The following is a 114,443-nucleotide window of genomic DNA, read 5'->3' on the forward strand; positions in this document are numbered from 1 at the left end:
CCTACGGCTCGCGTCGCGGTAACCACGAGGTGATGATCCGCGGCACCTTCGCCAACATCCGGTTGCGCAACCAGCTGCTCGACGATGTCTCGGGCGGTTACACCCGCGACTTCACCCAGGACGGCGGCCCGCAGGCGTTCATCTACGACGCCTCGCAGAACTACCAGGCCGCCGGCATCCCGCTGGTCGTGCTCGGCGGTAAGGAGTACGGTTCGGGTTCCTCGCGTGACTGGGCCGCCAAGGGCACCTCGCTGCTGGGTGTGAAGGCCGTCATCACCGAGTCCTTCGAGCGCATCCACCGCTCGAACCTCATCGGCATGGGCGTAATTCCGCTGCAGTTCCCGGCCGGTGAGTCGGCCGCGTCGCTGAAGCTGGACGGCACCGAGACCTTCGATATCGAGGGCATCACCAAGCTGAACGAGGGTGCGACTCCGAAGACCCTGAAGGTCACCGCCACCAAGGAGAACGGTGATGTCGTCACCTTCGACGCGGTGGTCCGGATCGACACCCCCGGTGAGGCCGACTACTACCGCAACGGTGGCATCCTGCAGTACGTGCTGCGCAACATGATTCGCGGCTGAACGACTGTGCTGTAGTAGGTCCGCGCACCGCATTACCCGCGGTGCGCGGACCTCTTCACATTGCATTGCCCGCTTCGCTCGGAGGAGCCCGCCGAAATGCCCAAAGTCAGTGATGGTCACCTCGCCGCCCGGCGTAGTCAGATTCTGGACGGGGCGCGGGCCTGTTTCGCCGAGTACGGGTACGACGGTGCGACCGTGCGCCGCCTGGAAGAGGCCATCGGCCTGTCTCGCGGCGCGATCTTCCACCATTTCCGGGACAAGGACGCTCTGTTCCTCGCGCTGGCCCAAGAAGATGCCGACCGCATGGCCGATGTCGCGGCCAATCAGGGTCTGGTGCAGGTCATGCGCGATATGCTCGCCCACCCGGAGCAATTCAATTGGCTCGGAACCCGTTTGGAGATCGCGCGCCGCCTGCGCACCGATCCGGAATTCCGTGCGAGTTGGACCCAGCGCTCCGCCGAACTGACCGCCGCCACCCTCGCCCGCCTGGAACGCCGCAAGGCCGCAGGCGCTTTGCGCGACGATGTCCCGACCGACGTGTTGCTCGGATATCTGGACCTCGTGCTGGACGGGCTCATCGCCCGCATCGCGTCCGGGCACACCAACGAAAACCTTTCGGCCGTATTGGATCTCGTAGAAGCCTCGGTCCGCCGCAAGGAGTGAGTCAGCCGCGGCATCCGCCGCGCCGACCATCCGGTCACGACGACACCCGGCAACCGCGGATGCGTCACGGAATGCGGAATCTCGACAATACTCGTCGACATGGAACTGAACGGAGCACGAGTCCTGATCACCGGCGCGACGGGCGGGATCGGGGTCGCGATCGCCGCCGCGGTCACCGCGCGGGGTGCGAACGTAGTGCTGTCCGGACGGCGAGCCGAAGCACTCGACCAGGTCGCGACCCGGTTCGGCGGGCGGGCGGTGGTCGCGGACCTCGCCGTGCCGGGTGGTGCCGAGAAGCTGCTCGAGGAGGCCGGTGACCTCGATGTCGTCATCGCCAATGCCGCACTGCCCGGTTCGGGCGACCTGCTCGACTACTCGCTGACCGAAATCGATCGGGCGCTGGAGGTCAATCTGCGCGCCCCCATCGTGCTTGCCCGCCTCGCCGGTGCGCAGCTGGCCGAACGCGGAAAGGGACATCTGGTCTTCATCAACTCCCTGTCCGGCAAGGTCGCATCCGGTAAGGCGGCGATGTACAACGCGACCAAATTCGGACTGCGCGGCTTCGCCTTGGCCTTACGCGCCGACCTGCAAAGCCGGGGCATCGGTGTCTCCTCGATCTACCCCGGATTCGTCAGGGACGCGGGCATGTTCGTCAAATCCGGCGCGGCCGTACCACCGGGCGTCGGCACCCGAAGTCCGGAAGACGTTGCGAACGCCGTGGTCCGAGCGATCGAACGGAACATCGCCGAAACCGACGTGGCCCCCCTCCCGGTCCGCCTCGGCGCGACATTGGCCATGATCGCCCCCAATCTCTCGAGCCGCGTCCAGCGTCTCTTCGGCGCCGACAAGGTAATGACCGAACTAGCCGCTGGTCACCGCAATATGCGCTGAGCCCTACGACGGATGCGACGCATTCCCGCAATACTCGTCGCCTCGATCTTCGCCGACGGCGCGTAGAAGCTGGTCAGTTGTGCGACAGGCGACTGAATACGATGCCGGCACCGGCGAATCCGAGGGTGCCGAGCACGGTGCACCATAGGAGGGCGAGGGCGGCGTTGTGGCCGGTGTCCAGGGAGTTCAGGAGTCCGCGCACGGTTTCGATGATGGGGGTGGCGGGTTGGTAGTCGGCGAAGCCGCGCAGCCAGTGGGGCATGGTTGTGGTTTGGACGAAGGCGCTGCTGATATAGGGGATGAACATGATGGCGTAGGTGAGGCCGCCGGCGGCTTCCGGATTCTTGGCGACCAGGCCGAGCGCGACGGCGATCCAGGAGATGGCGGTGACGAACAGGGTGATTACCGCGAGGGCCGCCAGCCAGCCGAGTGGTCCCGCCTGGGGACGGTAGCCGAGTGCGAGCGCAACCGTGACCGCGATCGCGATGGCCGCGAGATTGCGGACAACGCCCTCGGCGACGTGGCCTGCGAGCACGGCCTGACGGAACATCGGCAGGGTGCGGAAGCGGTCGATGCTGCCCCTCGTCATATCGGTGGAGACGGCGGTGGCGGTGATCGATGAGCCGAAACCCGTGCACAGCAACATGATTCCGGGCACCACATAGTCGATATAGGGTCCGCCGACATCGATGGCACCGCCGAAGACGTAGGTGAACAGCAGCATCACCAGAATCGGCATGAGCAGCGAAATGATCAGGGTGTCGCGGCTGCGCAAGGTGTGCCGGGCACAGCGGCGGAACATGACGAGGGTGTCGGCGAAGACGTCGGTCACCGGGCGGCGGCTTCGATGATGTCGGCGGTGCGGGCGGCGGCGTCCTCGGCGCTCAGCGTCTTCGCGAATTCTGCGGCGCGGGAGCGGCGTTCGGGCGCCAGCAGCGACGCGACGCCTTGTTCCAGCCGGGCTTCGGTCACTCGCGTGAACGGCAGATGCGCACCCACACCGAGCCGCTCGACCTGCCCGCCCCACATCGGTTGTTCGAACGACACCGAGCACACCAGCGTCGGCAATCCGGCGCGCAGACTCTCGAACAGCGTCCCGATACCGCCGTGATGCACCGCCGCGGCACAATACGGAAAAACCAGATCGTGCGCGAACGGACCGACAACTTTCACATTCGGCCCTGCGTGCGCATCGGCAATATCCAGATCACTCCATCCCGCACTGACCAAAGCACGCACACCCAAACGAGCAGACACCTCGATAACCATCGCCAGCACCGAGGCCGTATCCCGAATGGGCATACTGCCGAATCCGAAGAACACCGGCGGCGCCCCCGCCTCGATCCACGACAGAATGCCCGCGTGGTCGCCGGCCAGATCGCCGACGGCCTCGCGGGCGGCGTGATCGAGCGTCAGAAATCCGGTGAACGGCCTACGCCCATCCCATTGTTCGGGCAATCCGGGAACCAACGCCGGATCGTAGATCTGCACCTCGGGAACATGCGCACGTGCCAATACTGCTGCGGTACTCGCCCGCGATTTCGGCAGCCCGAGCGTCGCGCGTAGATCGTTGAGATAACGCATGAACACCACCCGGCGCAGATTCTCCGCGACCGCCCATGTCGCACGATTCACGGCCGCGGGCGGATTCCACCGCGGCGGCAGCGCACCCGGAAAAGGATATGCGCCATTACTCCGGCAGGGAAAATAGTGCAGGCTTACCAGCGGAATCCCCATTGCCTCCGCAACCGAACTCGCGCGATCCTCGGTGACCGTGCTCGCCACGATCAGATCCGCACCCTTGCACACGTCGATGACTTCTCGATTCATCTGCTGGGCATAATCGGCCATCTGCCGGGCTACCAATTGCATCAACCGCAAGGTGTTGCCCGCGGCCAGCGCTCGCTGCCCGGCGTCCGAACTGTAGAGCTGCTGCACATCCGGTCCGCAGGCGAGGGCGGCAAGCCCGGTGGCCGTGGCGAATTCGACCAGATTCGGCGGCGCCCCGAGCAGCACATCGTGGCCGCGACGACGCAGCTCGAGTCCAAGCGCCACGACGGGCTGGACATCACCGCGGGTTCCGGTGAGCGGAATCGCAATTTTCACGGCGGCTCTTTCGGTATCGGGTCCCCTGACGACGCCGACCGGATATTCCACAGAATTGAGGGCTCCGCACGGCGGCGATGTGTCAGTACAGTGCCATTGTGCACATAGCGATGTTCATGGACTACCACCCGGCCACCCTCGGTGGGGTCCAGACCGCGGTCGCTTCGCTGTGCCGAGGGCTCGAACGCGCAGGTCACCGCGTCACCCTGTTCGTCGCGCCGCAGCCGGGCGCCGACCGGCTCCCGAATGTGGTGCCGCTGCGCGCCGCCAGTGGTCTCGCGGTGAACGGATTCCCAGTTGTGCTGCCGACCAAGCACAATGCCGAACTCATCGACGCCGCCTTCGCCGCACACGGCCCGATCGACCTCGTGCACACCCACACCACCTACGGTGTCGCCATCGCCGGCATGAAAGCCGCACGGCGACATCGGATTCCGCTGATCCACACGGCCCAGAGCCGCGATGACGCGTTCATCGAGAACACCTCGCCCGCACCCTATCCGGCGGCGCTGGCCCTGCGCGCCCTGCACAGCCGGTTCGTACCGCACGATCAGCACATGCCGCACCGCGCCGAAAGCCGTGCGGCACGACATGCCTGGTGGACGATCGTCGGTCAGGCCCAGGCCGCGGATCGGGTCATCGCGCCGACCCAGCACTTCGCCGACCAACTACTCGCCCACGGTCTGACCCGGCCGCTTCGAGTGGTATCCAACGGCGTCGATGACGAGCTCATCGAAAACCTCGGCGGCACACCGGTTGTCGAACGCGCGATCGACGCGCCATTGCGGCTGATCTGGTGCGGGCGGCTCTCGGCCGAGAAGCGGCTGCTCGCCGCGATCGAGGCAGTGCGGTGTCTCGACGACTGCACACTGGACGTCTTCGGCGACGGCGACCTGCTGGCCCAGGCGGCCGCCACCATCACCGAATATCGACTCGCGGACCGAATCCGCTTGCACGGCAGGACCACTCAGTCCGAATGCCTCACCGCCATGTCCGAATGCGACGCACTGCTGTTCCCCTCCAACGGTTTCGACACACAGGGCATGGCCCTGCTGGAGGCGGTGGCGGTCGGCCTGCCGATCATCTACTGCGATCCCGATCTCGACGAGTCGGTGCCTGCCGGGGGCGGCATTCGCACCACCGATCTGTCGCCGGTCGCGATCGCCGACACCATCGCCAAGCTGAACGCCGATCGCGCCGCGCTCGCGGAAATGCGCCAGATTCTCGGCAAATGCGGCGACTCGGTGCGCCAGTCACAGCACATCGGGACCGTGCTCGAAATCTATCGACAGGCTCGGGCCGAGTCCGCGCGCAGCCCGGAACTGGTCATGCCGCAATCACTTTCGGAAGTACCTACCGCGCCTGGTCGATTACCACTGGTCGGCCACAGTCTGCAGGCCCTGCGCGACGCTCCGGGCTTCGTCACCTCGCTGGCCGATCTCGGCCCGATCGTGCGCCTGCGGTTCGGCCAGAAGACCGGATATCTGCTCACCACACCGGATCTCGTGCGTGAGGTCGGGCTCGGCGATGCCGAACTCAATCGGGACGATCTGCGTGAGGCCATCGAGGATGTCGCGGGCGGATCCGTCAATGTTCTGCGCGGTGAAGAACACAAGCTGCGGCGGCGCATGATCTCGCCCGCACTGCGGCAGAGCCGGCTCGCCGAATATACGCGGTCGGCGGCCGATATCGCCGAAACCTGGTCGGCGGGACTGCCTTCGGGTGGACGTGTGAATCTCATGGACGAGGCGCACGGCCTGATCCTCGACACGGTCTCCTCGACACTGTTCACCGCCGAATTCAGCGATCACGCACGCCGCGAGATCCGGGACAACGTCCCATGGCTGCTCAGTCAGGTCATTCTGCGCACCGCGCTGCCCCCGCAGGTGCGTCGACTGCGGCTCATCTCGAATTGGCGCTGGCGCACCAAGGCTCGCCACCTGCGCACGGCCATCGGCGCTGTTATCGCCGAATACCGCCGCCGCGACGAGGATTTCAACGATGTGGTCTCGGCGCTCATCCGGCACACCGACAGCGAGACCGGCACGACGCTGTCCGATGAGCACATCATCGACGAAGCGATCCTCATGCTTGCCGGTGGCGTCGGTTCGATGGCATCGCTGACCGGCTGGCTCTGGCACGAGGTCATGCGGCGCCCGCACATCGCCGAGCGGTTGTATGCCGAACTCGATTCCGTCGTCGGAACGGGTCCGGTCCGCGCCGATCATCTCGGCGCACTTCCCTACCTGAAACAGGTTGTGGCAGAGACACTTCGATTCTGGGGGCCGTGGATCAGCGCGGGCACCGCCGACGGCGACGTCACCATCGGCGGACTCACTGTTCCGGACGGCACAGCAATCATGTTCTCCCCCTACCTGGTTCAGCACAACAAGCGCTACTACGCCGATCCGGAAGCGTTCGACCCGGATCGCTGGTCGCCCGAGCGCGCAGCCGATATCGACAAGAAGGCCAACCTCTCGTTCGGCGTCGGCCGTCGCCGCTGCCTCGGCGACCATTTCGCCATGATCGAGATCGGCCTCGCCGCCGCCGCGCTGCTGGCCCGCTGGCGCCCGACACCCGACCCGAACTACACGGTGCGCGCCTCCAATCGAGACTTCGTCCTGTCTCCCTCGGCGCTGCCGGTTACGCTGCGACCTCGATAAATACTTGCTTGGAGTGCACTCCAGGTCACTAGCGTGGGTCGCATGAGCAAAGTTTGGTTCATCACCGGAGTCTCACGAGGATTCGGCCGTGAATGGGCACTCGCCGCATTGGAGCGCGGCGATCAAGTGGCCGGCACGGCTCGCGATACCAGCACACTCGACGATCTCGTCGCGAAGTACCCGGATAGCTTCCTGCCACTACGCCTGGACGTCACCGATCGGGACGGCGATTTCGCCGCGGTACAGCAGGCCGCCGAGCGATTCGGGCGGCTCGATATCGTGATCAACAATGCCGGCTACGGTCAGTTCGGCATGATCGAGGAACTCAGCGAGGACGAGTTCCGCGCCCAATTGGAAACCAACGTCTTCGGCGCACTGTGGGTCACCCAGGCGGCACTGCCGATCCTGCGGGCCCAGGGCAGCGGCCACATCATCCAGGTATCGAGCATCGGCGGCATCTCCGCCTTCCAGAACCTCGGTGCGTACCACGCGTCGAAGTGGGCGCTGGAAGGTTTCTCACAGGCGCTCGCTCAGGAGGTCACACCCTTCGGCATCCACGTCACCCTGATCGAACCGGGCGGATTCGGCACCGACTGGGCGGGCCCCTCTTCGCGGCATGCCACCCCGCTCCCGGCCTACGATGCGGCCAGGGCCGCCCGAGCCGCCCAACGCTCGGCGGTGCGCCAGGGCGATCCGGCCGCCACCAGCGCCGCCATCCTCGCGGTCGTCGATGCACCCGAGCCGCCGCTGCGCATTTTCCTCGGCGAGGTCCCGCTGACCATCGCCACCGCGGATTACGAATCCCGCCTGGCGCTCTGGCGTGAGTGGCAGCCCATCTCCGCTGCCGCACAAGGGGACTGAGCCGCCACCTCTGGTGGCGACGCCGCCGGGGAGAGTGGGGATGATGGTCGCCCCATCCCCGGCGGAAACCGCCGCGGGCGGGTCAGTAGTTGGCGTTCAGATAGTCGGCGGCATGGGTCGTCCACAGGACATTCGTGCCGGGCATATTGTGTCCGGAGTAGAGAACGTGCTGACCGTCCGGCCACGGCGTCAGATAGCCGATGACACCGTTGACCGCGGTCGCATAGCGATCGAGATTGCCGATCGGATCGTTCATCAGGAAACGCAGCAATTCGGCGAAGATCAGCGGGGCCACATTTCCGATGCGGGCGCCTTCGACGAACGAGAACGGCGAGATGCCGACATCGATGACCCGCAGCGGCGAGTCGCCCGGCGACGCGGTGATGATATCGCCCGGATTCGCATACTCCTTGACATCGAGGGCCGGCCAGGCGCCGCGTTCCCCGTGCAGGCCGTAAGTCGTTGCCGGACACAGATTGCCGACCGACTGGCCGCGTTTGCGCAGCGGGTTCGCGATATTGACGGCGAAGGCGATTTCCAGGGGCGAGCCGTCGGTGTTCTTGTACTTACCCGACCGCACTCCCTCCAGAATCTTGCTCGCGCAGATACTTCCGAGCGAATAACTCAGCAGCCCACAGACATTCGGCGAGTCCTGAATCGCCCGCACGCCCGCGGCAACACCGAGCCGGATCGAGGTATCCAGCGAAGGGCCCCACAGATCCGGGCTCGGCCCGACCGAGGCAGGCCAATCCGGCTCGAAGGCGGTGAAACGGCCGGGATCGAGTAGTTTCGTGACATCGTGCAGCATGCCGGCGGGCGTCCCATTGGTATTCCGCGGTTCACCCGTGCCGCGGAGGGTGATGATGTCGATCATTATCCCATGGTGAACTCATGACCGGCCCAGCACCCGAGTAGCGAACTACCCTATTTCGCGCCGCCCTCGAGGCTCCCGAGCAGTACCCGGGCGATCCGATCCAGGTCGCGTCGATCCTTCGCCGAAAGCACCGACAACATCCTGGTCTCGTTCTCGGTATGCGCGGTAACGACCTTGTCGATCAGTGTGCGGCCCGCCTCGGTGAGCGCCACCCGGATGGCGCGGCGATCCTCCGCATCCGCGATGCGCCGGACCGACCCCGCCGACTCCAGACGGTCGAGCCGCCCGGTCATTCCGGCGCGCGACAGCATCAGCGTGTCGGCGAGCACGGATGGGTTCAGTTCGAACGGCTCACCCGAACGACGCAGTGCGGCAAGCACATCGAACTCGCCGCGTTGCAGCCCGTGCGCGATGAAGACCGCCTCGATATCCCGCTGCGCGACCACGAGCAGCCGACCAAGCCGCCCGATCACGCCCATCGCCTCCAGCTCGAGGTCCGGCCGCTCCCGCCGCCACTGCTCGACGATCGCATCCACCGGATCCCGTTCGATCTCACCCATGGACAAGATTCTATTCGCTGCTATATAGTTCGGTGGCGAATTATCAACCACCGAATCAATCGGAGAGCATCATGAACGCCACCACCGATCGCACGTTCGCCATCCGCCAGCCGCACGATGCCGAGACCCTGGTGACCCCCTCGGTCACCATGCGCCTGCTCATCGACTCGAACGAAGCGGGCGGCGCGGTCAGCCATCTGGAGGTCAATATGGACAAGGGCGCAGACGGCGCGGCACCGCACTACCACACCAAGTCGGACGAGCTGTTCTACGTCGCCGACGGCGAACTGCAGGTACTGGCCGGGGACAAGATCGTCACCGTCGGAGCGGGCGGGTCGATCGTCGTCCCCAAGCTCATGCCGCACGCCTTCGGCGCCGCCCCGGACAGCTCCGCGCGGATCCTGATCGCCCTGATGCCCGCAGTGGAGCGCTTCGGCTACTTCCGCCTGCTCGACCGGCTGGTCAAGGGCGAGGCCACCTTCGAAGAACTGGCGGCATCCCAGGAGGAATTCGACAACTGGTTCGTCGAGTCGCCCGAATGGTGGGCCGAGCGCAACGCGAACCGGCGCGATTCGTGAAGCAACACAGCGACAACTGATTTCGTACGCACATGGGTAACTTGTCGGGTACGTCCAAAACGCAACCGAACGGTCGACCGCCGGCCTGCGACGAGACCGTCGAGGCACCCACGACCGGCAAAAGATCCGGGGAGGCGGAGGAGCCGGCGGCAAGATCTTCCGAATCCGCCAGGAGATGCGCAAGATCGACGGTACAGTCGCAGCAGAGGTCGGGGTGGTACTCGGTATCTTGGATCTCACCGCACGCAAACTGGACACCGATCCCGGCGAACGCTTGCGCGCCATCGCCGAACAACCGGATCTGCTCGGACTCTGAACCGCGGCGGGCAGATCCGCGCCAACGGATGCACGGCCGCCAATCCCGGGCAATATCGATCGCACGAAACCGTTCGGAAGTAGCTCAATGATTGCCGGATCCTCTGCGGCCGCACACCGAAAATCTTTCGGCGCTAGCGCATCCCGAGCAGAAATCTGGTTTGCCAGCGGCGGTGAAATCTCGCGATCCGGACCGTGCGAGACCCCTTGCGCGATATGATCCAGTTCCCGCTCGGGGGTCCTGGCAAATCGCGAGCAGATCGGAGAGCTCACTATGACCGACGCAATCCACCTCCCCGGTACCGGGTCGGCGGGTGACCGCGTCCCCGCGTTGCAGGGACTGCTGGTGGCCGAGTCGGAACGAGATTTCACGGTCAGAGTGACCGAAGGAACCTGGACCTTCCGCCGCGACGATGTACTCCGGGTCCTCGATTGGACCGACAGCGCGACCACCGAGCGCGAAGGCCGTCCGGTGCTCATGGATATCCGTCCCGGCGCCACCGCCGATTTCACCCGCCGTCTGCGCATCGACCTCGTCGACCGGCCCATGACACTGGCCGAGGAACCGTCCGCGGCACTGGGAGATGAAGCGCTGCAACAACTCACCGCATCCTGGGCCGACAGCCTGCAACTCGCCGATTGCCTCGGCACCAGCGGAGCGACCTTCACCTACTGCCAAACCAAATCGCTCGCGACAAGCGACGACGGCATAAACTGCGACAGTCTCGACTGAACGGAACTGCGCATGGCGGCGCGCCGGACAGGTTCGGTCCTCATCGTCTCCGAATCCGATGATCTGCACGGGACCGCGATGGCGGCAACCTTGCGAGAACACCACGGGCTCAGCCCGATTCACCTCGACCTGCGCGACTTCCCGCGCGAATCCGGAAGTTTCCGGCTCGATCGGCACGGCACCACGCGTTCGCTATCGCATGTGATCGGACTCGACGACGTCCGCTCGGTCTGGTGGCGCAGACCGCATCCCGCACAGGTTCCGGCCGGCGTGCGCGCCTCGGATGACGCCTACCGCCAAGCCGAGTGCGATGGCTTCATCCAGGGTCTGCTGTGGTCGATTCCGGCGTACTGGGTCAACGATCCGGGCGCCGATCGCACCGCGAGCCGCAAGATCGTGCAGTTGGAGACCGCACGGCGAGCCGGTTTCGTGATTCCGGAAACGCTCATCACCAACGATCCGGACGAGGCACGCAGCTTCGTCGAATCACGTTCGGGCTCGGTGGTTTACAAGCGAACCGGCACCGGACGCGCCGAATTCGCCGAAACCCGATTGATTACCAAGGCCGACTTCGGCCGCCTCGCGGGCATCCGCTCCGCGCCGACCACCTTCCAGGACTACGTCGAGGCACAGTGCGATCTGCGTGTGGTGTGGATGGACGGCGTCGAATGGGCGGTGCGCATCGACTCGCAGTCCGGGGTCGGCCGGGTCGATTCCCGGCTGGACACCACGGTCGACTTCGTACCGGAGCATCTGCCCGCCTCGGTCAGCAAGTCGCTGGCGACGCTGATGGGCGCACTCGGCCTGAGCTTCGGCGTGCTGGATCTACGCCTCGGCCTCGACGGCGAGTACTACTTCCTCGAGGTCAACCCACAGGGCCAGTTCGCGTATCTGGAGATCAAGACGGGCCTGCCGATGTTCCGCAGCCTCGCCAACCTGCTGGTCAACGGCGACGGCGCGGTGCCGGGCTATTAGCGCGCACGATCTCGCTCGGTGTCGGCGAAATCCATTCGCCGACACCGGCATCCAGATCCAGGAACGCTACTGGCTCTTGCGGCGGTTCGCACCGCCACGACTGCGGAGCTGCACGTGCGACTCCACCAGCACGTTGTGGATGAAGCCGTAGGAGCGGCCGGTGGACCGGGCCAGCGATCGAATGCTGGCACCCGCCTCGTACTGCTTCTTCAGCTGGGTTTGCAAACGGTCTCGTGATTTCCCCGTGACGCGTGTGCCCTTACCCAGTGTGGCCTTGACTTGTGTGGGCCTGTCGCTCATGGCTTCCTCCGAGTCGCCGAGCCGCGTCTTTCCAGGCTAGACACTCGGGAAGCTGTGATCAACGGGTCTTTGTGATGAAAATCACCGGAGATCCGATCCCGGGGAACCGAAAACCCACCGCCCGCAACGAAACTCCGGCCGGATCACCCCGGATCAGGCCAGCTGAATCAGTTCCAAATATTCCGCCGACCAGTGATCTTCCTGGCCGTCCGGCAGCAAGATCACCCGTTCCGGGGACAGCGCCTCGGCCGCACCCGGGTCGTGGGTGACCAGCACGACCGCGCCCGCATAGGTGCGCAGCGCGTCGAGGACCTGTTCGCGCGAGATCGGGTCCAGGTTGTTGGTCGGCTCGTCCAGCAGCAGCACATTGGCCGCCGAGGAGACCAGCCCAGCCAGCGCGAGACGGGTCTTCTCACCGCCGGAGAGGGTGCCTGCGGGCTGCTCCAGTTGCGGTCCGGAGAACATGAACGCACCGAGCAGTCCGCGCAACTCCTGCTCCCCCGCATCCGGCGCGGCATGGCGGATGTTCTCCCACACCGTGGCCTGGTCGTCAAGGGTGTCGTGTTCCTGGGCGAAGTACCCGATTTTGAGCCCGTGACCGGGCACGAGACCGCCCGCCGTCGGCGTCTCCACCCCGGCGAGCAGGCGCAGCAGCGTGGTCTTGCCCGCGCCGTTGAGACCGAGCACTACGACGCGGCTGCCGCGGTCGATGGCCAGATCGACACCGGTGAAAATTTCCAGCGAGCCGTAGACCTTGGTCAGGTTCTCGGCCATCAGCGGGGTCTTGCCGCAGGTGGCGGGTTCGGGGAATTTGATCCGCGCGACCTTGTCGGCCACCCGCACCTCGTCGAGTTCGGCCATCAAGCGGTCCGCGCGTTTGGCCATGTTCTGTGCCGCAGTGGCTTTCGTGGCCTTGGCGCCGAGTTTGGCCGCCTGGGCGCGCAGTGCGCTGGCCTTCTTCTCGGCATTGGCGCGCTCGCGGCGGCGGCGCTGTTCATCGGTGGCACGCGCGTCCAGATATTTCTGCCAGCCCATGTTGTAGACGTCGGCCTCACCGCGCACCGCGTCCAGGAACCACACCTTGTTCACCACATCGCCGAGCAGTTCGACATCGTGGCTGATCACGATCAGGCCGCCGTCGTGGTTCTGCAGGAAGCCACGCAGCCAGGTGATGGAGTCGGCGTCGAGGTGGTTGGTCGGCTCGTCGAGCAGCAGGATGGTGTCCGAGCGCCCGCCGCTGCCGTCGGAAGCCGCGAACAGGATGCGCGCCAACTCGATTCGGCGGCGCTGACCACCGGAGAGCGTGCGCAGCGCCTGGCCGAGTACCCGATCGGGCAGGCCGAGGCTATTGCAGATGCGCGCCGCTTCGCTCTCGGCCACATAGCCGCCGAGCGCCGAGAAGCGTTCCTCCAGCCGGCCGTATTTGCGCACCGCCTTCTCGCGTTCGGCGTCATCGACGACCTCGGCCATCAGCGCCTGCTGCTTCTCCATATCGCGCAGCAGGGTGTCCAGGCCGCGGGCGGAGAGGACGCGATCGCGGGCGAGTACGTCCAGATTGCCCTCCCGCGGATCCTGCGGGAGATAGCCGATATCGCTGGAGCGCAAAATCTTTCCGGCGTAGGGCTCACCCTCGCCAGCCAGAATGCGCAGCGTGGTCGTCTTGCCCGCGCCATTGCGTCCGACCAGTCCGATCCGGTCGCCGGCCTGCACCCGCAGCGCGGGCCCGGGGGCCGACAGCAGGGTGCGGACGCCGGCCCGGACCTCCAGGTCCGTCGCGGTGATCACAGGCTTCTCCTACGGGTACGTGGTGCTGGTCGGTTGCTGTTCGATTGTGCGACGCGAACCCGCACAAGAACCACCGATTTTACCCGGCCCCGGAGATGCTACCGACACCCGCGATCCAGGTGTGACCGCGCTAACTCCGCGGCTCCGCGCTAGGCCGCGACGCCTGCCATGCTCGATGCGATGCTGTTGGCATTCGCGACGCGCTGGCCGCGGGCCTCACCGGAGCTGCGTTCGTAGTACTGATCGAACGCCGCCGCGGCGGCACCGGCCGAGGTCGCCGATGTGAGATGACTGTACGCGCCCGACTCACTGCCCTTCAGTTCGTGAATCATGAAATCGACTTGGAGAGTCATGTCGGTGACAGACCGGTGCTGGTGGTCACTGGCGGCGAAAGCCTCGAGAGCTTGTCGTCGCCCGCCTTCCCACTGGCACAGACCGATGGCGCCTTCGTTGGGGTTGTACGCACCGGTATCGAAACCGGATTCGACCTGCATATTGCCCAGGATGCCCGCCGCTTGCGCCGGTGTGAAGCCCTGCTTGAGCAGGTACTGATAGATCTCGCTGGCCTTCGCCTTCTTACCTCCGCTGATCGGTGCGGCATTGGCGTAATTGCCGAGACCTGCGGGTCCGGTGCTGCTGCGGCGGTTTCCACCGCTCCCGGTATAGGCGGGGAACTGGTTGCCGCTACCGATCGAATTCGGGGCACTTCCGCTCTGGTCCGATTCCGGGTCGGTGATCTTTCCGGCGTGATCGTCCAGTGCGTCGTACGCGGTCGAAACTGCCTTCGCCGCATTGTCGACTTTCTCATCGATCTGGTTGATGGCGGACATCTGCAACTCGATGCTGCGTGGCAGCGCCACATCAGACAGATTCGGCACACTGGCCATAATTTCCTTGATGTCGCTCACCAGTTTCGTGACCTCCTTGGTCACGGTGTTGGACACATCGGCCGATTTCGCCGCGATCTGGGCGATGTTGCTGTCCAGCGAGTTCAGATCGTCTTTATATTTCGTATCGTCGGCCTGTTTGGCAGAGTATTTCTTGACGAGATCGCCGTCCTTCAGCTGCGACTCCCCCAGGCCGTTCAGACCCTCGACCGTAATCGACTTCGCCGAGCCGTCGCCGACCGCCTTCACCAACTTCGCCAGTACCGTCTCTATGTGGCTGGCGAAGGCGTTGAGGATAGGTGCATCCGGGCGCGGCGGCAGCGATGTGTCGACGTCGTCAGCCATATCTCACCTTCCGTCGATACCTCTCCGGCAGCTTAATCGCAGCTAGACGCCCTCCCCTGACCATCGGGTCCCCGCCGGTGGGAACAGTCTTTCCGGCTCGAAATCGCGCAAAAACCGACCGGGCCCATTCGGCGGATTTCAACAGCGGTAGCGTGCCATCACATGACGACCGATCTGTTGGGCAAGAGCGCACTCGTTTCCGGGGCCAGCCGGGGCATCGGCAAGGCCGTCGCGGCGGAACTGCTGCGCCGCGGTGCAAATGTGCTGATCACCGCCCGCAAGCCGGAACCACTCGAGGAGGCGGCCGCCGAGCTGCGGGCGCTCGGCCATCGGGGCGAGGTCAGCGCACTGGCGGGCAATTCGGGTGATCCGGACAGCCGTGCCACAGCGGTGAGTCGGGTGGTCTCGGAATTCGGCTCGCTGGACATCCTGATCAACAACACCGGCATCAATCCGGTTTACGGCTCACTCATGGATGCGGATCTGGAGGCGGTGCGCAAGATCTTCGACGTCAATGTCGTCGCGGCGCTCGGCTACGTGCAGGAGGCCTACAAGGCTTGGATGCGCGATCACGGCGGCGCAGTGGTGAATGTGGCCAGCGTCGCCGGGCTGCGCTCGACCGGCGTGATCGCGGCGTACGGCGCGTCGAAGGCCGCGCTGATCCGGCTCACCGACGAACTGGCCTGGCAGCTGGGCCCGAATATCCGGGTGAACGCGGTGGCGCCGGGCGTGATCAAGACCAAGTTCGCCGATGCGCTGTACTCGGCCGATGAGGAGCGGGCCGCGAGCGTGTACCCGATGAAGCGACTCGGTGCGCCGGAGGATGTGGCGCAGCTGATCGGATTCCTGGTCTCGGACGAGGCCAAGTGGATCACCGGTGAGACGATCCGCGTCGACGGCGGATTGCTGTCTACCGGCGGAATCTGAACCGTCCCAACAGAACTGATGGCCGTGCGGCAAATACCGCACGGCCGTCGGCGTTTCTATACCCTGGCGGGCTGGCGCAGATCTTCCGGATCGGGCAGTGACGGTGCGGACGGTCCTTCATCGAATCCGAAACGCTCGTGCAGCTTTTCGAGCGGGCCGGGCGCCCACCAGTTCCAGTCGCCGAGCAGTTTCATCACCGCGGGCAGCAGGAAGCCACGGACCAGGGTCGCATCGACCAGCACCGCCAGCGGCAGACCGATGCCGAAGGACTTCATGAAGGTGATATCCGAGGCCAGGAATCCCAGGAACACCAGGGAGATCAGGACCGCGGCGGCGGTGACGATCCGACCGATCTTCTCCAGGCCATGGGCAACGGCGGATTCGTTCTTGCCGGTGCGTTCGTACTCTTCGAGAATCCGCGACAGCAGGAATACCTGATAGTCCATGGCCAGACCGAAGGCGACACCGAAGAGCATGACCGGCACGGTCGGCGGCAGGTCGCCGGTCACGGTGAAATCGAGCAGGCCGGACAGATGCCCGTCCTGGAAGATCCAGACCAGCGCGCCGAAGGTCGCGGTGAGGCTCAGGGCGCTGAGCACGATCGCGACCAACGGCAGCACCACACTGCCGGTCAGCAGGAACAGCACGACCAGCATGATGATCACGACATAGGCCAGTGCCACGGGCAGCGCCGAGGTCACCGCATCGAGAGAATCGGCGCTTGCGGCCGCGATACCGCCGACCAACCGCTGTGCGGGTGCAGGCACGGCGCGCAACTCCTTGGCCACCTGATCCAGCAGCGCCGGATCGCTGGTGTCCGGTGTCACCGAAAGATATGCGGCGTCCTTGGTTTCGAAGCGCGCGTGCTGCGCCATGGCCGGGGCGAGCTGCCCGCCGTGGGCGTAGCTGCCGGTGGCGGTGTCGACGCGACGGACATTGTCGACCTCGGAGAGTTTCCTGGCGTAGGCGTCCAGCCCGGATTTGCCGTCGGGCAGTACGACGAAGAGTCCATTGGTGTCGGTGGCGGCGAAGTCGCGCTGGATGATCTCGGTGATCTGCCGGTTGTTCATCGACTCCGGCAAGGCCCGCTCGTCCGGGAAGCCGAGTTTCACACCTAGGAACGGGGTCCCGAGCAGCAGCAGGAAGGCCGCGACCGCCAAGCCGATGGGCATCGGCTTGCGCATCACGAATACCGCGAGCCGATGCCAGAAACCCTCACCGGGCGCGGGACGCTGCGGACGGAAGAACCAACCCAGTTGGCCGCGATCGATGCGGCTGCCGAGCAGCAGCAGAATCGCGGGCAGCACCGTCAGCGATACCGTCGCGGCGATCGCCGCGACGGCCAGACCGGCATACCCCATGGAACGCACCGCGAGCAGCGGGAAGAACAGCAGGCCCGACAGCGCGACCGCGACGGTGACCGCCGAGAAGGCCACCGTACGTCCGGCCGAACGCATGGTCGCGGCGACAGCCGGACCGGTCGCGGCACCTGCGGCCAATTCATCGCGGTAGCGGCTGATGATCAGCAGGCTGTAATCGATCGCGAGACCGAGGCCGAGCAGAGTGGCGACATTGGTCGCGGTCGCGGCGAGATCGGTGACCAGGGTGATCATCCACAGCGCGCCCATGGTGATCATCACGGTCACCGCCGCGACGACCAGCGGCAGGCTGGCCGCCACCAAACCGCCGAATACGAACAGCAGGGCGATCAGGGTGATCGGGAAGGCGATGGATTCGCCGAGGACGGCATCCTTCTCGCTCTGCTGCACCGTCTCGTGCAACAACATCGCGTAACCGCCGACGCGCACCTGCACCGGCCCGTGCGTGCCACCGTAGCGATCCGCCAGACCGCCGACCTTCTGGTCGACCGCACCCTCCTCGCCGAGAATGCTCGCGACGATCAGCCCTGATTTGCCGTCGGCGCTGCGCAGCGCGGGCGACTTGTCCATCCAGTACGACATGACACCCGCGACACCCGGCTCATCCTTCAGCTTCAGCGCCAATTTCACCGCGGCCGTTGCCGATTCGGGATCGTCGACCGAGGTGTCGCTGTGCACCAGCAGCACGAAGTTCGGCGGCGCCTGACCAAAGGTATCGCGCAAAATCTCGGTGGCCCGGCTGGATTCGCCGCCGGGATCGCTGTAGCCACCGCCCTGCACTTTGTCGAACAACGTCGAGCTGAGCATCCCCATCAGCAGCGCGAGACCGACAAATATGCCGAGAATCCATTTGCTGCGCTGCGTAGCGACTGCTTGCAGGTCGCTCGAAATGGTCAGCTTGGTCAGTTCGAACACCGCCACACCCTCATCACTCGTTAAGCCGCGCCGCGTTCGCTCCCTGACGAATCCGCGATGTGCCCGGTTTGCACCTGCCTGGCCACCACCCGCATCGGCAGATACTTCGGGTGCACCAGGGCGCCGATCACCGTCTCTTGCACCGCGATACCGGGCATCGGGCGCAGGCGCCAGCGCCCGCCGATCGTAGCAACCTGCAGGGCAACCTCGGTGAGCGAGAACACGTTTCCCGGACACTGCCGGGTGCCCATACCGAACGGCAGGTACGCGCCCTTGGGCCGGGACTCCATTGCCGCAGGCAGCCAGCGGTCCGGGTCGAATTCATCGGGCTTCGGGAAGATCGCCGGATCCCGGTGTACCGCAACGGGACACACCAGCAACATGGCGCCCTCCGGCAGCGCCTTGCCGCCGAGTTCGTAGTTCGCGGGCACATCGCGGACGGTCAGCCACGGCGAGTACTTGCGCAGAGTTTCGGTGACGATCCGCTTGGTCAGATCGAGTCGGCCGAGATCGGCGAATTCGGCCGGGCGGCCGCCGAGCACCGCGTCGATCTCCGCGTGGAAAGCGGCCTCCAGCTCGGGATTTCGGCCCAGCTCGTGGAACACCCAGGACAGCGTCATGCCGGTGGCCTCGGTGCCGCCGACCAGGAAGTTGATCAGCTCGTCGTGCACCTGAGCATCGGTGAGCGCGACACCGTCCTCGTCGCGGGCCTTGATCAGGGTGTCCAGCAAGTCGCCGTGATCCAGGTTCGGGTCGGCGGCCAGGTCCGCACGGTAGGCGGCGATGATCTTGCTGGTCGCCGACTTCATCCCGGCGACAAGGCCTTCGAAGCGCCGGTTGCCGGGCAGCGGCAGCTTGTCGATCCACGCCGGACGGGTGACGCGGCGGGCGAGCAGCGTCATGACCGGGGTGAGCATCTCGTGGATTTCCGCACCGGTCTCCGCGCCGAGGTCGCCGCTGAACAGCGCCCCCGCGACCGTGCGCAGCGCCAGATCGTGCATCTCGGTATCGACGACCACCATTTGACCGTCACGCCAGGCATCGGCCTGTTCCGCGCCCAGACGCGTCATTACGGTGGCGTACTGCGCGATGCGGCCGCGCGCGAAGGCCGGGGCGATCATTCGGCGTTCCCGCTTGTGCTGCGGGCCCGACAGCACCGTGACGCCGGCGCCGAGCAGCGCCTCCGCGCGATCGATCATCGCCCCCTGATCGGACAGGCCGACGAAGGCCTCGCGGATCAGGTCCGGTTCGGTGACGACATAGGTGTCGTAACCCGGAATCTTCACCCGCACCACGGGTCCGAGGTCCGACAGCGTCTGCAGGAAGCGGTACGGCCTGCGCGCGAGGCGGTGTGAATGGCCGATGAGGGGTAGGGCGCCCGGTGCGGTCGGCACCGCATTCGTGCCGGTCGGGCGGCTGGCGAGCCGGGTGGTCATCATGCGAGTCTCCTAGTCATCCGCGAGCGATGACGGCGTCGACGCCGCCGATCTGTCCGACCCAGTCCACGTAGGCCGCCAGGCCGTCGGCCAGCGAGACCGTCGGCGCGTAGCCGAAATCCCGGGTGGCCGCGCTGGTGTCATAGGTGCTGGAGACGGTCAGTGCCGCGGTGGTCCAGCTGGACAGCGGCGGCGCGTAGCGCTCCTTGATCGCCTGCACTCGCCAAATGGTGTCGAAAACCGCGATGGCGGCGTCGAATACCGGTTTGGGAATGGTCCGGGTGGGTGGCGTCAGATCCAAGGCGACGGCGAGATCCTTGACGAACTTCCACAGATCGACATCCTCGGCGTCAGCGAGGAAGTAGGCATTGCCCGCGACCTGATCCGAGCGCGCCGCCTGCAGACAGGCCTGCGCGGCATGCTCGCAGTAGGTGATCGACACCATGACGTTCTTGCCGCCGGAGAGGTCGGGCAGCTTGCCGGACTTCAACTTTCGCAGCAGCAGCGTCATCCAACCCGAGGAACGCGGTCCCCAGATCATCCGCGGTCGCAGCGCGCAGGTCACGAAATCCGGGGTGTTGGCGGCCAGGACGAGCTGTTCGGCGGCGGCCTTGGTCTCCACGTACAGACTCTTCGGGGCTGTCACGTACGGCTCGGACTCGTCGATGCCGAAGCGGTCGGTGTCATAGGAGGTCGCCACCGAGGGGCTGCTGACGAAGACGAACCGGCCGACACCGGCCTCCCGCGCGGCCTTCATCAGCCGCCGGGTGCCCTCGACATTGGCCTCCCAGAACTGCGCCCGGCTACCGACCTCGGCGACCAGCCCGGCGCTGTGATACACCACATCGACGCCCTTACATGCGGTGACCAGCGATTCGTAGTCGCCGAGATCGCCTGCCACCGTTTCGATTTCGGGCACCGTAGACAGGTAGCCGAGATCGCTCGACGGCCGAACGACGGCACGTACCTCGTCACCGGCCGCCACCGCGGCGTCGACGAGATGACTGCCGAGGAATCCGGTTGCCCCGGTGACCAAAGCCTTCATGGCGTCATACCCTTTCCGGCCCATACGGCCAATTCCTCGCGCCCGATTTTGGCGTTGTGCCTGATGTCGACCGGGAATCCGGGATGGGCGCGGAATACCTTGATGGATCTGGTGAATTCGCGCTCGCGCGCTATGGACCACAGTTCCCGCTGGACCCGTGGGATCTCGGATTCCACCACCCCGGACCGCAATTCGAAGCACAGCACCGGGATCTGCGCACCCGGCACGCCGACGCCGACGAGCGCTGTGCGGTGCACATCCGGGTGAGTATTGAAGATCTGCTCGCACTGCACGGTGAACAGGTCACCGGCCGCGGTGCGGACCCGCTGCGCCGAGCGGCCACAGAACCACAACCGGCCGGATTCGTCCTGCCAGGCCAGATCGCCGACGCGATGCCAACGGCGGACAGTGCCGTCCGGGCGGGTTTCGTCGATCTTGTTGCGGGCATCGGCGGCCGGGTTGCGGTGGTAGGCGGTGCTGACTTGCGCACCGGTGGCGACGATTTCGCCGATCTGCCCCTGCGGCAGCGCGAGATCCTCACGCCAGGTGGGGATTTCGTCATCGGAGACGGCGATGATCCGTATTCTGGTATCGCTGTCGGATTCCGCGATCGGGCGGCCGACGCAGGTGCCGGCGCCCTCGGCGGTCTGCTTGCGGGTTTCGTCGAGTTCGGACCATTCGAGGGTGGTCAGCGGCAATGCCTCGGTCGCACCGTAGGTGGTGAAGACACGCGCGGACTCACCGAGAGCGGCCCTAACCCCCACCAGCGCATCGAGGTTCGCGGGCGCGCCCATCGAGATGACCCGAACCAGACTCGGCAGCGTGATCCCGGTTCTTGTCAGATATTCGCCGAGCGGACCGAGCAGGGCGGGCGATGCGGTGATATCGGTGGCCTGGAAACTCTGGACCACATCGGTGAGCAGTGCGGGATCGGCCTTGGACACCCGAACCGGATCGACCGGGCCGAGCACCACATGCGCACCCTGCAGCAGATCGAAGATGCCGAACAGCGGCACCGACGTCAGCGAGACGAAACCCGTTGGGCGACAGTGCAACTGCTCGATCGCCCGCAGCGAGGCCGCGAATCCGGCCCTGGTGAACTCCACTCCCTTGGCCGGTCCGGTACTGCCGGTGGTGAAAGCGATCATCAGCAGATCGTCGGGCGCATGGTCGATTTCGGGTGCGGCCGCACCGGGCGTCTGTCGCATGGCGAGCAAGGTGTGCCCACCCCAGAACGAACGTCCGGCCGTCACACGCACCCGCACCGACCCGAAGGTGCGCCGCGCCGCCAGCCGCACCAGATGCGCCAGCGGTATACCGATGAACGCCTCCGCACCGACGCTGCGGAAGCAATGCAGCATGCGGCGCACGCCCATACCCGGATCCACCACCACCGGCACCGCGCCGACCCGAAACAGCGCGAAGATCACCGCGAACAGGTCGGGATCGGGCTTGACCATGACAATGGTCTTGACGCCCTTGCTGATTCCGATCCGTTCGAAGGCCGCGGCATACGCCTCGACCCGCGCGCCGAGTTCGGCGAAGGTCAGCACCGCGAAGTCGAGATCCGCTGCGCGTTCGGCACGTTCGGGATGCGCGACGGTCGGATAGCTGATAGCGGGCAGGTCGGCGCGCTGCCGGATCTGGTGCTCCAGCAGCGCGCTCAGATCTGCGGGCTCCTGGCTCACCCCGCACCGCCGACGGGAACGGTGTAGCTCACGCAGCCGGCGATCGGACCGGATCCCGCGGCGACCAAGAGCAATTCGTCACCGGCCGACAGTTCACCGGCCTCGAGCAATTGGTGGTAGCCGATGATCAAACCCGAGCTGCCCGCGTCCAGGTCGCCGGTCGCGGCCTGATGGGTTCGGACGAAACCGAACTCGCTCGCCAGGGTGGTCGCGAAGTCGGGCACCGGGTTATTGGTGACCAGTACGCGCCGCCCCTCCGGACGTTCGGCCAGGTACGGGCGGACCGCGGCAAACGCTGCGCCGCTGACCAATTCGGCGTAGTCGTCGGCGACATCGACCGTGATCGAGCGCTGCCCGTCGTTACCCATCGCCTTCAGATCGAGATACCCGGCGACCCCGGGATGGGTGCCGACCGCGCGCGGCAGCGGCGCCGGGATATGTACGCGGTCGAAGCCGGTGCCCTCATCGATCCCCTTGGTCACCAACAAGGCGGCACCGACCGCGGCATATCGGAAGTCGGCCGGCGCGTGTCCGACGCCGCCGGGATGGGCGTCGCTGCCGACGATCAGCACCCGCTCGACCGTGCCGTTCTCCAGCAGCGCACCCGCGGCCTGCAATGCGTTGAGCACGCCGCAGGCCCCATTGCGCAGATCGAGCGAGAATCCCGCCCGCGAGGAGCCGACCTGGTAGTCCAGGTGCATCCCCAATTCCTTCTGGATAAGCGCCGCATTGGATGGTTCGACGATATTGCTGTCGCGGTAGACGCCGACATTGATCAGCACGTCGATATCGCCCGGCTCGACGCCCGCGCCCGAGAGGCACTCCCCGGCCGCCCGCACGGCGTGGTCGATAGAACCCAGGGTGGGGTCGGCGCTGACGGCGGAACGCCGAATAATGAACGTCATTTCATCCCACCAATGCGCTGATAGTTGCCGAAAGGACACCGAAGACCATTCCGGAGGCCGTCGGCACGAAACAGATTTTGGCCCCCCTCGGGATCTCGCCTCGGGAAATGTAGTCGTACAGCACCAGGAAATGCGTACTTGCCCCGGTGTTGCCATACTTTTCGACGGTCGCCAGCCGCGGCGGCATCGCGGTGCCGTGAATCTTGCTGCCGGATTCGGCGAGCTTCTCGGTGAATCCGACGCCGAGCTGGTGGAACACGATGAAGTCGAACTTCTCGTCGGCGAATGTGGTGCCGCGCTTTGCGAGGATATCGCGGTGGAATTTCGCCCATGTTTCCCGGCGCGGCGCGGCTTGCATGGTGAGATTGTCGGTCAACATGATCATGTTCTCGCTGGCATCGCTCGGTTTGGCAATACACAATGGCGAGTACTCGGCGCAGGTCGTCAGATCGACGTAGTGCAGTACGTCTTGCTCGTCCACTGCGGGGTCCAGAATGACCGCGACAGCGGCATCCGCGAGCGTGAGTGCGGCGAACTGTGGATCGCGTACATCGACGGCCTCGGCGAGTGCACCCTCGGTCACCGGCGAGATCACCTCGGGCGTGACGACCATGCCATTGCGCACCGCACCCGCGCGAATCAGATTGTCCAACAGATAGATTCCGGTCATGGTGCCGCCGCAGGCATTCGCCACGTCATAGCCGGAGGCATTGACCGCGCCGATGCGCCGGGCGATCTCCTGCGACGCCGACGGTTCGAAGACCATATGGAATCCGTCATGCACGGTGGTGCCGCCGCAGATGATGATGTCCAGGTCGGCGGCGTCCAATCCGGACTTCGCCAGCGCGTCCCGCGCGGCCCGCGCGCCGAGGGTCAGGGTGTCCTCGCTGGTGCGGTCGACCATATAGCGATGACTGATGCCGGTAATTCGCTCGACGTCGAACTCGCCGCCGCTCGTCATCCGACTCAGTACTTCCGAAGTGGTGTATTCGCCGTCCGGAAGGGCGGCTCCCAGGGCGCGTAATCGGGAAGAATTCACCGTAGCGGTCCTTTCGACAGAGACGGGCAGCACGAACTCCCCGGCTGGCACGACAACGGCCGCGGGCAGATGATGCGGGAATTCCGTTCCACGCGATCGCGAGAACAGAAGGTTCCGAAATCAACATTGATTTCGGTAATCGGATCCGAATTGCCCGACCCTGGGCAATCCCGTTTGACAACGCCGAGCATACGGCGCACCGGACAATGTGACCAGCCAGATGACGGCAGGGTGCTACTGGCGAGTCACATCGTTGCTGGAAAAGCGAGATCTGACATGATCGCATTATGAAGAATGTCACCGTCGATATCCGTGAACTATCACAGCGCAACGGTGACCCGACCGTCCGGCAGTAAGCTCCGCACGACCGACGAACCGCGCCGACAACGAAGGGGTCCGCCCTGCACACCACCGAACTCGCTGTGCCACAACCGCATCCGCGTTCCGCATGGGGAACGCGATGACCGCGGACATCGTCGTCTGCGGTCTCGGGCCCGCCGGTCGCGCGCTCGCGCACCGCTGTCTCGCGCACGGAATGTCGGTCACCGCAATCGATCCGGTGCCGGATCGACGCTGGTCGGCGACGTATGCGGGGTGGTACGACGAGCTGCCGGGATGGCTGGATCCGTCGGTTGTCGCCACTACCGTTGAGCATCCGACGGCCTGGGGTACGAGGTCGCATCGACTCGACCGAACCTATGTCGTCTTCGACTCCGCGCGGTTGTGGGATTCATTGAATCTCGACGGTGCGCAAATAGTTACCGATCGGGTTGTCGAAATTCGGCACAACACAGTGACTTTGGCTTCGGAAACAATATTCGGCGGGAAACGTGTTATCGACGCACGAGGAATTGCCCGCTCCTCCGAACTCGCCGAGCAAACCGCGTACGGCGTGGTCGTGCGACGCGACGCCGACATCGAACCTCTGTTCATGGACTGGCGCGTGGACAACGGCGCGGAACCCGATGCGCCACGGTCGTTTCTGTACGCGGTGCCGCTCAGCGCGGAGACGATGCTGCTGGAGGAGACCTGCCTCGCCGGACGCCCCGCCCTCGACACCGCGGTGCTGCGCGACCGCCTGCACCACCGGTTGCGCTCGCGCGGAATCGAACTCACCGGCACCGAACCGATCGAGCGCGTGCGTTTCCCGGTGCAGGGCGGCCACCCCGGACAGCGACGGTTCGGCGCGGCGGGCGCATTCACCCATCCCGCAACGGGTTACAGCGTCACCGCATCGCTCGCCGCCGCCGACACTGTCGCCCGCGATGCGTCGGCATGGCCTGCCCGGGCGCGAGCGGTACACGCGTTGCGGTCCGCGGGTCTGCGCGCACTGCTCGCACTGCCACCCACCGACCTTCCCGTCTTCTTCGATGCCTTCTTCACCCTGCCACCGGAACTGCAACGGGCGTATCTGTCGGGCCGCACCGATCTCGGCGGCACCGTCGCCGCCATGCGCACCCTCTTCGCCACCCTGCCCGCACCGCTGCGTCGGCGCGTCGCGACCGCGACACTCGGGATTCCGATTCGCTCGCCTATTCGAATCGGTTCGTCCATGATGGAGTGATGGCACGAGCTATCTGGAAGGGCTCGATTGCGTTCGGGCTGGTAAACGTCCCTGTCAAGGTGTACACGGCCACCGAGGACCACGACATTCGGTTCCACCAGGTGCATGCCAAGGACGGTGGCCGGATCAAATACGACCGCGTCTGCACGGTCTGCGGCAAGTCCGTGCAATACGCCGATATCGATAAGGCCTACGAATCCCCCGAGGGGGACAAGGTCATCCTGACCGACGAGGACTTCTCGAAGCTGCCTGCCGCCGAGAAGCACGAGATTCCGGTGCTGCAGTTCGTACCCAACGACCAGATCGACCCGATCCTGTTCGAGAAGAGCTACTACCTCGAACCCGACTCGAATACCCCCAAGGCCTACGTCCTGCTGGCGACCACACTGGAGCGCATCGATCGGACCGCGCTCGTACACTTCACGCTCCGGCAGAAGACCAGGCTCTCGGCGCTGCGGGTGCGCGACGGCGTACTGGTGCTGCAGACGCTGCTATGGCCCGATGAGGTCCGTGCCGTCGAATTCGAATCCCTGGACGGTGTCGCCGAGCCGAAGCCGCAGGAGATCAAGATGGCCGAGACGCTGGTCGAGACCATGTCCGACGATTTCGATCCCGAGCAATACACCGACGAGTACCAGATCGAGCTGCAGAAGGTGCTCGACGAGGCCATCGCCAGCGGCACCGGGAAGGTGGTCAGTCAGCCCGAGGAGGCGCCCGCCGCGATGGACGCCGAGGTCGTCGACCTGGTGGCCGCACTGCAACGCAGCCTGGAGGCCAGTGGACGACGAACCGCCGAGAGTTCGGGCAAGACAGCCGCCAAGCCCACGGCCAAGGCGGAACCGGCGAAGAAGGCCACCAAGGCAGCGGCCTCCAAGTCTGCGGCCAAGAAGACCGCCGCCAAGCCCGCCAAGAAGACCGCGAAGAAAGCAGCGGCCCGCAAGGGCGCATAACCGACTACACACCACCACCAAGCCGTGCACCTCGTGGTCGCTCACCTCGGTGGCCGAACATCTGGACAGCCCGGATAACGCATGCTGGGTCGCCCTATGAGCCCGAACTGCATTCCACGGACGACGCCCTGTCCGCGGTGCCGCCGGGCACCAAGCGGACGCTGAACCGCCGCGGCCGACTGGCCGGTGTGGGGCGCGGCGCCCGCTAGCCCGGATCAGAACATGCCGTGCGGGAGCTGGCCGGCCTCGGGCACCGGTTGTACGACATCCCAGTGCTCGGTGATCACGCCGTCGACCAGCCGCCAGATATCCACCACCGCCACGCCTCGGGCATCGTCGGGCGCGATCATGTGGTAGTGCACGACCGCATATTCGTCATCGGCGATGACCCGTTTGATCTCCAGTCGGGCCGCGGCCACCGGCGCGTTCGCGATGAACTCGATGAAGGCGTCACGGCCGGACGGATTGCCCGGACTGTGCTCGATGAAGTTCTCGTGCAACAGGTCTCGCAGTACCTCGATATTGCCCGCACTGAACTCGGCGAGGCCGTGGAGTAAGAGATCTCTATTGCGGGTTGCCAGGTTGTTCGTCATAGCGGCAACCGTCGCAAGCGCACGGTAAGCCTGTCGATTACCAGGCATGTAATGGCGGCTGCTCGCGTGGTGTGGTGATACTGGCCAGGTGGATAGCAAACGCCCCGTCGGAGCGCTGCTGCGCGAGTGGCGGCTGCGGCGCAGACTCAGCCAGCTCGAATTCTCCGTGCAGTCGGGCATCTCCACGCGACATGTGAGTTTCGTGGAGACCGGGCGCACCATTCCGAGCCCGGCGATGGTCGAGCGGTTCGCCGAACATCTGGAGATCCCGTTGCGCGAACGCAATCGGCTGCTGGTCGCGGCCGGCTACGCGCCGACGTACCGGCATCGCGCACTCGACGATCCGGATCTTGCGCAGGCACGCGCCGCGGTCCGGCGCGTATTGGATGCCCACGAACCGTTTCCGGCGCTGGCCATCGATCGACAGTGGAATCTGCTGTTCGCCAACACGGCGGCGGAGGTGTTCTTCGAGGGTGTGGCCGCGGAGCTGCTGGAGCCACCTGTCAATATGATGCGAATTGGCCTGCATCCCAAGGGATTCGCGCCGCGGGTGCGGAATATCGAGCAGGTGCGCGGGTTCCTGCTGCCTCGCCTCGCGCGGCAGGCGGCGCTGTCCGGAGATCCCGAATTGGCCGAGTTGCACGCGGAATTGAGCACCTTCGCATCGGAAGCCGTTTTTCCGCAGGTAGATCCGTCCGAGGTCGCGCTGCCCATCCATCTCGACCACCGCGGCACACAGCTGTCGCTGTTCAATACGATCATGCGTTTCGGCGCGGCCTTCGACGTGAACCTCGACGAGATCGCCATCGAGTCCTACTTTCCTGCCGATCGAACCACCAGCGCCTACCTGCACTCATTCGCCAGGTGATCGTCAGGACTCGGCGGCCCGCGCTTTGCCTTCTTCGAAGAAATCGAGCAGGGCGGCAGCCTTGTTCACCTCCTCGCGCGAGCGCAGCGCGCCGAACGAGGCATTCCAGAATTCGCCGGTGCGCGGCGTCCATGGGCTGACATAGGCGTACGGACCCGGATGCGCTGAATCACCCGGTGATACACCGTAATTGACCTCATTGAGGGTGCTGGACAAATCGAAATGCTCCGGCCACAGCACCGGGATGACATCGGGCGCTGTGCAGCGCAGCGTCGAATCCCCGAGCGCGAACCAGTCCGCGATGACCCCCGCCGCCGCGGGATCGACAGCGAGCTGGTCGCCAGGGTCGACTCCGGTGGTATCGGCGTAGACGTTCGCCGGTGCCTCGGGTTCGAAGCCCGCGGCAGCGGCGACCTTGTCGAAGGTGCCCGCGAGCGCGACCCGGCCCTCCGGCCACACCAGATCGGTACCGACCACCGACACCGGCCACTGCGCACCGCCGAAACCACCGTGCACTACCCGTAGCCGGATGGTCCCGAAGCGCCGGTACTGCGGGCCCGCGATCAACAACTCCCCTACCGCATGCAGCGCGAGCCGGGTGTCCCGATACATGATGTCGTCCACTCGCAAATCATCGCGGCTGCGGGGCGCCCGCGCTGGCGAATCGCACCAGCGGAATCAGGGACGGATGGGCGATGACCAACAGCCGGGCTCGTCGTCGACCGGATGCCAGCGGTCCCGCATGGTCGCCGGGAAGGTGATGAAGTCCGTGCGCCGAGCCGGAATCGCCCCGCAGCGACCACCTCCACCTCGATCGCCCGGAGATGACATAGCGGCTGCTCACACTGCGAACCACTCGCCGTTGTGCGCATTGGGCTCGATGCGGATTCGATCACCTCGAGTGGACTGTTCGGCCGCATATGCAGCGCCCGGCCGAGTGCGGCCCGCTGGCCAGACCAGCAAATTCTGATTGCTGTCGCCTATCATCTAGATGTTGTCGAGGGAAGGACACTGCCGTGGAATTCCATGTGCCGGTCATCGATATCTCGGCCTACGTCGGAGATGGCGCCCCGGCCGAACGCCGGGCCGTTGCCCGCGCAATCGACGCCGCCGCGAGCACCGTCGGCTTCATGCAGATCACCGGCCACGCAATCCCACAACCGCTGCTCGACGACTTCGCGACCGCACTCGACAGCTTCTTCGACCTCGAATCGGCGACCAAACAGGTCTATCGCACCCCGCCCGAAATCAATCGCGGCTATTCACCGCCCAAGAGCGAGAGCCTCAGCCTGAGCCTCGGCGGCTCGTACACCGCGCGCATGAACGATTACTTCGAGGCATTCAATGTGGGCATCCCCGCGACCGCCTATCCGGCGGTCGAGTTGTCCGCGAGCGACTACGCCGAAAACCTGTGGCCGACGGAGGTTCCCGGCTTCCGCACATCCGTGGAGACTTATTTCGCACACGCCGCGCGCGTCGCGCGAACCCTCACCACCATCTTCGCCGACGCCCTCGAACTGCCACCGGGCTACTTCACCAGGTTCACCGACCATTCCCTCGACGTCCTGCGGATGAACAACTACGCGCTGCCGCCGGGCACCGTGGATCTCGAAGACGAACTCACCGGTATGGGCGAACACACCGACTACGGCATCGTCACCGTCTTGTGGGCGGACCAGGTCCCCGGTCTCCAGGTCGTCGGCGCCGATAGCCGTTGGCACGACGTACAACCCGCCGACGACGCCCTGCTGGTCAATCTCGGCGACGTGATGGCGCGCTGGACCAACGAACGCTGGCTCTCCACCCTGCACCGGGTCATGCCGCCGATCACCGATGGCACCATCCAAAGACGCCGCAGCGCAGCCTTTTTCCACGACGGCAATCCGGATGCCGTCATCGAAACGCTCCCCTCTTGCCTCGGTGCGGGCAGTAAATACGCCCCGATCACCGTCGCCGAGCACCTGCGCACAAAACTCGCCGGTTCTCGTGCCCTGCAACCCAATACCAATGCCACTCGCGAAGCGGCACGAGCCCTCGCCGCGGCAAGCAACAAACGTACTCCGGAGTGAGCACGCCACTCACTTGCGGAATTCGGTCTCCAACTCGGCCAGTGTGGCTTGCAGATCCGCCGCATCATTCGTCTTGAAGATGCCCTGGAATCCGGCCTCCGCACGGATGGCTGCCTCGACCTCGGGATCGTGGTAGAGCTTCACCAGCGCAAGCAGTTTCGGGTTGTCCTTGTCTTCGGCGCGAGCCGCGAAAATATTGATGTACTGCTTCAGTTCCGGGCGTTCCGGGTCGTCGGTGAAGATGGTCTCGTTCTTGGTGAGACCCGCGGGACGAGCGAAGGTGTCGTCGACGAACGCGGCGTCGACACTCTCCAGAGATTGCGCGGTCAAGGTCGGATCGATGGTCTTCAGCGTCACCCGCGATGCGTCGGTGTCCACATCCTCGATCTTCGAATCCCAACTCGCACCGCCCTTCAGCACGATCAGTCCGGCGGCGGCCAAGCCGAGCAGCGGGCGGACCTGGTTGGCCGGGTTGTTGCTCAGGGTGATCTGGCCGCCCTTCGGGATCTCTGCCACCGACTTGTGCTTGCGCGAATACAGCGTGAGCGGGTAGATCTCGGTCGCGCCGATCGGCACCAGGGTGTTGTTGTTGCGGACGTTGTAGTTGGCCAGGTACCGCACGTGCTGGAACTTGTTGAGATCGATCCGGCGTTGTGCCAGTGCGGGATTCGGCTGGTTGTAGTCGGTGAAGTTGACGAATTCGACGGCGATGCCCTGTTCGGCGGCCTTCTTCTGGTAGACATCCCAATGCGGCAGCGAGATGTCGTTCACGCCGATGCGCACGACATCGTCATGGTGCTCCCGACCACACGCGACCCCACCGGCGGCCAGGGCAAGAAGCAGAGGAATCACCAGAACACGGCGCAGCAATCGCATTGCAGGCAACCTAGACGCTCGTCCAATTAGTTGCCAGAGTTTCGCTCAGCACAATCCAAACCGTTGTCCGCCCCCTGGGCGCATCGGTTGGATTACCGGGTTCATATTGCGACAAGCATTCGGGAGCACGAGTGAAATTCCATCGGGTACTGGCGATCCCGGTCCTGGTAGCCACCGCGGCCCTCACCCTGACGGCGTGCGGCGGCAACAAGGCTTCCGCCGACAACGTAGTGCGCATCGGCACCACCGACAAGGACCACGCCTGGGACGTCTTCGAGGAGAAGGCCAAGGCTCAGGGCATCACCCTGCGGATCACCAACTTCTCCGATTACAAGCAGCCGAACCTCGCACTGTCGCAAAAGCAGATCGATCTGAATCTGTTCCAGCATCTGCAGTTCCTCGGCGCCTACAACGTCGCCAATAGCGACACCCTGACGCCGATCGCCTCGACCTACATCGTGCCGCTCGGGCTCTACTCCAAGAAGCACAAGTCGCTCACGGATCTGCCGCAGGGCGCCGAGATCGCGATCCCGAACGATCCGACCAATCAGGCACGTGCACTGTTCGTCCTGCAAGCTGCTGGTTTGCTGAAACTCTCCGGCGACAGCAAGGCACCGACCCCCGCCGATATCGATAAGGGCGCGTCCAAGGTCAAGGTCACCCCGGTCGACGCGGCGCAGACCGCGCTCTCACTGGCCTCGGTCGACGGATCGGTCATCAACAACACCTTCCTCGATCGCTCCGGCATCGATCCGAATTCGGCGCTCTACAAGGACGATCCGAAGAATCCGGCGGCCGAGCCTTACATCAATGTCGTGGTGTCCAGGGCCGAGGACAAGAACAACGAGCTCTACCAGAAGGTAGCCCAGCTCTGGCACGATCCGGAGGTGCAGCAGGCGCACGCCGAGGTCACCAAGAACACCGCGGTCGAAGTAAAGCGCAGCGGTCCCGAGTTGGAGCAGATCCTGGCCAGGGTGCAGCAGACCGTCAAAGACGGCAAGTGAGCGAGCAAGCGGTACCTGCCGTCGAATTCCGGTCGGTCACGAAGGTCTTCGGCAAGGGCGCGGATGCGCAGGTCGCGCTCGACGATATCGACCTGCGCATCGAACAGGGCGAGATCTTCGGTGTGATCGGCTATTCCGGCGCGGGTAAGAGCACGCTGGTCCGGCTGATCAACGCATTGGAGAAGCCGACCACCGGCACCATCGAGGTCGCAGGCACGCCCGTCACCGGTGTGCGGGAGGCCGAGGTGCGCCGCATCCGCCGGGATATCGGCATGGTGTTCCAGCAGTTCAACCTGTTCCGATCGCGCACGGCCGCGGGCAATATCGAATATCCGCTCAAGGTCGCGGGCTGGAAGCGCGCCGAACGCAAGGCACGGGTGAAGGAGTTGCTGGAGTTCGTCGGGCTCGCCGACAAGGCCCGCAGCTATCCGGATCAGCTCTCGGGCGGTCAGAAGCAGCGGGTCGGTATCGCGCGGGCACTGGCGACCTCGCCGGCGCTGCTGCTCGCCGATGAATCGACCTCGGCGCTGGATCCGGAGACCACCGGTGAGGTGCTGCGGCTGCTGAAGAAGATCAATCGCGAACTCGGCGTCACCATTGTGGTGATCACGCACGAGATGGATGTGATCCGCACGGTGGCCGATCGGGTCGCTGTGCTCGCCGAAGGCAAGATCGTCGAATTGGCCAGCACCTTCGAGGTTTTCGCTACCCCGCAGGCGGCGCCGACACAGTCGTTCGTCGAGACCGTGCTCCACAATCGGCCCGACGCCGAAGAACTGCGGCGACTCGGTGAGCTGCACGGTGGACGGTTGGTCACCGTGGATATCGACGACACGCGTGGGATCGGTACGGCGCTGGCCGCGGCCGCGCATGCGGGTGTCGAGTTCGAGGTGGTGTACGGCGGAGTGAGTACGTTGCAGGACAAGACGTTCGGCAGCGTGACGCTGGCATTGCGCGGTTCCGATGACGATGTGGACAAGGTGGTCGAGGTATTCGATCGCCGCGTCGACTGAAAGGAGTAGCCGTGCATACGGATTGGGACAAACTCCGGCCGGTACTGACCGAGGCCATCGGCACGACCATCTATCTGGTGCTGCTTACCTTCGTGGTCGGCGGATTGATCGGACTGTTCCTCGGTACCGCCCTCTACACCACCCGCAAGGGCGGGCTGCTGGCCAACGCGCCGATCAATGTGCTGCTCAATGTGTTGGTGAATGTGGTCCGGCCGATTCCGTTCATCATTCTGCTCGCGGCACTCGGTCCAGTCACCCTGGAAGTGGTCGGGACAACCATCGGCACCGAGGCCGCTGCCTTCGTCATGATCGTGGCGGCATCCTTCGGTATCGCCCGCATCGTGGAACAGAATCTGGTCACGGTGGATCCGGGCGTCATCGAGGCGGCCAGGGCGGTCGGCGCCGGGCCGCTGCGGATCATTCTGACACTGCTGATCCCGGAAGCGTTGGGGCCCTTGGTGCTCGGCTACACCTTCGTGGTGATCGCCATCGTCGATATGTCCGCCATGGCGGGCACGGTCGGCGGCGGTGGGCTCGGTGACTTCGCGCTGGTCTACGGATATCAGCGCTTCGACTGGCAGGTCACCCTGGTCGCGACATTGATCATCATCGTCGGCGTGCAGGGGATTCAGTTCCTGGGCAACATCATTGCCCGAAAGGTACTGCGCCGCTGATCCCTCGGCGCGGCCGCAACCAGGTGCGCTCTCGACACCGATCGTGTCGAGAGCGCACTCGGTTTTCCGTTCAGCCCGCGTTCGCGGTGCACTGCGAATCGACGATGCGCGGTTCGCGCGGCGCCGAACTGCCGAAGTTCAGCAGCGGCGGCGGTGCGGTCGGCCCCGCATTGGCGATCGCCTGCTGCTCGGCCTCGGCCCGTGTCGGCGCCCAGGCCCAGCCCAGGTGATCATCGCCATTGCGGGCCACGGCGGCGCACGCATTGGCGAACTGCACGATGACATGGCAGCTGGACAGTCCGCACTGCTGCACCGCCGCGCGGTCCGAATCCGCCCAGTTCGAGTAGTTGTACGCCCATCCGAGGGTCGCGTCGCCGCGCGACGATACCGAAATCGCCAATGAGCCGTAGAGGCCATCGTCCGCCTGTGCGGTACCGGCACCGGCGGCGACGAACGCACCCGCGGACGCGGCCACCAGACCCATGGCAGCCTTGGACGATAGTGACATGTGTTGCGCTCCCCAGTTCCGAAAATAGCTGCGGATCGAATCCTGACCGTTCCGATCCGAATTGTCCAAATCTTTGTATCACCAGAGCTGGACAACCCGTCGGTCAGCGATCCCCCAGCGCCACAGCTCCTCGTGCCGCCAACGCCGACGAGCCCCACGGCGGCACCACATCTCGCCAGTCCGCCGGCCAATTCGCCAGCGCGACAACCATCATGATCACCAGATGAATCGGCGCCGAGGTGCCCTGCCAGAACGGCGCGTCATCGATGAGATGTGTGGTCACCGCCCCGGTCAGCACCAGCACCAGCATGGCCGCGCCCAAGAATCTGCTCTCCCGGCGCGGAAGCACCAGCAGCACGGCGGCGATCAACTCCAGCCCACCGACCACGAACCGCATGTTCGGATGAAATCCCCACTCCGCGAACTTCTCCGAATAGGCGGGCCCGAAAAACGTAGACCCGGGCCAGAACTTGGTTGCGAAGCCGACGAAGAACTCGAATCCGAGAAACCAGTAGAGCCCGGTACGTATCCGCTCCGACCGCAAGCGTAGCGACATGTTCCCTCTTCCGCAGGTCATCCACCGCGATGCGGCGGCGACGGACATCTGCCCGCCACCGCTATGACCAGGCCCGCCCGGGAAATGTGACGACGGCCGGAAACGCAGCGACCCCGACCGGAGGGTCGGGGTCGCTGCGAATGGGTTCGGGCGCGGCCGGATACGGGGTGCTAAACGGTGAAGCCGAGGGCGCGCAGTTGTTCGCGGCCGTCTTCGGTGATCTTGTCGGGGCCCCACGGTGGCATCCAGACCCAGTTGATCTTGAGGTCTTCGACCAGGCCGGAGCGGACCAGGGCGTTGCGGGATTGGTCCTCGATGACATCGGTCAGCGGGCAGGCCGCCGAGGTGAGGGTCATATCGAGGGTGGCGATATTTTCCTGGTCGACGCTCATGCCGTATACCAGGCCGAGGTCGACGACATTGATGCCGAGTTCGGGGTCGACGACATCGCGCATCGCCTCCTCGATGTCCTCTAGCTGCTTGATGTCCTCGGCCGAAAGTTCGACCTGCTCGGTCGTTTCGGTGACTGGTGTCTCACTCATGCCGTTTTCCATTCGTGGAGATGTCGCTGCCCATGATGCGCTTGGCCTCTTCCGCGGAGGATATCCGGATCACCGCATCCTTGAACGCCAGCCAGCCGAGCAGTGCGCATTTGACCCGCGCCGGGTACTTGGACACTCCGCTCAGCGCGATACCGTCGCCGATCATGTCCTCGTCGCCCTCGACGGTGCCGCGGCTGGAGATCATCTCGTTGTACGAGTCGACGACCTTGAGCGCCTGCTGCACCGGCAGCCCGATCACCTGATCGGTGAGGATCGAGGTGGCGGCCTGGCTGATCGAACAGCCCTGACCGTCGTAGGACACATCGGCGACATCACCGTTGTCGTCGAGCTGGACGCGCAACGTCACCTCGTCACCGCAGGTCGGGTTGACGTGGTGCACCTCGGCACCGAACGGCTCCCGCAGCCCGCGGTGATGCGGGTGCTTGTAGTGATCCAGGATCACTTCCTGGTACATCTGCTCCATGCGCATGTCTTATGCAACTCCGAAGAAGCTCTGGGCCTTCCGCACGGCGGCTACCAACTGGTCTACCTCATCGAGGGTGTTGTAAACCGCGAAGGACGCACGGGCGGTGGCCGGCACGCCGAGACGACGCATCAGCGGCCAGGCGCAGTGGTGACCGACTCGCACGGCGACGCCCTCATCGTCGAGAATCTGCCCGACGTCATGGGCGTGGATGCCCTCGACCACGAACGACACCGCGCCGCCGCGATCGATATTCTCGTTAGGTCCGATGATCCGCACGCCCGCGATCGCCGCGAGTCCCTCCAGCGCCGCGCCGGTGAGCGTGTGCTCATGCGCCGCAACGGCATCCATGCCGATCTGTTCGAGATACCGCACGGCCGCGCCCAATCCGACCACCTGCGAGGTCATCGGCACACCGGCCTCGAACCGCTGCGGCGGCGGCGCGTAGGTGCTGCCCTCCATGGTCACGGTCTCGATCATCGAGCCGCCGGTGATGAACGGCGGGGTCTCCTCGAGCAGCGCACGCCGCCCGTAGAGCACCCCGACACCGGACGGGCCGAGCATCTTGTGCCCGGAGAACGCGGCGAAGTCGACGCCCAGCTCACGGAAATTCACCGCCATATGCGGCACCGACTGGCAGGCATCCAGCACAGTGAGCGCGCCGACTTCCTTTGCCCGGCGGACCAATTCGGCGACGTCGCTGACCGCACCGGTCACATTCGACTGATGTGTGAACGCGACAACCTTGGTGTCGGAAGACAATTCGAGCGAATCGAGGTCGATCCGGCCGTCGTGGGTGATGCCGTACCACTTCAGGGTCGCACCGGTCCGGCGGGCGAGCTCCTGCCAGGGCACGAGATTCGCGTGATGCTCGAGCTCGGTGATGACGATCTCGTCGCCCGGACCGACGTGGTACGGGAAGCGGTCATCGGCGAACGCGTACGTCACCAGATTCAGCGATTCCGTCGCATTCTTGGTGAATACGATCTCGTCCGCGTCCACGCCGACGAACCGGCCGATATCGGCCCGCGCGCCTTCGTACGCGTCGGTGGCCTCCTCGGCCAGCTGGTGCGCACCGCGGTGCACGGCCGAATTGCGCTCGGTGAGGAATTCACGTTCCGCGTCGAGCACGGCGAGGGGACGTTGCGAGGTCGCGCCGGAGTCCAGGTACACCAACGGCTTCCCGTCCCGAACCGTGCGGCTCAGGATCGGGAAGTCGGCCCGGATCCGGGCGACGTCGAGGGTGCGGACCGTGGCGGTCATATCAGGCTCCAGCGGTAGCGGACTGGGGGACGGCAGTCGGCGCAGCCGACGGGGTGGGTGAGCCGTGCGTGAAGCGGACGTAGCCATTGGCATCGAGTTCTTCGGCCAGCTCGGCGCCGCCCTCGGCGACGATACGACCGCCGACGAAGACGTGCACGAATTCGGGCTGGATGTAGCGCAGGATGCGGGTGTAGTGCGTGATCAGCAGGACGCCGCCGTTCTCGCGCTCCTTGTAGCGGTTGACGCCCTCGGAGACGATGCGCAGCGCGTCGACGTCCAGGCCGGAGTCGGTCTCGTCCAGGATGGCGATCTTCGGCTTGAGCAGACCCAGCTGCAGGATCTCGTGGCGCTTCTTCTCACCACCGGAGAAACCCTCGTTCACGCTGCGATCGGCGAAGGCGGCGTCGATTTCCAGCTCGTTCATCGACTCCTTCACCTCCTTGACCCAGGTGCGCAGCTTGGGGGCCTCGCCGCGGACCGCGGTGGCGGCGGTGCGCAGGAAGTTCGACATCGAGACACCGGGGACCTCGACCGGGTACTGCATGGCGAGGAACAGACCCGCGCGCGCCCGCTCGTCGACCGACATCGCGAGCACATCCTCGCCGTCGAGGGTGATCGAACCGGAGGTCACCGTGTACTTCGGGTGCCCGGCGATCGCGTAGGACAGCGTCGACTTGCCGGAGCCGTTCGGGCCCATGATCGCGTGGGTCTCACCGGAGGAGATGGTGAGGTTCACGCCCTTGAGGATCTTGATGGGCTCGCCGGACTCGTCCGGGTTGGCGACCTCGACGTGCAGGTCCTTGATTTCCAGGGTGGTCATCGAATTCGAATTCCTTTGTGGGGAGTAGGTTTCAGTCGGTTAGACGCCGATCGCGGCGAGTTCGGCCTCGATGGCCGCCTCCAGCCGCTCCCGGATCTGGGGGACCGCGATCTTCTGGATGATCTCGTGGAAGAAGCCGCGCACCACCAGGCGGCGGGCCGCATCCTCCGGGATGCCGCGAGCGCGCAGGTAGAACAGCTGCTCGTCGTCGAAACGACCGGTCGCGGAAGCATGTCCGGCACCGACGATCTCACCGGTCTCGATCTCCAGGTTCGGCACCGAATCGGCGCGCGCGCCGTCGGTGAGCACCAGATTGCGGTTCACCTCGAAGGTGTCGGTACCCTCGGCGGCGGCGCGAATGAGCACATCACCCACCCACACCGTGCGGGCATCGCCCTTGCGCGAATGCGGATCGCCCTGCAGCGCACCCTTGTACAGCACATTGGATTTGCAGTGCGGCACCGCGTGATCGACGAGCAGGCGCTGCTCGAAGTGCTGACCGGCGTCGGCGAAGTAGAGGCCGAGCAGTTCGGCGTCGCCGCCGGGACCGTCGTAGCGAACGTTCGCGGTGAGGCGGACCAGATCGCCGCCCAGTGTCACCGCGATATGCCGCAGGGTGGCGTCGCGACCGAGCTTGGCCTGGTGCGCGGTGGTATTCACGGCGTCGTCGGCCCAGTCCTGGACCGCGACGACGGTCAACTTAGCGCTATCACCGAGCACGAATTCGACGTTCTCGGCGTAGGTTCCGCTGCCGCGCTGGTCGATGACCACGGTGGCGACGGCGAAATTGCCGAGGCGAATCTGCAGGTGCCCGTAGGCTGTCTTACCCTCGCCGGGACCGGTGACCGTGACGACGACCGGCTCGGCAACCTCGGTCTCCGAGCCGACCGACACGACCGTCGCCGATTCGAAACCCGAATACGCCTGGGCGGCAACACGATCCGATGGCACGCCAGCCGCACCGAGACGAGCATCGGTGCGCGCCACGGTCTCCACCCGCACGCCCTCAACCGAGGAGACCTCGACCGTCGCCTGACCGTCGCGGACCGCAGTTCCATCGTGCAGACCGCGCAGTCGCCGCAGCGGGGTGAACCGCCACGCCTCGTCCTTGCCCGAAGGCACCTCGAAGGCGTTCACGTCGTAGGAGGTGAAGACCTCCCCCTTGTTGGTCGCGGCTCCTGCGCCCGGGTTCTGAATCGGCTTGGCCGTGGGATTCTCGCCCTCGACCGCTCCAATTACGCCAGTCGCCATCAGCCAACGGCCCCTTCCATCTGCAGCTCGATGAGCCGGTTCAGTTCCAACGCGTATTCCATCGGGAGTTCCTTGGCGATGGGCTCGACGAAGCCGCGCACCACCATCGCCATGGCCTCGTCCTCGGTGAGACCACGGCTCATCAGGTAGAACAGCTGATCCTCGGAAACCTTCGAGACGGTCGCCTCGTGACCCATCGTCACGTCGTCCTCTCGGATATCGACGTAGGGGTAGGTGTCGGAGCGGCTGATCGTATCGACGAGCAGCGCATCACATTTCACGGTCGACCTGGAGCCGTGCGCACCCTTGTTCACCTGCACCAAACCACGGTAGGAAGCACGACCACCGCCACGCGCCACCGACTTGCTGATGATGGTGGAGGAGGTGTGCGGCGCCAGGTGCAGCATCTTCGCGCCGGTGTCCTGATGCTGACCGGCGCCGGCGAAGGCCACCGACAGCACCTCACCACGGGCGTACTCACCAGTCATCCAGACCGCCGGGTACTTCATGGTGACCTTGGAGCCGATATTGCCGTCGACCCATTCCATGGTCGCGCCCGCCTCGGCCTTGGCCCGCTTGGTGACCAGGTTGTAGACGTTGTTCGACCAGTTCTGGATGGTGGTATAGCGGCAGCGGCCGCCCTTCTTCACGATGATCTCGACCACCGCGGAGTGCAGCGAATCGGACTTGTAGATCGGCGCGGTGCAGCCCTCGACGTAGTGCACGTAGGCGTCCTCGTCGACGATGATCAGCGTCCGCTCGAACTGCCCCATATTCTCGGTGTTGATCCGGAAGTAGGCCTGCAGCGGAATGTCGACGTGCACGCCCGGCGGCACGTAGATGAACGAACCACCCGACCAGACGGCGGTATTCAGCGCGGAGAACTTGTTGTCACCGGCCGGGATGACCGTGCCGAAGTACTGTTCGAAGATCTCCGGGTGCTCGCGCAGACCGGTGTCGGTGTCCAGGAAGATGACGCCCTGCTTCTCCAGATCCTCGCGGATGGAGTGGTAGACGACCTCGGACTCGTACTGCGCGGCGACACCGGCGACCAGACGCTGCTTCTCCGCCTCCGGGATGCCCAGCTTGTCGTAGGTGTTCTTGATGTCCTCGGGCAGGTCTTCCCAGCTTTCCGCCTGCTTCTCACTGGAGCGCACGAAGTACTTGATGTTGTCGAAGTCGATGCCGTCCAGATTCGAGCCCCAGTTCGGCATCGGCTTGCGATCGAAGATCCGCAACGCCTTGAGCCGGTGCTCGAGCATCCACTCGGTCTCGTTCTTCTTGGCCGAGATGTCGCGGACGACAGCCTCGGACAGGCCTCGTTGCGCACTGGCACCGGCCACATCCGAATCGGCCCAGCCGTAACCGTATTTGCCCAGGGAAGCAATGGTTTCTTCCTGAGTGAGCGGTTGCACCTGGTCGGTGGTCGTCGTCATTCGGCACTCCTTCCGGAGTCGTTCGTACGTCCCGCTGCGGGCTGTGCAGCGGTTTGATGGGAAGCGTTATCGGTGATAGGGAGAACGAACAGCGGCACATGGGTAGTGCACGCGCAGTCGCCGTTGGCGATCGTCGCAAGTCGCTGCACGTGGGTTCCGAGTAGGTCCCGGAAAGCCTCGAGTTCGGCCTCGCACAACTGCGGGAATTCCTCGGCGACGTGGGCCACCGGGCAGTGATGCTGGCAGATCTGCACGCCCGCCCCGACTTTGCGGGTGGACGCGGCGAATCCGGCGTCGGTGAAGGCCTCGGCGATCTCGTCCGCCTTGGCGGTGGTGGTCTCGGGGGTGTGTTCGGTGACCGGTTCGATGCCCTCGACGATGGTCCGCGCCCGCTTGCGCGCGAAATCGGCAATGGCCTGCTCGCCGCCGACCTCACCCAGCTGGCGAATGGCCGCACCGGCCAGATCGTCGTAGGCGTGGCCGAGCCGTCCCCGGCCGACGGCCGTCAGCTGATATTGCTTGGCGGGGCGGCCGCGGCCCTTCTGCTGCCACGGCGCCGAGCGGCTGGCCCGCGCCTGACCGGATTCGATCAGCGCGTCCAGGTGCCGACGGACACCGGCCGGCGTCAGGCCGAGCTTGCTGCCGATCGCGGTCGCGGTGATCGGGCCCTCTTCGAGCAGCAGCTGAACCACGGCGGCGCGAGTATGTCCTTCACCGCCCGCGACCAGGGGCGCGGGCGCAGCAACGGACCCGGCACCGGTACGGCGACCGGCCCCTCGATCCTCGTCGTGCGGCAAACCCACGGTTTTCACAACACCAGTGTGACGGAATTCGTTCCCGGAATCTAATAAGGGTGCCCTGAGTTGAACGGCCGATGACCTGCACGGGAGCGCTTTTCCGGCGGCGTTCGGATGCGACACGTTCGTTACCTGCGGGTCTCGTGCGACGAACGGCCCGAGCATCCGACGAAATTATGAGTGCGATTTAGGCCACACGTCGGTGCCGAAAATCCGTCAGCGCACCGTGACCAGCTTCATCGACACTGACAGTGGGCCCGGTTCCAACTTCCGCGGCCACACCTGGGCCTGGCCCGAACGTGCCCCGCGGTCGGTTCCGCAGGGCACCGAATCCGCCGGTGGTATCGGCTACGCTGACCGCGTGATGTCAGGCGAACACGGCGAACCAGATGTCGAACGCAGCCGGTCGACCACCCTGATTCGCCTGCGCCGGACCGCGCCCATCAGCACCGCCGTTGCGTTGGGGCGCCGGATCATCGGTCTGGATGTCGCGCCCGACCACACCGTCGGCGACACCCTGCACATCAACGAACCCGAAGCCGCCGAACTCAACCCGCAGGAGACCGCACAGCTGCGCCGCGTCCGTCTGTTGGGCGCGACGGGTGCGGTGATGATGGCCATCGGCGCGCTCGGCCTCGGCGCCCAGCCCACGCTCCAGAATCCGACCTACGGCAAGGCGATTCTCGGGCTGCCCGCGCGGGTGCACAATTCAGGACTGGCGACGACCATGGTCGGCACGGTCATCGTCATGCTGGCCTGGCTGCTGCTCGGCCGATTCGCACTCGGCTTGCAGTCCAACCGCATTCGCCGCATCAGCCGATCACAACTCGACCGCACACTGCTGCTGTGGATCATCCCGCTGTCGGTCGCACCGCCGATGTTCAGTCAGGATGTCTATTCCTATCTGGCCCAGGGTGAGATCGCGGCGAGCGGACTCGATCCCTACGACGTCGGCCCGGTACAGGGGCTCGGCCAGGACCACATTCTGACGCGCAGCGTCCCCAATATCTGGCAGAATTCGCCCGCGCCATACGGGCCCCTCTCGATTTGGCTGGGCAAGGGCATCGCCGAAATCGTCGGCGACAATATGCTCGCCGGAGTGCTGCTGCACCGAATGCTGGCCTTGCTCGGGGTGGCCTGCATCGTCTGGGCGCTGCCGCGGCTGGCACAGCGCTGTCGAGTATCGCCGGTGGCCGCATTGTGGCTCGGCGCCGTGAACCCACTGGTGATATTCCACCTGGTATCCGGTGTGCACAACGAGGCCATGATGCTCGGCCTGATGCTGGTCGGGTTGGAATATTGTCTGGCGGCCCTGAGCAATATCGGACCGATGCGCGGACACGCACTTGTGCTGCTTTTATCGGGTACCACCCTGATAGGGCTGTCCGCCATGGTCAAGATTCCATCGATGCTGGCACTGGCATTCGTGTGGATGGCATTGAGCCGAAAATGGGGCGGCGATTGGCGTGCGGTGCTCAGATCCGCGCTATTCCTCGGTGGCGTCACCGGCACAGTCATGCTCGCGGTATGCCTGGGCAGCGGTCTCGGTTTCGGCTGGATCGACACCCTGACCATGGCCAATTCGGTGCGCAGCTGGATGTCGCTGCCCACCGCGCTCGGGGTCGTCACCGGATTCGGCGGCGTTCTACTGGGATTGGGCGACCACACCACCGCCCTGTTGAGCATCACCCGACCGATCGCGGCGGTCGCGGCCTCGCTGATCGTGGTGCGGCTGATGGTGGCCACCTGGCGCGGGCGGCTGCATCCGGTCGGTGCGCTCGGCGTCGCCTTCGGCGCGGTCGTCCTGCTGTTCCCGGTGGTGCAGCCTTGGTATCTGCTCTGGGGCATCGTCCCGCTGGCGGCGTGGGCCAGCCGACCCGCCTTCCGGGTCCCGGCCACGATTGCCTCGGCGGCGATCAGCGTCATGCTCATGCCTTCCGGCAGCGAAATCCAGCCTTTCGTCCTTATCTATGCGGCCTGCATCACCATCCTCACCTGCACGCTGATGATCCTGGCCACCCGCAAGTCGCTGCCGTGGCGGCTACACCAACTCGGCCCCGACACCGCTCCCACCGCCGCCGGTCCTTCCGGACCGCAGAGTTGACGAGGCAGGGGTGTCGTCCGGGTCACATCCGTCGACGGCTTACGGTGTGACACCGTGAGGGAGCGAAGCGAGCGAACAATGGGCCCAGCACCCTTGGACGCGACGGAGCCGAGCACCGAGGCGCGATGGTGACCGCAGCCTCGGAACCCGCCGTCTGTATCGACGGCGTCGTCAAACGTTACGGCGAAACCGCCGCCGTCGCCGGGATCAGCTTCGCGGTCGAACGGGCACAGGTGCTGGCCTTACTCGGCCCGAACGGTGCGGGCAAGACCACCACGGTCGAAATGTGCGAGGGGTTCAAAACCCCGGATGCCGGTTCGGTCCGGGTGCTCGGACTCGATCCGATCGCCGACTCCGACCGGTTGCGACCGCGCATCGGCGTCATGCTGCAGGGCGGTGGCGCGTACCCGGGTGCGCGCGCGGGCGAGATGCTCGATCTGGTCGCCGCCTACTCGGCTGACCCGCTCGATCCCGAGTGGTTGCTGAAAACCCTTGGCCTGCAGGACAACCGGCGCACTCCGTACCGACGGCTGTCCGGCGGCCAGCAGCAGCGACTCGCCCTGGCCTGCGCGCTGGTCGGGAAGCCGGAGATCGTCTTCCTCGACGAACCGACCGCAGGCCTGGACGCGCAGGCCCGGCTCATCGTGTGGGAGCTGATCGACGCGCTGCGCCGTGACGGGGTCACGGTGCTGCTCACCACCCACATGATGGACGAGGCCGAGCAACTGGCCGACCAACTGGTGATCATCGATCACGGACAGATCGTCGCCTCCGGAACACCCGCCGAGGTCACCGCACACGGCGCGGCCGGGCAGCTGCGTTTCACCGCCCCGCCGAAACTCGATTTGCGCCTGTTGAAAACCGCTCTACCGGAAGGCTTCTCGCCACGCGAGACGACGCCGGGACAGTATCTGGTCGAGGGTGAGATCGATCCGCAGGTGCTGGCGACGCTGACCGCGTGGTGTGCCCAGCAGAATGTGCTTGCCACCGATATCCGGATCGATCAGCGTCGCCTCGAGGACGTCTTCCTGGAACTCACCGGACGGGACCTACGCGGATGAATCAGCCAGATCTCACCGGGAACCGCTTCGCGCCGGGTACTTTCACCCCCGATCCGCGCCCGAGCAGCCGCCTCGCCATGATGACCGCGCAGACCCGGCTCGAGCTGATCCTGTTGCTGCGCAACGGCGAACAGCTGCTGCTCACCATGTTCATTCCGATCACGCTGCTGGTCGGGCTCAGTCTGTTGCCGTTCGGGGACCTCGGCAAGGACCGGGTCGACAAGATCGTGCCCGCGGTCATGATGGTCGCGGTCATGTCGACCGCCTTCACCGGACAGGCCATCGCCGTCGGATTCGACCGGCGCTACGGCGCGCTCAAGCGCCTCGGCGCGACCCCGCTCCCCCGCTGGGGCATTGTGGCGGGCAAGAGCGCCGCGGTCCTGATCGTGGTGGTGATGCAGGCAATTCTGTTGGGAGCCATCGGATTCGCGCTCGGCTGGCGACCGGAACTCGCCGGGCTCGCGCTCGGCGCGCTGGTGATCGCGCTCGGCACAGCCACTTTCGCGGCTATGGGTCTGCTGCTCGGCGGCACCCTCAAGGCGGAGATCGTGCTGGCACTGGCGAATATCCTGTGGTTCGTCATGCTCGGTATCTCGAGCATCGTGTTCGCATCCGACGATCTACCCGCGGCGGTGAATGTGCTCGTGCGGTTGGTGCCGTCCGGGGCGCTGGCCGTCACGCTGGAAGACGCCATGCGCACCAGCATCGACTGGTTCGGCATCGCCGTGCTCGCCGCTTGGGGCGGCGTCTCCGGCTTCCTCGCCACCCGCTTCTTCCGCTTCGATTGATCTGGCCAACGACGGAATGTAGTAGACCGGGTGCGGCTGGCCGAAGTGGCCCGGCTACCATCATTGGGTGCTGTATCGCGCATTCCTGCGACTCGTCGATCTGCTCCCGCTGCCCTCGTTGCGGGTGCAGCGACTGATCGCCATCGCGGTCATCGTCTCCCAGGCGGGTATCGCCGTCACCGGTGCGATCGTGCGGGTCACGGCGTCCGGACTCGGGTGCCCGACCTGGCCGCAGTGCTTCCCGGGCAGCTTCACCCCCACCGGGGTGGCCGAGGTGCCGGTGCTGCATCAGACCGTCGAATTCAGCAACCGCATGCTGACCTTCGCGGTGACATTGTGCGCGGCGCTCATCGTGCTCGCCGTCACCCGGGCCCGTCGCCGTCGCGAGGTGCTGGTGTACGCGTGGTTGATGCCAGGCGGCACGGTGCTGCAGGCGGTCATCGGCGGCATCACCGTGCGCACCGGTCTGCTGTGGTGGACGGTGTCGGTGCATCTGCTGGCGTCGATGCTGATGGTGTGGGTCGCGGTGGTCATGTTCGCGAAGGTCAGCGAACCCGATGACGGCATCCAAGTGATCCAGGCGCCCGCGCCACTGCGCTGGCTCGCCGGACTGAGCGGGGTCGCGCTCGCCGGGGTCCTCATCGCGGGCACGCTGGTCACCGGCGCCGGACCGCATGCGGGCGATAAGAGCATCGAGCGACCGGTCGAACGCCTGCAGGTCGAAATCGTCACCCTGGTGCATCTGCACTCGCAGCTGCTCGTCGGCTATCTCGCACTGCTCATCGGCTTGGCCTTCGGCCTCTTCGCCGTCGGCATCACCCCCGCCGTCCGCACCCGACTGTTCGTCCTGCTCGGCCTGGTCTGCGCCCAGTCTCTCGTCGGCGTCGTCCAGTACTTCACCGACGTGCCCGCCGCCCTGGTCGCCACCCACGTCGGCGGCGCCGCGGCCTGCACCGCCGCCACCGCCGCCCTCTGGGCCTCCCTGCGCACCCGCGAACGCGTCACGGCGTCGATCTCCAACTCCGCGGAACAGTTGGCATAGCGCACACTGTTCCGATGCGCCCATCAGCGTCGAGTACCGAAGCGCCACAACCGTTCCCGGATATCGAGCCGTATGAGCGCTGACTCCTCGACGTCGGCGACGGAAACCAGGTCTATTGGGAGACCAGCGGTAACCCGCACGGTAGGCCCGCGCTGGGATAGTGCACGGTGGACCGGGCAGCGGCGGCCGACGCGGATCGCGACACCGCTTGGCAATTGGCGCAGGCCTGGCCTAGTGCGGAACTGCGGGTCATCGAGGATTCCGGCCATATCGGCAGCCCGGCCATGCGCAACGCGATACTCGAGGCGTTGGCGCGCTTCGGCGGCAGCGGCCAAGGTGTATGGTCCGATGATCGGATGCAATTCGGCGGCGGACGCGGCTAACCTGGCAGGCATGCCGGTCACTGTCCTTGTGCCAGATGATTATGGAGTCGGGGTATTGGCCCGGCTAGATGGGATTCGCCCGGTGCGGTATTCGCCCGGCGAATCGCTGCCCGCGGGAGCGGAGTTGGCGGAGGTGCTGGTTCCGGCGTTTCTGGCTCGGCCCGATTCGATCGATATGGCCGGGTTGCCGAAGTTGCGGTTGGTGCAGATGCTGACGGCCGGGGCCGAACGGTGGATCGGTCGGCTGCCGGATGGGGTGCTGCTGTCGAATGCGCGGGGTGCACATGGCGGCAGTTCCGCGGAGTGGGTGGTCGCGGCGCTGCTCACGATTTATCGCGAGCTGACGGAGTTCGCCGATTTGCGGCGCGAGCAACGCTGGTATCAGCATCGCACGGATACGTTGGCGGGTAAGCGGATCCTCGGCATCGGCGCGGGTGATCTCGGCATCGAATTGCGCCGCAGGGTAGAAGCTTTCGATGCGACCTTGACGCTGGTCGGCACGACCGCCCGCGACGGTGTGCACGGTGTCGACGAATTACCGCGGCTGCTCAGCGAATTCGATGCCGTCGTGCTGATGGTTCCGGTGACAGATCAGACCATCGGCATGGTCGATGCCGAATTCCTGGCCGCGATGGCCGACGGCGCGGTACTGGTGAATGTCGCGCGCGGACCGATCGTGCGGACCGAAGCGCTACTGGCCGAACTGGTTTCGGGGCGATTGCGCGCAGCTCTGGATGTCACCGACCCGGAGCCACTGCCGCCTGAGCATCCGCTCTGGACAGCGCCCGGTCTGTTGCTGACACCCCATGTCGCGGGAAGTAGCCGAGGCAGTCTCGAACGCGCCTACGCCGTTGTCGCAGCGGAGATCGCCCGATTCGCGGCTGGCGAGTTACCGAAAAACCTTGTGCGCGGGGATTATTGAGTCGCTCACGGATCAACGGCGGTTACATGAATCGCGGCCGGGTGACGCGCGCGAGTGTTCGGATCAAAGCATCCGATGCCAGTTGCCCGCGTTCGATGCGCAGCCCCGCGTAGCACGGATCGCCGTTCTCGACGAGCCCGACGATCGTCGGCTCATCCAATTGCTCCGCGGCGAACGCATATATCTGCTCCAACTTCGGCACGATCAGACCGTAATCGAGCGCCCGTGCCACGCGTCCCTCGAGCGCGAGCACCGCGTCGACAGACATATTCGACAGCGGATACACCTCGGGAAAAACGTTCCGCAGGTCGAGGAACAGGCGAACCGAACTGCGGCGCGGATCGGCCGACCAGCCGCCGAGGGCCCCGAACCGGCCCAGCGCCAGCGTCGGCCGCGCCACCAGGACGTGGGTGAACAGCACCCGCATGAGCGTCACATTGATCATCAACCGCTCGGCGGGCAGTTCCGCGGCGGCCAGCTCCTGATGTTCCAGATAACCGGCGACGATGCTGCGATTGTGCGCCCGGTACCACGCCGCGGGCGAAGGGGCGATGAGGAATTCGAGCCACAGCCGGGCACCGGGTGTCGACGCGTCGCGGGCATCGGCGTGATGCAGCAGCGCGGCCTCCAGTTTGTCGTGCAGTAAGCGGTCGTTGATGGCCCGCCACCACGGGCTGCCGGTATCGGCGTGCAGCACACCGCGAGCGAGTTCCCATTGCAGAAAAGCGATTTCGGCCCGACGGTAGGCGCGCAGTTGCGGCGGATAGAAGCTCTCGGCGAGCGCGACGCGGTGCTGCGCGTCGGCATGCGCGGCGCCGACCCGCCGAGCCGCCAGCTCGCTCGCCTTATCCGCGTTCATCGTCCCCTACTTTACGATCCGGACGCCGCCCGCACCCGGAACCAGAGACCCATCAATATTACGATGTCTCTTATTGGCGATCCTATTGGTGCTTCGATGAACGGGTGCCTAACGTCGACATCGCGACGAACTGACACGCCGCATGCGTCAGCGCGTCAACCCTAATCCCCGATCAGGAGGCACACGATGTCGAAGGTTCTTTTCGTCATGACCGGCGTCGACTACTGGACGCTCGCCGACGGCACGAAACATCCGACCGGGTACTGGGCCGAAGAGGTCGTGGCTCCGTACAAGGCCATCAAGGCGGCGGGTCACGAGATTGTGGTGGCCACTCCCGGCGGCGTCGTACCGACGGTCGACCAGGGCAGTCTCGCACCCGAGGTCAACGGCGGCGCGGACGGTGCCACGGAGATCGCCGACACCCTGGCCGATGCGGCAGAACTGCGCAGCCCGATCCGGCTCGACGATGTCGACCTGGCCGACTACGACGCCGTGTACTACCCAGGCGGACACGGCCCGATGGAAGATCTGTCGGTGAACGCCGACTCCGGCGCCCTGCTCAATGCCGCGCTGGCCTCGGGCAAACCGCTGGGCGTCGTCTGCCACGCGCCCGCCGCGCTGCTCGCGACCGCCATCGACGGCGATTCCCCGTTCGTCGGCTACCAGGTCACCGGATTCACCAATGCCGAAGAGGCACAAGCCGGATTCGCCGATAAGGCCAAGTGGCTGCTGCAGGATCGGCTCGTGGAGCTCGGCGTCGATTTCCGCGAGGGCGAGCCGTGGGCACCGCATATCGAGATCGATCGCAATCTCTACACCGGCCAGAATCCCGCATCGTCGGCACCGCTGGCCGCAGAGATCCTCAAAGCGCTGGGCTGACGCGAGACAGGGCGCGAGACCAGAGGGCATAAGGGAAACGTAAAGATCGCTTGCGCCAACGGCTCTCGGTGGCCGCGAGGTCTAGCGTGGAGTGGTCGAACCGCGGCAGGGAGGTGTCGGTGGCGACAGACGTGATCGGCAAGATCGCCCGCGTCACCGCGACGATCAAGCCGGACCATCTCGGCGAAGTTCTGATCGAGGTGCGGGCGGGCACCGAGCGATTTCTCGCGCGCCCTGCCGACGGGGCGACAACCATTCCGAGGCATACCCAGGTGCTCGTGGTCGGGAGCCTGGGTGGGCGCACGGTTGAAGTCACTCCCTTGAAATGAAGGTTCATCATGGACGTCCTGATACTGGTCGTCGTCGGCATCGCCGTTGTTGTGCTGTTCCTGGCCGCCGTGCTGTTCCGGCTGTCCTGGCGGGTCGCCGAACCCGATGAGGCACTGATCATCTCCGGATTCCGCGCGGGCGAAGGACAGTCCTTCGGCGAGAGCATGGGCTTCCGGATCGTCACCGGACGCGGCAGTCTGGTCGCACCCGGACTGACCAAGGTGCGCCGAATCTCATTGGAGGCGCACGAAAGTCAGATAACCGTTCCCTGTGTGAGTCAGCAGAAGATCAGTCTGCAGCTGGCCGGTGTGGTGGTCTACAAGGTCGGTGACGACTACCGGTCCATCGCGAATGCGGCCCGTCGGTTCCTGGACCGCCCGGCCGAGGAGCTGGAAACCAAGGTGCAGAATGTCTTCGTCGGCCATCTGCGCGCGATCGCGGGTTCGATGACCGTGGAGGATATGATCAGCGACCAGGATAAATTCTCCGAGCAGGTCCGCGACCGGTGCTCACAGGAGATGGAGTCCTTCGGCCTCGTGATCGATAGCTTCCAGATTCAGTCCATTGCCAGCGGCTCGAATTACATTGCGAACCTGGCGATTCCGCATCAGGCCGCGGTCGAGCAGCAGGCCCGCATCGCCCGCGCCAATGCCGAGCGCGAGGCCATCGAACAGGAACAGGCAGCGCAGGCCCAGATCGCACTCGCGATGCGTGACACCCAGATCAAGAAGGCCGGTTATCAGGCCGAGGTGGACAGCGCGAGTCAGGAAGCCGCTCAGCAGGGCCCGCTCGCCGATGCCAAAGCCCGCCAGGCGGTCGTCGAAATGGCAACGCGCGTCGCACAACTCGAAGCACAACAGAAAGAACAGCAGCTGCAGGTCGAGATCCGCAAGCCGGCGGATGCCGAGGCCTATCGCCAGACCACGCTGGCCACCGCGGGCCGTGACGCGCGGATCAGCCAGGCCGAGGCCGATGCCCAGGAGACCCGCTTGCGCGCGGAAGCCGCTGCGGCACAGACGAAAATGCAGGCACTGGCCGAGGCCGAGGCGATCAAACTGCGGGCCGCCGCCGAAGCCGAGGCCACCCGGCTCACCGGTCAGGCCGAGGCCGACGCCATCAAGGCCAGGGGTCTGGCCGAGGCCGACGCCGTACGCGCGCATATGGCCGCCGAGGCCGCAGGCATCCAGCAGCGCGCCGAGGCGATGAGCCAGAACCAGGAGGCCGTCATCGCGCAGCAGATCGCCGAGAAGCTCCCGCAGATCGTCGCCGCGGCGGCGGCACCATTCGAGCACGTCGATCAGTTCACGGTGTTGAACGGCGCGCAGGGTGTCACCTCGGCATTGGCCGAGATCATTCAGCAGGCGGGTGCGCTCACCTCGATCGCACGCGAATCTCTGCTGCCCGCAATGAATCTCAGTACGAACGGGCACCAGAACGGCGAGGTCGAACTCCCGAAGTAGACCGTGAGTCGGCGGCGATCCGCGAACGATTCGCCGCCGACGCCCGAAGTACCCTTCGGTAAGGGCCCTTGGTCCCTTGTTCGGCATTCGGTGTCTCTGCGACGGTGTACGTCCGATCATCGGTAAGCCGAAAGCGAACTCGCGTGACATCGCTGTTGTGGATCGCGCTGCCCTATGGCGCGTTCGTGTCATTTGTGCTCGGTCATGCGTGGCGCTACCGGCGCGACGGTTTCCGCAGCTATACCCGATATCCGGAGATGGACCGCAGCCAGCGGTTCGGATCGACGGCATTTCGGTCCGGGGTTTGCCTCATAGTCCTCACCCGCCTGATCAATGTGATCACCGCCGAACCGCACGCCCGCCCATCCGGTGCGCTGCACGTGGTCACCACGATCGTGCAGATCGGCGGCGTCGCCGCTGCCACGATCGGGGCGGTATTGCTGTTCCTACCGGATCTGATAGCGGGTCCGTCGCGTCCGGTGATCACCCCGCTGGACCGCATAACCTTCCCGACCCTGACGGCCGCACTGCTTTCCGGGGTGATCATCGAATACGATCCGACCACGGTGGCGCGCGAATATCGCACCGGCGAAACGCTTTTCGCGTGGTTCCGCTCGCTGGTCACCATCGATCCGAATCCCGAGGCCATGCAGCATGCACCGCTCATCTACCAGGCGCGGGGTCTGATCCTGCTGCTGGTCCTCGGCATCTGGCCATTCACCCGGCTCGCGGGCATCTTCGCGGGCCCGGTCGTGCGGCGGATCCTGCGCGCCGTCCCACGCGAGACTCGCGAATTGAACGGCGCGACCACGGGCGGCTGAACGGCTCAGTTCTCGTTGCGCGCCTTGGGAAAACGGGTCTGCCGGGCGACCCAACCGGCCATCTTGGCCCAGTGTCCCTTGCGCGGGGTGACCACCGAGATCAGCTCGCGATCCCATTCATCGGCCTCGGTCAGGCCATTGATGGTCTCGACCAATTCCTTGGCGGTCGCCAGATCATCGACCACGCGGTCACCGAGGACACCGTCGGAGCCGATCAGGGTCACGCGCACGCCCGCGCGGCCGATCGGCTGCAGTACAGCAGTGGCGGAGCCGCCGTGCTCGGCGACGAATCCCTTTACCGAATCCACCAGGGAACCCGACAGCTGGACTGGGGCGGCAGCTTCAACACTCATGGCGGTTAGTTTACTGACCGGTACGTTCGGGTCCAGCCCCCGTGGGTGTAGAACGGATCTCATGCGCGCTATTCAGGTTTCCGAGCACGGCGGTCCCGAAGTCCTGAACTACGGCGAGGTGCCGGATCCGCGGATCGGTCCGGATCAGCTGCTCGTCGACACCGAGGCGATCGGCATCAACTTCATCGATACCTATATCCGCGCCGGCCGCTACCCGCAGGCGGTGCCCTATATTCCGGGCGCCGAGGGCACCGGCGTGGTGGCCGAGGTCGGCACGAATGTGACCGAATTCGCAGTCGGCGACCGGGTCGCCTGGGCGGCCGCACCCGGCAGCTATGCCCAGCGGGTCGCGGTACCTGCGGCGGTCGCGGTCAAGGTGCCCGACGGTGTCGACGCACCGGTCGCCGCCTCGGCGCTGCTGCAGGGTATGACCGCGCACTACCTGATCGAATCGATCTACAAGCCCGAACCCGGCGAAACCGTGCTCGTGCACGCGGGCGCGGGCGGCGTCGGCCTTATGCTCACCCAGCTCGCAGCCGCGCGCGGGGTGCGGGTGATCACCACCGTCTCCTCGGACGCGAAGGAAAAACTGTCCCGTGAGGCGGGCGCGAGCGAGGTGCTGCGCTACAGCGATGATCTCGCAGATCAGGTTCGTGCACGCACCGAGGGCGTCGGCGTCGCGGCCGTATACGACGGCGTCGGCGCGGCCACCTTCGAGGCCAGCCTCGCGTCTTTGCGGGTGCGCGGCATGCTGGCACTTTTCGGCGCGGCCAGCGGCCCGGTACCGCCTTTCGACCTGCAGCGTCTCAACCCCGCAGGGTCGCTGTTCGTCACCCGCCCCACGCTGGTGCACTACACCCGTGACCGGGCCGAATTGCTCTGGCGCGCAACCGATATCCTCAATGCGATCGCCGACGGAACGCTGCATGTGCGGATCGGCGCTACATATCCGCTGGCCGACGCCGAGCAGGCGCACCGCGATCTCGAAGGCCGCAAGACCACCGGGTCGATCGTCCTGCTGCCGTAACCCTGTGCCAACGGCCGTGCACCAGCGCGGCCGTTGGCACCTGGAATCCATTGCCCAGCAGCCTAATTCACACCCCAGACAGTACCGATAAGGTTCTGCCCAGTAGCTTGATCCACACCCCCGGCCCCTACCTGATCGATTCCGCTACACGGCAACCAGATTCGCACTTCCGACCGCCGTCCGATCGGTTCCGATGCCCGTCAGCTCGATTCACACCCTCCGGTGTTGCCGAGCCGGTTTCGGCTGCCCGGCAACCAGATTTGCCGGATCAGTAGTCCTGCCCGGTCAGACCACGGTAAATAAACCGCGTCAAACCCTCGATCGCCTGTTCATCCGTCAGCGTGACGGAACCGTCCTCGACCGCAGCCAACATCCCCCGGGTGACCTGGAACATCATTGCCAGACTGGCATCGACGCTGCTCGGCAGCCGTAATCCCTTGTCGGCCAGACCATCCAGGTGATCGGCGATATCCGCGCGCTGTTCTACCCCGAACTGTCCGAGCACCCGGGCGAAGTCCTCGCTGACTATTGCCGCCTGAGTAATCGCGCGCATCACCGCCCCATGTTCCCGCGAGAAGGACCAGTAACCGGCGATGTGATACCGCACCGCCTCCGGATCACTGAAATCGGATATGTGTTCGGGCTGCTCCGCGCGCTCGTCGCCCGCACTCGCCAGATCGTTCAGCAGCGCCTGGAGTAGCTCCTCCTTGCTCGCGAAGTGGTTGTAGAACGACCCGGCCGCACGCCCGGCGGCCGCAGTGATGTCGGTGATCTTGCTGTTCAAGTAGCCGCGTTCGGCGAACACCCGCCGCGCCGCATCCTTCAGTGCCTGTTCGGTCTCTGCGGACTTTTCCCGGCGACTCGACGTCACTCGCACCACCTCCTTGACACGAAAACCTATCAACCTCCATACTGAATTCAGATTCAGTGAATTTCAATTCAGATTGGTGATGATCGTGAAAGCAGCCGTCCTGCGCAGCGCCGGCGAGATTCCTGTGTATGCCGACTTCGACGAGCCGGAGGTGACCGAAGGCCGAGAACTGGTCGAGCTGGTGGCGGCGGGCATTCATCCGATCGTTCGATCGCTGGCGGCCGGTACGCACTACGGCAGCATCGACGCCTACCCCCTGATCCCGGGCATCGATGCGGTGGCGCGCACCGCCGACGGCACGCTCGTCTACACCGGTTTCCCGCAGGCTCCATACGGCACGCTGGCCGAACGCATGGCGATGCCCACGCGGATGCGGATTCCGCTCCCGACCGGCGCCGATCCCACGCGGATCGCCGGCGGCCTCAACCCCGGGTTGTCCTCGTGGCTGGTCCTGCGCGAGCGCCGCGACGCACTACCAACCCAGAAACTCGGCACCGTGCTGATCCTCGGCGCCACCGGGGCCGCGGGCCTGCTGGCCGTGCAGAACGCCTTCGCGCTCGGCGCGGACCGGGTGATCGCCGCCGGACGCAATCCGTCGGCACTCGAGCGGGCGGCGGGATACGGCGCGACCGCGGTCACGCTGCAGGACGACAAGGACGCCACCGCGTCGGCACTGGCCGAGGCGACCGGCACCGAGGCGCCGTCCCTGGTGCTCGACTATGTGTGGGGCGCACCGGCCGAGGCCGCCTTCGCGGCGCTCGGACGCCATGGCCTGACCGAGGACGACGCGGATATCGCATACATCCAGATCGGCGCCACGGCAGGTGCCGAGGCGGCCGTTCCGGCGGCGCTGTTGCGCAGCCGTCGCATCACGATCTCCGGTAGTGGGGCCGGATCCGCGTCGGTGCGGTCGATTCTCGCCGCGATCCCCGAGTACATGCAGTTGATCGCCGATGGCCGGTTGGACACCGCCGTGCAGGAGTTCCCGCTCTCGAAGATCGAAGACGCGTGGGCCGCCGCGCAATTCGGCGACGCCCGGGTAGTCGTCGTCCGGGATTGATCCATCGACGGTAACCAACACAATTCAGTACGGAGACATCGTGCACGACCACACGCAAGTACTCATCGCGGGCGCCGGACCCACCGGCCTCACCCTCGCCATCGACTTGGCCCGCCGCAATATTCCGGTGCGCATCATCGACCGGGCTGGCGAATTCTTCGCCGGATCACGCGGCGACGGTATCCAGCCGCGCACGCTCGAGGTTTTCGACGACCTCGGCGTGCTCGATGCGGTCCGCGGGGCCGGATCACCGTCACCGGTGATCCGCGCGTACTTCGGCGGTGAATTCGCGGGCGAACATCGGATGGCCGAACCGGTCGAGCCGACGCCCTCGATCCCCTACCCCAACCTCTGGGTACTCGGCCAGTCGCGGACCGAGGCGATACTGCGTGACCGGCTTGCGGAGTTCGGCGTTCGCGTCGAACTCGCCACGGCGCTGGTCAGTTTCGAACAGGACGAGACGGGCGTCAGCGTCGAATTGGCGCACGACGGTGTCGTCGAGACGTTGCGTGTCGCCTATCTGGTCGGTGCGGACGGCGGGAAAAGCACCGTCCGCAAGACGCTCGGCATTCCGTTCGAAGGCACCACCGACGATTCGATCCGGATGCTGCTGGGCGATGTCGGCGCCGATGCACTCGATCACGACTACGGCTACTGGTTCGCCGCGGCCGGTCGGCCGATGGAGGGAATCATGTTGTCCCCGTTGCCCGGTGGCAGCCAGTTCCAGTTCGGTGCGCCATTGGACACCGATGCCGAGCCCACCATCGAGGTGCTACAGGAATTCGTCGACCGCTATGCCGGAAATCTGGGTATCGTCCTGACCGATCTCACCTGGGCGACGGTGTGGCGGCCGAATATCCGTCTGGCGCAACGGTTCCGGGAGGGGCGGGTATTCCTCGCGGGCGACGCCGCGCATGTGCATCCGCCCACCGGCGGACAGGGCATGAACACCGGTATCCAGGATGCCTACAACCTCGGCTGGAAGCTCGCCACCGCCGTCGCAGGCGACGAATCACTGCTGGACAGTTACGAATCCGAACGTCGCACAGTGGCCGCACGGGTGCTCGGGATCAGTACCGAACTGCTGGACAAGCTGGTCGACGGCGCCGAGGACGCCATGCAGCGCGGCGAGGAGACGCGTCAATTGGATATCAGCTACCGAGATCCCGCCGAGCACGGCGTGCTGGTCGCCGGTGATCGCGCACCCGACGCACCGGTCAAAGATGCCGAGGGGCGGCCGCTTCGACTGTTCGACCTGTTCCGCGGACCGCATGCGACGCTGCTGTCGTTCGGCGAAACCAACGTACCGCCCGAACCCGGGGTCGAGGTATATACGGTGATCCGTCCCGGCGACAAGGCGACCGGACAGTACGTCGTGGATGTCGACGGTCACGCCTTCACCGCCTATGACGCGGTCGACGGCACCCCCGTACGAGTCCGGCCCGACGGATATATCGGCTGATTCAGCCGAAGAAGCTGCCGATCGTGTCCCACCCGAGCACCGAATCCACCGCGAGACCACAGAACACCACGGCCAGATAGTTGTTGGACTGCAGGAACAGTCGCAGCGGCTTCACCGATTCACCGCGCCGCACACCGGAGTACAGCTGGTGCGCCATGAGCAGGAACCACGCTCCGGCCACCAGCGCGACGGCCGCGTAGACCACACCGGTCGCGGGGACCAGCGCGAGAGTGGTGAGCACGGTGAGCCAGGTGTAGATGACGATCTGCTTGGTGACGGCCTGCTCGGTGGCCACGACCGGCAGCATCGGCACACCGGCCGCGCGGTAGTCCTCCTTGTAGCGCATGGCCAGCGCCCAGGTGTGCGGCGGCGTCCAGAAGAAGATGACACCGAACAGCGCGATCGCGGGCCAACCGATATTTCCGGTGGCCGCCGACCAGCCGACCAGCGCGGGCATACATCCGGCCGCGCCGCCCCACACCACATTCTGCGAGGTCCGGCGCTTGAGGCCGAGGGTGTACACGAACACGTAGAACAGGATCGTCGCGACGACCAGCAGGCCACTGAGCAGATTCGCCTGCCACCACAGCCAGGCGAAGGAGCCGATACCGAGCGTGACACCGAAGACGAAGGCATGCGAGGTCGGCACGGCATCCCTGGCCAGCGGCCGCTTCGCCGTCCGCTTCATCACCTTGTCGATATCGGCATCGGCGACGCAGTTGAGCGTATTGGCGCTCGCCGCGCCCATCCAACCGCCGAACAGCGTGACCAGGATCAGCCGGATGTCGACATGGCCGCGATCGGCCAGCAGCATCGTCGGAATGGTCGCGACCAGCAACAACTCGATGACGCGCGGCTTGGTCAACGCGATATAGGCGAGGGGTCGCCGCAGTAGTCGGGACAGCAGGCCATCGCCGGTCAACCGGTCGGCCAGCGCCGTCGCGGAGGAGCCGTGTGCACCATTGCCACCCGGCTGTTGCCCAATCCGCACTGTCTCTCCTCGCACGCTGTGCATCGCATCCGGCATGAAACCGCCGCCGCGCTCCCCTGCTCGAGCTGGTGCGAGGCGGCAACTACTACACACGATGGTAGACCCAGCCGCACAGCCTTCTTTCCATAGCCCCTCGCTCCGGCACGCTGTCGCAGCGATTCGACACCCGAACTATGCCGGGTTCCTCACATGCCGGTCATCGGGCACATCTAGGGTGGTTGGGGTAAACCCGGTTCGCATTCCACAGCTGCCGTGCGCGCACCCCTCCGCCACCGTCGACGAAACAATGTCAGGAGAACCTCGGTCGTGTCAGTGACAGACGACATCCGCGCCCTCACTCAGCCGCACCACCCGGACGACTGGACGGATCTGGACACCAAGGCCGTCGACACCGTTCGGGTTCTGGCCGCCGATTCGGTGCAGAACGCCGGGAACGGGCACCCCGGGACCGCGATGAGCCTCGCACCGCTGGCCTACACGCTCTACCAGCGCACCATGCGCCTGGACCCGAGCGATCCGAGCTGGGTCGGCCGGGACCGCTTCGTACTGTCCTGCGGCCACTCCAGCATCACCCAGTACATCCAGCTCTACCTGGCCGGATACGGTCTGGAGCTGAACGATCTCGAGCACCTGCGCAAGTGGGGCTCGCTTACCCCGGGCCACCCCGAATTCCGCCACACCGACGGCGTCGAGATCACCACCGGCCCGCTGGGTCAGGGTCTGGCCGCCGCGGTCGGTATGGCGATGGCGGCACGGCGCGAGCGCGGTCTGTTCGACCCGGACGCCGCACCGGGCACCAGCCCGTTCGACCACTTCATCTACGTCATCGCCTCCGACGGTGATATGGAGGAGGGCGTCACCTCCGAGGCCTCCTCGCTCGCGGGCACCCAGCAGCTGGGCAACCTGGTCGTGATCTACGACGACAACAAGATCTCCATCGAGGACGACACCACCATCGCCTTCACCGAGGATGTCGCCGAGCGCTACGCGGCCTATGGTTGGCACGTGCAGGTGGTCGAGGGCGGCGAGGACGTCGTCGCCATCGAGGCGGCGCTGGCCGCGGCCAAGGCCGAGACCGGTAAACCGTCGATCATCGTGCTGCGCACCATCATCGGCTTCCCCGCCCCGAACAAGATGAACACCGGCGCCGCGCACGGTGCCGCACTCGGGGCCGACGAAGTGGCCGCCACCAAGAAGATCCTCGGGTTCGACCCGGAAAAGAACTTCCAGGTCGACGACGACGTCATCGCGCACACCCGCAAGGTCGTCGAGCGCGGCCGGCAGGCGCACGCGGCCTGGCAGCGGCAGTTCGACGCGTGGGCCGCCGCGAACCCGCAGAACAAGGCGCTGTTCGATCGGCTCGCCAAGCGTGAGCTGCCCGCAGGCTGGGCCGCGAATCTGCCGACCTACGAGGCGGATCCGAAGGGTATGGCCACCCGCAAGGCGTCCGGCAAGGTACTCGCCGCGCTGGCGCCGGTGCTGCCGGAGCTGTGGGGCGGTTCGGCCGACCTCGCCGAATCCAACAACACCACCATGCCCGACGCGCCGAGCTTCGGTCCGGAGTCGATCTCGACCGGCATGTGGAAGGCCAACCCGTACGGCCGCACCCTGCACTTCGGTGTGCGCGAGCACGCCATGGGCGCGATCCTGAACGGCATCGCCCTGCACGGACCGACCCGTCCGTACGGCGGCACCTTCCTGGTCTTCTCCGACTACATGCGCCCGGCCGTGCGCCTGGCCGCCCTGATGCGGGTGCCCGCGATCTACGTGTGGACGCACGACTCCATCGGCCTCGGTGAAGACGGCCCGACGCATCAGCCGATCGAACATCTGGCGGCGCTGCGCGCGATTCCGGGCCTGAATGTGGTCCGCCCCGGCGACGCCAACGAGACCACCTACGCCTGGCGCACCATCCTCGAGCGCGACAGCAGCGAGCACACCTCGCACTTCTCGGTCTCCGAACCGGCCCACCAGGACGGGCCGTCCGCGCTCGCGCTGACCCGCCAGGATCTGCCGATCGTCGAAGGCACCAGCTACGAGGGTGTCAAGAAGGGTGGCTACGTGCTGGCCGAGGCGTCCACCGGCACCCCGCAGGTAATCCTGATCGCGACCGGATCCGAGCTCCAACTCGCAGTCGCCGCCCGCACTACGCTGGAGGCGCAGGGCATCGGCACCCGCGTGGTCTCGATGCCGTGTGTGGAGTGGTTCGACGCGCAGGACAAGGCATATCGGGACGAGGTGCTGCCGCCGGCGGTAGCCGCTCGCGTGGCCGTCGAGGCCGGTATCGCGATGCCGTGGTACCGGTTCACGGGTGACGCGGGCGAGATCGTTTCGATCGAGCACTTCGGTGCCTCGGCCGATTTCAAGACCCTGTTCCGCGAGTTCGGTATCACCGCGGAAGCCGTAGTCGCTGCCGCGCAGCGCACCCTGGAAAACGTGAAGGGATAAGAGCTCATGGCACAGAACGAAAACCTCGCCGCCCTCTCTGCCGCGGGCGTCTCGGTGTGGCTCGATGATCTGTCACGGGACCGGATCCAGTCCGGGAACCTGGCCGAGCTCATCGAGACCCGCAGCGTCGTCGGCGTCACCACCAATCCGACGATCTTCCAGGGCGCCCTGAGCCAGGGCCACGCCTACGACGGTCAGGTGAGAGAGCTTGCCGCCCAGGGCGCGGATGTGGATTCCGCGATCCGGACCATCACCACCGACGACGTGCGTGCGGCCTGCGACGTGCTGGCTGGGGTCTACGAGGCCAGCAACGGTGTCGACGGCCGGGTCTCCATCGAGGTCGACCCGCGCCTGGCCTTCGACGCCGAGCAGACGGTGGCCCAGGCCATCGACCTGTGGAAGACGGTGGATCGGCCCAACCTGTTCATCAAGATTCCGGCCACCGAGGCGGGCCTGCCCGCGATCACCCGGGTGATCGCGGAGGGCATCAGCGTCAACGTGACCCTGATCTTCTCGGTCAAGCGCTACCGCCAGGTGATGGGCGCCTACCTCGACGGTCTGCGCGGAGCCAAGGCCACCAGCCACGACCTGGCCAAGATCCATTCGGTCGCTTCGTTCTTCGTCTCCCGCGTGGACACCGAGATCGATAAGCGACTCGAGACGATCGGTACGCCGGAGGCGCTGGCACTGCGCGGACAGGCGGGTGTCGCCAACGCGCGCCTGGCCTACGCCGAATACCAGGATGTGTTCGACGGTGGAGCGCACACCTCGACCTACGCGCATCTGGCCGCCTCCGGTGCGAATCGGCAACGGCCGCTGTGGGCTTCGACGGGTGTGAAGAATCCGGAGTACTCGGACACGCTGTATGTCACCGAACTGGTCGCGCCGAATACGGTGAACACGCTGCCGGAGAAGACCCTCGAAGCCGTGGCCGATCACGGCGAGATCCGTGGCGACACCATCAGCGGTACCGCCGCGGCCGCGCAGGAGGTCTTCGACAAGCTCACCGCGGTCGGCATCGACCTCGACGACGTGTTCGACGTGCTCGAGCGCGAGGGTGTGGAGAAGTTCGAGAAGTCGTGGGAGGAGCTGCTTTCCGCCACGGCAGGCGAACTGGCCAAGTCCGGGGACCACTGACCTGATGGCCGGCACTCAGACGAATATCTGGAAGAACCCGCTCCGCGACGAGCGGGACAAGCGGGTCCCCCGCATCGCGGGGCCGTGCAGCATGGTGATCTTCGGCGTCACCGGCGATCTGTCCCGGAAGAAACTGATGCCGGCCATCTACGACCTGTCGAACCGGGGGCTGCTGCCCCCGGGCTTCGCGCTGGTCGGCTTCGCCCGCCGGGACTATGCGGACGAGGACTTCGCGAATGTCGTGCTCGAGGCGGTAAGAGCCCATGCCCGCACACCCTTTCGGCAGGAGGTCTGGGACCACCTGGCCGAGGGCATCCGCTTCGTGCAGGGCTCCTTCGACGATGATTCCGCCTTCGCCAAACTCGCCGACGTATTGGCGAAGCTGGACAAGGACCGCGGCACCGGCGGCAATCACGCCTTCTACCTGTCGATTCCGCCGAATATGTTCCCGGTGGTGCTCGATCAGCTCTCCGAGCACAAACTGGCCCAGCCGACGAAAACCGAGGGCGAGGGCCGCAAACCCTGGCGCCGGGTGGTGATCGAGAAGCCGTTCGGCCACGATCTGGACAGCGCGGTCGAACTCAACGCGCTGGTCAACCGGGTGTTCCCGGAGGAGACGGTATTCCGCATCGATCACTATCTCGGCAAAGAGACGGTGCAGAACATCCTGGCGCTGCGCTTCGCCAACCAGCTCTACGAACCGATCTGGAATGCCAATTACGTCGACCATGTGCAGATCACCATGGCCGAGGACATCGGATTGGGCGGGCGCGCAGGCTATTACGACGGTATCGGCGCGGCCCGCGATGTCATTCAGAATCACCTGCTGCAGTTGCTCGCGCTGACCGCGATGGAGGAGCCGATCAGCTTCGAGCCCAAGCAACTGCAGGCGGAGAAGATCAAGGTGCTCTCGGCGACCAAACTCGTCGAGCCCCTCGATGAAACCACCGCGCGCGGACAGTACGCGGAGGGCTGGCAGGGCGGCGAGCATGTGGTCGGACTGCTCGACGAGGAGGGTTTCGACCCGCAATCGCGCACCGAGACCTACGCGGCGATCACCCTCGAGATCGACACCCGGCGCTGGGCGGGTGTGCCGTTCTACCTGCGCACCGGAAAACGCCTGGGCCGCAGGGTGACCGAGATCGCGGTGGTGTTCAAGCGGGCCCCGCATCTGCCGTTCGACCAGACCATGACCGAGGATCTCGGGCAGAACGCAGTGGTCATCCGGGTGCAGCCCGATGAGGGCATCACCACCCGATTCGGTTCTAAGGTGCCGGGGTCGAGCATGGAAGTGCGCGACGTCAATATGGATTTCAGTTACGGCGAGGCATTCACCGAATCCTCCCCCGAGGCCTATGAACGCCTGATCCTCGATGTGTTGCTCGGGGTGCCGTCCCTGTTCCCGGTGAACGCGGAGGTCGAATTGTCCTGGCGCATCCTGGATCCGGTGCTCGACCACTGGGCCGCCGACGGTAAACCCGAACAGTACGAGGCGGGGACCTGGGGTCCGGCCTCGGCCGATGAGATGCTGGCCCGCACCGGGCGCGAATGGCGGCGGCCATGATCGTCGATATGCCGCAGACCACCACCGCCGAGGTCACCAAACGCCTGGTGCGCCTTCGGGAGAGCAATGGTGTGATCACCATGGGCCGGGTGCTGACCCTGGTCGTGTGCACGTTGGACAGTTCCGAGGCCGAGGACGCCATCGACGCCGCCAATGACGCCAGCCGCGAACATCCCTGCCGTGTGGTCGTTTTGGCGCGCGGGGATCGCGAGGCCGAGACCCGGTTGGATGCCCAGATTCGCGTCGGCGGTGATGCCGGAGCAGCCGAAGTGATAGTGCTGCGGCTGCAGGGGGATCTGATCAACCACGAGAGCAGCGTCGTCATCCCGTTCCTGCTGCCGGACACCCCGGTGGTGGCGTGGTGGCCGCGTGGTGCCCCGGAGTTCCCGTCCAAGGATTCGGTGGGGCGCTTGGCGACTCGCCGCATCACCGACGCCACCTTCGCCGCCGATCCGCAGGCGACGATCAAGAAGCGGCTCGGCTCCTACGCCTCCGGCGATACCGATCTGGCGTGGAGTCGCATCACCTACTGGCGGGCGCTGTTGGCGGCCGCCATGGACGAACCGCCGTTCGAGCCGGTGGATTCGGTGATCATCTCCGGACTGCGCGAAGAACCCGCGCTGGATATGCTCGCGGGCTGGTTGGCCGCCCGGCTCAACTGTCCGGTGCGTCGCCGCTCGGGTGCGTTGCGGGTGGAGGTGCATCGCCCGACGGTGTCGATCGCGATCGAGCGGCCGCAGACCGGGCGCACCGCGACGCTCACCCGCACCGGTGATCCGGATCAGCGAATCGCCTTGGCGCGCCGAGAAACTCGCGACTGCCTCGCCGAGGAACTGCGACGGCTGGATGCCGACGAGATCTATGCCGAGGCGCTCGCCGGAATCGAAAAGGTGACATATGAGTGAGCGCGCGAACGTTCCCGCGAGCACCGTCGAAGTACACGACGACGCCGATGCCTTGATCGCCGCCGCGGCCGCGCGATTCGTCGCGGTCGTGGTGGCGGCGCAGGCCGAACGTGGCTCCGCATCGGTGGTGTTGACCGGCGGTGGGACCGGGATCGGACTGTTGGAACTGGTCCGTAAGGCACCGGGCGATATCGACTGGTCGCGGCTCGATGTGTTCTGGGGTGACGAACGATTCGTGCCCGCGGGCGATTCGGAGCGCAATGATCTGCAGGCGCAACAGGCGCTGCTGGATCATGTGCCGGTTGATCCGTCGCGGGTGCATCCGGTTGCCACCTCCGATGGTGAGTATCCGGATCCGGTCGAAGCCGCCGCCGAGTATGCGGCGGCAGTGCACGCGCACCTGGCCGAGCACGGGGCCTTCGATCTGCATCTGCTCGGTATGGGTGGCGAGGGGCATGTGAATTCGCTGTTCCCGCATACCGATGCAGTGCGCGAACAGCACGAACTTGTTGTCGCGGTACCGGATTCGCCGAAGCCGCCGCCGGTGCGGGTCACGCTGACGCTGCCCGCGGTGCGGCGCAGTCGCCATGTTGTGCTGGTTGTCGGTGGTGCCGCCAAGGCCGAAGCCGTTGCCGCGGCGGTTGCCGGTGCGGATCCGGTGGAGATTCCCTCGGCGGGTGCACTTGGGTCGGAATCCACTACGTGGCTGTTGGATCGGGATGCCGCCGCGGCATTGCCGGATGCCGCGACCTAACTCAGCAGCTGCTGCGCGGTTGCGCCGAGGACCAGTTCACGCACGTGTGGTGAGCGGGTGGCGCGTTCGACGGTGATGCGTGCGATGACCGGGTCGCCATAGGGGGCGTCCGAGCCGAAGAGGGTACGCTCGGGAATTTCGGCTATGGCCAGGCGGACCGCGAAAACGATACTGGCAGTGGACAGTTCCAGGTACATGTTCGGGGTGTCGCGGACCAGTTCGATCGCGTCCATCCAGTGCGCGCCGCCGAGTTGGGAGACCACGAGCGGCACGCGGGGGTAGCGTCGCGCGAGGTCGGTCAGGGTGCGTAGGTCGGCGGCGGTCGTGGGTGCGGCGCCGTGGACGACGACAGGGAGTCCATCGTGGTCGGTGGCGGCGCGGAGTACCGGCTCGATCAGGGCCGCTCGGTCCGGCGGCGGGGTCAACTCACCGATGCCGCGCAGTCCGCGCCCGACTACGTCGCGTTCGACGATCGCGTCGGCATCGGGCGTGTCGAGCGGCACCGAGGCGAATCCGATGAAGCGCTCCGGGTAGGCGGCGATTGCGGCATCGAGTTCGCGCCGGGCCGTTTCGCGGCCGAGGGCGCCGCCGCCGGCGAGCGCCTGCGTCAGCAGGTCCATCTCTTCGCGTAGTTCGGTCAGGTTTCCGGCTCGTTCGGGATGTGGTCGGGTCATGAACAGGATGGTCTTGTCCACGCCTGCCTCATCGAGTAGTGCGATGTGGTCGGCGAGCGGTTCGTGGACGTGGCTGTGTGCGTCGATGATCAACATCTCTCCTTATGGAATCGAGTTGCGGGCTCGAGTGTTGATCCCTGACACCATGGGAAGGTCAAATCATGCTGATCGGTGAGCTGGCCGGCCGTACCCGCACCAGCGAGCGGCTGCTGCGGTACTACGAGCGGGTCGGGCTGCTGTCGGCCGAACGCCGCCACAATGGGTATCGCGAGTACGACGCGGATGCCGAGCAGCGAGTCGGGCAGATTCGCGCATTGCTCGCGGCGGGACTCTCGACCCGGGTGATCGGGCAGTTGCTGCCGTGCGCTGTCGATGACGGTGCGTTGCGGGCCTGTCCTGGCGTGTTGCCCGCGTTGCGGGATCGGCTGGCGGAGTTGGATCGTCGGGCCGCTGAGCTGGATACCGCGCGCGATCTGCTGCGGCGGACGATCGAGGAGACCGAGCAGTCCGGCTGATGCTGTGCACCCTTCTGACTGCGGCCGATAAATCCGCGATTCGACACCGAGGTACTCGGAGAATTTTCTCGCAACTACCGAGGTGATCAGAATACTTTCGGAAATAGCGCCGAAATCACGTCCCCGGAGCAGCGTTTGTCGGAGATGATCACAGCGTGACCGAACAGCGAGTCGATCTCGAGGAGCGGTTCCGTGCCGAGCTATCGGCGTTGGAGCCGCGGCCCAGCCGTCCTGTCGAACAGCCGCTCGAGGAGGTAGGACTCACCGGAGCCCAGTGCCTGGACCTGTTCGAATCACAGGCGACCAGTAGGCATCTCGATCTGGCGGCGCGCCGGTTGGGCAGCGCCAAGCGTGGCTATTACAGCATCGGGTCGTCCGGGCACGAGGGCAATGCGGCGGTTGCGGCGGCTCTGCGCTCCACCGATCCGGCGCTGCTGCACTATCGCTCCGGGGCATTCTTCGTGCACCGGGCCAGGCAGGTGCCCGGTCTCGATCCGATCCGCGATGTGCTGCTCGGCGTGGTCGCGGCTGCCACCGAACCGATATCCGGCGGCCGTCACAAGGTTTTCGGCAGCAAACCAGCCGCGGTGATCCCGCAGACCTCCACCATCGCATCACATCTGCCGCGCGCCGTCGGACTCGCCTTCGCGATCGAGCGTGCGGCTCGGCTCGGCGTCGCCTGCGAATGGCCGTCGGATTCGGTGGTGCTCTGTAGCTTCGGCGATGCGTCGGCCAATCACTCCACTGCCGCCGGTGCCATCAATGCCGCGATTCACACTGCGCGCCAAGGGGTTCCACTACCGCTGCTGTTCGTATGCGAGGACAACGGCATCGGCATCAGCGTCCCGACCCCGCCCGGCTGGATCGAACAGTCCTACGGCATCCGCCTCGGGCTGCAGTATTTCGACGCGGACGGCTGCGATCTTCTCGACGTCGCAACAACCGCGACCCAGGTGGTCGACTGGGTGCGCGAACACCGCAAGCCCGCCTTTCTCCACCTGAGCACCGTACGGCTCATGGGACACGCCGGATCCGATGTCGAATCCGCCTACCGCAGCCCCACCGATATCGCCGCCGACCTGCGCCGCGACCCGGTGGTCGCAACCGGCCGCCTCCTGGTCACTTCCGGTGTCGCCACCCCGGCCGAAGTCATCGCACGCTACGACGAAATCGGTGGCCGAGTCGCCGCCATGGCCGAATTGGTCTGTCGTGAACCGAAATTGACTTCTGCCGCTGCGGTGACGGCACCGCTGGCCCCGCCGCATCCGGACCTGGTGCAGGCCGATGTTTTGCGTCGAGGACACTCAGCTACACAAGGTGATTCGGTGACATTGGCGCAGGCGATCAATCAGACGCTCGCCGCCCTGCTCGCCCGAGACAACGACGTCCTGGTATTCGGCGAGGATGTCGGCCGCAAGGGCGGCGTGTACGGCGTCACCAAGGGGCTGCAGAAGCAGTTCGGGGTGCGCCGCGTCTTCGATACATTGCTCGACGAACAGAGCGTGCTGGGCACCGCTCTGGGCGCCGGGCTCGCCGGATTCGTGCCGATTCCGGAGATCCAGTATCTCGCCTACGTGCACAATGCCGCGGACCAGTTGCGCGGAGAAGCCGCCACACTGTCGTTCTTCTCCCAGGGGCAATACCGAAATCCGATGGTCGTCCGCATAGCCGGTTATGGCTATCAGAAGGGGTTCGGCGGCCACTTCCACAACGATAATTCCATTGCGGCACTGCGCGATATTCCGGGCTTGATCATCGCCTCCCCCGCTCGCGCCGACGATGCCGCCGCCATGCTGCGCACCTGCGTCTCCGCCGCTCGCGTCGACGGCCGCGTGTGTCTCTACCTCGAACCCATCGCCCTCTACCACACCCGCGACCTGCACAAACCCGGCGATAATGCCTGGCTTGCAACACCTTCCGACACCGACCATATCGCCATCGGCCGCGCCCGCAGCTACGGCGACGGCAGCGACCTCACCATCGTCACCTTCGCTAATGGTGTCCCCATGAGCCTGCGTGTGGCCCAACGGCTCTCATCTCGCGGCATCCGAGCCCGCGTTCTCGACCTCCGCTGGCTCTCCCCCCTCCCCCTCGACGACCTACTTCACCACGCCCGCGCCACCGGCCGAGTCCTCATCGCCGACGAAACCCGCCACACGGGCGGCGTCTCCGAATCCCTCTGCGCCGCCCTGATCGACGCCGGTTTCAACGGCCCCGTAATCCGCGTAACCAGCGAAGACTCCTTCATCCCTTTGGGCCCGGCCGCCATTACCGTCCTCCTCGACGAATCCCGAATCGAATCCGCAGCCACGAAACTCCTTACCCGTTAACCGTTGCGGACCGCGCGTCACTCGCCGACCCCTCGTGTCGGCGAGTACCGCGCCCCCGCTGGAACCGTTATCGCCGCAACCGCAGCACCGCTTCCAGGATTTCTCGCATCGACGGCCGAAACCTGTTGTGCGGCTCGTGGATCCAGCGCCGAAATCCGCGCCGCTCATCAGTGGGAGACGGCAGCACAATGTATTTCGACGCGACCCCGATATTCCAGCGCAGCAGCGCAGGGGTCAGACTCTCCGGACACGGTCCGGACGGTCCGGTCAGAAAGGTCCACCGTCGCGACGCCGGATGCTCAATCACCGGCCCCAGCGGCCCCTGCTGCTCCGCGACGACTTCCGTTGCCAGCCTCGAGGGCATCATCACCGCACTGACGGGTCCGGTCTGCACGATGATCCGCGTCTCGGTGTCGGGCATTATCACCGCGGGCAGCCCCAGGTCGCGTTGATAGTGCCGACAGCGCTGCGCGGTTGTCTCTGCGCTACTGGACATTTCGCACCATCCGACGATCGTTCGTGGCTGTCGTCATCCGACGCCCCCTCAAACCGCGACGCAGGGGACGGTCCTCGATGACACCCACTGCCTCGGCGTGCCGTGATATCTTTGGTGTGGTAATGCTAGCGTGATTATCACGCTCCAGGAAGTGAATCGGATGAGTAGCGTCAGACCGATACGCTGGGGAGCCATGGGAACTCGATTACGGACCGCGCGAAAATTGTTGCTGGGACGCGAGATCGACCATATGGTGCGCACCGCGGGTGTCAGCCAGACCGAGGCCGGCAAAATCATCGAGTCGACCCAGAGCCGAATCAACCAGCTGATCAACGGAGTCGGCGCCATCAGCGTCGGCGATCTCGAACTCCTCACGACCACACTGGGTTTCACCGATCCCGGTTACGTCGAGACGCTCAAGGAACTGCGCCGCGACAACCACAAGCGCGGCTTCTGGACCACCGGCCATCGCCGCGCCTACGTCGAGGACCTGCGACTGCTCGTCGATCTCGAGGCGCATGCCAGTCTGTTGCGCACCGCCGAGGCGGAGATCATGCCGGGACTCGTCCAGTGCGAGTCCTACATTCGCGCACTACACGAACCGGTCACCCCGGTCGTGGCCGACCGGGTCACCGTCGAGGAGTCGGTGCAGGCGCGGCTGGCCCGGCAACAGGTCCTGACCGAGGCGGATCCGCCGGAGTTCCGCGCGATCCTGTCCGAATCCTGTCTGCGCCGCGAATACGGCGGGCGCGAGGTGATGCTCGAACAACTCGAACATCTGTCGAGTCTGTCCAGACGGCCGAACATCCTGATCCAGGTACTCCCATTCACCGTCACCACCCGCGGAGCGGGGATGGAGGACCGGTACACCCTGGTTCGTGTGCCGTCACCGGGTGCCGCGGGCGACCTCGAGATGGCGATCGTGGAGAGCCAGGGCGACATCCGCTACATCGATGACAAACCCGCGGTAGCGGCCCGCGAAACCGTATGGTCCCGGCTCAGTGCCGCCGCTCTCGGCGCCGCGGACTCCCGGAAGTTCATGGAGCACGTCGCACGATCGTTGCGCCGCAAGACATTCACCAGTACTTGACGAATCAGGAGCACCCGGATGTCCGCCGACTTCGAGCCTCGTGAAATTGATGCGAGCCGACCATCCGCCGCCCGCATGTACCACTACTACCTGTCCGGTGAAGCCGTCTTCGAGGTCGACAAGATCTTCGGTGAGCGACTCTTCGAAATACTTCCGTTCCTCGATGTGTGGGCGCATCACAACCGTGGATTCCTGCGCCGCGCAACACGATTCATGGTGGAGCAGGGCATCCGGCAATTCCTCGATATCGGTTCCGGACTCCCCACCGTCGGCAATACGCACGAGGTCGCGCGAGAATGCGCGCCGGATTCGCGCGTGGTCTATGTCGACAACGATCTGGAAGCGGTCAATCGCGCCCACGACCTCCTGTTGCACGGCGATGCCCTCGACAACACCGCCGTCATCGAGGCCGACCTGCGTTATCCCGACCTGATTCTGGACCATCCGGATACCCGGCGCCTGATCGACTTCGGGCAGCCGCTGGGCCTCTTGATCGTCAGCGTCTGGCCGTTCGTGCCCGACGCCGACCAGCCGCACGAGTTGATGGCTCGATTACGCGACCGGCTCCCCTCGGGCAGCTATGCCGCGATGACCCACGTGTCCCTGGACGACGCCGGTCCGGAGATCAGGCAGCAGATGGCCGCGGCCGCCGCACTGTATGACGAGACCTCCGACCCGGTGTCCTTGCGCACCCGCGCCCAGTTCACCGCCCTCTATGACGGCCTGGACCTGGTCGAACCCGGCATCGCCTACGCACCGGACTGGCGCCCGGACCAACCGGTCGACCGGGCAGATACGGCGCGGCCGTGTAATTTCGCCGCCGTTGGCTATAAGCCTTGAAGGACGAGCAACGGGTCTGCCAACCCGCGCGACTCCTGCTCTACCCGTTGAAAGGACATGCAATGACGCAGCCCACCTTCACCGTCGCCGAATTCCGCAAGGCGACCTTCAGCTCGCCCAACCAGAATTGCGTGCGCATCGCACGCAAGAACGGGTGGACTGCGGTCTGGGACGACAAGCTCGCCGACGAACGCTACACGCCCGGAATGTCGTTGCGCGACCAGGAAATTCTCGTCTTCACCGATGAGCAGTTCGACGTTTTCCAGGCCGGGATGCGGGCGGGTCGCGTCGAGGATCGGTATCTGGCGATATCGCGCCGCGACGGCGGATACGTTTTCCGCGCCGCCATTCCCCAGCCGATCGATGGCGTGGAACTACTCTTCGATCAGGATGAGTTCGATGCCTTCCGACAGGGTGTGTTGAACAACGAATTCGATTGCGCGCGATTCATCGCGGCCTGAGATCTATCCCGGTGGCGCCGACCGATCCGACACGCAGGAGCCGACTTGCGGTGAATCCGATTCGGCGGCGCCGCCGGGGAAATACAGTGGACACACGGTGACCAGCGGCGAAAGGGCACGGCTATGACCACGATGTCCATGCTCGGCGAGGTACGACCCGAACACGATCGGGCGATCGAGGAAGGCGGGGTGCTACTGCACTTTCTGCGGTCGTTCCGCATGCCCGTACTCGACGTATGGTCCGCTTGCGCCGAACGCAGGCAACTGGATCGCTGGTTCGGCAAGGTCACAGGTGGCAATGGCAACCTGACCATCGAACCGTTCGACGGTCCGGTCCCCGGCCCCATCGCAATCCGTGTCGAAGACTGCCGCGCACCACATGATCTGGTGATCCATATCGATGGCGGCATCCTCGAAATGCATATGACCCAGGTGGGGGTCGTCACCAATCTCGAACTCATCCGCCGCCACATCTGCCCCGCCGACGCCTGCTCGGTCGGCCCGCGCTGGCAGTACCTGCTGGATCGGCTCACCGCCTACCTGGACCGACGTCCACTCCCGAGCTGGGCCGACTACCCCGAGTTGACCAACGAATACCGCTGACCCGGCTATTGCGTGAGGGCCGGATTCGGGACCAGGTCGCGCAGGTGGCTCGCGATCAGAGCGTTGACCTCGTCGGTGCGTTCCAACTGCACGAGGTGACCCGCGTCCGCGATCTTGGTGACGGCGCGCAAATCGGGAACGTTCGCTCGCAGAGTTGCGAGCGGGTCGCGCCCGCTGAAGCCCTCCATATCCGGGTCTCGGTCGCCGTAGAGGAAATACGTCGGAACGGAGATCTCGGCGTCGGCGAATTCGGCGGTGAGTTCCCAGTTCCGATCGAGCACCCGGTACCAGTTGAGACCGCCGGTGAAGCCAGTGTGCTCGAAATCCTGTGCCAGGGTGTCGAATTCGGCGATGGAGAGCCAGCGCCACGGCAGCAGCGGGGCTTCGGGGAGAACGTCGAGGTAGCCGGTGCCCTCGGCCGGGAAGCGCCAGGTGTCGAGATAGTGGTAGTCGGCGCTGAGCGAGTAGTAGACGCGAGCCAGGAATTCCCTTGTGCGACCGCCCAGTTCGGCATCGGCCACGCCAGGCTTCTGAAAATAGTCCAGATGCAGGAAGTGGCGCTGCGCGGCCTTGGCCCAGAGCTGTGATGGCGCGCGCGGCGGCCGCGGGGCGAACGGATTATTGAGCACGATGACACCGCTGACCCGCTCCGGCGCGCGCAACGCCAGCTCCCACACCAGCGCGGCCCCGAAGTCCAGACCGACGAAGACCGCCTGCTCGGCACCCATCTCGTCCAGCAGGCCGAGCAGATCGCCGATGACAGCGCGGTTGGTGTAGTCCTCGATATCGGTAGGCACATCCGTGCGCCCGTATCCGCGCAAATCCGGCGCAACGGCTCGGTAACCCGCGGCGGCGACGGCCGCGAGCTGGCGATGCCACATGAACCAGGTATGCGGAAAGCCGTGGCAGAAGATCACCGGATGCCCCTCGCCCTGCTCGGCGACATGCATGCGAATGCCGTTGCTCGTAACGAACCGATGGATCAATTCCACTACGGCCTCCAATTGCTAGAACGTGTTCTTGTTTCACGGTAATGTCCCGGGATCGTGAACGGAATACCTCAGGTTCTAGGCGGCCGGGTCGCAGTGGTGACCGGCGCGAGCCGCGGCATCGGCAAGGGCATCGCGCTGGAGTTGGGCGCTGCGGGCGCCACCGTCTTCGTCACCGGGCGCTCGGCCGTACCAGGACGGCTGCCGGGGACCGTGCACGCGACCGCGGCCGAGATCGACCTGCACGGCGGCGTCGGGGTTCCGGTCGTCTGCGATCACCGCGACGACGATGCGGTCGAGCGACTGTTCGAGCGGATCCGCAACGAGCACGGACGACTCGATGTGCTGGTGAACAACGTCTACAACGCCCCCGCCGCCGCGCGTTGGCTGGGCAAACCGTTCTGGGAGGTGCCGCCGCAGGCGTGGGATGAGACATTCGACGTCGGCCTCCGATCACATTACGTCGCAAGCGTTTTCGCGGCTCCCCTGCTGATCGAATCGGCGGGCCTGATCGCCAATATCTCCTCCCCCGGCGCCGAACGCTATATGCACAACGCGGTATACGGCGTCGCCAAGGCCGCGCTGGACCGGCTCACCTCGGATATGGCCGACGATCTCGCCGAGTCGGGCGTCACGGTGGTCTCGCTGTGGCCCGGAATCGTCGACACCGAACTGCTGCAAATGGTTCCACGCGATAAGGACGGCCGCCGCGTCGTCACGCTGCCCGGTGAGGGCACCTACGACCTCGACAACGCCGAATCCCCCCGCTTTCCGGGCCGCGCCGTCGTCGCACTGGCCGCCGATCCGGACCGCAGCCAACGCTCCGGATCGGCTTGGCGCATAGCGGATCTCGCCGAAGAGTACGGTTTCACCGACGTCGACGGCCGCATCCCGCGCAACGATTGAGACTCAGACCAGGCTCAGGAAGCGCTGCACCGATCGCAACGGCGTCGGCTTGACCCGCCAGGTCAGATAGATATGCGAGCGCGGCGCGTCCACGATGTCGACATAGACCACACCTGGATGCGGCGCACGAGTGCGCGCCAGCACCGGCACGATACCGATACCGCGTTCCGCCGCGACGAGTTCGATCCATTCGTCGAAATTCGTGCAGGTGATGACGGTGCGGTTCGGATCGGGAGCATCCCATGATTCGGCATTGGTGGTGCCGGAAACGGTATTGGCCACCAGCGGAAAGTGTGCGAGATCGGCCCAGCGCAACTCGACCGCGGTTGCCAGCGGCGAATGCACCGAAACCGCCAGCACCCGCTGCTCCGAGCCTATTTCGCGGGATTCGAGATGGTGCGGCAACCAGATATCGTTGCGGTGGATGGCGATATCGATCGAGCGGTCGTCGAGTGCCGCCATCGGATCCTCCACACGGCGTAGCGAAATCCGGCCGCCCAGCGCCTCGTAGCGGGTGCGGATCGCGGCGAACCATGCATCGGGCACCAGCCACGAGAATCCGACCTCGATCGTGGCGCGCATGCGCAGATCGGCCTGGACGGTCTCGATATCGCCGATGATGCGTCTGCCGTGTTCGAGCAGCTCGGCTCCCTCGTCGGTCAGCTCGAAGCGCCGGGACGTGCGCTCGACCAACCGGCATTCGACCAGGCGCTCCAACTGCTGGATGGTTCGGGTCAGCGCGGGCTGGCTGAGGTGGAGCCGGGCGGCGGCGCGGGTGTAGTTCGCTTCGTCGCAGAGCGCGACGTACGCCCGCAGGTGCCGCAGCTCGATATCCATGCGTCGAGGGTATACATCGTGCACAGAAAGCATTTCACAGGCTTGTCAGCGGACCATACCGTCGGATCTTGTGACCGCATCAGCTCTCGACACCCCGCGCCGCACCATGGCACCGGCAATCGCCGCAGGTGCGGGCCTCGCAGGCGCCGTCGGTGTCGGGCGCTTCGCCTACACACCGTTGCTGCCCGCGATGGTGGACGCGCACCGCATCGACGCCCAAGGTGGCGCGCTCATCGCCGCCGCCAACTATGCGGGCTATCTGGTGGGCGCGGTGCTGCTCGCGCGTCGTCCGGAGGTGAACGGCCGCACTATCTTTCGCATTTCGACCGTGGTCCTGGTGGTCAGCGAAGCATTGGTCGTATTGCCCGGCCCGACCGTGATCCCCGCGCTACTGCGATTGGTCGCCGGGTTGGCCAGCGCGGTGATCTTCGTCGGCTGCGCGGGCGCGATCGCTCGACTCGGCGGCCGCGCGCATGCTGCGGGCATCGCCTTCGGCGGGGTCGGTTTCGGTATCGCACTCACCGGATTGCTCGCGCTGGCCGCGCAGCCGGTCTTGTCCTGGCAGGGCCTGTGGCTCGGTGCCGCTGGACTGACCGCCTTACTACTGCTGCCCGCCCTCCGAGTCGATATTCACGACGGGCGGAGCGCCGAGGTGGCCCACGCGAAACGGAAAAGCACGGCTTGGCGCGCACTGCTGGTTTCTTACTCGCTCGAAGGCGTCGGCTATATCGTGATCGGCACCTTCTTGGTCGCCGCCGTCGGTGTGCACAACGCGACCGTGGGCTCGGCGATGTGGGTGATCGTCGGCGCGGCTGCCGCACCGGCGGTGCTCTGGAGCATTGCCGCACATCGCTGGACGCCGACGACCGCCCTGGTCCTCGCGCTGCTCGCGCAGTGCGCCTCGTCGGCCCTGCTCGCCTGGTCGACGACAATGTGGTCGGCGATTATCGCGGCGGCACTGTTCGGCGCGACGTTCATGGGCATCTGCATGCTCGCGATCCAGATCGGCATCGAACTGACCGATCACCGAGCCGCGGCCACACTTACCGCGGTTTATGGCGCGGGGCAGATGCTGGGTCCCCTGGTTGTCGCACCGGTAATCGGCGACGGCTATGCGATGGCCTTTGTAATCGCGACCCTCGTGCTGGCGGCGGCGACAGCGGCAGCCGTCATCGTCGCCAGGCAACTCAGGCGAACTTGATCTCCAGGCCGATGCCGAGGATGGCAATGAGCCAGATCAAGCCGGTGAAGATGGTGATGCGGTCGAGGTTCTTCTCGACGACGGTCGAACCCGACAGGCTGGACTGCACGCCGCCGCCAAACAAGCTGGACAGACCTCCACCCTTGGCGCGGTGCAGCAGCACCAGCAGCACCAGCAGCACGCTGGTGACGATCAGGAGGATATCCAGGAACATCCGCATGCCGCACAGTCTATGGGTGCGGGTCGGTACCCGCATAATCACCCCGGCTCGACGCGACCTACGGTGTGTCTACCGCAACCAGGTGCGTGGCGGCGTCCTGGCCGATCATGAACTCCGCGACGGCGCGTTCGCGCAGTTGGTCCTGAGCGGTCAGCCGCACCTGATGCTGGTGCATATGCTCCGACCAGGAGCGCACCACGAAGGCCTCGACGTAGCGATCGATAATCCCGACGTCGCGATACAGCCGCCATTCCATCGCGCCGGTGCGCTGCATGGACCTTCCGACGAACACCATCGCGGCCAGGAATTCGTCGAGCTTCTCCGGCGGGACATCGTAGGTGCGCAACACCAGCACCGGCCCGTCCTCGGGATCCGGTTCGACCACGAGCTGCGGTTCCGGCCAGAAGACGCTCGGGCTCAGATCCACCTCCTCCGCGTTGTGGCGGATCGGCAGCCAGACCGAACTCAGCGCGGAACCTGCCAACAGCACCGCCGCCGCCAGCAGTGCGGCCACCGGACCCACCGCGCCGGCGACCAGACCCCACACCAGCGAACCGAGTGCCTGGCCGCCCATGAACACCAGCATGTACACCGACAACCCGCGCGCCCGCACCCATGCGGGCAGCAGCAATTGCATGGTCGAGTTCATCGTCGACATCGCGAGCAGCCAGGCGAATCCGGCCCCGACCAGCAGCACCAGCACCACCGGCACGCTGTGCAGCACCGCCGCACCCGCCGAGGCGATGCCGAACAGTATCGCGGCCGCGGTCAAGCGCTGCGTGGGTGTCAACAGGGCACGGACCCGACCCAACCCGACCGCACCCGTCACCGCGCCGAGCCCGAGCGCGCCGAGCAGCAGACCGTAGCCCGATGAGGACAAGCCGAGTTCGTCGCGGGCGATGACCGGAAGCAGCGCCCACACCGCGCTCGCCGGCGCGATGAACAGAATCGAGCGCAACAGCACCCGCCGGATCGCGGGCGCGGCGCGAATGAACCGGGTGCCCGCCTGCAGCGCCGCCAGCGGACGTTCACTGGGCAGCTTCTGTTCCTTCGCCGGTCTTCGCCAGCTGAGCAACACCGTCACGATGCCGACGAACGACACCGCGTTCAGCGCGAACACCAGCGTCGGCCCGGACACCGAGACCAGTACGCCCGCGATGGCGGGTCCGACCGCGCGCCCGATATTGATATTCATGCTGCCCAGCGCCGCGGCGGACGGGATCTGTTCGCGCGCAACCAGTTCCGGCTGAATCGCCTGCCAAGACGGCGCCGTCAACGCCTGCCCGCACCCGAGCAGGAACAGCAACGTCAACAGCACGCCCGGAGTGGTGTGCCCGGTCGCCGTCGACACCGCGAGCACCGCCGCCAACACCGCCATCGCCGACTGCGCCCCGACCAGCAACCTGCGCCGATCCAACAGATCCGCCAACACCCCCGACGGAATCGACAACAGCATCACCGGCAATGTCGTCGCCGTCTGCACGAAGGCCACCAACGTCGCGGCATTGGGCGCATCGACCAGAATCCACTGCGCCCCAACGGTTTGCATCCAGGTACCCAGATTCGAGACCAGCTGCGCGATCCAGAGTGCCCGATAGATTCGCGACCGTAACGGCGCCCAAGTGGATAAAGGTGTCGTCGCATCGGCAGTGGTCACTGGCCCGAGCATAGCTACGGGTCGAATTACGTGCCGTTCGCCATTGGTGTGGATCTGGCGACTACGACCTCGGCACGGCTCGGGTCGGTGCGGTGGTAGGCCGGAGCGGTTGGTGGTCGACGAGCGGGATCGGCCCTCGCAGATCGACCATGGTCGCCAGCGGGATCGGATGCTCACGCTCGATGATCGGCCCGACTTCCGGTACGCCGATCGAAACCGTCACAGTGCAGTCACCGGGGCCCAACGCCGCCAGCATGCCATCGCGAACGGTTGCCACGAGTGGCCGAACCAGCACCGCGACACAGAGTTCGAGCTCGAATTCGCCCACCTGGCTGCCGTCGACAGTTACCTCGAGGCGCGGACGATAGCTCCGGGTGACCTCGTGTTCGAACATTTCGACCTGCTCGACTCCGCCCGCGCGGGTTCGCATCGCCGCACTGTGCAGCCGTTGGTAGCGACGCCAACCCGCGACCGCGACCTCGCCGAGATCAACTTCGAGCAACTCGTCCACCACCTTGGCCACCTCACGCAGCGCCGCCGACCGAAGGACCTCGGTAATGACCGGTGTTCTGCGCAAAGCCAGCTGCTCGACGCCGCTCGCGCCCAGGCGCTCGGCCAGCTCTTCCTCGACGACCTCACGCGCTACCTGCCCGAACAAGACCGCCCGAGCCGTAATCGATATCGGCCTCGTCATCGCGCAACCTCCCTGATGTGCAGTTGCGGCTCACCGGCACTCAGCCGAACCCGAACAGCCGGAACAGTGGGGCGCATGAATTCCCGAATATGAATCGACGGCCGCAAGTCCCCGGCCACCTGCACGCGTACCAACGGCGGGCGCGGATCACGGCGGTACGCGCGCGACCGATCGGCTGCCTTATGCCACTGGCGCAGTACGAGCGTCGCCACACCGACGGCGAGGAGGAGCACGCCGATTCCCAACACTGCGCCGAGGTGGTTGCCCCGCTGCGGCGCCCGCCCTGCGGTCGACGTGTCGGATGTTTGCGCGGCAGCTGCTTGGCTGGTGGTCGTCGTGATCGGCTTGGTGGTCGTCGTGATCGGCTTGGTGGTCGAGGTTGTGGTCGTGCCAGAGCGAGGGGCGATCGTGATCTGCCGGACCGCAGATGCCTCGCCACACGCCGCGCTGATCGTCTGCGAGCCGGTTGCTGCCTGGTTGGACACGGCAATGGAAGTGGCGAACGTCCCCTGGGAGACCGACGCGTTCTGCGGCGAACCGGACCAGCTCGGGGTAAGCCGGACCACGGTACACGGCCAGTAACTGCCGTTCACTACGATCTGTGTGCCGCGTTCCGCACGGGTGGGCACAACGTCGAAAGTGGGATCGGGACGCGGACAGGTCTCCCCCACCGCCGTGCGAGCCGTAGCGCACGGCCCCGCCTGTCCTGCGGTTGTCGAAGACGTGGTCGGCGTAGATGTGGTCGGCGTAGGTGTGGTTGTCGTAGGCGCCGACACCGCCATCGGTACCGCCACCGCGCCGAGCGCACCCGCCGCGGCCGCCGCGACAACGAACGCTCGCACCTCGCTTCTCATAGCTACCTCTCCGAAACGCGGATCACCGAGCATCGATCCGTGCTCCGAATCAAGTCTGTGCCCCGCCCCGACACACCGACATGAGTAATCCACTACCTGTTTCGACGGTCGCGCCCACCGCAGCGGCCAGCTGAATTGCGCGGTTTCCAGCGGAAACGCCCGTACCATCGGCTACATGTCGGCTACAACGGTGCGCGTCGGGATTCTTCTGGCTATGGCGGCCGGTTTGGTGGCCGGATGTTCGGGGGACGATGAGAAGCAGAACCAACCGGCGGGGTCGCCGATGGGGCGCACATTTGTCTCGACCGGGGTCGAGGGGCTGCAGATTCCGGGCGGCGGACCGATGACGCTCGCCTTTACCGATGGCAGGGTCTCGGCGAACTCCGGCTGCAATACCGCCGATGGCACGGTGGATCTGACCGATGGGACCCTGCATGTCAGCACGCTCTCGAGCACCCTGATGGCCTGTCCGGATGAACGGAGCCAGGCCGATAGCTGGCAGGACAAGGTGTTGACGTCGCTGCCGAAGTGGCGGGTCGACGATTCGACACTGACGCTGACCGGGAAGGAAACAACGGTCACGTTGCTGGACAAGAAGATCGCCCAACCCGATAGGCCGCTCATCGGCACGACATGGATCGTCTCCGCCCTGATGACGCCCGATGCGCAGATCCGTTCTCAGACGCTGGACGATGTGAAGCCGACGCTCACCATCGCGGCGGACGGTGGGGTCGCCGGAAGCGCCGGATGCAATCGCATGACCGGTCACGCCACCGCATCGCCCACCGCCAACGGTCCGGACGTCACGTTCCAGATCGGCACCACGAAGATGGCGTGCGCGGCGGAGATCATGGAGGTCGAGCAGGCGGTGCTGAAGGCCCTCGACGGCAAGACAACAGCGACCATCGACGCGGACACGCTGATCCTGCGCAATACCAACGGCTTCGGCCTGACCCTGCGCGCGGCATAGTCGTGGACCAAAACGCCTCCCGCACACCGAATCTCCGCCACCCGGACCGCAAACGCACCTGGCATACCGAGATAGGCCCGTGGCCGGATCTTCCGTCCGCCCACATCGAGAAGCTGCCCGCGCCGCCGTCCCCGGTAACCCTCGTCCGCTACGCCGAGCTCTACACCGCCGCGGGCCGCATCCGCCGCACCGAACACGGCGGCCTGGATATGGATACCGTCGCCGCGCTACTCGCCGCGCGCGACGAATTCCTGCACACCACCTTCACTTTGGGCTTTATCGACCCCGACGGCGCACTCCTGGCCGAATGCTCGGTCGGCATCTCCGATACCACAGCCAAGCTGTACATCGTGCACGCAACCAAGCAGCCCGCCGAACTCGCCCACCTCCTGCGCGGCACCCTGTACCGACTACACGTGCACTATCCGCACGTGCGGACCGCAGAGATCTCGATGGACCCGCACGACGAGCCACTCGAACTGGCACTGACCGCCAGCGGTTTCATCGCGAATCACCTCTGATCCCAACTACTTCCGCGTCAGGATCACCCGGTCCGCAATCCGCTCCGCCTCCCCGGGCGGGGCGAAGTAGAGCTCCATGGTCACCCGATCGGCCGACTCCAGCTTGATCACCGTCCGCATCGGAATCGTCTTGCCGACGAATTGCGGACCGAGCACACCCGGATCGGTGAACTCCCCCGCCACCTCGATGTCGGCAGCGCTGCCGCTGGCCTTGGCGCCCTTGTAGGTCATCATCATTGGCGTCACGCTGTCCACCGTCGACCATTCGTACCGGTCGTCGGTCGGCGAATAGCCGAGCGTGCCGCGCCGGTAGTACGGCTTGCCACCGAAGCTACCCTCGGCCTCCTCCTGCATGAAGTTGTTGCCCGTCTTGCCGATCCAGTGCCAGCGCGAGGTGATATCGCTCTTGATCGGATTGTCCGCGGTACCACCCGCGATGAATGTCGACTTCGCGCCATTCCATTCGCCCACCAGCTGATTCAACTTCTGGTGCCCGGCATCCTGGTTGGTGGGAGCCGCCTCGGAACTCGGTATGGTTTCCACCGGCGAGGGAGAATCGTCGGAGCATCCGGCCCCGAACGCGGTGAACGCCATGAGCGCAACCGTCACCAGTGCGCGCGCCTTCGTTGATCTCACGTGAAAGTCCTTGTCGGCCTACGGATCAGAGACTCGAACAGCATCGCATCCCGAGCGCCGGTATGCCTCGCCCCGAGCGGGAAGGCCCGACGCAAATCAGCCCGGCAACACGCGCTCGAGCGTGCTACCGGGCTGATTCGAACATTCACCCGTCAGGGTAGCGGACCACCCGCGGCAATCGCGGACAGCGTGGCGAATTCGTCGCCCTTGAGCGACGCACCGCCGACAAGCGCGCCGTCGATATCGGTCTGCGCGACCAACTCGCCGACGTTCTTGGCATTCACCGAACCGCCGTAGAGCACCCGCACGCCCGCCGCGACCTCGGGCGCGGCCAGTTCGACGAGCTCCGCGCGAATCGCACCACAGACTTCCTGCGCGTCGGCGGGGGTGGCGACCTTACCGGTGCCGATGGCCCAGACCGGCTCGTAGGCGATGACGATCTTCGAAATCTCTTCGGCCGTCAGACCTTTGAGCGAACCACGCAACTGCTCGAGGTTGTACTCGACATGTGTCTTCGCCTCACGGACATTGAGACCCTCGCCGATGCACACGATCGGGGTGATCCCGTACTTCAGCGCCTGCTTGGTCTTGGCCAGCACGGTGGCGTCGTCCTCGGAGTGGTACTGCCGCCGCTCCGAATGGCCCACGACCGCGAAGGTGCAGCCCAGCTTGGACAGCATGGCGGCGCTGATCTCGCCGGTGTACGCGCCATCGTCGTGCGTCGAAACATCCTGCGCACCATAGGTGAGCAGCAGCTTGTCACCCTCGACAAGGGTCTGCACGCTGCGGATATCGGTGAACGGCGGAATCACCGCGACGTCGACCTTGGCGAAGTACTTCTCCGGCAGCGCGAAGGCGATCTTCTGTACCAGGGCGATGGCCTCGAGGTGGTTGAGGTTCATCTTCCAGTTGCCCGCGATGAGCGGTTTGCGTGCCATGGTTCAGTCCTCCAGTACCGCGATACCGGGCAGTTGCTTGCCCTCGAGGTATTCCAGGGATGCGCCGCCACCGGTGGAGATGTGCGAGAAACCGTCCTCGGGCAGGCCGAGCGCGCGCACGGCCGCGGCCGAATCGCCACCGCCGACAACGGTGAAGGCACCCTTGCCCGTCGCGGTTACGATCGCCTCGGCGACACCCCGGGTACCAGCGGCGAAATTCTCGAACTCGAATACGCCCATCGGGCCGTTCCAGAACACCGTCTTCGCCTCGGTGAGCAGTGCCGCGAACCGGTCCACCGACTCGGGACCGATATCGAGGCCGAGCCAGCCGTCCGGAATCTCGTTGGCGGGCACCACCTTCGAGTCCGCGTCGGCCGCGAACTTATTCGCGACGACGATATCGCGCGGCAGGTGGATGACGTCCCCGTAGCGCTCCAGCAGCCCCTTGCAGGTCTCGATCATCTCCTCCTGCAGCAGCGAGGCGCCCACCGAAAGGCCCTGTGCGGCAAGGAAGGTGAAGCACATGCCGCCGCCGATCACCAGGGTGTCGACCTTGGGGGCCAGTGCCTCGATGACGGCCAGCTTGTCGGAGACCTTGGAACCGCCGAGCACAACCGCGTACGGGCGCTCCGAGTTCTCGGTCAGCTTGGCCAGCACCTCGACCTCGGCGGCGACCAGCGTGCCCGCGTAATGCGGCAGCAGCTTCGCCACGTCGTAGACCGAAGCCTGCTTGCGGTGCACCACACCGAAGCCGTCGGAGACGAACGCACCGTCATCGCCGACCAGCTCGACCAGCGCCGCGGCCAGCTTGGCCCGCTCGGCATCATCCTTGCTGGTTTCGCGCGCATCGAAGCGCACGTTCTCCAGCAGCAGCACATCGCCGTCGGTGAGGCCCTCCGAGCGCGACAGCGCGTCGTAGCCGACGACGTCACCGGCCAGCTGGACATTGCGGCCCAGCAGCTCGGCCAGCTTCACCGCGACCGGGGCAAGGGAGAATTTCGGATCCGGCTCACCCTTGGGACGGCCCAGATGCGCCGTGACGACGACCTTGGCACCGGCCTCGACCAGCGCACGCAGCGTCGGCACCGAGGCGATGATGCGGCCCGGGTCGGTGATCTCGCCGTTCTCGTCGAGGGGGACGTTCAGGTCGGAGCGCACCAGTACGCCCCGACCCTCGACACCCTCGTTCAGCAGATCCTGGAGTGTTTTGACTGCCATGCGCGTCAGAGCGACTTGCCGACGAGGCCGATGAGGTCGGCCAGGCGGTTGGAGTAGCCCCACTCGTTGTCGTACCAGCCGACGACCTTCACCTGGTCATCGATGGTCTTGATCAACGGCGCGTCGTAGATGCACGAGTGCGGGTCGGTGACGATGTCGCTGGACACGATCGGGTCCACGTTGTACTTCAGGATGCCCTTCAGCGCACCTTCGGCGGCGGCCTTGTAGGCGGCGTTGATGTCATCGATCGAGGCCGACTTGCTCAGGGTCACGGTGAGGTCGGTGACCGAGCCCGTCGGGACCGGGACGCGCAGCGCGTAGCCGTCGAGCTTGCCGTTGAGCGCCGGGAGCACCAGGCCGATGGCCTTCGCGGCGCCGGTGCCGGTGGGCACGATGTTCAGCGCGGCGGCGCGGGCGCGACGCAGGTCGCCGTGCGGGCCGTCCTGCAGGTTCTGGTCCTGGGTGTAGGCGTGGATGGTGGTCATCAGGCCACGCTCGATGCCGAAGCTGTCGTTGAGCACCTTCGCCAGCGGACCGAGGCAGTTGGTGGTGCAGGACGCGTTGGAGATGATGTTCTGGCTGCCGTCGTACTTGTCGTCGTTGACGCCCATGACGACGGTCAGGTCCTCGCCCTTGGCGGGCGCGGAGATGATGACCTTCTTGGCGCCCGCGGCGATGTGGCCCTTCGCCTTCGTCGCGTCGGTGAAGATGCCGGTGGATTCGACGACCACGTCGACGCCGAGGTCACCCCACGGCAGCGCGGACGGGCCCTCCTTGATGGCCAGCGCCTTGATCCGCTGGTCGCCAACCACGATGGTGTCGTCGCCGTCCAGCGACACGTCCTGGGGCAAGCGGCCCAGGATCGAGTCGTACTTGAGCAGAGTGGCCAGCGTCGCGTTGTCGGTGAGGTCGTTGACCGCGACGATCTCGATGTCGGTGGTGCCGAGCGCCTTCTGCGCCTCCACCGCCCGGAAGAAGTTACGTCCGATACGGCCGAAGCCGTTGATGCCTACCCGGACAGTCACGTTATCGCTCCTCAGCTTTCAAGCGGATTCATTCCGATGCCATAGACCACAGTAGTGCCCGACCGTAGCCTCTCCGACACGCACCTGACATTCCTGAGAACGCGGGACCTGCACAGACGCCCACGCATGTGGTTTCGGTGCACAAATCCGCCGTCCGTGTCCTTGTCTCGGCTCACCATGGAATCCGGTGCCTCACTGCGGCCACCTGCGGTCCGAGCGGGTCCGGTCGGCGCCGCCACGGCGGGCTTCGGACCGTAAGCCGGGTGGACAGCCCGGCCTCGGAAAAGCGAATCGCCGCCCCGTGGGGCGGCGATTCGGCTCAGGCTTCGTCGAGCAGTTCGGCGGTGACGGCCGATTCGGTATCGGGTACCCCCAGTTCCTTGGCCCGGCGGTCCGCCATCGACAGCAGTCGTCGAATCCGGCCCGCCACAGCGTCTTTGGTCATCGGCGGATCGGCGAGTTGGCCCAGCTCCTCCAGGGACGCTTGGCGGTGCTGCACGCGCAGCTTGCCCGCCGCGGCCAAATGGTCGGGCACCTCATCGCCCAGAATCTCCAGTGCGCGTTCGACTCTCGCGGCGGCGGCGACCGCGGCACGGGCCGATCGGCGCAGGTTGGCGTCGTCGAAATTGGCCAAGCGGTTCGCGGTGGCCCGCACCTCGCGGCGCAGCCTGCGCTCCTCCCAGATGATCCGGGTGTCCTGCGCGCCCATCCGGGTCAGCAGTGCGCCGATGGCCTCGCCGTCGCGTACCACGACCCGATCGGTGCCGCGCACCTCACGCGCCTTCGCGGTGATGCCGAGCCGCCGCGCTGCGCCGACGAGTGCCAGCGCGGCCTCCGGACCGGGGCAGCTGACCTCGAGCGCCGAGGAACGACCGGGTTCGGTGAGCGAGCCGTGCGCGAGAAACGCTCCGCGCCAAGCGGCTTCGGCATCGCCGATGCTGCCGCCGACCACCTGTGCGGGCAGACCGCGCACCGGACGGCCGCGCACATCGAGCAGGCCGGTCTGTCTGGCCAGCGCCTCGCCCTCCTTGGATACCCGCACCACATAGCGCGAGGTCTTGCGCAGACCGCCCGCGCCCAGCACGTGCACATCGGAGCCGTAGCCATACAGCTCGAAGATCTCGCGCCGTAGCCGGCGCGCGATGGAACCCATATCCACCTCGGCCTCGACGATCACCCGCCCGCCGACGATGTGCAGGCCGCCCGCAAACCGCAGCAGCGCAGACAATTCCGCCTTGCGAGAACTCACCTGCGAGACCGTGAGCCTGCTCAGCTCGTCCTTCACTTCGGCTGTCATCGCCACGAGACGCGCTCCTTTCCACCCAACCCGGAACGCACATCCTGACCCATGTGCCGTCCCTCGACTCGAAGCCCTGCCATATGTGGCCGAGGTTGCCGGATCAGCTGATCCAGTGCGGCGGCAAGCTTTCCGGGGTGATGCCGGTCGGTTCCCGCTTCGGCGACATCGGAGAAGGTTACTCGCGCCCGCAATTGTTCGGCAGCCCTGGCCACATGTTCTCTTTCGCGACCCTCCGGCACCGACCCGGAATCGACCAGTACCTCATCGACCACGAATTCCGGTGCGTGCTGGGACAATACATGTAGATGGCGTTCCGCGGAGAAACCCGCCGTTTCTCCGGGCTCCGCGGCCAGATTCAGCACCAGGACCTTGCGTGCTCTGGTATAGACCAGCGCATCACGCAATTCGGGTACCAGCACGTGCGGAATCACGCTGGTGAACCAGGAACCCGGGCCCAGCACAACGACATCGGCGTGTTCGATGGCCGAGGTTGCCTCCGGACTGGCGGGCGGATCGGACGGAATCAGCCGCACCCGCCGCACCTTGCCCGGTGTCGTCGCGATGGCGACCTGGCCGCGGATGCAGCGGCTCACCCGCGGATCCGCCTCCAGCCCAGAAACATCCGCCTCGATATCGAGGGCGATGGGCGACATCGGCAGCACCCGTCCGGTGGTACGCAACATCTTGGCGACCTCGTCGAGCGCGGCGACCGGATCGCCGAGCACCTCGGTCAGGCCAGCGAGGATCAGATTGCCGACCGAATGTCCGGCCAGCGCGCCGGTCCCGCCGAAGCGGTGCTGCACGGTGCGGGTCCACACATCGTCGCCGTCCGCGGCCAGCGCTGCCAGGGCCATGCGCAGATCGCCGGGCGGTGGCACACCGAGTTCGGCGCGCAGTCGGCCGGATGAGCCGCCGTCGTCGGCGACGGTCACCACCGCGCTGATCTTTCTGGTCAGCCTCCGCACCGCGGTGAGCGTCGCGTACAGCCCGTGCCCGCCGCCGAGCGCAACTATGGCGGGATCCGATTCCCACACCGTCATTCGCGCCCCAGATCCCGATGCACGACCCGCACGACATCGGCCGGGCCGGATTTCTCTCCCTGCAGTGAATCGAACACCGCCGAGCCGATCAGTTCGCCGAGCGCTTCGGCTATCGCCACGCTGCGGTGTTTACCTCCGGTGCAGCCCACTGCCACCGTCATGTATCGCTTCCCCTCTTGGCGGTAACCATTCGTCGTCAGGTCGACCAGGTGGTGGCAGGTGCTCAAGTAATCGGCCGCGCCGGGACGCGACAATACATACTCGCTGACCACGGTCTCCTGTCCCGAATGTTCCCGAAGTTCCGGTATCCAATGCGGATTGGGTAGAAAACGCACATCCAACACCATGTCCGCATCGAGTGGAACCCCGTACTTGAATCCGAATGACTGCACCGTCAGCTGCAGTGCGGTGGGCGCGCCGCCGCCGTAGGCCTCCTCCAGCTTGCGGTGCAGCTGGTGGATCGAGAGTTCGGTCGTGTCGATCACCAGGTCGGCCGCCGCTTTCACGGCGGAGAGGCGGATCCGTTCGGCTGCGATGCCCGCCGAGAGCGTACCGTCAGCGCTTTCGCTCTGCAGCGGGTGGCGCCTGCGCGCGAAGCCGAAGCGCCGGATCAGCACGTCATCGGAGGCCTCCAGGAACAGGATCCTGGTCGGCACGCCCGCGGACCGCAGCTGATCGGTGACAGCCGAGAGATCGCCGGTGAAGAAACGACTACGCACATCCATGACCAGTGCAAGCCTGCGAATCGGCGGTTCGGCGGAGGCGCCGAGTTCCACCATCCGCCCGATCAGCTCGGGCGGCAGGTTATCGGTGACATACCAGCCCAGATCCTCGAGTACCCGGGCCGCGGTACCGCGACCCGCGCCGGATAGGCCGGTCACGATGACCACCTCGACCTTTGGCTGCGCCGGGTTGCCGTCGCCGCGTTCGACAGGTGCGCCGAGGGTGCCCGCGGGGCCGGTCCGCCCAGCGGTCGACCGCGGGCTGCCCGCACTGTTGTTCGATTCGACGCGTGTCATGTCCTACCGGATCTGTGTCAGGGTGCGTGTCGATCATCCCGCACCGGTTCGGGTATCGGGCGCAGACACACAACGTAGGTGTCTTATTCCTCCCGCAAAGCGGCCAAAACCGCCTTCGCGGTAGCCACACCGATGCCGGGCACCTCGGTGATCTGCTCGATCGTGGCCTCCTTCAGTTTGGCAACCGACCCGAAATGGGTGACGAGCGCGGTCCGGCGCGACTCGCCGAGGCCGCGCACGGAGTCCAGTGCGGACGCGGTCATCCGACGGGAGCGTTTGCTGCGGTGGAAGGTGATGGCGAAGCGGTGCGCCTCGTCGCGCACCCGTTGCAGCAGATACAGCGACTCACTGTTGCGTGGCATGATCACCGGATCGCTCTCCCCCGGCACCCACACCTCCTCCAGCCGTTTGGCCAGGCCGATCACCGCGACATCGGTGATACCGAGTTCGTCGAGGACCTCCGCTGCCGCCGCGACCTGGGGTGCGCCGCCGTCGACCACATAGAGGTTGGGCGGGTAGGCGAATTTGCGCGGGCGGCCGGTGCGTGGGTCGATGCCGGGGCGTGAAGTCAGTTCGAGGTCGTCCTCGGCGTGTCCGTTCTCCTGGCCGGATGTCAGCTCCTCGGCCACCAGCTCGTCGCGTTCGCGGCGCAGGCGATAGAACCGCCGTCTGGTCACCTCCGCGATGCTGCCGACATCGTCGGAGCGGCCCTCGCCCGCGGCCTCTTTGATCGCGTAGTGGCGATACTCGGACTTGCGCGGCAGGCCGTCCTCGAACACCACCAGCGAAGCCACCACATCGGTGCCCTGCACGTGGCTGATATCCACACACTCGATTCGTAGCGGCGCGCTGTCCAGATCGAGGGCATCTTGAATGTCTTGCAGCGCAGCGGATCTCGAGGTCAGGTCGCCGGCGCGCTTGAGTTTGTGCTGGGCCAGCGCCTCCATCGCATTGCGCTGCACGGTTTCGGCGAGCGCCTTCTTGTCACCGCGCTGCGGCACCCGCAGCCGCACCGCCGAGCCACGCAGTTTGCTCAGCCATTCCTCCACCTGTTCGGCATCGGCGGGCAGCTCCGGCACCAGCACCTCGCGCGGCACCGCGGTGGCCGGTTGTTCGGCCTCGCCCTGTTCGTCCGCACCGTGTTCGGCCTGTGCGGCCTGCTCGCCGTAGAACTGGGTGAGGAACTGCTCGACCAGTGCGGCGACCTCACCACCGGCCTCCTGGCCGTCGATGGCGTCACCGGATTTGTCGACCACCCAGCCGCGCTGGCCGCGCACCCGGCCGTCGCGGACGTGGAAGACCTGCACCGCCACCTCGAGCTCATCGATGGCGAAGGCGACCACATCGGCGTCGGTGCCGGTGCCGAGGACGACGGCCTGCTTCTCCAGTGCCCGCCGCAGCGCTTGGACGTCGTCGCGCAGCCGGGCGGCGGTTTCGAAGTCCAGGTCCTCGGCGGCGTCGTGCATCCTGCGCTCCAAGTCGCGCACCATGCGATCGGTGCGCCCGGCCAGGAAGTCGCAGAAGTCCTCGACGATCCGGCGATGCTCGGCGGCATCGACGCGGCCGATGCAGGGGGCCGAGCATTTGTCGATGTAGCCGAGCAGGCAAGGCCGCCCGATCTGGTTGTGCCGCTTGAAGACTCCGTTGGAGCAGGTGCGCGCGGGGAAGACCCGCAGCAGCAGATCCAGGGTTTCCCGAATGGCCCAGGCGTGCGCGTACGGCCCGAAGTACCGCACCCCCTTCTTGCGCGCGCCGCGATAGACGAACAGCCGCGGGTACTCCTCGTTCAAGGTGACCGCCAGCACCGGATACGACTTGTCGTCCCGATACCGCACGTTGAATCGCGGATCGAACTCCTTGATCCAGTTGTATTCCAACTGAAGGGCTTCCACCTCGGTGGAGACCACGGTCCATTCGACGCCGGCCGCCGTCGTGACCATCTGCTTGGTCCGCGGATGCAGCGACGCCACATCGGCGAAGTACGAATTCAACCTGCTGCGCAGGCTCTTCGCCTTGCCGACATAGATCACACGCCCGTGCGCGTCCCGGAATTTGTAGACACCGGGTTCAACGGGAATCGTGCCCGGCTTCGGCCGGTAGGTCGCGGGATCTGCCACGAATCCAAGCCTATCGACCGGCTCCGACACATCCGCAGGGGCGCGGCTCAGCCGAAGCGGCGGGCACTGGCGACGATCGCGTCGCACAGCGCCTGCTCCGGCGCGGACAGGGTCGTCCGCCGCCGCATCAGCACGAATTCGAGGTCGCCGAGCACCGGAAGCCGCGGGTCAGCGAGCACGCGCAGACCGTCCGGGATCAGGGCATCGGCATGCACGATGACGCCGAGACCGGCGAGGACCGCAGCGCGCAAGCCGAGCTGGCTGTCACTGGTGCAGGTCACGCGCCAGCTGCGGGCGTCGCGTTCGAGGGCCTGCAATGCGATGCGGCGGGTGAGGCTGGGTGGCGGATAGGTCACCAGTGGGACCGGATCCTCGAATTCCGTTGTCGCCGAACGGCCCGCCCACACCAGACGGTCGCGCCAAAGCAGTTCGCCGTGCCGTTCGCCGGGCAGGCGTTTGCCGACGACCAGGTCGAGTTCACCGGTCTCCATGCGGGTTTTGAGGTTTTCGCTCAGGCCGACGGTGAGTTCCAGGTCGACCCCCGGATGGGTGAGCTGGAATTCCAGGAGTACGTCGGGGAGTTCGCGGGCCATCACATCATCGGAGGCGCCGAGCCGGATCAGGCCGGTGAGGGTGGAGTCGGAGAAATAGCGCTCGGCCTGGCCCTGCGCGTCGAGGATGGTGCGGGCGAAGCCGACCATGGCCGCGCCGTCGGCGGTCAGCGCGAGATTGCGCGTATCGCGGCGGAACAATTCGCGCCCTACGGCCTTCTCCAACCGGGCGATGTGGCCGCTGATGGTTGACTGACGCAGGCCGAGGATGCGACCGGCGGCGGTGAATCCGCCCGCGCGCTCGACGGCAAGGAAAGTGCGCAGCAGTTCGGGTTCGAACACAGCCTCAATTATCACTGTTCGCGTTTACAGATATCATGCTGAACGCCTTTCGCGTTCAATTGGCCGAGTCGTACGGTCGACTGGTGAAGTTCCTCGCCAAACTCCGGATCGATGCGTTCATGCTCGGCATCCTGGCCAGCGTGGCGGTGGCCGCGCTGTTGCCTGCGCGGGGTATCGCGGCCGATGCGCTCGACTGGATAACCAAGATCGCGATCGGTGTGCTGTTCCTGCTCTATGGCGCCCGGCTCGAGCCTCGTGAGGCGCTCGCCGGGCTGCGGCATTGGCGGTTGCATTCGACGGTGCTGGCGGTGACCTATCTGATCTTCCCGCTGATCGGGCTGGCGTTGCATGTGCTGCTGCCATCGGTGCTGACCGACGATCTCTACACCGGCGTGCTGTTCCTATGTCTGGTGCCATCGACCGTGCAGTCATCGATCGCCTTCACCTCGATTGCCCGCGGGAATGTGGCGGGCGCGGTGGTAAGTGCGTCGCTGTCGAATCTGATCGGCGTCTTCGCGACCCCGTTACTGGTCATGCTGCTGATGGACACCACCGGCAACGCGACCGTCTCCCCCACCGCGATCCTCGCGATCGTCGTTCAGTTGCTGCTTCCGTTCCTGGCGGGCCAACTCTTACGCCCCCGGATGACCTGGCTGCTGCGGCATGCCAGGGTGACCAAGGCCGTCGATCGTGGCTCGGTCTATCTCGTCGTCTATGCCGCCTTCAGCGCGGGCATGGTGGAACACATCTGGAGCGGCATTTCGCCGCGGGCGCTACTGGCAATCGTCGCGGTTTGCGCAGGCATTCTCGCCGTAGTCCTGACGATTACCACCTTCGGCAGTCGCCTCCTCGGCTTCGCCCGCCCCGATCAGATCGTCACCGTATTCTGCGGTTCGAAGAAGAGCTTGGCCACCGGTCTCCCCATGGCCTCGGTCCTGTTCGCGGGACATCAGGTCGGCTTGATCGTGTTGCCGCTCATGGTCTTCCACCAGATCCAGCTATTGACCTGCACCGTGCTCGCTCAGCGCTACGCGCGATCAGCACAGGCCGATCTCGCGACAGCCGAGCCATCCGTACAACCCGCCTGATCCGAACTGTTCACCATTCGGCGTCGGCGACCCGAATGTCGAACCACGCCTTGGCTTCCGGTCGCGACAGCTGGTAGAGGATCGTCGCCGACGCGCCCAGTGTGAAAAGGGCGACGACCAGCCGGGCCGAGTCCGGGACCGCCTCTACGTGAATCCGCAGTACCGCGACGGACTGCAGCATGACCGAAACGATCGCGACCCGGCGCACCCGCGGCCCACGGCCGAGAACCAGCACCGCGAGGCCGAGCACCCAACTGCAGCCGAATTGCAGGGCCGTGGATCTGGCCGCCTCATCCCCGGCGATCAGGCCCATGACGACCGGATACGCGAGGCCGAAGCCCGCAAGTCCCAATGCGGCCTCTCTGGCCTCGCCGACCGATCCGGGCAGGCCGGCGGGCCCCGCCGTCCGCACGACCGACGATTCGAAATATGCCTCGGCATCCATGGCCACTCCCCGTCGAGCTTGCGCACCGCGATGTGGTGGGCGTCACAGCAAGCTAATTCAGTTCGCGGGCATCGACATTCAGGAACAGCAGAGTGTGTCGCAGGTCACATTCTGGACACTAGGCCAGTTCATGCCGTCGCAATACCTCGAGCAGACCTTCGGCACGCTGCACCGTCGGCAACGGATCGACCAGCGCGAAACCGCAGCCCGCCGCGACCGCGCCGCCATCGGCCTCGGCACTGTCGCCGACCATAAGCGCCGACTCGGGACGCACGCCGAGCTGTTCCACCGCGGCCAGGAAGATCCGCGGATCCGGCTTCACCACACCGACTTCGAACGACAGCGTGTGCGCGGCGACCAGCCGATCCCAACCGTTTGCGGCGAACGCCGGACGGATATCGAAGGCGATATTGCTCACCACGGCGACCGGGATACCCTGTGCCGCCAAGGTTTTCAACACCGCACCGGTGTCGGGGTACGGCGTCCAAGCGAGCGGGTCGAGCATCCAGTCGTAGAGTCGCGCGACCAGCGCCGGTGTCGGCACCCCGGCTTGTCGCATCACCTCACGGTAGGCCGTGCGATGCATCGCCGGATCCAGATCCCGCCGTTCCCATGCGAACCGGCCCTCGGCGTCGAAGACCGCACCGTCGCCGACCGGCCTCGTCATCCGATCCAGGATCGCGTCCTGCTGCGACCGGTCCAGGGGTTTGCCATCGGCCCCGACCATATCGGCCCAGGTTTCATCGGGTTCCAGCCGAAACAAAGTGCCGGAGAAGTCGAACAACACCGCCTCGATCGCCACTCGACCCAGCGTACCGACGACGACGGTTGTCGTTGCCCGCTAACCGTTTTCGCTGAACTCACCAGCACTGGGAGCCCACAGCGCCGGATTTGCCGCGACGCTCGGCGATCGGCGATACAGTGCCGTCCATGAGTGGCACGCGAAGAACCTGGGTCAGCGCCGCTGCGGCGCTCACGCTCATCGTCGGCGTTGTCAGCGGATGTTCCTCCGACGACACACCCACGAACGCGGCGTGTAGTGCGACGCCGAACGGAACCCCGGTGGTCGCGACCTCAGCGGGTGCGACTCCAGGCGCGACCAAGGATCTGAGCACCAATCCCGAGATCGCGACCGGCTACCGGTCCGATATGACGGCGGTACGCACCAAGACCTACGCGGTGTCCACGGCCAACCCGGTCTCCACCAAGGCCGCCTGTGAGGTGCTGAGCAACGGCGGCACGGCCGCGGATGCGCTCATCGCGGCGCAGATGGTGCTCGGGTTGGTGGAGCCGCAGGCCTCCGGCATCGGCGGTGGCTCGTTCATGCTCTATTACGACGCGGCCAGCAAGAGCGTGGAGGCGTACGACGGTCGGGAGATCGCCCCCGCGGCGGCGACCGAGAATTATCTGCGCTGGGTCAGCGATACCGATCGGACCGAGCCGAAGCCGAGTGCCCGTGCGAGCGGACGCTCGATCGGCGTGCCCGGCGTCTTGCGCATGCTGGAACTGGCGCATCGCGACCACGGCAAGACCGCTTGGCGGGACCTGTTCGACCCGGCCATCGGACTGGCCGATCGCGGCTTCCCGATCAGTCCGCGCCTGGCCGGCCAGATCGCCGAATCCGCCAAGGATCTCGCGGTGGACGAGTCCGCGAAGGCGTACTTCCTCAATCCGGACGGCACCCCGAAACGGGCCGACACCGTACTGACCAACCCGGCAATGTCGAAGACCTTGAATGCCATTGCGACCGATGGCGCGAATGCCTTCTACACCGGCGCTATCGCCCACGACATCGTCGATGCGGCCGGATCCGCCGCGGGCGGGCGCACCCCGAGCCTCATCACCGCCAACGACCTCGCCGGGTATCAGGCCAAGAAGCGGACCGCGCTCTGCACGAACTACCGCACGCACGAGATCTGCGGTATGCCCAGCCCGTCCTCGGGCGGCATTACCGTCGCGGCCACCCTCGGCATTCTGGAGAACTTCGACCTATCGTCGCTGAAGCCGGACAATATCGACCGCAACGGCGGCAAGCCGAAGGCCGAAGCGGTGCATCTGATCTCGGAGGCCGAGCGGCTCGCCTACGCCGACCGGAACAAGTACGTCGCCGATACGGATTTCATTCCACTGCCGGGTAATTCACCGCAGACCCTGCTGAACAAGGACTATCTGAAGCAGCGCGCCGGTCTCATCGATCCCGGCCACAGCATGGGCACCGCGCAGCCGGGCGATTTCGGCCCGGTGCCACTCGGTGTCGGCCCGCAGCCGCCCGAGCACGGCACCAGCCATATCTCGGTCGTCGATAAGTACGGCAATGCCGCCTCGATGACCACCACGGTCGAATCGGCCTTCGGATCATTCCATCTCGTCGACGGATTCGTGCTGAACAACCAGCTCACCGACTTCTCCGCCGATCCGCTCGGCACCGACGGCGCCCCCGTCGCCAATCGCGTGCAGCCAGGTAAGCGACCACGTAGCTCGATGAGCCCGACCCTGGTCTTCGACCACAATGCCGACGGCTCACGCGGCGATCTGACCCAGGTCGCCGGCTCCCCCGGCGGTTCGGTGATCATCCAGTTCGTCGTGAAAGCCCTTGTCGGCGTGCTGGATTGGGGCCTGGACCCGCAGCAGGCGGTCTCCGCGGTCGCGTTCGGCGCCGGAAACAGTCCGGCCACCGGCGTAGGCGGCGAGCATCCGGCCATCAACGCCACCGACAACGGCGATCACGACCCACTGGTCCTACGCCTGCGCGAGCTCGGCCACCAGGTCTCGGTCGCCCCCCAATCCAGCGGCCTCAGCGCACTGCAACGCGACGGCACCGAAGGCTGGATCGGCGGTGCGGATCCGCGACGCGAAGGCGCCGTCCTCGGCGACACCCGTTAACCCGCGGTTGCTCTATCCGGTCTGCGGCATCGGATAGCGCACCGGGCCGTCGTCGAGCGCCAGGTCACCCTGCATGAATCGCAGAACAGCGGTAACGCTGTTCGACGGCGAACCGCAATCGGCCAGAAGTAGGTCATGAACGGATCGTCAGCGAATGCCTCGGCGACACGCTGACATCCGGCGGCCGACTACTCCTCGGCGGCGGTGTATTTCGCGCCGAGTGCGCGCAGTTTGTCCAAAGCCTCGACGGCGCGCTGCTTATCGTTGGAGCGGATGGCCATGAGGGGGACGTAGTCGTCGTCGACGAGTTCGAGGCGGGCCCAGGACTTTCGGTCCGGGAAGGAGACGCCGCGGATGTACTCCCAGGGGAATTCGGTGTCACCCAGGATGTTCCGCACCGAGACGCCGCGCTTGCCGACACGTACGCGCGGCCGGGTCAGCAGGAGTACCGCCGCCGCACCGAGCACGCCGATGCCGATCATCGCGAACTGGTCCGCGAGCCGGAAGTTCACACCGGTCGAACCGTGGCGCAACAGGATGCCGCCCGCGGTGAAACCGGCGACGAGCAGCACCGCCACGGTCCATGCGGTCCGCACCGCGCGATGCGGCCGCACCTCGAGCTCCCACTCGCCGGATCCCGATTCGGCAGCCGCCGCGGCCGGACCTCTACGCCAGATGCGAACGACCGGCATGATCTACGGCCGCAGAGCGCGCAGCGTCAGCGCGGCATCGAGCGCTGCCGCGGCGGCCTGTTCGCCCTTGTTCTCGGCGGAGCCCGGCAATCCGGCCCTGTCCAGTGCCTCCGCCTCGTTATTGGTGGTCAGCACTCCGTTGGCCACGGGCGTACCCGCATCCAGTGACACCCGCGTAAGACCGGCGGTCACCGCATCACAGACGTATTCGAAATGCGGTGTGCCACCACGGATCACCACACCGAGCGCGACCACCGCGTCATGGGAGCGGGCCAACTCCTGAGCGACCACCGGAAGTTCCATCGCGCCCGCGCACCGGACCACGGTGATGTGCTCGACGCCCGCGTCCTTGGCCACCTGCTCCGCATTCGCGACCAGCGTGTCGCAGATCTGGGTGTGCCAGCGCGAGGCGACGATGCCGAGCTTCAGATCCTTGGCATCCGACAGCTCGAAGCTGGGTACGCCAGTGCCGCTCATGCCTGCGCCTCGCTGGCGCTCGGCTCCGGCATGCGCGAAGCGCGCTGTGACATGGTTCGCTCGCTGCGCTCGCTCATCGGTGTCCTTTCCAGGCTGCGTCGAGGTAAGAAATCACTGGGCGGTCTCGCCGAGATCGAGTTCGTCCAGCCCGATCAGGTCGTGCCCCATCCGGTCCCGCTTGGTGCGCAGGTACCGCAGGTTCTCGGCGTTGGCGCGCAACGGCATCGGCACCCGCTCGGTGATCTTCAGCCCGTAGCCGTCGAGTCCGACGCGCTTGGCCGGATTGTTGGTGAGCAGGCGCATCGACCGAATCCCGAGATCCACCAGGATCTGTGCGCCGGTGCCGTAGTCGCGGGCGTCGGCGGGCAGACCGAGCTCCAGATTCGCGTCGACGGTGTCGTGGCCCGAATCCTGCAGTTGGTAGGCCTGCAGCTTGTGCATCAGCCCGATGCCGCGACCCTCGTGTCCGCGCATGTAGAGCACAACACCGCGCCCCTCCTGGGCCACCATCTCCAGTGCGGCGTCCAGCTGCGGACCGCAATCGCAGCGCAGCGAGCCGAAGACATCACCGGTGAGGCATTCGGAATGCACCCGCACCAGCACATCGTCGCCGTCATCGATATCGCCGCGCACGAGCGCGACATGTTCGACATCGTCGTAGATGCTCTGATAGCCGACGGCCTTGAATTCGCCGTGCGCCGTGGGGATCCTGGCCTCGGCGACCCGAATGACCTGCTTCTCGTGCTTGCGCCGCCAAGCGATCATTTCCGCGATGGAGATCAGCGCCAAGTTGTGCTCGTCGGCGAAGACGCGCAGTTCCTCGGTGCGGGCCATATGGCCCTCGTCCTTCTGGCTGACGATCTCGCAGATGACACCGGCGGGCTGCAATCCGGCCATCCGCGCCAGATCGACGGCGGCCTCGGTGTGCCCGGGGCGACGCAGCACGCCGCCCTCCTTGGCGCGCAACGGAACCACGTGACCGGGCCGGGTCAGATCGTCGGCCTTGGCGTTCGGATCGGCGAGTAGTCGCATGGTGGTGGCACGGTCGGCACCGGAGATACCGGTGGTGATGCCGTCCCTTGCATCGACCGAAACGGTGTAGGCGGTGCCGTGCTTGTCCTGGTTCTGCGCGTACATCGGCGGCAGGCCGAGCCGATCGCAGTCCTCACCCGTGAGCGGCACACAGATATAACCCGAGGTGTAGCGAATCATGAAGGCGACCAGCTCGGGGGTCGCCTTTTCCGCCGCGAAGATGAGGTCGCCCTCGTTCTCACGGTCCTCGTCGTCGACGACGACAACCGCCTTACCGGCAGCGATATCGGCGACTGCGCGCTCGATGGTGTCGAACCTGGTCACGTCTGTTGTGCTCCATCTCGAAATAGGTGCCCCCATACAGTACGGCGTCGATCGCGAGTCGCCGCCGCCCGGCCGGATCAGCCGCGCTGCTGGAGGCGTTCGACGTACTTGGCGATGACATCGACTTCCAGGTTCACCTTGGTGCCGACGGCGGCCGCACCGAGGTTCGTCATGGACAGGGTGGTCGGGATCAGCGAGACCTCGAACCAATCGCGGTAGCCGTCTGCGGCGGCGGGCGCGTCGGCGATGCCGAGGCCCGAGACGGTCAGTGAGATGCCGTCGACGGTGATCGAACCCTTCTCCACTACATAGCGGGCGATCGCATCGGGCAGCGAGATCCGCACGACCTCCCAGTTCTCCGAGGGCGTGCGCGCGAGCACGGTGCCGGTGCCGTCGACGTGGCCCTGCACCAGGTGGCCGCCGAGCCTGCTGTTCAGCGCGGCCGCACGTTCGAGGTTCACCCGCGAACCCGTGCCGAGTCCGCCGATGCTGGAGCGGTTCAGCGTCTCCTGCATCACGTCCACGGTGAACGAATCGCCGTCGACCACGTCGACAACGGTCAGGCAGACGCCATTGACGGCGATCGAATCACCGTGTCCGGCATCGGAAGTGACCAGCTTGCCCCGGATCGTCAGCCGAGCGGCATCGGCCAGTTCTTCGGTGGCGACGATCTCGCCGAGTTCCTCGACGATGCCTGTGAACATGCCTTGACTCCCTGTCGCGTCGTTTCTACGGTTGCCGAACAGCCGGGATCTGGCGACTATTCCCGCTGGTATGCCGATCCCTCCTCAGCCTAACGACGCCGGGTCGTAGACGACACCGCGGTTCCAACCAGCGGTCGGTCGATACCGCGGTTCGGCAAGGCCCCCGTGAAGCGGACCGCAGGGCAGCGCGAGCAGCGCTGAACCCAGCGGCAGTTATTTTTTCGAGCGAAATAGTACGCATCCGTGCGCAAATATCGCCGTTTCCCAGCGACGACAATTTTTCATTCTTATTTCCGGAACCACACGAATGGATTTCATCTGTGGCGCATAGTGTCGAATAGCTCGTAATACCCAGCGGAGACACGATTACACCAAAACCTTGCGCGGGCCCGAAAACGGTCGCAAGATTGTTATGTTGTTGATTCCTATCGTTCAACTTCGACCCGAGCAGTGCAGTGCGGAACGGTTCTACCCGGTCCGACGCGGTCCGGCGAGTTCGACCCAGGGAAATCCGCCACTCGAGGAAGCCAGAGACAGCAGTGGGTCAAATCAGGTTCGACACTAACGGGGGTGTTGCGTGACCACTCTTGTCGATTCGACGCTGGAGGTTCGCTGTGTTCAGTATCGGCGCGAATTCCATATGTCGGCGTCGATCGACCCGACGTCCCGCCGCATCCTGCTCCATATCGGCACCCATTACGGCGCTATAACGATGCCCGCCGAGCTGGGTGAACAAGTGCTGCAGCAGCTCACCCAGGCGCAGATCGCGGCACCGGTGGTGCACCATCCGCGCGCGAGGCGCTGGACCTTCATCACCGGCCCCGCCCGGCCCGATACGCTCAGCGCGTCCGTCTCCGCGGAGCTGTTCCGGCTCTACGCGACCGTCGCCGGCACCGGGAGCCAGGTCGTGCTGCCCTCACCGGATGACGAGCGCACCGGCTATCGCAGTTGGATCCAGCCGCCGGAGAACGCGACGACCCTGCCACCGCTCAGCGCGGTGATCGAGGCGACGCGCGCCATCGGCAGCCGGAAAGTGCCCGCCCGCTAGGAGATTCGCGAGCTAGGAGCTGCGCAGCGCCGCGGCCTGCTGCCGCAGCTTTTCCACGGCAGCACCCGGATCGGTGGTGTTGTAGACCGCGGATCCGGCGACGAAACAATCGATGCCCGCCTCCGCTGCGGCCTCGATCGTGTCGGCATTGATGCCGCCGTCGATTTCCACGATCAAACGCAGTTCGCCCGCATCCACCAGTCGACGCACGATCCGCGCCTTTTCCAGCACATGCGTGATGAACGACTGGCCACCGAAGCCCGGCTCCACACTCATCACCAGCAGTGTGTCGAAGTCGCGCAGGATTTCCAGATACGGCTCGATCGGCGTATTCGGCTTCACCGAAAGACCGGCCTTGGCGCCGGCCGCGCGAATATCGCGCGCGACCGCGATCGGATCGTCGGTCGCCTCGGCATGAAAGGTGACGTTGTACGCACCCGCCTCCGCGTACGGCGGAGCCCAGCGGGCCGGATCCTCGATCATCAGATGGCAGTCGAGCGGAATATCGGTGGCCTTCAACAGACTTTCGACCACCGGGAGTCCGAGAGTGAGATTCGGCACGAAATGTGCGTCCATCACATCGACATGCAACCAATCCGCGCCATGCACTGCATTCGCCTCATCCGCGAGGCGTGCGAAGTCGGCGGACAGGATGGACGGGGCGATCATCGGCGTGGTCGGGCGCGTAAACGTCGAAGAGGACACATCGCGGGAGCTTACCGGTACCTAGGGTTGCTCCGGCCGGGAGTGGGTAGCCTGCATAGGGTGATCAACATTTCGGCGGAACAGGGGCTCTACAGCACCCCGGTGGAGATTCGGGTGGCTGCGTCGGTGACGCAGCTGCCGATCGTGCGCGGGCTCGCCGAAACACTGGTGCTGCTCAGCGATTTCACCCTCGACGAGGTAGCCGACATCCGGCTGGCCGTGGACGAGGTGTGCTCGACGCTGATCGCGGTCGCAGCACCGGCGACCAGCCTGCACTGCCGGTTCACCGTGGGTGACACCGAATTGCTCGTCAAGGTCACCGGCCTCGCCGGGACGGAGGGGCTGCCGGATCAGCGCAGCTTCGGCTGGCATGTGCTGCGCACCCTCACCGATGAAGTACAAGCGACACAGGACCCATTCGACTCGGCCGCATCCGGATATCCGACGACGGTGGAGTTCCGTCGGGTCCGGGGGAAAGCGTAGTGGCGGACGAGAACACCGTGTCCGACGCCGAGCGAGACGACGACGCCGAACCCGTGCTGACCGAAGAGGCCGCCGAGGAAGTCGAAACCCTCCAGGCGTCCGGCGCGGGGTACGACGATGTCGGCGCGCTGTTCGAGCAGCTCGCCGCCAGCAAACCGGGTACCGCGCGGCATACCGCACTGCGTGCCGAGCTGATCAGCCGGTGCATTCCGCTCGCGGATCACATCGCCCGCAAATTCAGTGGGCGCGGTGAGCCGTTCGACGATCTCACGCAGGTGGCGCGGGTCGGTTTGGTGCACGCGGTGGACCGTTTCGATATTTCGCGCGGCTCGAACTTCCTGTCCTTCGCGGTGCCGACGATCATGGGTGAGGTGCGTCGCTATTTCCGCGACAACACCTGGGCCATGCGGGTACCGAGACGGGTGAAGGAGACCCATCTGCGCATCGGCGCGGCTATCGACGCGCTTTCGCAATCCCTCGGCCGCTCCCCGACCGCGAAAGAGATTGCGGCCGAACTCGATGTGGATCCCGACGAGGTGACCCAGGCCGTCATCGCGGGCAACGCCTACCAGCCGAGCTCCATCGATGCCGCCTCACTCGGGCGCGATACCGAGGCATCGCTGCTGGACACCCTCGGCGAGGAGGAATCCCAATTCGACCGGGTCGAGGAGTATGTCGCGATCCGTCCGCTGCTGGCCGGACTCCCGGAACGCGAACGCCGCATCCTCACCATGCGGTTCTTCGAATCGATGACGCAGACCCAGATCGCCCAGCGCATGGGTATCTCGCAGATGCACGTCTCGCGCATTCTCGCGAAAACCCTTGCCCGCCTGCGCGAACAGTCGGCCCGCGACTGAGCGGAGTCAGCGTGCCTGCTGTTTGCGGAGTTTCGCGGGCGCCGACAACCACCAGGCGGCGTCGAGCAGCTCGCGCAGTTGATCGGGCTCGATCCGGTCGAGGTCTATGAGGATGTAGGGATATCCGTCATAGTGCGAGGTGGTGTAGAAGGCCGGGTCACCGGAGGCGAGCATGGACTCCTTCTCCGCCATCTCGCACAGCAGCACAAGTCCGCCCTCGGCCTCCGACCGCAACCGCGCGAACCCCTTACCGCTTACCTTCAACGCGGGACTGCGCCACCACGTCGATTCCGCCACCTCGGGCAGTTCGGTCGCCAGCGCCACCACCTGCTCCCATGTCATCGCCATGCGATGAGTCTGCGCCGCCGACCTGCCCGAGTCTTGGACGAATGTCGCCTCGGAGTGTGGACCTTCTGTGGTCTTTCCAGGCCGAGCGATGCAAGGCCCGACGATGTTGATGTGGCACGCATGCGGCGATCCAGCGGGCCATCCGGATGCGCGACAAACCGCAAGCGGCACAGTCTGCTACCAGGCTGACTGCCAACGGGACCCTGGAAAGTTACCAGAGGTGCCTCGGATGAGCTGCTACCCGACATGCGTACGCAGCACAGCCACGAACATGGCGTCGCCACCCGGCGGTGCGCATCCCGTGTCGCACCTGGCACCAAGTCGCGACCCGTCGCCGCTCGATTGCCGAGCCGAATGCCGCAGGCCGCTGGGCGCGCCTCCGATCTGGTGCTACTCCAGAGGCTTGCGCAAGGCGGCCAGGAACATGGCGTCGGTGCCGTGGCGGTGCGGCCAGAGTTGGGCGCCGGGGCCGTCGCCGATATCGGTGACGCCAGGGAGGAGGTCGCGGGTGTCGAGTTGGATGGCGCCGGTGCGGCGGGCGGCGTCGGCGACAACGGCGACCGTCTCCAGGAGGTGTGGGGAGCAGGTCGAGTAAAGGACTACGCCGCCGGGGCGCAGGAGGTCCCATGCGGCGGCGAGGAGTTCGCGCTGCAGGACGACCAGTTCGGCGACGTCGGCGGACGTGCGCCGCCAGCGGGCCTCCGGGCGGCGACGCAGTGCGCCGAGGCCGGTGCACGGAGCGTCTACGAGGATGCGGTCGTAGCCAGGAGTTAGGCCACTATTGCGGCCGTCTGCGACGTGCACGTCGACGGGTAGGTCGCGGACGGTCTTGCGGACCAGCTCGGCGCGGTGTTCTGCCGGTTCGACCGCGTCGACGCGGTGGCCGTCGATTGCGGCGATCGCGCCGAGCAGGGCCGCCTTGCCGCCGGGTCCGGCGCACAGGTCCAGCCAGCGGCCGTTGTCCGGACCGTCCAGTTCCGCGCGGGTCAGCGCGAGTGCGACGAGTTGACTGCCCTCGTCCTGTACTGCCGCCATAGCTTCGCGGACCGGCTCCAGCTTGCCGGGATCGCCGCCGCTGTCGAGGTAGACCGCGTACGGCGACCACTTGCCCTCTTCGCCGCCGGTCACCAGGGCCAGTTCCTCGGCGGTGATATCGCCGGGACGAGCGACCAGATGCACGATCGGACGAGCATCGTCGGCTGCCAGCACGTCCCGCAGTTCCCCGGCCCGCGCGCCGAGCGCATCCGCGAATGCCTGCGCGATCCACACCGGATGTGCGAATTCGAATGCCAACCGGCCCACCGGATCTCGCGGCGCGAGCTCGTCCACCCACTCGTCGACGGACTTCTCCCCCGCCCGCCGCAGCACGGCATTCACGAAACCCGCTTTGCCCGCACCGAACTCCGTGCGCGCCAATTCCACCGAGGTATCCACCGCCGCATGCGCCCCGATCCGGGTACGCAGCAACTGATACACCCCGAGCCGCAGCACATCCAGCAGCGGCCCATCGATCTCGTCGACCGGCCGCCCAGCGCCCGCCGCGATCACCGCGTCCAGCAGCCCGAGTGAACGGCAGGCCCCGTAGGTCAGTTCAGTCGCCAACGCCGCATCCCGCCCCGAAATCCGCCGGTCGCGCAGCAGCCCTGGCAGCACCAGATTCGCGTAAGCGTCGCGCTCCCGCACCGCCCGCAACACGTCTCGCGCCACCAGCCGTACAGGATCGCCGTGTGCACCCGAATCCTTTTGCCGCCCACGACCTTTCGGTGTGTCGGCACGCCTGCCCGAAGCGCCACCGGCTCGGCCGCCTCCGCCTGCCGCTGCAGCCGAACCCTGAGTTCGATTCGAACGCCGCTCATCACCACCCGCAGCTTGTCGCCCCTCGTTCGATCCCGCCGAACTGGACTTCGCCGGGCGGTTGACCCGCCGCTGCCCGCCGGACGCCGCATCGCGCTCGTGTGAACGACCACGCCGGTCCGCTGAAGATGACGCGCCCCCGCGCGAGTCATCGCCGGACCGTCTCGCGTCCCGGGTGCTGTCATCCCGTGCCGAAGACCGCCTCGTGGCATCGCCACGCCTCGCCGGATCGTCCTGCCCGCCGGCTCGACCGCCCTGCCATCCACCGCGCACCGAGCCTTTGCCCGGCGCCGAGCCCGAACCTTTGCGCTGCGACGAACTGTCCCCCGATGATGCGGACTTGCGCTGATCGGTCATATTCCGCCGCTCTGATTGGGTCCGCGGCGCAGCGCCGCGGATCTGGTCGGTGCGCCACGGTCGGGCTTCGTCGTCGCGCCGTATGGACTGCGAATTCTTCTGTTGTGCACTACTTTTCGCTGACGTCGTGCGGGCGAGCCAACCGCCGTCGACGGATTTCTCGGCGGACTTGCGATTCGTGGTCACTCGACCACCGCGCCGGGCTGCAGGCGCGCACCGCGGGCCCAGTCGAGGGCCGGCATCATGCGTTTGCCTTGCGGCTGAACCTGATCGAGGCGGACCGCGGTGGTTGCGGTGCCGACGAAGACGCCGGACTTGCGGACCTCGATCGTCCGTTCCGGCAGGACTTCCTCGACCATCTCGACGGGACCGACCTTCAAGCGGGTGCCGTTCACCTCGGTCCAGGCACCGGGTGCGGGGGTAACCGAGCGAATGCGGCGGTTGATCGCCAGCGCGGGCTGATCCCAGCGGATGTGCCCGGCCTCGACCGGCACCTTGGGTGCGTAGGAAACACCGTCATGCGCTTGCGGAACGGCTTGCAGCGTCCCGTCTTCCACGCCGTCGAGCGTTTTCTCGAGCAGCACCGCCCCGGTATTCGCGAGCCGGTCGAGCAACGAGCCCGCGGTATCGGTCACCGCGATCTTTTCTGTCACCACACCGAAGACTGGGCCGGTGTCCAGGCCCGCCTCGATCTGGAACGTGGACGCGCCGGTGATCTCGTCGCCCGCGTCGATCGACGCCTGCACCGGAGCCGCGCCACGCCATGCGGGCAGCAGCGAGAAGTGCAGATTGATCCAGCCGAAGCGCGGAATATCGAGCACCTGCTGCGGCAGCAGCGCACCGTAGGCCACGACCGGGCAGCAGTCCGGCGCCAGTTCGGTGAGCAGCTCGATGAATTCGGGCTCGGCCGGACGCCGCGGCGTCAGCACGGGAATGCCGTGCTCATCGGCGAGCCGCCCGACCGGCGACCGCTGCACCTTGCGCCCGCGCCCCGCGATGGCATCGGGGCGGGTCAGCACGGCGAGCACCTCGTGCCGCTCCGAATCGATGAAACGCTGCAGCGACGGGACCGCCGGTTCCGGTGTGCCCGCGAAGACGATGCGCATCAGCGGCCCCGTCCGAACAGTCCGGCCTCGGTCGAGCCGAGCGCACGCGAACTGCGCACGGTGATACCCGCGCTGAACCAATCGGATTCGCGAATGGTGCGCATCGCCTCCTTGCGCTGCGCGGGATCGAGCCGATCGATGAACAGCACACCGTCCAAATGATCGGTCTCGTGCTGTACGCAGCGTGCCAGCAGGCCCTCGGCCGCGAATTCCACCGGCTTACCGTTCACATCGACACCGGTGGCCCGCACCCGCAGCGCGCGGCGCGTGTCATAGCGCAGCCCGGGAATGGACAGGCAGCCCTCGGGCCCGACCTGCTCCTCCACACCCACTACCTCGTAGGTCGGATTGATCAGATGCCCGCTGGCGTCCTCGGTGTCGTAGACGAAAACCCGCAGCCCGACGCCGATCTGCGGCGCCGCCATCCCGACCCCGCCGTCATCGTGCATGGTCTCGGTCAGGTCGGTGACCAACTGCCGCAGCTCACGATCGAATTCGGTGACCTCCGCCGCACGTGATCGCAGGATGGGATCGCCGAAGAGGCGAACGGGCTGAATGGTCACGGTGGCGGCTCCCCAAAACGATGAACACGGTCGATTCATTCTAGAGAGCGACACCGTTCACACCGATCTCCCCGACCGAACGGGAAAAAGCTGGTAGAACTCCAATGCGGTCCGGGCGGGGTGTTCACCCCTCCGCCCGGCCGCCTGTGCTTGTCAAGGTTATTTCCGGCTTGTTTCCAAGCACGCTGAACGTCGACCGCGTCGCCGAACCGACGTAGCGTCGATGGGGTGATTGTTCCTGAGCACATGCCGACCACCGTCGGCGAGTTGCGCGCGGGCGGCCATCTGCCGCGCAGCGTGAAGTCCGAGATTCGCGAGAACCTGTTGTCCCGGTTGGGTTCCGGCGACGATCCGTGGCCGGGCATCGTCGGCTTCGATCGGACCGTCCTGCCACAGCTGGAACGTGCACTGCTGGCCGGCCACGACGTCGTACTGCTCGGTGAGCGCGGCCAGGGCAAGACCCGACTGCTGCGCACCATGATCGGCCTGCTCGACGAGTGGACACCCGTCATCGCGGGTACCGAACTGGGCGAGCATCCGCTCGCGCCGATCAGCCCGGCCGGTCGCCGATTGGCCGAGGAGTTGGGCGACGACCTGCCGGTCACCTGGCGGCACCGCTCCGAGCGCTATGCGGAGAAACTCGCAACTCCGGACACCTCGGTCGGTGACCTGATCGGCGATGTCGATCCGGTCAAGGTGGCCGAGGGCCGCAGCCTCGGCGATCCCGAGACCATCCACTTCGGACTCATACCGCGCGCGCACCGCGGCATCGTCGCCATCAACGAATTGCCCGATCTCGCCGAACGCATCCAGGTCGGGTTGCTGAATGTGATGGAGGAGCGCGATATCCAGGTCCGCGGTTACACCCTCCGACTACCTCTCGACGTGCTGCTCGTCGCCACCGCCAACCCCGAGGATTACACCAACCGAGGCCGGATCATCACCCCGCTGAAGGACCGGTTCGGCGCGGAGATCCGCACCCACTATCCGTTGAGCGTGCCGGCCGAGGTGGCGCTGGTCCGGCAGGAGGCCGAATTGGTGGCCGAGGTCGGCGACCCGCTGATCGAGGTGCTCGCCCGGTTCGTGCGGCACCTGCGCGAATCGTCCGCGATCGACCAGCGCTCCGGCGTATCCGCCCGATTCGCGGTGGCCGCCGCCGAGACGGTGGCGGCTGCCGCACTGCGCAGATCGGCGCTCACCGGCGAGCGTCCCGCGGTCGCGCGACCCGTCGACCTCGAATCCGTGCCCGCGGTATTGCGCGGCAAGCTGGAATTCGAGTCCGGAGAGGAAGGTCGTGAGCAGGAGCATCTCACACACCTGATGCGGCGTTCGTTCGCCGAGGCCGGGAGTGCGCTGCTCGGTGGGCTGAATCTGCGGCCGCTGGCGGAGGCGGTCGGCGACGGCCATCTCGTCACCACCGGCGAACGAGTCCCGGGCAAGGATGTGCTCTCCGCGTTGCCGGAGCTGCCTGTCCTGCACGAGGTGGCGCGTCGGCTCGGCATCGGCGCCGACGAACCGCCGGCCCGCATCGCGTCTGCGGTCGAATTCGCGCTGGAAGCCCTTTATCTGGCTCGTCAGATAGCCAAGGACTCCGACGACGGCGTCGCGGTGTACGGCTCATGACCGCGCCCGACCGCTACGCCTACGGGCCCTATCACGACGGACCCGATCCACTGGCGCCTCCGCTCGATCTGCGCGAGGCGCTGGACCAGATCGGGCGCGACGTGATGGAGGGCAGCTCCCCCCGCACCGCACTGGAGGAGTTGCTGCGCCGCGGTATGCGCGAAATGCGGGGGCTCGATGAGCTCACCCGGCAGGTGTGGCAGCGCCGCGCCGAGATCAGTAGACGACACCGGCTCGACGGCACCCTGCAACAGGTCCGTGAACTGCTGGAACAGGCTCTGAAAGCCGAACGCCGCGAATTGTTTCCGGATCCTTCCGACGATGCCAGGTTCGCCGAGGCACAGCTGGATGCCTTGCCGCCGAGCACCGCGGCCGCCGTCAACGAACTCGCCGATTACCAATGGCGATCCGAAGCCGGCAGGGAAAACTACCAGAAGATCCGCGACCTGCTCGGTCAGGAACTGCTCGAATCCCGGTTCCAGGGCATGAAACAGGCCCTGGAGAGCACCACTCCCGAGGATGTCGAGCGCGTCGGACGCATGCTATCGGATCTGAACGACCTGCTCGCGGCGCATGCGAGAGGCGAAGACACCGAACAGCAGTTCGCCGAATTCATGGCCGAGCACGGCGAATTCTTCCCGGAGAATCCGCGCGATACCGATGAACTGATCGACGCGCTCGCCGCCAGGTCCGCCGCGGCACAACGCATGTTGAACTCGATGTCCGCCGAGCAGCAAGCCGAACTGGCCGAGCTGATGGGGCAGGCATTCGGCGATCCGCGCATTGCCCAGCAGGTCGCCGCCCTCGACGCCGCGCTGCGGGCGCTGCGGCCGGGCGAGGACTGGGACTCCGCCCAGCGGTTTCGGGGCAACGATCCATTGGGCCTCGGTGCGGGCACCCAAGCCCTGCAGGATCTCGCCGAACTCGACGCGCTCGCCGAACAGCTCAGCCAGTCCTATCCGGGCGCCAGCCTCGAGGATATCGATCTGGACGCCCTGGCCCGGCAACTCGGCGACGACGCGAGCGTGGATGCCGCCCGGCTGGCCGAACTGGAACGCGAACTGCGCAGACAAGGCGTATTCGAACGAGCACCGGACGGCTCGCTTCGGTTGACGCCCAAGGCTTTACGACGGCTCGGTGAGACCGCGCTGCGCGATGTCATCGGGCAGTTGCGGTCCCGGCGCGGCGAGCGGGATACCCGGTTGGCCGGCGCGGCGGGCGAGCCGACCGGCGCCACCCGGGCATGGCAGTTCGGCGATACCGAACCGTGGGACGTACCGAGGACGGTGCGCAATGCGGTGCTGCGCTCGATGTCGGTGGGCCGTCGCGGCGTCACGCTCGACGTGTCAGATGTCGAGATCATGGAAACCGAACAGCGCTCCCGGGCCGCTGTTGCGCTCTGCGTCGACACCTCGTGGTCGATGGTGCAGGAGGGCAGATGGCTGCCGATGAAACGCACTGCCCTCGCGGTACACCAGCTGATCAGCACCCGGTTCCGCTCCGACGCACTGAGCCTGATCACCTTCGGTCGGCACGCCACCACCGTCGATATCGGCGAACTGACTGCGCTGGAAGGCGTTTGGGAACAGGGCACCAACCTGCACCACGCATTACTGCTGGCCGCACGCCATCTGCGCAGACATCCGGACGCGGTGCCCGTCGTACTCGTCGTGACCGATGGCGAGCCGACCGCGCACCTGGAACCGAACGGTGCGGCGTACTTCAATTGGCCGCCCGCACCGCGCACCCTGGCCGTGACAATGGCCCAGGTCGACGCCCTGGCCAAGCTCGGCGCGTCGGTCACCGTCTTCATGCTCGGCGAGGATCCGAGCCTGGCCGCATTCGTCGATTTGGTGGCCCGCCGCAGCGGCGGTCGCGTCGTCGCCCCGGACCTGGATGGACTCGGCGCCGCCGTGGTCAGCGACTACCTGCACGGCAGGCGCGGTTGATCCGCTAGTCGTCGACCACGACCACCTTTCCGGTGGCATGGCCTTCCTCCTGGTAGCGCACGGCCGCCGGTATTTCGGTGAGGGGATAGGTCCGGTCGATAACCGGGGTGATCTTTCCGTCCTCGATGAGCTCGGTAAGCGCCATGAGGTTTTCCCTGTTCCGAGTGCATCGGGTCACCTCCGCCAGCACGACTCGCTGCGAGATGAACGGCGCGAGCGCCAACGCCGCGAACATCCGCCCGGCGGGTTGCACCCAACGACCCGCCGGCCCGCCGACCGCGACATAGGTGCCCTTGGCGGTCAGCACACGGCGACATGCCGACATCGAGCGGCTTCCCGCGATATCCACCAGCAGGTCGTAGCGCTGCCCGTTGCGCGTGAAATCCGCTGCGGTGTAGTCGATTACCGCATCCGCACCGAGCGAGCGGATCAGCTCGATGTTCCGCGTGCCACAGATACCGGTGACTACCGCGCCGAACGCATGCGCGAGTTGTACGGCGAACGTGCCGACACCTCCCGACGCGCCATTGATCAATACCCGCTGCCCGGCTTGGATCCGTCCCTCGTCACGCAGGGCCACCAGCGCGGTATTGGCCGCCAGCGGTACCGCGGCCGCCTGCTCGAACGACAGGTTCTTCGGCTTCGGCGCCAATTCGTTTTCCCGGACACATACGTACTCGGCGAAGCCGCCCCCCTCGAGCATCGCGAATACCTCGTCGCCGGGCTGGAATCCGGTAACCGCCGTGCCGACAGCTTCGACCACCCCCGCCACGTCCGCGCCAAGGATGGCGATGGACGGCTTGCGCAATCCGACGCCGCCACCCATCAGCCGCGCGATATACGGCTCGCCGCGTAGGAAGTGCCAGTCATAGGGCTGGACCGAGGTCGCACGCACCCGAACCAACACCTCGTCGTCGGCGGGTACCGGCTGGTCGATATCGGTGAGAGCCAGCTGTTCCGGTGGTCCGAATGTGCGAAGGACATAGGCCTTCATCATGTTCTCCTCAGATCTCGGCACCGAGACGCCACCCGCGCTCATGAGCCTTACAACGTAAGGTACCCTTACGTTGTAAGGCTCGTCAATGGCTGCCGCGAGCCATGCCGACCGAAGTCGTTGCAGATCAAGTTGCAGATCAAGCAGACTCACGCAGACGGTCGAGACCGTCGAGAATCAGATCCAGCGCGAATTCGAATTCGAATTGGTCATCACACCAACCCAGCGTCGAGTCCGGATCGTCGTGGGCAACCTCTCGCAACATCCCGACCAGATTCGGGAGCGCCTCGGCCATTCCCTCGAGCGCGGCCACGGCTTCGGCATCCATCGGTCCGTCGCCGGGATCGAACAACTCCTGGGTGAAACCCAGTGCCCGACTACCGAGCACATGCATCGCGTGGTGGATCTGGTCGTAGGAGAAGCCACCTTCGCGCATCAGCCCGAGCAGGCCGTCGTAGTAGCGCAGCACTGCCTGGCTCGTATTGGTCCGCGTCTGGAAAACACCGGGCGCCCATGGATGTCGGAGCAGCACCTCGCGTGCGGACAGAATCCGCTGCCGCACGGCCTGCTTCCACGCGGCGCCTGCGGCGGGCACATCGATGTCGGCAACGACCTCGTTGATCTCCCCCGCGATGACGTCGACGACGCCGTCCAGCACGTCTTCCTTGTTCGCCACGTGGTGATATAGCGACATCGCCTCGACCCCGAGCAGTTCCGCCAACCGACGCATAGTCAGCGCTTCGATACCACTCTTGTCAGCGACGCCGATCGCCGTGGAAAGTACTCGCATCCGGCTCAATGGGATTCGAGACTCGACTTCGGCCGCCACTTACGCATCCTCCCATAGGGCGTAAGTCCGGCATGGACAGCTGGGCCGGGCGGAGGGTCGATACCTCCGCCCGGTCGCCCGAACTGCGCGTTCAGGAATGTCCGGCGATGATGACCTCGGGAATGCCGGTGCCGAGCGGCACCTCTCGGCACGTCGGAGCCGGTGCGTGGACCGGGTCCAGCGTCCGCAGCAACAGTTCCTGCACGAATGGGTCGTAGACCATGTGGAAGTGACCGGTCTGGTCGATCGCGCATTCGTCTTGCAGTGCGATGTTCTCCACGTTCGGGCCGTGCAGTGCGATATTGCTGAACGGCTGGATCATCTCGTCGACTCGGCTGCCGATGGTCACGTAGTGCGGGCCGGGCACGGTGTCACCGCCCGCATTCAGTTCGATCATCAGCGGCGAGCCCTGCACCTGCTGCACCGCCGCGAGGGAGGTGACCTGCGCGAAGGCTTGCAGCGCACCCGGAATCGACTGCGCCACCGGCACCAGTCCGTACATCACCCCGCCGTAGCTCGGCGATGCGAGGCCGATCCACTGACCGACCTTCGGCGCGCCACCGAGCTTGTTCACGTAGTAGCGAGTGACGTTGGCGCCCTGGGAAAATCCGACGATATCGACCTGGGTGGCATTGGTGGCAGCCAGTACCTGGTCGACGAATGCGCCGAACTGATAGGCGCTCACCCACATGTCCTCGGTACCCCAGGTGTCTTTGCCCGGTGCACCGCCATAGTTGAGTGCGAATACACAGAAGCCGAGCGCCGAGATCTGCGGGCCGATGGCCGCCCAGTCGGAGTACGCCGAGGAATCGGTGCCGTGCGCCAGGACGACCGGGCGGGGATGCTCGGGGGTCGGCTTGCAGTCGAAGTTGTTGGTACCAGCCGGCGCCACGTTCTTGTGCGCCTTCTGATACACCGCCGCGGCCAGGTGGTCCGATTGGGACGGACCGATTTGGGTGGGTACATCCGGCGGGCGATATCCGGCGATCTGCGCACTCACGGGCGCTGGATCAGCTGGTTCGGCACTTGCTATGGGTGCCGCGCCGGAGCCGAAGAAGACGGCTCCGGCCAAAACACCGGCAGACACCACTCGCCTGAACTGTGATACTCCCCAACCCCACTGACCAATCGGCTGTTCCATATCACAATGATGTACCCGATCCGCTCGAAAAGTGCACGCTCAGGCGGCGTTTCACACTGCCATTACTTTTCGGGGGCGTCGTCCTCGGCGAGAATGCGGTATAGCGATTTACGCGCCTCGGTGAGCACCTCCGCGGCCCGAGCCGCCTGCTGCGGAGTACCCGCCGCCGCGACCTGAGCGGCCGCACCCATCAGCTGTCCGATCAACGCGCGCAGATCCATCGCCTGAGTGCCGACGTCCTCCTTGACATCGGCCCAGGGATCGCCGAGTTCGTCCCGATGCTCGGCGACGTAGGTCTCGCCCGCGTCGGTGAGCTTCGCGGTCTTGCGACCGGCGACCTTCTCGATGAGCACCAGCCCCTCGTCCTCGAGCTGCGCGAGCGCCGGGTAGATGGATCCCGGGCTCGGGCGCCAGACATCGTCGCTGCGCTCCCTGATCTGCTGGATCAGCTCGTAGCCGTGCATCGGACGCTCGGTGAGCAGCAACAACACCGCGGCACGCACGTCACCGCGCCTGCCCCGGCCACCGCGGCCGCGCCCACGTCCGAATCCCGGACCGAAGCCGGGCCCGAAACCAGGACCGAAGCCCGGTCCGAACTCGGGTCCGAAACCGTGCCGCCCACCGCGGCGATGCTGGCGACGACCGGCGTCACCCTCGTCGTGACCAGGCTTCCGCCAGCGACCACGACCTCTGAATTCTCCGTATTCGATGTTCTCCATGTCAGCCTCCTTGGGCTCTCGTGTATATCTCACGCTATCGACGATATATCGGCAATGCATCGCGCGCAAGGGTGATCGGCGACACGAACCGACCGAGCGCTCTGAAATGAGCAATGGGCCGCGCATCGGTCGATGGCGCGGCCCGCGTAGGGACTTGGCACATGGCCCCGTGTAGCAAGTCACCACCGAATGTCGCGTGGCAAGTCGAAGCGCTGCCGCTACTGGTTATGGCGCAAGCGAATCGATCCAGCGCTCGAGCCGATGCCCCTCGGTCACCATGAGTTCCGGATCACGGAAGGTATTGGTCAGCAACGAGATCCCCTGATAGGCGGCGAACAGCGCAACCGCGAGTTCCCCCGCATCCACGCGACCCATCGCCGTGAACTGCTGCTCGATCCAGTCGAGCAGCGTGCGAATACTCGCCGCCGATGCCAACTCCAGGCCGTCGCCACGTTTACCCAGCTCCGAGGCCAAAGTTCCAGTGGGGCAACCGAATCGCACGGCGCGGTCACGCTGGTCCACCCAGCCGTGGACCAGCGCCTTCAGCCGGTCTTGCGGCTCGTCGTACTGCTCGAGCACGGCAATCAACTCCTGCAGCGTCTGCGCGTGCGCGCCGAGTGCCGCCTCGACCAGCTGATCCTTGGTCTTGAAGTAGTAGTACACATTGCCGAGCGGAACATCGGCGACCCGTGCGATATCGGCGATGGTCGTCTTTTCGACGCCCTGCTCGTGGAACACCTGGGCGGCCGCGGCGGCGAGGCGTTCACGCTTGCCCGCCTTGGGCGTCGCGCGCCGACCTTCGACTGAGTTAGTCACGCAACTAACTATAGACAAGCGTTGGATCCATCGGCTACGTTCGTTTAAGTCAGCCAACTAACTCAGGAGTGAACGTGATCGTAGTGACCGGAGCGACCGGCAATATCGGACGTACCCTCGTGCGCCACCTCGCCACCGCCGGTGCGCGGGTGACCGCCGTATCCCGCGGGAATCAGGACATCGTCGTGCCCGACGGCGTGCGGCATCAGCGGGCCGATCTCGCCGATCCCGAAAGCCTCTCCCCCGCAATCGAAAACGCGGATGCGCTCTTCCTGCTGCTGACCGGGCCGCAGCTGGTGACCGGACCCGATCCGGCGCGGTTCATCGAGGTCGCCGCGGCGGGTGGAGTCAAGAAGGTGGTGCTGCTGTCGTCGCAGGCGACGGGTACCCGGCCCGGACTGGCCTCACATGCTCGACTGCAT

At 65.9% G+C, this 114,443-nt stretch carries 115 protein-coding genes (2 of these 115 only partly in view); 53 read left to right on the plus strand and 62 right to left on the minus strand.

The genetic code is table 11. The features are described from left to right. The 3 genes from ACFYOW_RS04230 to ACFYOW_RS04240 all read left to right on the plus strand — a co-directional run. A protein-coding gene (locus tag ACFYOW_RS04230) for an aconitate hydratase (RefSeq protein ID WP_387285999.1) crosses the window boundary here: on the plus strand, positions 1–581 show its 3' end. The gene continues 2,224 nt to the left of window position 1, outside the view; 581 of the gene's 2,805 nt are visible here — the last part of the coding sequence; its start codon lies beyond the left edge, outside the window; it ends in the stop codon at positions 579–581. 96 nt (positions 582–677) lie between these two features. Then, a complete protein-coding gene (locus ACFYOW_RS04235) occupies positions 678–1,244 on the plus strand; it encodes a TetR/AcrR family transcriptional regulator (protein WP_387284372.1) in 567 nt (188 codons plus the stop codon). A gap of 99 nt (positions 1,245–1,343) precedes the next feature. Continuing rightward, a complete protein-coding gene (locus tag ACFYOW_RS04240) occupies positions 1,344–2,135 on the plus strand; it encodes an SDR family NAD(P)-dependent oxidoreductase (protein WP_387284374.1) in 792 nt (263 codons plus the stop codon). 73 nt (positions 2,136–2,208) lie between these two features. Here ACFYOW_RS04240 and ACFYOW_RS04245 read toward each other — a convergent pair whose 3' ends face one another. Next, positions 2,209–2,937: an ABC transporter permease gene (locus ACFYOW_RS04245; RefSeq protein ID WP_387286001.1), complete on the minus strand. Its 729-nt coding sequence runs from the start codon at positions 2,935–2,937 to the stop codon at positions 2,209–2,211. A 26-nt stretch (positions 2,938–2,963) separates the two neighbouring features. Continuing rightward, positions 2,964–4,241, minus strand: coding sequence for a glycosyltransferase (locus ACFYOW_RS04250; RefSeq protein WP_387284376.1), 1,278 nt, complete (start codon positions 4,239–4,241; stop codon positions 2,964–2,966). 98 nt (positions 4,242–4,339) lie between these two features. Here ACFYOW_RS04250 and ACFYOW_RS04255 point away from each other — a divergent pair, with 98 nt between their 5' ends. Beyond that, positions 4,340–6,904, plus strand: a complete 2,565-nt coding sequence (locus ACFYOW_RS04255) for a cytochrome P450 (protein WP_387284378.1) — start codon at positions 4,340–4,342, stop codon at positions 6,902–6,904. 42 nt (positions 6,905–6,946) lie between these two features. Beyond that, entirely contained in the window at positions 6,947–7,765 is an 819-nt protein-coding gene (locus tag ACFYOW_RS04260) for an SDR family oxidoreductase (protein WP_387284380.1), read from the plus strand. Between the two features lie 82 nt (positions 7,766–7,847). Here ACFYOW_RS04260 and ACFYOW_RS04265 read toward each other — a convergent pair whose 3' ends face one another. Beyond that, positions 7,848–8,639 (minus strand): hypothetical protein, encoded by a 792-nt coding sequence (locus ACFYOW_RS04265; RefSeq protein WP_387284382.1) that lies wholly within the window; start codon positions 8,637–8,639, stop codon positions 7,848–7,850. Positions 8,640–8,689: 50 nt separating this feature from the next. After that, positions 8,690–9,199, minus strand: a complete 510-nt coding sequence (locus ACFYOW_RS04270; RefSeq protein ID WP_387284384.1) for a MarR family winged helix-turn-helix transcriptional regulator — start codon at positions 9,197–9,199, stop codon at positions 8,690–8,692. Between the two features lie 149 nt (positions 9,200–9,348). Here ACFYOW_RS04270 and ACFYOW_RS04275 point away from each other — a divergent pair, with 149 nt between their 5' ends. The 4 genes from ACFYOW_RS04275 to ACFYOW_RS04290 all read left to right on the plus strand — a co-directional run bounded on the left by ACFYOW_RS04275 (position 9,349) and on the right by ACFYOW_RS04290 (position 11,800). Further along, the gene (locus ACFYOW_RS04275; protein ID WP_387286003.1) at positions 9,349–9,777 is read left to right on the plus strand and encodes a cupin domain-containing protein; all 429 of its coding nucleotides are present in this window, start codon (positions 9,349–9,351) and stop codon (positions 9,775–9,777) included. 175 nt (positions 9,778–9,952) lie between these two features. Further along, entirely contained in the window at positions 9,953–10,093 is a 141-nt protein-coding gene (locus tag ACFYOW_RS04280; protein ID WP_387284386.1) for a hypothetical protein, read from the plus strand. Between the two features lie 273 nt (positions 10,094–10,366). Then, on the plus strand, positions 10,367–10,825 hold the full coding sequence (locus ACFYOW_RS04285; protein ID WP_387284388.1) for a hypothetical protein: 459 nt from the start codon (positions 10,367–10,369) through the stop codon (positions 10,823–10,825). Positions 10,826–10,837: 12 nt separating this feature from the next. Continuing rightward, complete coding sequence (locus tag ACFYOW_RS04290; RefSeq protein ID WP_387284390.1) at positions 10,838–11,800, plus strand: hypothetical protein; 963 nt, start codon at positions 10,838–10,840, stop codon at positions 11,798–11,800. A gap of 66 nt (positions 11,801–11,866) precedes the next feature. On the opposite strand, the gene ACFYOW_RS04295 is transcribed toward ACFYOW_RS04290, so the two are convergent. From ACFYOW_RS04295 to ACFYOW_RS04305, 3 genes are all read right to left on the minus strand, one after another. After that, the gene (locus ACFYOW_RS04295; protein ID WP_063043281.1) at positions 11,867–12,100 is read right to left on the minus strand and encodes a helix-turn-helix domain-containing protein; all 234 of its coding nucleotides are present in this window, start codon (positions 12,098–12,100) and stop codon (positions 11,867–11,869) included. A 153-nt stretch (positions 12,101–12,253) separates the two neighbouring features. Next, complete coding sequence (locus ACFYOW_RS04300; protein ID WP_387284392.1) at positions 12,254–13,885, minus strand: ABC-F family ATP-binding cassette domain-containing protein; 1,632 nt, start codon at positions 13,883–13,885, stop codon at positions 12,254–12,256. 149 nt (positions 13,886–14,034) lie between these two features. Beyond that, positions 14,035–15,117: a phage tail tip lysozyme gene (locus tag ACFYOW_RS04305; RefSeq protein WP_387284394.1), complete on the minus strand. Its 1,083-nt coding sequence runs from the start codon at positions 15,115–15,117 to the stop codon at positions 14,035–14,037. 162 nt (positions 15,118–15,279) lie between these two features. Between ACFYOW_RS04305 and ACFYOW_RS04310 the strand changes: the two genes are divergently transcribed. Continuing rightward, entirely contained in the window at positions 15,280–16,044 is a 765-nt protein-coding gene (locus ACFYOW_RS04310) for an SDR family oxidoreductase (RefSeq protein WP_063043279.1), read from the plus strand. Between the two features lie 56 nt (positions 16,045–16,100). On the opposite strand, the gene ACFYOW_RS04315 is transcribed toward ACFYOW_RS04310, so the two are convergent. Genes ACFYOW_RS04315 through ACFYOW_RS04340 form a run of 6 tightly spaced genes read right to left on the minus strand, consistent with a single transcriptional unit; the run spans position 16,101 to position 24,451 of the window. Next, positions 16,101–18,338 (minus strand): MMPL family transporter, encoded by a 2,238-nt coding sequence (locus ACFYOW_RS04315; RefSeq protein WP_387284396.1) that lies wholly within the window; start codon positions 18,336–18,338, stop codon positions 16,101–16,103. Between the two features lie 20 nt (positions 18,339–18,358). Continuing rightward, a complete protein-coding gene (locus ACFYOW_RS04320) occupies positions 18,359–19,777 on the minus strand; it encodes a cytochrome P450 (RefSeq protein WP_387284398.1) in 1,419 nt (472 codons plus the stop codon). A 13-nt stretch (positions 19,778–19,790) separates the two neighbouring features. After that, positions 19,791–20,843 carry an NAD-dependent epimerase/dehydratase family protein gene (locus ACFYOW_RS04325; RefSeq protein WP_387284400.1) on the minus strand — a complete coding sequence of 351 codons (1,053 nt, stop codon included), beginning with the start codon at positions 20,841–20,843 and terminating at the stop codon, positions 19,791–19,793. Next, on the minus strand, positions 20,816–22,507 hold the full coding sequence (locus ACFYOW_RS04330) for a fatty acid CoA ligase family protein (RefSeq protein ID WP_387284402.1): 1,692 nt from the start codon (positions 22,505–22,507) through the stop codon (positions 20,816–20,818). Before ACFYOW_RS04330 ends, ACFYOW_RS04325 begins: the two co-directional genes overlap by 28 nt. Next, positions 22,504–23,412: a hypothetical protein gene (locus ACFYOW_RS04335; RefSeq protein WP_387284404.1), complete on the minus strand. Its 909-nt coding sequence runs from the start codon at positions 23,410–23,412 to the stop codon at positions 22,504–22,506. Before ACFYOW_RS04335 ends, ACFYOW_RS04330 begins: the two co-directional genes overlap by 4 nt. 1 nt (position 23,413) lies before the next feature. Further along, positions 23,414–24,451 (minus strand): 3-oxoacyl-ACP synthase III family protein, encoded by a 1,038-nt coding sequence (locus ACFYOW_RS04340; protein WP_387284406.1) that lies wholly within the window; start codon positions 24,449–24,451, stop codon positions 23,414–23,416. 460 nt (positions 24,452–24,911) lie between these two features. Here ACFYOW_RS04340 and ACFYOW_RS04345 point away from each other — a divergent pair, with 460 nt between their 5' ends. Then, the gene (locus ACFYOW_RS04345) at positions 24,912–26,015 is read left to right on the plus strand and encodes a lycopene cyclase family protein (protein WP_387284408.1); all 1,104 of its coding nucleotides are present in this window, start codon (positions 24,912–24,914) and stop codon (positions 26,013–26,015) included. After that, positions 26,015–26,965, plus strand: coding sequence for a Ku protein (locus ACFYOW_RS04350; protein WP_387284410.1), 951 nt, complete (start codon positions 26,015–26,017; stop codon positions 26,963–26,965). Before ACFYOW_RS04345 ends, ACFYOW_RS04350 begins: the two co-directional genes overlap by 1 nt. Before the next feature lie 215 nt (positions 26,966–27,180). On the opposite strand, the gene ACFYOW_RS04355 is transcribed toward ACFYOW_RS04350, so the two are convergent. Then, positions 27,181–27,558: a nuclear transport factor 2 family protein gene (locus ACFYOW_RS04355; RefSeq protein WP_387284412.1), complete on the minus strand. Its 378-nt coding sequence runs from the start codon at positions 27,556–27,558 to the stop codon at positions 27,181–27,183. Positions 27,559–27,646: 88 nt separating this feature from the next. Between ACFYOW_RS04355 and ACFYOW_RS04360 the strand changes: the two genes are divergently transcribed. Further along, a complete protein-coding gene (locus ACFYOW_RS04360) occupies positions 27,647–28,426 on the plus strand; it encodes a helix-turn-helix domain-containing protein (protein WP_387284414.1) in 780 nt (259 codons plus the stop codon). A gap of 3 nt (positions 28,427–28,429) precedes the next feature. On the opposite strand, the gene ACFYOW_RS04365 is transcribed toward ACFYOW_RS04360, so the two are convergent. Continuing rightward, complete coding sequence (locus tag ACFYOW_RS04365; protein ID WP_387284416.1) at positions 28,430–29,050, minus strand: hypothetical protein; 621 nt, start codon at positions 29,048–29,050, stop codon at positions 28,430–28,432. A gap of 392 nt (positions 29,051–29,442) precedes the next feature. On the opposite strand from ACFYOW_RS04365, the gene ACFYOW_RS04370 reads away from it, so the two are divergent. Then, the gene (locus ACFYOW_RS04370) at positions 29,443–30,495 is read left to right on the plus strand and encodes an isopenicillin N synthase family dioxygenase (RefSeq protein ID WP_387284418.1); all 1,053 of its coding nucleotides are present in this window, start codon (positions 29,443–29,445) and stop codon (positions 30,493–30,495) included. 9 nt (positions 30,496–30,504) lie between these two features. On the opposite strand, the gene ACFYOW_RS04375 is transcribed toward ACFYOW_RS04370, so the two are convergent. Next, positions 30,505–31,371, minus strand: a complete 867-nt coding sequence (locus ACFYOW_RS04375) for a MetQ/NlpA family ABC transporter substrate-binding protein (RefSeq protein WP_387284420.1) — start codon at positions 31,369–31,371, stop codon at positions 30,505–30,507. 131 nt (positions 31,372–31,502) lie between these two features. Here ACFYOW_RS04375 and ACFYOW_RS04380 point away from each other — a divergent pair, with 131 nt between their 5' ends. From ACFYOW_RS04380 to ACFYOW_RS04390, 3 genes are read left to right on the plus strand one after another with little or no spacing between them, the layout of a single operon-like run. Further along, complete coding sequence (locus tag ACFYOW_RS04380) at positions 31,503–32,375, plus strand: MetQ/NlpA family ABC transporter substrate-binding protein (protein WP_387284422.1); 873 nt, start codon at positions 31,503–31,505, stop codon at positions 32,373–32,375. Continuing rightward, a complete protein-coding gene (locus tag ACFYOW_RS04385; protein WP_387284424.1) occupies positions 32,372–33,388 on the plus strand; it encodes a methionine ABC transporter ATP-binding protein in 1,017 nt (338 codons plus the stop codon). The genes ACFYOW_RS04380 and ACFYOW_RS04385 overlap by 4 nt, the downstream gene beginning before the upstream one ends. An 11-nt stretch (positions 33,389–33,399) precedes the next feature. After that, positions 33,400–34,062 (plus strand): methionine ABC transporter permease, encoded by a 663-nt coding sequence (locus ACFYOW_RS04390; protein WP_357472111.1) that lies wholly within the window; start codon positions 33,400–33,402, stop codon positions 34,060–34,062. Positions 34,063–34,132: 70 nt separating this feature from the next. On the opposite strand, the gene ACFYOW_RS04395 is transcribed toward ACFYOW_RS04390, so the two are convergent. The 9 genes from ACFYOW_RS04395 to ACFYOW_RS04435 all read right to left on the minus strand — a co-directional run bounded on the left by ACFYOW_RS04395 (position 34,133) and on the right by ACFYOW_RS04435 (position 41,734). After that, positions 34,133–34,570: a DUF4189 domain-containing protein gene (locus ACFYOW_RS04395; protein ID WP_084508735.1), complete on the minus strand. Its 438-nt coding sequence runs from the start codon at positions 34,568–34,570 to the stop codon at positions 34,133–34,135. A 103-nt stretch (positions 34,571–34,673) separates the two neighbouring features. After that, complete coding sequence (locus ACFYOW_RS04400) at positions 34,674–35,126, minus strand: DoxX family protein (RefSeq protein ID WP_387284427.1); 453 nt, start codon at positions 35,124–35,126, stop codon at positions 34,674–34,676. 170 nt (positions 35,127–35,296) lie between these two features. Further along, a complete protein-coding gene (locus ACFYOW_RS04405; protein ID WP_387284429.1) occupies positions 35,297–35,668 on the minus strand; it encodes a metal-sulfur cluster assembly factor in 372 nt (123 codons plus the stop codon). Next, complete coding sequence (gene sufU, locus ACFYOW_RS04410; protein WP_387284431.1) at positions 35,661–36,158, minus strand: Fe-S cluster assembly sulfur transfer protein SufU; 498 nt, start codon at positions 36,156–36,158, stop codon at positions 35,661–35,663. The genes ACFYOW_RS04405 and sufU overlap by 8 nt, the downstream gene beginning before the upstream one ends. Before the next feature lie 3 nt (positions 36,159–36,161). Further along, the gene (locus ACFYOW_RS04415; protein WP_387284433.1) at positions 36,162–37,415 is read right to left on the minus strand and encodes a cysteine desulfurase; all 1,254 of its coding nucleotides are present in this window, start codon (positions 37,413–37,415) and stop codon (positions 36,162–36,164) included. Between the two features lies 1 nt (position 37,416). Then, entirely contained in the window at positions 37,417–38,235 is an 819-nt protein-coding gene (gene sufC, locus ACFYOW_RS04420) for a Fe-S cluster assembly ATPase SufC (protein WP_387284434.1), read from the minus strand. A gap of 39 nt (positions 38,236–38,274) precedes the next feature. After that, a complete protein-coding gene (gene sufD / locus ACFYOW_RS04425; protein ID WP_387284436.1) occupies positions 38,275–39,486 on the minus strand; it encodes a Fe-S cluster assembly protein SufD in 1,212 nt (403 codons plus the stop codon). Continuing rightward, positions 39,486–40,922 carry a Fe-S cluster assembly protein SufB gene (sufB, locus tag ACFYOW_RS04430; protein ID WP_387284438.1) on the minus strand — a complete coding sequence of 479 codons (1,437 nt, stop codon included), beginning with the start codon at positions 40,920–40,922 and terminating at the stop codon, positions 39,486–39,488. Before sufB ends, sufD begins: the two co-directional genes overlap by 1 nt. Further along, entirely contained in the window at positions 40,919–41,734 is an 816-nt protein-coding gene (locus ACFYOW_RS04435) for a helix-turn-helix transcriptional regulator (protein WP_387284440.1), read from the minus strand. Before ACFYOW_RS04435 ends, sufB begins: the two co-directional genes overlap by 4 nt. Positions 41,735–42,083: 349 nt before the next feature. Here ACFYOW_RS04435 and mptB point away from each other — a divergent pair, with 349 nt between their 5' ends. The 6 genes from mptB (at position 42,084) to ACFYOW_RS04465 (ending at position 48,019) form a co-directional block, all read left to right on the plus strand. Then, positions 42,084–43,823 carry a polyprenol phosphomannose-dependent alpha 1,6 mannosyltransferase MptB gene (gene mptB, locus ACFYOW_RS04440; protein ID WP_387286005.1) on the plus strand — a complete coding sequence of 580 codons (1,740 nt, stop codon included), beginning with the start codon at positions 42,084–42,086 and terminating at the stop codon, positions 43,821–43,823. A gap of 125 nt (positions 43,824–43,948) precedes the next feature. Continuing rightward, positions 43,949–44,884 (plus strand): ABC transporter ATP-binding protein, encoded by a 936-nt coding sequence (locus tag ACFYOW_RS04445; RefSeq protein WP_387284442.1) that lies wholly within the window; start codon positions 43,949–43,951, stop codon positions 44,882–44,884. Then, positions 44,881–45,672 (plus strand): ABC transporter permease, encoded by a 792-nt coding sequence (locus ACFYOW_RS04450; RefSeq protein WP_387284444.1) that lies wholly within the window; start codon positions 44,881–44,883, stop codon positions 45,670–45,672. The genes ACFYOW_RS04445 and ACFYOW_RS04450 overlap by 4 nt, the downstream gene beginning before the upstream one ends. Before the next feature lie 67 nt (positions 45,673–45,739). Then, on the plus strand, positions 45,740–46,714 hold the full coding sequence (locus ACFYOW_RS04455) for a heme A synthase (protein ID WP_387284446.1): 975 nt from the start codon (positions 45,740–45,742) through the stop codon (positions 46,712–46,714). A gap of 167 nt (positions 46,715–46,881) precedes the next feature. Continuing rightward, positions 46,882–47,097, plus strand: coding sequence for a hypothetical protein (locus tag ACFYOW_RS04460; protein ID WP_387286097.1), 216 nt, complete (start codon positions 46,882–46,884; stop codon positions 47,095–47,097). A 10-nt stretch (positions 47,098–47,107) separates the two neighbouring features. After that, positions 47,108–48,019 (plus strand): NAD(P)-dependent oxidoreductase, encoded by a 912-nt coding sequence (locus tag ACFYOW_RS04465; RefSeq protein WP_387284448.1) that lies wholly within the window; start codon positions 47,108–47,110, stop codon positions 48,017–48,019. Between the two features lie 22 nt (positions 48,020–48,041). Here ACFYOW_RS04465 and ACFYOW_RS04470 read toward each other — a convergent pair whose 3' ends face one another. Further along, positions 48,042–48,878: a hypothetical protein gene (locus tag ACFYOW_RS04470; protein WP_387284449.1), complete on the minus strand. Its 837-nt coding sequence runs from the start codon at positions 48,876–48,878 to the stop codon at positions 48,042–48,044. Between the two features lie 186 nt (positions 48,879–49,064). Here ACFYOW_RS04470 and ACFYOW_RS04475 point away from each other — a divergent pair, with 186 nt between their 5' ends. The 4 genes from ACFYOW_RS04475 (at position 49,065) to ACFYOW_RS04490 (ending at position 52,368) form a co-directional block, all read left to right on the plus strand. Next, complete coding sequence (locus ACFYOW_RS04475; RefSeq protein ID WP_387284451.1) at positions 49,065–49,757, plus strand: type 1 glutamine amidotransferase domain-containing protein; 693 nt, start codon at positions 49,065–49,067, stop codon at positions 49,755–49,757. Between the two features lie 119 nt (positions 49,758–49,876). Beyond that, positions 49,877–50,086 (plus strand): hypothetical protein, encoded by a 210-nt coding sequence (locus ACFYOW_RS04480; RefSeq protein ID WP_218007608.1) that lies wholly within the window; start codon positions 49,877–49,879, stop codon positions 50,084–50,086. A gap of 9 nt (positions 50,087–50,095) precedes the next feature. After that, positions 50,096–51,547, plus strand: coding sequence for a flotillin family protein (locus tag ACFYOW_RS04485; protein ID WP_040692021.1), 1,452 nt, complete (start codon positions 50,096–50,098; stop codon positions 51,545–51,547). A gap of 143 nt (positions 51,548–51,690) precedes the next feature. Next, on the plus strand, positions 51,691–52,368 hold the full coding sequence (locus tag ACFYOW_RS04490; RefSeq protein WP_387284454.1) for a respiratory nitrate reductase subunit gamma: 678 nt from the start codon (positions 51,691–51,693) through the stop codon (positions 52,366–52,368). A 5-nt stretch (positions 52,369–52,373) separates the two neighbouring features. On the opposite strand, the gene ACFYOW_RS04495 is transcribed toward ACFYOW_RS04490, so the two are convergent. Beyond that, the gene (locus tag ACFYOW_RS04495; protein WP_387284456.1) at positions 52,374–52,721 is read right to left on the minus strand and encodes a hypothetical protein; all 348 of its coding nucleotides are present in this window, start codon (positions 52,719–52,721) and stop codon (positions 52,374–52,376) included. A gap of 61 nt (positions 52,722–52,782) precedes the next feature. Here ACFYOW_RS04495 and ACFYOW_RS04500 point away from each other — a divergent pair, with 61 nt between their 5' ends. Continuing rightward, the gene (locus tag ACFYOW_RS04500) at positions 52,783–53,748 is read left to right on the plus strand and encodes a quinone oxidoreductase family protein (RefSeq protein WP_387284458.1); all 966 of its coding nucleotides are present in this window, start codon (positions 52,783–52,785) and stop codon (positions 53,746–53,748) included. A gap of 268 nt (positions 53,749–54,016) precedes the next feature. On the opposite strand, the gene ACFYOW_RS04505 is transcribed toward ACFYOW_RS04500, so the two are convergent. Continuing rightward, positions 54,017–54,619, minus strand: a complete 603-nt coding sequence (locus ACFYOW_RS04505) for a TetR/AcrR family transcriptional regulator (RefSeq protein WP_387284460.1) — start codon at positions 54,617–54,619, stop codon at positions 54,017–54,019. Positions 54,620–54,704: 85 nt separating this feature from the next. Between ACFYOW_RS04505 and ACFYOW_RS04510 the strand changes: the two genes are divergently transcribed. Next, positions 54,705–55,679 carry a zinc-binding dehydrogenase gene (locus tag ACFYOW_RS04510; protein ID WP_387284462.1) on the plus strand — a complete coding sequence of 325 codons (975 nt, stop codon included), beginning with the start codon at positions 54,705–54,707 and terminating at the stop codon, positions 55,677–55,679. A 40-nt stretch (positions 55,680–55,719) separates the two neighbouring features. Continuing rightward, complete coding sequence (locus tag ACFYOW_RS04515; protein WP_387284464.1) at positions 55,720–57,141, plus strand: FAD-dependent monooxygenase; 1,422 nt, start codon at positions 55,720–55,722, stop codon at positions 57,139–57,141. A 1-nt stretch (position 57,142) separates the two neighbouring features. Here the strand turns inward: ACFYOW_RS04515 and ACFYOW_RS04520 are convergent, their stop codons facing one another. Continuing rightward, entirely contained in the window at positions 57,143–58,132 is a 990-nt protein-coding gene (locus tag ACFYOW_RS04520) for a heme o synthase (protein ID WP_387284466.1), read from the minus strand. Between the two features lie 306 nt (positions 58,133–58,438). Between ACFYOW_RS04520 and tkt the strand changes: the two genes are divergently transcribed. From tkt to pgl, 5 genes are read left to right on the plus strand one after another with little or no spacing between them, the layout of a single operon-like run. After that, positions 58,439–60,580 carry a transketolase gene (gene tkt / locus ACFYOW_RS04525; protein WP_387284468.1) on the plus strand — a complete coding sequence of 714 codons (2,142 nt, stop codon included), beginning with the start codon at positions 58,439–58,441 and terminating at the stop codon, positions 60,578–60,580. A 6-nt stretch (positions 60,581–60,586) separates the two neighbouring features. After that, a complete protein-coding gene (gene tal, locus ACFYOW_RS04530) occupies positions 60,587–61,717 on the plus strand; it encodes a transaldolase (RefSeq protein ID WP_387284470.1) in 1,131 nt (376 codons plus the stop codon). A gap of 4 nt (positions 61,718–61,721) precedes the next feature. Beyond that, positions 61,722–63,281 (plus strand): glucose-6-phosphate dehydrogenase, encoded by a 1,560-nt coding sequence (gene zwf, locus ACFYOW_RS04535; RefSeq protein WP_387284472.1) that lies wholly within the window; start codon positions 61,722–61,724, stop codon positions 63,279–63,281. Further along, positions 63,278–64,186 (plus strand): glucose-6-phosphate dehydrogenase assembly protein OpcA, encoded by a 909-nt coding sequence (gene opcA, locus ACFYOW_RS04540; RefSeq protein ID WP_387284474.1) that lies wholly within the window; start codon positions 63,278–63,280, stop codon positions 64,184–64,186. The genes zwf and opcA overlap by 4 nt, the downstream gene beginning before the upstream one ends. Continuing rightward, positions 64,179–64,940: a 6-phosphogluconolactonase gene (gene pgl / locus ACFYOW_RS04545; RefSeq protein ID WP_387284476.1), complete on the plus strand. Its 762-nt coding sequence runs from the start codon at positions 64,179–64,181 to the stop codon at positions 64,938–64,940. The genes opcA and pgl overlap by 8 nt, the downstream gene beginning before the upstream one ends. Here pgl and ACFYOW_RS04550 read toward each other — a convergent pair. After that, positions 64,937–65,710, minus strand: coding sequence for an amidohydrolase family protein (locus ACFYOW_RS04550; RefSeq protein WP_387284478.1), 774 nt, complete (start codon positions 65,708–65,710; stop codon positions 64,937–64,939). The genes pgl and ACFYOW_RS04550 overlap by 4 nt on opposite strands. A gap of 65 nt (positions 65,711–65,775) precedes the next feature. Here ACFYOW_RS04550 and ACFYOW_RS04555 point away from each other — a divergent pair, with 65 nt between their 5' ends. Continuing rightward, positions 65,776–66,129: a MerR family transcriptional regulator gene (locus tag ACFYOW_RS04555; protein ID WP_387284480.1), complete on the plus strand. Its 354-nt coding sequence runs from the start codon at positions 65,776–65,778 to the stop codon at positions 66,127–66,129. A 155-nt stretch (positions 66,130–66,284) separates the two neighbouring features. Then, entirely contained in the window at positions 66,285–68,459 is a 2,175-nt protein-coding gene (locus ACFYOW_RS04560; protein WP_387284482.1) for a thiamine pyrophosphate-dependent enzyme, read from the plus strand. Between the two features lie 67 nt (positions 68,460–68,526). On the opposite strand, the gene ACFYOW_RS04565 is transcribed toward ACFYOW_RS04560, so the two are convergent. Further along, complete coding sequence (locus tag ACFYOW_RS04565; RefSeq protein ID WP_387284484.1) at positions 68,527–68,955, minus strand: hypothetical protein; 429 nt, start codon at positions 68,953–68,955, stop codon at positions 68,527–68,529. A gap of 193 nt (positions 68,956–69,148) precedes the next feature. Here ACFYOW_RS04565 and ACFYOW_RS04570 point away from each other — a divergent pair, with 193 nt between their 5' ends. The 4 genes from ACFYOW_RS04570 (at position 69,149) to ACFYOW_RS04585 (ending at position 71,949) form a co-directional block, all read left to right on the plus strand. Further along, entirely contained in the window at positions 69,149–70,045 is an 897-nt protein-coding gene (locus ACFYOW_RS04570) for a Scr1 family TA system antitoxin-like transcriptional regulator (protein WP_387284486.1), read from the plus strand. Positions 70,046–70,063: 18 nt separating this feature from the next. Beyond that, positions 70,064–70,885, plus strand: a complete 822-nt coding sequence (locus ACFYOW_RS04575; RefSeq protein ID WP_387284488.1) for an SAM-dependent methyltransferase — start codon at positions 70,064–70,066, stop codon at positions 70,883–70,885. Positions 70,886–70,947: 62 nt separating this feature from the next. Continuing rightward, positions 70,948–71,346 (plus strand): DUF397 domain-containing protein, encoded by a 399-nt coding sequence (locus ACFYOW_RS04580; RefSeq protein ID WP_387284490.1) that lies wholly within the window; start codon positions 70,948–70,950, stop codon positions 71,344–71,346. A 123-nt stretch (positions 71,347–71,469) separates the two neighbouring features. Beyond that, positions 71,470–71,949: a hypothetical protein gene (locus tag ACFYOW_RS04585; RefSeq protein WP_387284492.1), complete on the plus strand. Its 480-nt coding sequence runs from the start codon at positions 71,470–71,472 to the stop codon at positions 71,947–71,949. A gap of 5 nt (positions 71,950–71,954) precedes the next feature. Here the strand turns inward: ACFYOW_RS04585 and ACFYOW_RS04590 are convergent, their stop codons facing one another. After that, on the minus strand, positions 71,955–72,941 hold the full coding sequence (locus tag ACFYOW_RS04590) for an alpha/beta fold hydrolase (RefSeq protein ID WP_387284493.1): 987 nt from the start codon (positions 72,939–72,941) through the stop codon (positions 71,955–71,957). A gap of 54 nt (positions 72,942–72,995) precedes the next feature. Between ACFYOW_RS04590 and ACFYOW_RS04595 the strand changes: the two genes are divergently transcribed. Beyond that, the gene (locus tag ACFYOW_RS04595) at positions 72,996–73,844 is read left to right on the plus strand and encodes an SDR family NAD(P)-dependent oxidoreductase (protein ID WP_387284495.1); all 849 of its coding nucleotides are present in this window, start codon (positions 72,996–72,998) and stop codon (positions 73,842–73,844) included. Between the two features lie 3 nt (positions 73,845–73,847). Here the strand turns inward: ACFYOW_RS04595 and ACFYOW_RS04600 are convergent, their stop codons facing one another. Further along, the gene (locus ACFYOW_RS04600) at positions 73,848–74,681 is read right to left on the minus strand and encodes a LysR family transcriptional regulator (RefSeq protein WP_387284496.1); all 834 of its coding nucleotides are present in this window, start codon (positions 74,679–74,681) and stop codon (positions 73,848–73,850) included. A 70-nt stretch (positions 74,682–74,751) separates the two neighbouring features. On the opposite strand from ACFYOW_RS04600, the gene ACFYOW_RS04605 reads away from it, so the two are divergent. Next, positions 74,752–75,882, plus strand: a complete 1,131-nt coding sequence (locus ACFYOW_RS04605; RefSeq protein WP_387284498.1) for a YbfB/YjiJ family MFS transporter — start codon at positions 74,752–74,754, stop codon at positions 75,880–75,882. Here the strand turns inward: ACFYOW_RS04605 and secG are convergent. Genes secG through ACFYOW_RS04625 form a run of 4 tightly spaced genes read right to left on the minus strand, consistent with a single transcriptional unit; the run spans position 75,869 to position 79,307 of the window. Then, positions 75,869–76,102, minus strand: coding sequence for a preprotein translocase subunit SecG (gene secG / locus ACFYOW_RS04610; RefSeq protein WP_063043223.1), 234 nt, complete (start codon positions 76,100–76,102; stop codon positions 75,869–75,871). The two genes, ACFYOW_RS04605 and secG, sit on opposite strands and share 14 nt — an antisense overlap. Positions 76,103–76,160: 58 nt before the next feature. Beyond that, positions 76,161–77,771: an MFS transporter gene (locus ACFYOW_RS04615; protein WP_387284500.1), complete on the minus strand. Its 1,611-nt coding sequence runs from the start codon at positions 77,769–77,771 to the stop codon at positions 76,161–76,163. A gap of 49 nt (positions 77,772–77,820) precedes the next feature. Next, entirely contained in the window at positions 77,821–78,453 is a 633-nt protein-coding gene (locus ACFYOW_RS04620; RefSeq protein ID WP_387284502.1) for a hypothetical protein, read from the minus strand. Beyond that, entirely contained in the window at positions 78,450–79,307 is an 858-nt protein-coding gene (locus tag ACFYOW_RS04625) for a hypothetical protein (protein WP_387284503.1), read from the minus strand. The genes ACFYOW_RS04620 and ACFYOW_RS04625 overlap by 4 nt, the downstream gene beginning before the upstream one ends. Before the next feature lie 175 nt (positions 79,308–79,482). Here ACFYOW_RS04625 and ACFYOW_RS04630 point away from each other — a divergent pair, with 175 nt between their 5' ends. Both ACFYOW_RS04630 and ACFYOW_RS04635 read left to right on the plus strand, forming a co-directional pair. After that, positions 79,483–80,277 carry an META domain-containing protein gene (locus tag ACFYOW_RS04630; protein ID WP_387284505.1) on the plus strand — a complete coding sequence of 265 codons (795 nt, stop codon included), beginning with the start codon at positions 79,483–79,485 and terminating at the stop codon, positions 80,275–80,277. Positions 80,278–80,279: 2 nt separating this feature from the next. After that, the gene (locus ACFYOW_RS04635; protein WP_387284507.1) at positions 80,280–80,798 is read left to right on the plus strand and encodes a hypothetical protein; all 519 of its coding nucleotides are present in this window, start codon (positions 80,280–80,282) and stop codon (positions 80,796–80,798) included. Between the two features lie 6 nt (positions 80,799–80,804). Here ACFYOW_RS04635 and ACFYOW_RS04640 read toward each other — a convergent pair whose 3' ends face one another. The 9 genes from ACFYOW_RS04640 to ACFYOW_RS04680 form a co-directional block, all read right to left on the minus strand. Further along, complete coding sequence (locus ACFYOW_RS04640; protein WP_387284509.1) at positions 80,805–81,434, minus strand: DUF1579 family protein; 630 nt, start codon at positions 81,432–81,434, stop codon at positions 80,805–80,807. A gap of 152 nt (positions 81,435–81,586) precedes the next feature. Continuing rightward, positions 81,587–82,372 (minus strand): triose-phosphate isomerase, encoded by a 786-nt coding sequence (gene tpiA / locus ACFYOW_RS04645; RefSeq protein ID WP_387284510.1) that lies wholly within the window; start codon positions 82,370–82,372, stop codon positions 81,587–81,589. 3 nt (positions 82,373–82,375) lie between these two features. Further along, a complete protein-coding gene (locus ACFYOW_RS04650) occupies positions 82,376–83,590 on the minus strand; it encodes a phosphoglycerate kinase (RefSeq protein ID WP_387284512.1) in 1,215 nt (404 codons plus the stop codon). Positions 83,591–83,595: 5 nt separating this feature from the next. Continuing rightward, positions 83,596–84,615: a type I glyceraldehyde-3-phosphate dehydrogenase gene (gene gap / locus ACFYOW_RS04655; RefSeq protein WP_387284513.1), complete on the minus strand. Its 1,020-nt coding sequence runs from the start codon at positions 84,613–84,615 to the stop codon at positions 83,596–83,598. A 319-nt stretch (positions 84,616–84,934) separates the two neighbouring features. Beyond that, positions 84,935–85,918, minus strand: a complete 984-nt coding sequence (whiA, locus tag ACFYOW_RS04660; protein WP_387284515.1) for a DNA-binding protein WhiA — start codon at positions 85,916–85,918, stop codon at positions 84,935–84,937. Then, positions 85,909–86,955, minus strand: a complete 1,047-nt coding sequence (gene yvcK, locus ACFYOW_RS04665) for a uridine diphosphate-N-acetylglucosamine-binding protein YvcK (RefSeq protein ID WP_387284517.1) — start codon at positions 86,953–86,955, stop codon at positions 85,909–85,911. The genes whiA and yvcK overlap by 10 nt, the downstream gene beginning before the upstream one ends. Continuing rightward, positions 86,952–87,974, minus strand: coding sequence for an RNase adapter RapZ (gene rapZ, locus ACFYOW_RS04670; protein ID WP_387284519.1), 1,023 nt, complete (start codon positions 87,972–87,974; stop codon positions 86,952–86,954). The genes yvcK and rapZ overlap by 4 nt, the downstream gene beginning before the upstream one ends. Positions 87,975–88,057: 83 nt before the next feature. After that, on the minus strand, positions 88,058–90,091 hold the full coding sequence (gene uvrC / locus ACFYOW_RS04675; RefSeq protein WP_387284521.1) for an excinuclease ABC subunit UvrC: 2,034 nt from the start codon (positions 90,089–90,091) through the stop codon (positions 88,058–88,060). A gap of 47 nt (positions 90,092–90,138) precedes the next feature. After that, positions 90,139–90,984 carry a LysR substrate-binding domain-containing protein gene (locus ACFYOW_RS04680; RefSeq protein WP_387284523.1) on the minus strand — a complete coding sequence of 282 codons (846 nt, stop codon included), beginning with the start codon at positions 90,982–90,984 and terminating at the stop codon, positions 90,139–90,141. 83 nt (positions 90,985–91,067) lie between these two features. On the opposite strand from ACFYOW_RS04680, the gene ACFYOW_RS04685 reads away from it, so the two are divergent. Next, positions 91,068–92,072, plus strand: coding sequence for a bile acid:sodium symporter family protein (locus ACFYOW_RS04685; protein WP_387284525.1), 1,005 nt, complete (start codon positions 91,068–91,070; stop codon positions 92,070–92,072). 10 nt (positions 92,073–92,082) lie between these two features. Here ACFYOW_RS04685 and ACFYOW_RS04690 read toward each other — a convergent pair whose 3' ends face one another. Together ACFYOW_RS04690 and ACFYOW_RS04695 are read right to left on the minus strand one after the other, a co-directional pair. Beyond that, complete coding sequence (locus ACFYOW_RS04690) at positions 92,083–92,517, minus strand: hypothetical protein (RefSeq protein WP_387284527.1); 435 nt, start codon at positions 92,515–92,517, stop codon at positions 92,083–92,085. A gap of 118 nt (positions 92,518–92,635) precedes the next feature. Then, positions 92,636–93,319, minus strand: coding sequence for an HAD family hydrolase (locus ACFYOW_RS04695; RefSeq protein WP_387284528.1), 684 nt, complete (start codon positions 93,317–93,319; stop codon positions 92,636–92,638). A gap of 128 nt (positions 93,320–93,447) precedes the next feature. Between ACFYOW_RS04695 and ACFYOW_RS04700 the strand changes: the two genes are divergently transcribed. Continuing rightward, complete coding sequence (locus tag ACFYOW_RS04700; protein WP_387284530.1) at positions 93,448–95,400, plus strand: gamma-glutamyltransferase family protein; 1,953 nt, start codon at positions 93,448–93,450, stop codon at positions 95,398–95,400. A 188-nt stretch (positions 95,401–95,588) separates the two neighbouring features. Here ACFYOW_RS04700 and ACFYOW_RS04705 read toward each other — a convergent pair whose 3' ends face one another. The 4 genes from ACFYOW_RS04705 to ACFYOW_RS04720 form a co-directional block, all read right to left on the minus strand. Beyond that, positions 95,589–96,092 (minus strand): PH domain-containing protein, encoded by a 504-nt coding sequence (locus tag ACFYOW_RS04705; RefSeq protein ID WP_387284532.1) that lies wholly within the window; start codon positions 96,090–96,092, stop codon positions 95,589–95,591. A 3-nt stretch (positions 96,093–96,095) separates the two neighbouring features. Next, the gene (gene ribH / locus ACFYOW_RS04710) at positions 96,096–96,569 is read right to left on the minus strand and encodes a 6,7-dimethyl-8-ribityllumazine synthase (RefSeq protein WP_063043207.1); all 474 of its coding nucleotides are present in this window, start codon (positions 96,567–96,569) and stop codon (positions 96,096–96,098) included. A 111-nt stretch (positions 96,570–96,680) separates the two neighbouring features. Next, entirely contained in the window at positions 96,681–97,925 is a 1,245-nt protein-coding gene (locus tag ACFYOW_RS04715) for a bifunctional 3,4-dihydroxy-2-butanone-4-phosphate synthase/GTP cyclohydrolase II (RefSeq protein WP_063043206.1), read from the minus strand. A gap of 77 nt (positions 97,926–98,002) precedes the next feature. Then, on the minus strand, positions 98,003–98,629 hold the full coding sequence (locus ACFYOW_RS04720) for a riboflavin synthase (protein ID WP_387284534.1): 627 nt from the start codon (positions 98,627–98,629) through the stop codon (positions 98,003–98,005). Positions 98,630–99,206: 577 nt separating this feature from the next. Here ACFYOW_RS04720 and ACFYOW_RS04725 point away from each other — a divergent pair. Further along, a complete protein-coding gene (locus tag ACFYOW_RS04725; protein WP_387284536.1) occupies positions 99,207–99,677 on the plus strand; it encodes a hypothetical protein in 471 nt (156 codons plus the stop codon). A 12-nt stretch (positions 99,678–99,689) separates the two neighbouring features. Here the strand turns inward: ACFYOW_RS04725 and rpe are convergent, their stop codons facing one another. Further along, positions 99,690–100,346, minus strand: coding sequence for a ribulose-phosphate 3-epimerase (rpe, locus tag ACFYOW_RS04730; RefSeq protein WP_387286007.1), 657 nt, complete (start codon positions 100,344–100,346; stop codon positions 99,690–99,692). Positions 100,347–100,442: 96 nt separating this feature from the next. Here rpe and ACFYOW_RS04735 point away from each other — a divergent pair, with 96 nt between their 5' ends. Together ACFYOW_RS04735 and ACFYOW_RS04740 are read left to right on the plus strand one after the other, a co-directional pair. After that, positions 100,443–100,865 carry an anti-sigma factor gene (locus tag ACFYOW_RS04735; RefSeq protein WP_040692115.1) on the plus strand — a complete coding sequence of 141 codons (423 nt, stop codon included), beginning with the start codon at positions 100,443–100,445 and terminating at the stop codon, positions 100,863–100,865. After that, on the plus strand, positions 100,865–101,722 hold the full coding sequence (locus ACFYOW_RS04740; RefSeq protein WP_387284537.1) for an RNA polymerase sigma factor SigF: 858 nt from the start codon (positions 100,865–100,867) through the stop codon (positions 101,720–101,722). Before ACFYOW_RS04735 ends, ACFYOW_RS04740 begins: the two co-directional genes overlap by 1 nt. Before the next feature lie 6 nt (positions 101,723–101,728). Here the strand turns inward: ACFYOW_RS04740 and ACFYOW_RS04745 are convergent, their stop codons facing one another. The 4 genes from ACFYOW_RS04745 to def form a co-directional block, all read right to left on the minus strand. Further along, positions 101,729–102,070 carry an MmcQ/YjbR family DNA-binding protein gene (locus ACFYOW_RS04745; RefSeq protein ID WP_387284539.1) on the minus strand — a complete coding sequence of 114 codons (342 nt, stop codon included), beginning with the start codon at positions 102,068–102,070 and terminating at the stop codon, positions 101,729–101,731. Positions 102,071–102,460: 390 nt separating this feature from the next. Beyond that, the gene (locus ACFYOW_RS04750) at positions 102,461–103,777 is read right to left on the minus strand and encodes an RsmB/NOP family class I SAM-dependent RNA methyltransferase (RefSeq protein ID WP_387284541.1); all 1,317 of its coding nucleotides are present in this window, start codon (positions 103,775–103,777) and stop codon (positions 102,461–102,463) included. A gap of 686 nt (positions 103,778–104,463) precedes the next feature. After that, on the minus strand, positions 104,464–105,387 hold the full coding sequence (gene fmt / locus ACFYOW_RS04755; protein WP_387284543.1) for a methionyl-tRNA formyltransferase: 924 nt from the start codon (positions 105,385–105,387) through the stop codon (positions 104,464–104,466). Then, positions 105,387–105,950, minus strand: coding sequence for a peptide deformylase (gene def / locus ACFYOW_RS04760; protein ID WP_387284545.1), 564 nt, complete (start codon positions 105,948–105,950; stop codon positions 105,387–105,389). Before def ends, fmt begins: the two co-directional genes overlap by 1 nt. A 228-nt stretch (positions 105,951–106,178) precedes the next feature. Here def and ACFYOW_RS04765 point away from each other — a divergent pair, with 228 nt between their 5' ends. Further along, complete coding sequence (locus ACFYOW_RS04765; protein WP_387284546.1) at positions 106,179–107,573, plus strand: sigma 54-interacting transcriptional regulator; 1,395 nt, start codon at positions 106,179–106,181, stop codon at positions 107,571–107,573. Further along, positions 107,570–109,522 carry a VWA domain-containing protein gene (locus ACFYOW_RS04770; protein ID WP_387284548.1) on the plus strand — a complete coding sequence of 651 codons (1,953 nt, stop codon included), beginning with the start codon at positions 107,570–107,572 and terminating at the stop codon, positions 109,520–109,522. The genes ACFYOW_RS04765 and ACFYOW_RS04770 overlap by 4 nt, the downstream gene beginning before the upstream one ends. Before the next feature lie 4 nt (positions 109,523–109,526). On the opposite strand, the gene ACFYOW_RS04775 is transcribed toward ACFYOW_RS04770, so the two are convergent. From ACFYOW_RS04775 to ACFYOW_RS04795, 5 genes are all read right to left on the minus strand, one after another. Then, positions 109,527–110,561, minus strand: a complete 1,035-nt coding sequence (locus ACFYOW_RS04775; RefSeq protein ID WP_387284550.1) for an NAD(P)-dependent alcohol dehydrogenase — start codon at positions 110,559–110,561, stop codon at positions 109,527–109,529. A 94-nt stretch (positions 110,562–110,655) separates the two neighbouring features. Beyond that, on the minus strand, positions 110,656–111,345 hold the full coding sequence (locus tag ACFYOW_RS04780; RefSeq protein ID WP_387284552.1) for a TetR/AcrR family transcriptional regulator C-terminal domain-containing protein: 690 nt from the start codon (positions 111,343–111,345) through the stop codon (positions 110,656–110,658). A 91-nt stretch (positions 111,346–111,436) separates the two neighbouring features. Further along, positions 111,437–112,345, minus strand: coding sequence for an esterase/lipase family protein (locus tag ACFYOW_RS04785; protein ID WP_387284553.1), 909 nt, complete (start codon positions 112,343–112,345; stop codon positions 111,437–111,439). A 203-nt stretch (positions 112,346–112,548) separates the two neighbouring features. Next, on the minus strand, positions 112,549–113,205 hold the full coding sequence (locus ACFYOW_RS04790) for a PadR family transcriptional regulator (protein WP_327099924.1): 657 nt from the start codon (positions 113,203–113,205) through the stop codon (positions 112,549–112,551). Positions 113,206–113,430: 225 nt separating this feature from the next. Beyond that, on the minus strand, positions 113,431–114,021 hold the full coding sequence (locus ACFYOW_RS04795; RefSeq protein WP_387284555.1) for a TetR/AcrR family transcriptional regulator: 591 nt from the start codon (positions 114,019–114,021) through the stop codon (positions 113,431–113,433). 74 nt (positions 114,022–114,095) lie between these two features. On the opposite strand from ACFYOW_RS04795, the gene ACFYOW_RS04800 reads away from it, so the two are divergent. After that, positions 114,096–114,443 carry the start of an NAD(P)H-binding protein gene (locus tag ACFYOW_RS04800; protein WP_387284557.1) on the plus strand. It continues 498 nt past the right edge of the window, so the window shows 348 of its 846 coding nt (coding positions 1–348); the start codon lies at positions 114,096–114,098; the stop codon falls past the right edge of the window.

The organism is Nocardia sp. NPDC006982 (genome assembly GCF_042869435.1).
Lineage (GTDB): Bacteria > Actinomycetota > Actinomycetes > Mycobacteriales > Mycobacteriaceae > Nocardia.

Coding starts and splice junctions, on each gene's coding strand:
- ACFYOW_RS04235 (WP_387284372.1), top strand. CDS start 678: ATGCCCAAAGTCAGTGATGGTCACCTCGCCGCCCGGCGTAGTCAGATT.
- ACFYOW_RS04240 (WP_387284374.1), top strand. CDS start 1,344: ATGGAACTGAACGGAGCACGAGTCCTGATCACCGGCGCGACGGGCGGG.
- ACFYOW_RS04245 (WP_387286001.1), bottom strand. CDS start 2,937: ATGTTCCGCCGCTGTGCCCGGCACACCTTGCGCAGCCGCGACACCCTG.
- ACFYOW_RS04260 (WP_387284380.1), top strand. CDS start 6,947: ATGAGCAAAGTTTGGTTCATCACCGGAGTCTCACGAGGATTCGGCCGT.
- ACFYOW_RS04265 (WP_387284382.1), bottom strand. CDS start 8,639: ATGATCGACATCATCACCCTCCGCGGCACGGGTGAACCGCGGAATACC.
- ACFYOW_RS04270 (WP_387284384.1), bottom strand. CDS start 9,199: ATGGGTGAGATCGAACGGGATCCGGTGGATGCGATCGTCGAGCAGTGG.
- ACFYOW_RS04275 (WP_387286003.1), top strand. CDS start 9,349: ATGCGCCTGCTCATCGACTCGAACGAAGCGGGCGGCGCGGTCAGCCAT.
- ACFYOW_RS04280 (WP_387284386.1), top strand. CDS start 9,953: ATGCGCAAGATCGACGGTACAGTCGCAGCAGAGGTCGGGGTGGTACTC.
- ACFYOW_RS04285 (WP_387284388.1), top strand. CDS start 10,367: ATGACCGACGCAATCCACCTCCCCGGTACCGGGTCGGCGGGTGACCGC.
- ACFYOW_RS04290 (WP_387284390.1), top strand. CDS start 10,838: ATGGCGGCGCGCCGGACAGGTTCGGTCCTCATCGTCTCCGAATCCGAT.
- ACFYOW_RS04295 (WP_063043281.1), bottom strand. CDS start 12,100: ATGAGCGACAGGCCCACACAAGTCAAGGCCACACTGGGTAAGGGCACA.
- ACFYOW_RS04305 (WP_387284394.1), bottom strand. CDS start 15,117: ATGGCTGACGACGTCGACACATCGCTGCCGCCGCGCCCGGATGCACCT.
- ACFYOW_RS04310 (WP_063043279.1), top strand. CDS start 15,280: ATGACGACCGATCTGTTGGGCAAGAGCGCACTCGTTTCCGGGGCCAGC.
- ACFYOW_RS04320 (WP_387284398.1), bottom strand. CDS start 19,777: ATGATGACCACCCGGCTCGCCAGCCGCCCGACCGGCACGAATGCGGTG.
- ACFYOW_RS04325 (WP_387284400.1), bottom strand. CDS start 20,843: ATGGGCCGGAAAGGGTATGACGCCATGAAGGCTTTGGTCACCGGGGCA.
- ACFYOW_RS04335 (WP_387284404.1), bottom strand. CDS start 23,412: ATGACGTTCATTATTCGGCGTTCCGCCGTCAGCGCCGACCCCACCCTG.
- ACFYOW_RS04345 (WP_387284408.1), top strand. CDS start 24,912: ATGACCGCGGACATCGTCGTCTGCGGTCTCGGGCCCGCCGGTCGCGCG.
- ACFYOW_RS04350 (WP_387284410.1), top strand. CDS start 26,015: ATGGCACGAGCTATCTGGAAGGGCTCGATTGCGTTCGGGCTGGTAAAC.
- ACFYOW_RS04355 (WP_387284412.1), bottom strand. CDS start 27,558: ATGACGAACAACCTGGCAACCCGCAATAGAGATCTCTTACTCCACGGC.
- ACFYOW_RS04375 (WP_387284420.1), bottom strand. CDS start 31,371: ATGCGATTGCTGCGCCGTGTTCTGGTGATTCCTCTGCTTCTTGCCCTG.
- ACFYOW_RS04395 (WP_084508735.1), bottom strand. CDS start 34,570: ATGTCACTATCGTCCAAGGCTGCCATGGGTCTGGTGGCCGCGTCCGCG.
- ACFYOW_RS04400 (WP_387284427.1), bottom strand. CDS start 35,126: ATGTCGCTACGCTTGCGGTCGGAGCGGATACGTACCGGGCTCTACTGG.
- ACFYOW_RS04405 (WP_387284429.1), bottom strand. CDS start 35,668: ATGAGTGAGACACCAGTCACCGAAACGACCGAGCAGGTCGAACTTTCG.
- sufU (WP_387284431.1), bottom strand. CDS start 36,158: ATGCGCATGGAGCAGATGTACCAGGAAGTGATCCTGGATCACTACAAG.
- ACFYOW_RS04415 (WP_387284433.1), bottom strand. CDS start 37,415: ATGACCGCCACGGTCCGCACCCTCGACGTCGCCCGGATCCGGGCCGAC.
- sufC (WP_387284434.1), bottom strand. CDS start 38,235: ATGACCACCCTGGAAATCAAGGACCTGCACGTCGAGGTCGCCAACCCG.
- sufD (WP_387284436.1), bottom strand. CDS start 39,486: ATGGCGACTGGCGTAATTGGAGCGGTCGAGGGCGAGAATCCCACGGCC.
- sufB (WP_387284438.1), bottom strand. CDS start 40,922: ATGACGACGACCACCGACCAGGTGCAACCGCTCACTCAGGAAGAAACC.
- mptB (WP_387286005.1), top strand. CDS start 42,084: ATGTCAGGCGAACACGGCGAACCAGATGTCGAACGCAGCCGGTCGACC.
- ACFYOW_RS04445 (WP_387284442.1), top strand. CDS start 43,949: ATGGTGACCGCAGCCTCGGAACCCGCCGTCTGTATCGACGGCGTCGTC.
- ACFYOW_RS04450 (WP_387284444.1), top strand. CDS start 44,881: ATGAATCAGCCAGATCTCACCGGGAACCGCTTCGCGCCGGGTACTTTC.
- ACFYOW_RS04465 (WP_387284448.1), top strand. CDS start 47,108: ATGCCGGTCACTGTCCTTGTGCCAGATGATTATGGAGTCGGGGTATTG.
- ACFYOW_RS04470 (WP_387284449.1), bottom strand. CDS start 48,878: ATGAACGCGGATAAGGCGAGCGAGCTGGCGGCTCGGCGGGTCGGCGCC.
- ACFYOW_RS04475 (WP_387284451.1), top strand. CDS start 49,065: ATGTCGAAGGTTCTTTTCGTCATGACCGGCGTCGACTACTGGACGCTC.
- ACFYOW_RS04485 (WP_040692021.1), top strand. CDS start 50,096: ATGGACGTCCTGATACTGGTCGTCGTCGGCATCGCCGTTGTTGTGCTG.
- ACFYOW_RS04495 (WP_387284456.1), bottom strand. CDS start 52,721: ATGAGTGTTGAAGCTGCCGCCCCAGTCCAGCTGTCGGGTTCCCTGGTG.
- ACFYOW_RS04500 (WP_387284458.1), top strand. CDS start 52,783: ATGCGCGCTATTCAGGTTTCCGAGCACGGCGGTCCCGAAGTCCTGAAC.
- tal (WP_387284470.1), top strand. CDS start 60,587: ATGGCACAGAACGAAAACCTCGCCGCCCTCTCTGCCGCGGGCGTCTCG.
- zwf (WP_387284472.1), top strand. CDS start 61,722: ATGGCCGGCACTCAGACGAATATCTGGAAGAACCCGCTCCGCGACGAG.
- opcA (WP_387284474.1), top strand. CDS start 63,278: ATGATCGTCGATATGCCGCAGACCACCACCGCCGAGGTCACCAAACGC.
- pgl (WP_387284476.1), top strand. CDS start 64,179: ATGAGTGAGCGCGCGAACGTTCCCGCGAGCACCGTCGAAGTACACGAC.
- ACFYOW_RS04550 (WP_387284478.1), bottom strand. CDS start 65,710: ATGTTGATCATCGACGCACACAGCCACGTCCACGAACCGCTCGCCGAC.
- ACFYOW_RS04555 (WP_387284480.1), top strand. CDS start 65,776: ATGCTGATCGGTGAGCTGGCCGGCCGTACCCGCACCAGCGAGCGGCTG.
- ACFYOW_RS04565 (WP_387284484.1), bottom strand. CDS start 68,955: ATGTCCAGTAGCGCAGAGACAACCGCGCAGCGCTGTCGGCACTATCAA.
- ACFYOW_RS04570 (WP_387284486.1), top strand. CDS start 69,149: ATGGGAACTCGATTACGGACCGCGCGAAAATTGTTGCTGGGACGCGAG.
- ACFYOW_RS04575 (WP_387284488.1), top strand. CDS start 70,064: ATGTCCGCCGACTTCGAGCCTCGTGAAATTGATGCGAGCCGACCATCC.
- ACFYOW_RS04580 (WP_387284490.1), top strand. CDS start 70,948: ATGACGCAGCCCACCTTCACCGTCGCCGAATTCCGCAAGGCGACCTTC.
- ACFYOW_RS04585 (WP_387284492.1), top strand. CDS start 71,470: ATGACCACGATGTCCATGCTCGGCGAGGTACGACCCGAACACGATCGG.
- ACFYOW_RS04600 (WP_387284496.1), bottom strand. CDS start 74,681: ATGGATATCGAGCTGCGGCACCTGCGGGCGTACGTCGCGCTCTGCGAC.
- secG (WP_063043223.1), bottom strand. CDS start 76,102: ATGCGGATGTTCCTGGATATCCTCCTGATCGTCACCAGCGTGCTGCTG.
- ACFYOW_RS04615 (WP_387284500.1), bottom strand. CDS start 77,771: ATGCTCGGGCCAGTGACCACTGCCGATGCGACGACACCTTTATCCACT.
- ACFYOW_RS04620 (WP_387284502.1), bottom strand. CDS start 78,453: ATGACGAGGCCGATATCGATTACGGCTCGGGCGGTCTTGTTCGGGCAG.
- ACFYOW_RS04625 (WP_387284503.1), bottom strand. CDS start 79,307: ATGAGAAGCGAGGTGCGAGCGTTCGTTGTCGCGGCGGCCGCGGCGGGT.
- ACFYOW_RS04630 (WP_387284505.1), top strand. CDS start 79,483: ATGTCGGCTACAACGGTGCGCGTCGGGATTCTTCTGGCTATGGCGGCC.
- tpiA (WP_387284510.1), bottom strand. CDS start 82,372: ATGGCACGCAAACCGCTCATCGCGGGCAACTGGAAGATGAACCTCAAC.
- ACFYOW_RS04650 (WP_387284512.1), bottom strand. CDS start 83,590: ATGGCAGTCAAAACACTCCAGGATCTGCTGAACGAGGGTGTCGAGGGT.
- yvcK (WP_387284517.1), bottom strand. CDS start 86,955: ATGACGGTGTGGGAATCGGATCCCGCCATAGTTGCGCTCGGCGGCGGG.
- rapZ (WP_387284519.1), bottom strand. CDS start 87,974: ATGACACGCGTCGAATCGAACAACAGTGCGGGCAGCCCGCGGTCGACC.
- ACFYOW_RS04690 (WP_387284527.1), bottom strand. CDS start 92,517: ATGGATGCCGAGGCATATTTCGAATCGTCGGTCGTGCGGACGGCGGGG.
- ACFYOW_RS04700 (WP_387284530.1), top strand. CDS start 93,448: ATGAGTGGCACGCGAAGAACCTGGGTCAGCGCCGCTGCGGCGCTCACG.
- ACFYOW_RS04705 (WP_387284532.1), bottom strand. CDS start 96,092: ATGCCGGTCGTTCGCATCTGGCGTAGAGGTCCGGCCGCGGCGGCTGCC.
- ribH (WP_063043207.1), bottom strand. CDS start 96,569: ATGAGCGGCACTGGCGTACCCAGCTTCGAGCTGTCGGATGCCAAGGAT.
- ACFYOW_RS04720 (WP_387284534.1), bottom strand. CDS start 98,629: ATGTTCACAGGCATCGTCGAGGAACTCGGCGAGATCGTCGCCACCGAA.
- rpe (WP_387286007.1), bottom strand. CDS start 100,346: ATGATCGCCCCGTCCATCCTGTCCGCCGACTTCGCACGCCTCGCGGAT.
- ACFYOW_RS04745 (WP_387284539.1), bottom strand. CDS start 102,070: ATGGCGATGACATGGGAGCAGGTGGTGGCGCTGGCGACCGAACTGCCC.
- fmt (WP_387284543.1), bottom strand. CDS start 105,387: ATGCGCATCGTCTTCGCGGGCACACCGGAACCGGCGGTCCCGTCGCTG.
- ACFYOW_RS04770 (WP_387284548.1), top strand. CDS start 107,570: ATGACCGCGCCCGACCGCTACGCCTACGGGCCCTATCACGACGGACCC.
- ACFYOW_RS04775 (WP_387284550.1), bottom strand. CDS start 110,561: ATGAGCGCGGGTGGCGTCTCGGTGCCGAGATCTGAGGAGAACATGATG.
- ACFYOW_RS04790 (WP_327099924.1), bottom strand. CDS start 113,205: ATGGAGAACATCGAATACGGAGAATTCAGAGGTCGTGGTCGCTGGCGG.